106 protein-coding genes (2 of these 106 cut by a window edge) are annotated in these 112189 nt (G+C 67.4%); 60 read left to right on the plus strand and 46 right to left on the minus strand.

The features are described 5' to 3' along the window. From AC2S9W_RS06970 to AC2S9W_RS07000, 7 genes are all read left to right on the plus strand, one after another. Nucleotides 1-407 carry the end of a FecR family protein gene (locus tag AC2S9W_RS06970; protein WP_158682057.1) on the plus strand. Its footprint begins 565 nt before the window's first position, so 407 of the gene's 972 nt are visible here — the last part of the coding sequence; the start codon falls outside the window, past its left edge; it ends in the stop codon at nucleotides 405-407. Nucleotides 408-530: 123 nt separating this feature from the next. Further along, nucleotides 531-3752 carry a TonB-dependent receptor domain-containing protein gene (locus AC2S9W_RS06975; RefSeq protein WP_486571788.1) on the plus strand — a complete coding sequence of 1074 codons (3222 nt, stop codon included), beginning with the start codon at nucleotides 531-533 and terminating at the stop codon, nucleotides 3750-3752. Between the two features lie 64 nt (nucleotides 3753-3816). Next, nucleotides 3817-5742 (plus strand): S9 family peptidase, encoded by a 1926-nt coding sequence (locus AC2S9W_RS06980; RefSeq protein ID WP_486571789.1) that lies wholly within the window; start codon nucleotides 3817-3819, stop codon nucleotides 5740-5742. Further along, complete coding sequence (locus AC2S9W_RS06985) at nucleotides 5739-7550, plus strand: DUF885 domain-containing protein (RefSeq protein WP_486571790.1); 1812 nt, start codon at nucleotides 5739-5741, stop codon at nucleotides 7548-7550. Before AC2S9W_RS06980 ends, AC2S9W_RS06985 begins: the two co-directional genes overlap by 4 nt. Next, the gene (locus AC2S9W_RS06990) at nucleotides 7547-9367 is read left to right on the plus strand and encodes a DUF885 domain-containing protein (protein WP_486571791.1); all 1821 of its coding nucleotides are present in this window, start codon (nucleotides 7547-7549) and stop codon (nucleotides 9365-9367) included. The genes AC2S9W_RS06985 and AC2S9W_RS06990 overlap by 4 nt, the downstream gene beginning before the upstream one ends. After that, on the plus strand, nucleotides 9364-10587 hold the full coding sequence (locus tag AC2S9W_RS06995) for a M1 aminopeptidase family protein (protein WP_158682061.1): 1224 nt from the start codon (nucleotides 9364-9366) through the stop codon (nucleotides 10585-10587). The genes AC2S9W_RS06990 and AC2S9W_RS06995 overlap by 4 nt, the downstream gene beginning before the upstream one ends. Further along, nucleotides 10584-11693: a dipeptidase gene (locus AC2S9W_RS07000; protein ID WP_076074097.1), complete on the plus strand. Its 1110-nt coding sequence runs from the start codon at nucleotides 10584-10586 to the stop codon at nucleotides 11691-11693. The genes AC2S9W_RS06995 and AC2S9W_RS07000 overlap by 4 nt, the downstream gene beginning before the upstream one ends. On the opposite strand, the gene AC2S9W_RS07005 is transcribed toward AC2S9W_RS07000, so the two are convergent. From AC2S9W_RS07005 to AC2S9W_RS07025, 5 genes are read right to left on the minus strand one after another with little or no spacing between them, the layout of a single operon-like run. Continuing rightward, nucleotides 11667-12506 carry an ABC transporter permease gene (locus AC2S9W_RS07005; RefSeq protein WP_067105137.1) on the minus strand — a complete coding sequence of 280 codons (840 nt, stop codon included), beginning with the start codon at nucleotides 12504-12506 and terminating at the stop codon, nucleotides 11667-11669. The two genes, AC2S9W_RS07000 and AC2S9W_RS07005, sit on opposite strands and share 27 nt — an antisense overlap. Beyond that, entirely contained in the window at nucleotides 12503-13669 is a 1167-nt protein-coding gene (locus tag AC2S9W_RS07010; RefSeq protein ID WP_083674999.1) for an ABC transporter permease, read from the minus strand. The genes AC2S9W_RS07005 and AC2S9W_RS07010 overlap by 4 nt, the downstream gene beginning before the upstream one ends. Nucleotides 13670-13676: 7 nt before the next feature. Then, a complete protein-coding gene (locus AC2S9W_RS07015) occupies nucleotides 13677-14726 on the minus strand; it encodes an ABC transporter substrate-binding protein (protein ID WP_076074102.1) in 1050 nt (349 codons plus the stop codon). Next, nucleotides 14723-15841: an ABC transporter ATP-binding protein gene (locus AC2S9W_RS07020; protein WP_104960282.1), complete on the minus strand. Its 1119-nt coding sequence runs from the start codon at nucleotides 15839-15841 to the stop codon at nucleotides 14723-14725. The genes AC2S9W_RS07015 and AC2S9W_RS07020 overlap by 4 nt, the downstream gene beginning before the upstream one ends. After that, nucleotides 15841-17037 (minus strand): aminotransferase-like domain-containing protein, encoded by a 1197-nt coding sequence (locus AC2S9W_RS07025; protein ID WP_486571792.1) that lies wholly within the window; start codon nucleotides 17035-17037, stop codon nucleotides 15841-15843. Before AC2S9W_RS07025 ends, AC2S9W_RS07020 begins: the two co-directional genes overlap by 1 nt. A gap of 159 nt (nucleotides 17038-17196) precedes the next feature. Here AC2S9W_RS07025 and AC2S9W_RS07030 point away from each other — a divergent pair, with 159 nt between their 5' ends. The 5 genes from AC2S9W_RS07030 to AC2S9W_RS07050 are packed head-to-tail and all read left to right on the plus strand — an operon-like array spanning nucleotide 17197 to nucleotide 23264. Further along, a complete protein-coding gene (locus AC2S9W_RS07030) occupies nucleotides 17197-18591 on the plus strand; it encodes an amidohydrolase (protein WP_076074109.1) in 1395 nt (464 codons plus the stop codon). Further along, nucleotides 18588-19874: an amidohydrolase family protein gene (locus AC2S9W_RS07035; RefSeq protein ID WP_104959334.1), complete on the plus strand. Its 1287-nt coding sequence runs from the start codon at nucleotides 18588-18590 to the stop codon at nucleotides 19872-19874. Before AC2S9W_RS07030 ends, AC2S9W_RS07035 begins: the two co-directional genes overlap by 4 nt. Then, complete coding sequence (locus tag AC2S9W_RS07040) at nucleotides 19871-20593, plus strand: hypothetical protein (RefSeq protein ID WP_067113779.1); 723 nt, start codon at nucleotides 19871-19873, stop codon at nucleotides 20591-20593. Before AC2S9W_RS07035 ends, AC2S9W_RS07040 begins: the two co-directional genes overlap by 4 nt. 11 nt (nucleotides 20594-20604) lie before the next feature. Then, entirely contained in the window at nucleotides 20605-22011 is a 1407-nt protein-coding gene (locus AC2S9W_RS07045) for an amidohydrolase (protein WP_104960283.1), read from the plus strand. After that, on the plus strand, nucleotides 22008-23264 hold the full coding sequence (locus AC2S9W_RS07050; RefSeq protein WP_067109241.1) for an amidohydrolase family protein: 1257 nt from the start codon (nucleotides 22008-22010) through the stop codon (nucleotides 23262-23264). The genes AC2S9W_RS07045 and AC2S9W_RS07050 overlap by 4 nt, the downstream gene beginning before the upstream one ends. Before the next feature lie 8 nt (nucleotides 23265-23272). Here the strand turns inward: AC2S9W_RS07050 and AC2S9W_RS07055 are convergent, their stop codons facing one another. Continuing rightward, complete coding sequence (locus AC2S9W_RS07055) at nucleotides 23273-23590, minus strand: hypothetical protein (protein WP_104959335.1); 318 nt, start codon at nucleotides 23588-23590, stop codon at nucleotides 23273-23275. A gap of 81 nt (nucleotides 23591-23671) precedes the next feature. Beyond that, on the minus strand, nucleotides 23672-25006 hold the full coding sequence (locus tag AC2S9W_RS07060; RefSeq protein ID WP_076074118.1) for an amidohydrolase family protein: 1335 nt from the start codon (nucleotides 25004-25006) through the stop codon (nucleotides 23672-23674). A gap of 140 nt (nucleotides 25007-25146) precedes the next feature. Between AC2S9W_RS07060 and AC2S9W_RS07065 the strand changes: the two genes are divergently transcribed. From AC2S9W_RS07065 to fghA, 15 genes are all read left to right on the plus strand, one after another. Continuing rightward, nucleotides 25147-26073 carry a 4-hydroxy-tetrahydrodipicolinate synthase family protein gene (locus AC2S9W_RS07065; protein WP_076074119.1) on the plus strand — a complete coding sequence of 309 codons (927 nt, stop codon included), beginning with the start codon at nucleotides 25147-25149 and terminating at the stop codon, nucleotides 26071-26073. Nucleotides 26074-26279: 206 nt separating this feature from the next. Beyond that, nucleotides 26280-27320: a rod shape-determining protein gene (locus AC2S9W_RS07070; RefSeq protein ID WP_286749628.1), complete on the plus strand. Its 1041-nt coding sequence runs from the start codon at nucleotides 26280-26282 to the stop codon at nucleotides 27318-27320. A 286-nt stretch (nucleotides 27321-27606) separates the two neighbouring features. Continuing rightward, entirely contained in the window at nucleotides 27607-28383 is a 777-nt protein-coding gene (locus tag AC2S9W_RS07075) for an SDR family NAD(P)-dependent oxidoreductase (protein ID WP_076074122.1), read from the plus strand. Beyond that, nucleotides 28380-29183, plus strand: a complete 804-nt coding sequence (locus tag AC2S9W_RS07080; protein ID WP_286749629.1) for an enoyl-CoA hydratase/isomerase family protein — start codon at nucleotides 28380-28382, stop codon at nucleotides 29181-29183. The genes AC2S9W_RS07075 and AC2S9W_RS07080 overlap by 4 nt, the downstream gene beginning before the upstream one ends. A gap of 132 nt (nucleotides 29184-29315) precedes the next feature. After that, complete coding sequence (locus tag AC2S9W_RS07085; RefSeq protein ID WP_067109225.1) at nucleotides 29316-29942, plus strand: UdgX family uracil-DNA binding protein; 627 nt, start codon at nucleotides 29316-29318, stop codon at nucleotides 29940-29942. A gap of 13 nt (nucleotides 29943-29955) precedes the next feature. Then, nucleotides 29956-30969, plus strand: coding sequence for a ligase-associated DNA damage response exonuclease (locus tag AC2S9W_RS07090; RefSeq protein WP_486571793.1), 1014 nt, complete (start codon nucleotides 29956-29958; stop codon nucleotides 30967-30969). Beyond that, on the plus strand, nucleotides 30966-32558 hold the full coding sequence (locus AC2S9W_RS07095) for a cisplatin damage response ATP-dependent DNA ligase (protein ID WP_076074127.1): 1593 nt from the start codon (nucleotides 30966-30968) through the stop codon (nucleotides 32556-32558). Before AC2S9W_RS07090 ends, AC2S9W_RS07095 begins: the two co-directional genes overlap by 4 nt. A gap of 98 nt (nucleotides 32559-32656) precedes the next feature. Beyond that, nucleotides 32657-33274 (plus strand): superoxide dismutase, encoded by a 618-nt coding sequence (locus tag AC2S9W_RS07100; protein ID WP_104959336.1) that lies wholly within the window; start codon nucleotides 32657-32659, stop codon nucleotides 33272-33274. Between the two features lie 116 nt (nucleotides 33275-33390). Further along, the gene (locus AC2S9W_RS07105; RefSeq protein WP_076074130.1) at nucleotides 33391-34770 is read left to right on the plus strand and encodes an L-serine ammonia-lyase; all 1380 of its coding nucleotides are present in this window, start codon (nucleotides 33391-33393) and stop codon (nucleotides 34768-34770) included. Between the two features lie 53 nt (nucleotides 34771-34823). Next, nucleotides 34824-35093 carry a hypothetical protein gene (locus AC2S9W_RS07110; RefSeq protein WP_082797089.1) on the plus strand — a complete coding sequence of 90 codons (270 nt, stop codon included), beginning with the start codon at nucleotides 34824-34826 and terminating at the stop codon, nucleotides 35091-35093. Between the two features lie 209 nt (nucleotides 35094-35302). Next, complete coding sequence (locus AC2S9W_RS07115; RefSeq protein ID WP_486571794.1) at nucleotides 35303-36415, plus strand: S-(hydroxymethyl)glutathione dehydrogenase/class III alcohol dehydrogenase; 1113 nt, start codon at nucleotides 35303-35305, stop codon at nucleotides 36413-36415. Between the two features lie 136 nt (nucleotides 36416-36551). Then, nucleotides 36552-37412 (plus strand): formyltetrahydrofolate deformylase, encoded by an 861-nt coding sequence (gene purU / locus AC2S9W_RS07120; RefSeq protein WP_104959338.1) that lies wholly within the window; start codon nucleotides 36552-36554, stop codon nucleotides 37410-37412. 49 nt (nucleotides 37413-37461) lie between these two features. Continuing rightward, complete coding sequence (locus AC2S9W_RS07125) at nucleotides 37462-37839, plus strand: VOC family protein (protein WP_076074133.1); 378 nt, start codon at nucleotides 37462-37464, stop codon at nucleotides 37837-37839. 8 nt (nucleotides 37840-37847) lie between these two features. Further along, nucleotides 37848-38351 (plus strand): prolyl-tRNA synthetase associated domain-containing protein, encoded by a 504-nt coding sequence (locus AC2S9W_RS07130; RefSeq protein WP_076077569.1) that lies wholly within the window; start codon nucleotides 37848-37850, stop codon nucleotides 38349-38351. After that, nucleotides 38348-39196 (plus strand): S-formylglutathione hydrolase, encoded by an 849-nt coding sequence (gene fghA, locus AC2S9W_RS07135; RefSeq protein ID WP_104959339.1) that lies wholly within the window; start codon nucleotides 38348-38350, stop codon nucleotides 39194-39196. The genes AC2S9W_RS07130 and fghA overlap by 4 nt, the downstream gene beginning before the upstream one ends. 140 nt (nucleotides 39197-39336) lie before the next feature. Here the strand turns inward: fghA and AC2S9W_RS07140 are convergent, their stop codons facing one another. The 5 genes from AC2S9W_RS07140 to AC2S9W_RS07160 all read right to left on the minus strand — a co-directional run bounded on the left by AC2S9W_RS07140 (nucleotide 39337) and on the right by AC2S9W_RS07160 (nucleotide 44167). Next, entirely contained in the window at nucleotides 39337-40314 is a 978-nt protein-coding gene (locus tag AC2S9W_RS07140; RefSeq protein WP_076074137.1) for a quinone oxidoreductase family protein, read from the minus strand. A 111-nt stretch (nucleotides 40315-40425) separates the two neighbouring features. Beyond that, nucleotides 40426-42183 (minus strand): DEAD/DEAH box helicase, encoded by a 1758-nt coding sequence (locus AC2S9W_RS07145; RefSeq protein ID WP_486571795.1) that lies wholly within the window; start codon nucleotides 42181-42183, stop codon nucleotides 40426-40428. Between the two features lie 146 nt (nucleotides 42184-42329). Next, nucleotides 42330-43508 (minus strand): BaiN/RdsA family NAD(P)/FAD-dependent oxidoreductase, encoded by a 1179-nt coding sequence (locus tag AC2S9W_RS07150; protein ID WP_076074143.1) that lies wholly within the window; start codon nucleotides 43506-43508, stop codon nucleotides 42330-42332. Between the two features lie 6 nt (nucleotides 43509-43514). Further along, entirely contained in the window at nucleotides 43515-43694 is a 180-nt protein-coding gene (locus AC2S9W_RS07155; protein WP_067109190.1) for a hypothetical protein, read from the minus strand. Continuing rightward, nucleotides 43691-44167 carry a GreA/GreB family elongation factor gene (locus AC2S9W_RS07160; RefSeq protein WP_067109187.1) on the minus strand — a complete coding sequence of 159 codons (477 nt, stop codon included), beginning with the start codon at nucleotides 44165-44167 and terminating at the stop codon, nucleotides 43691-43693. The genes AC2S9W_RS07155 and AC2S9W_RS07160 overlap by 4 nt, the downstream gene beginning before the upstream one ends. A 131-nt stretch (nucleotides 44168-44298) precedes the next feature. On the opposite strand from AC2S9W_RS07160, the gene AC2S9W_RS07165 reads away from it, so the two are divergent. Together AC2S9W_RS07165 and AC2S9W_RS07170 are read left to right on the plus strand one after the other, a co-directional pair. Beyond that, nucleotides 44299-45063, plus strand: a complete 765-nt coding sequence (locus tag AC2S9W_RS07165) for a head GIN domain-containing protein (RefSeq protein ID WP_067109184.1) — start codon at nucleotides 44299-44301, stop codon at nucleotides 45061-45063. A 44-nt stretch (nucleotides 45064-45107) separates the two neighbouring features. Further along, the gene (locus tag AC2S9W_RS07170) at nucleotides 45108-45818 is read left to right on the plus strand and encodes a head GIN domain-containing protein (RefSeq protein WP_486571796.1); all 711 of its coding nucleotides are present in this window, start codon (nucleotides 45108-45110) and stop codon (nucleotides 45816-45818) included. Nucleotides 45819-45936: 118 nt separating this feature from the next. On the opposite strand, the gene AC2S9W_RS07175 is transcribed toward AC2S9W_RS07170, so the two are convergent. Further along, nucleotides 45937-46788, minus strand: coding sequence for a LytR/AlgR family response regulator transcription factor (locus AC2S9W_RS07175; protein WP_486571797.1), 852 nt, complete (start codon nucleotides 46786-46788; stop codon nucleotides 45937-45939). A gap of 89 nt (nucleotides 46789-46877) precedes the next feature. On the opposite strand from AC2S9W_RS07175, the gene AC2S9W_RS07180 reads away from it, so the two are divergent. Genes AC2S9W_RS07180 through AC2S9W_RS07195 form a run of 4 tightly spaced genes read left to right on the plus strand, consistent with a single transcriptional unit; the run spans nucleotide 46878 to nucleotide 50035 of the window. Continuing rightward, the gene (locus AC2S9W_RS07180; RefSeq protein WP_486571798.1) at nucleotides 46878-48011 is read left to right on the plus strand and encodes an acyltransferase family protein; all 1134 of its coding nucleotides are present in this window, start codon (nucleotides 46878-46880) and stop codon (nucleotides 48009-48011) included. A 58-nt stretch (nucleotides 48012-48069) separates the two neighbouring features. Continuing rightward, nucleotides 48070-48426, plus strand: coding sequence for a hypothetical protein (locus tag AC2S9W_RS07185; protein ID WP_076074155.1), 357 nt, complete (start codon nucleotides 48070-48072; stop codon nucleotides 48424-48426). Then, a complete protein-coding gene (locus AC2S9W_RS07190; RefSeq protein WP_076074158.1) occupies nucleotides 48423-49508 on the plus strand; it encodes an alpha/beta fold hydrolase in 1086 nt (361 codons plus the stop codon). Before AC2S9W_RS07185 ends, AC2S9W_RS07190 begins: the two co-directional genes overlap by 4 nt. Beyond that, the gene (locus tag AC2S9W_RS07195; RefSeq protein WP_067109165.1) at nucleotides 49505-50035 is read left to right on the plus strand and encodes a GNAT family N-acetyltransferase; all 531 of its coding nucleotides are present in this window, start codon (nucleotides 49505-49507) and stop codon (nucleotides 50033-50035) included. Before AC2S9W_RS07190 ends, AC2S9W_RS07195 begins: the two co-directional genes overlap by 4 nt. Nucleotides 50036-50057: 22 nt before the next feature. Here AC2S9W_RS07195 and AC2S9W_RS07200 read toward each other — a convergent pair whose 3' ends face one another. Genes AC2S9W_RS07200 through ispG form a run of 4 tightly spaced genes read right to left on the minus strand, consistent with a single transcriptional unit; the run spans nucleotide 50058 to nucleotide 52391 of the window. Beyond that, nucleotides 50058-50537 (minus strand): GNAT family N-acetyltransferase, encoded by a 480-nt coding sequence (locus AC2S9W_RS07200; protein WP_067109162.1) that lies wholly within the window; start codon nucleotides 50535-50537, stop codon nucleotides 50058-50060. A 3-nt stretch (nucleotides 50538-50540) separates the two neighbouring features. Continuing rightward, the gene (locus tag AC2S9W_RS07205) at nucleotides 50541-50927 is read right to left on the minus strand and encodes a type II toxin-antitoxin system VapC family toxin (RefSeq protein ID WP_067109159.1); all 387 of its coding nucleotides are present in this window, start codon (nucleotides 50925-50927) and stop codon (nucleotides 50541-50543) included. Further along, nucleotides 50924-51184: an AbrB/MazE/SpoVT family DNA-binding domain-containing protein gene (locus AC2S9W_RS07210; protein ID WP_067109155.1), complete on the minus strand. Its 261-nt coding sequence runs from the start codon at nucleotides 51182-51184 to the stop codon at nucleotides 50924-50926. Before AC2S9W_RS07210 ends, AC2S9W_RS07205 begins: the two co-directional genes overlap by 4 nt. Before the next feature lie 55 nt (nucleotides 51185-51239). Further along, nucleotides 51240-52391, minus strand: a complete 1152-nt coding sequence (ispG, locus tag AC2S9W_RS07215; protein WP_067109151.1) for a flavodoxin-dependent (E)-4-hydroxy-3-methylbut-2-enyl-diphosphate synthase — start codon at nucleotides 52389-52391, stop codon at nucleotides 51240-51242. Nucleotides 52392-52609: 218 nt separating this feature from the next. On the opposite strand from ispG, the gene AC2S9W_RS07220 reads away from it, so the two are divergent. Next, nucleotides 52610-53377, plus strand: coding sequence for a TorF family putative porin (locus AC2S9W_RS07220; RefSeq protein WP_067109147.1), 768 nt, complete (start codon nucleotides 52610-52612; stop codon nucleotides 53375-53377). A gap of 588 nt (nucleotides 53378-53965) precedes the next feature. Continuing rightward, the gene (locus AC2S9W_RS07225) at nucleotides 53966-54664 is read left to right on the plus strand and encodes a TorF family putative porin (protein WP_486571799.1); all 699 of its coding nucleotides are present in this window, start codon (nucleotides 53966-53968) and stop codon (nucleotides 54662-54664) included. Nucleotides 54665-54707: 43 nt separating this feature from the next. On the opposite strand, the gene AC2S9W_RS07230 is transcribed toward AC2S9W_RS07225, so the two are convergent. The 4 genes from AC2S9W_RS07230 to AC2S9W_RS07245 form a co-directional block, all read right to left on the minus strand. Next, complete coding sequence (locus tag AC2S9W_RS07230; RefSeq protein ID WP_076074163.1) at nucleotides 54708-55856, minus strand: alpha-hydroxy acid oxidase; 1149 nt, start codon at nucleotides 55854-55856, stop codon at nucleotides 54708-54710. A 102-nt stretch (nucleotides 55857-55958) separates the two neighbouring features. Continuing rightward, nucleotides 55959-57179, minus strand: coding sequence for an NAD(P)/FAD-dependent oxidoreductase (locus tag AC2S9W_RS07235; protein WP_486571800.1), 1221 nt, complete (start codon nucleotides 57177-57179; stop codon nucleotides 55959-55961). Next, a complete protein-coding gene (locus tag AC2S9W_RS07240; RefSeq protein ID WP_486571801.1) occupies nucleotides 57179-58810 on the minus strand; it encodes an amidohydrolase in 1632 nt (543 codons plus the stop codon). The genes AC2S9W_RS07235 and AC2S9W_RS07240 overlap by 1 nt, the downstream gene beginning before the upstream one ends. A gap of 167 nt (nucleotides 58811-58977) precedes the next feature. After that, a complete protein-coding gene (locus tag AC2S9W_RS07245; protein WP_082737101.1) occupies nucleotides 58978-59856 on the minus strand; it encodes an NAD(P)-dependent oxidoreductase in 879 nt (292 codons plus the stop codon). Between the two features lie 58 nt (nucleotides 59857-59914). Here AC2S9W_RS07245 and AC2S9W_RS07250 point away from each other — a divergent pair, with 58 nt between their 5' ends. From AC2S9W_RS07250 to AC2S9W_RS07260, 3 genes are all read left to right on the plus strand, one after another. After that, nucleotides 59915-61165 (plus strand): threonine ammonia-lyase, encoded by a 1251-nt coding sequence (locus tag AC2S9W_RS07250; protein ID WP_104959343.1) that lies wholly within the window; start codon nucleotides 59915-59917, stop codon nucleotides 61163-61165. 172 nt (nucleotides 61166-61337) lie between these two features. Next, the gene (locus tag AC2S9W_RS07255; protein ID WP_486572064.1) at nucleotides 61338-61736 is read left to right on the plus strand and encodes an acyl-CoA thioesterase; all 399 of its coding nucleotides are present in this window, start codon (nucleotides 61338-61340) and stop codon (nucleotides 61734-61736) included. Continuing rightward, complete coding sequence (locus AC2S9W_RS07260; RefSeq protein WP_486571802.1) at nucleotides 61733-62245, plus strand: GNAT family N-acetyltransferase; 513 nt, start codon at nucleotides 61733-61735, stop codon at nucleotides 62243-62245. Before AC2S9W_RS07255 ends, AC2S9W_RS07260 begins: the two co-directional genes overlap by 4 nt. A 10-nt stretch (nucleotides 62246-62255) precedes the next feature. Here the strand turns inward: AC2S9W_RS07260 and AC2S9W_RS07265 are convergent, their stop codons facing one another. Next, on the minus strand, nucleotides 62256-62585 hold the full coding sequence (locus AC2S9W_RS07265) for a DMT family transporter (RefSeq protein WP_067112112.1): 330 nt from the start codon (nucleotides 62583-62585) through the stop codon (nucleotides 62256-62258). A 101-nt stretch (nucleotides 62586-62686) separates the two neighbouring features. Here AC2S9W_RS07265 and AC2S9W_RS07270 point away from each other — a divergent pair, with 101 nt between their 5' ends. Further along, nucleotides 62687-63169 carry a GNAT family N-acetyltransferase gene (locus tag AC2S9W_RS07270; RefSeq protein ID WP_076074181.1) on the plus strand — a complete coding sequence of 161 codons (483 nt, stop codon included), beginning with the start codon at nucleotides 62687-62689 and terminating at the stop codon, nucleotides 63167-63169. Nucleotides 63170-63172: 3 nt separating this feature from the next. On the opposite strand, the gene AC2S9W_RS07275 is transcribed toward AC2S9W_RS07270, so the two are convergent. Together AC2S9W_RS07275 and AC2S9W_RS07280 are read right to left on the minus strand one after the other, a co-directional pair. Further along, entirely contained in the window at nucleotides 63173-63868 is a 696-nt protein-coding gene (locus tag AC2S9W_RS07275; protein WP_076074184.1) for a class I SAM-dependent methyltransferase, read from the minus strand. Continuing rightward, nucleotides 63861-64319, minus strand: a complete 459-nt coding sequence (locus tag AC2S9W_RS07280) for an Rrf2 family transcriptional regulator (RefSeq protein WP_076074187.1) — start codon at nucleotides 64317-64319, stop codon at nucleotides 63861-63863. Before AC2S9W_RS07280 ends, AC2S9W_RS07275 begins: the two co-directional genes overlap by 8 nt. A 248-nt stretch (nucleotides 64320-64567) precedes the next feature. On the opposite strand from AC2S9W_RS07280, the gene AC2S9W_RS07285 reads away from it, so the two are divergent. Continuing rightward, complete coding sequence (locus AC2S9W_RS07285) at nucleotides 64568-65077, plus strand: GNAT family N-acetyltransferase (RefSeq protein ID WP_486571803.1); 510 nt, start codon at nucleotides 64568-64570, stop codon at nucleotides 65075-65077. Here the strand turns inward: AC2S9W_RS07285 and AC2S9W_RS07290 are convergent. The 4 genes from AC2S9W_RS07290 to AC2S9W_RS07305 form a co-directional block, all read right to left on the minus strand. Then, nucleotides 65056-65823: an alpha/beta fold hydrolase gene (locus AC2S9W_RS07290; protein ID WP_486571804.1), complete on the minus strand. Its 768-nt coding sequence runs from the start codon at nucleotides 65821-65823 to the stop codon at nucleotides 65056-65058. The genes AC2S9W_RS07285 and AC2S9W_RS07290 overlap by 22 nt on opposite strands. A 20-nt stretch (nucleotides 65824-65843) precedes the next feature. Then, nucleotides 65844-67013, minus strand: coding sequence for a PQQ-dependent sugar dehydrogenase (locus tag AC2S9W_RS07295; RefSeq protein ID WP_486571805.1), 1170 nt, complete (start codon nucleotides 67011-67013; stop codon nucleotides 65844-65846). Between the two features lie 193 nt (nucleotides 67014-67206). Next, nucleotides 67207-67842 (minus strand): sigma-70 family RNA polymerase sigma factor, encoded by a 636-nt coding sequence (locus tag AC2S9W_RS07300; protein ID WP_486571806.1) that lies wholly within the window; start codon nucleotides 67840-67842, stop codon nucleotides 67207-67209. Beyond that, nucleotides 67839-68024: a NepR family anti-sigma factor gene (locus AC2S9W_RS07305; RefSeq protein ID WP_104960286.1), complete on the minus strand. Its 186-nt coding sequence runs from the start codon at nucleotides 68022-68024 to the stop codon at nucleotides 67839-67841. Before AC2S9W_RS07305 ends, AC2S9W_RS07300 begins: the two co-directional genes overlap by 4 nt. 582 nt (nucleotides 68025-68606) lie before the next feature. On the opposite strand from AC2S9W_RS07305, the gene AC2S9W_RS07310 reads away from it, so the two are divergent. Further along, on the plus strand, nucleotides 68607-69233 hold the full coding sequence (locus tag AC2S9W_RS07310) for a sigma-70 family RNA polymerase sigma factor (protein WP_241942687.1): 627 nt from the start codon (nucleotides 68607-68609) through the stop codon (nucleotides 69231-69233). A gap of 150 nt (nucleotides 69234-69383) precedes the next feature. Here AC2S9W_RS07310 and AC2S9W_RS07315 read toward each other — a convergent pair whose 3' ends face one another. After that, nucleotides 69384-70181, minus strand: a complete 798-nt coding sequence (locus tag AC2S9W_RS07315; RefSeq protein WP_212597628.1) for a response regulator — start codon at nucleotides 70179-70181, stop codon at nucleotides 69384-69386. Nucleotides 70182-70391: 210 nt separating this feature from the next. On the opposite strand from AC2S9W_RS07315, the gene AC2S9W_RS07320 reads away from it, so the two are divergent. Next, the gene (locus tag AC2S9W_RS07320) at nucleotides 70392-71930 is read left to right on the plus strand and encodes a sensor histidine kinase (protein WP_212597627.1); all 1539 of its coding nucleotides are present in this window, start codon (nucleotides 70392-70394) and stop codon (nucleotides 71928-71930) included. Nucleotides 71931-72244: 314 nt separating this feature from the next. After that, complete coding sequence (locus AC2S9W_RS07325; protein ID WP_234002564.1) at nucleotides 72245-74113, plus strand: arylsulfatase; 1869 nt, start codon at nucleotides 72245-72247, stop codon at nucleotides 74111-74113. Here AC2S9W_RS07325 and AC2S9W_RS07330 read toward each other — a convergent pair. Continuing rightward, nucleotides 74033-74971 (minus strand): formylglycine-generating enzyme family protein, encoded by a 939-nt coding sequence (locus tag AC2S9W_RS07330; RefSeq protein WP_104959344.1) that lies wholly within the window; start codon nucleotides 74969-74971, stop codon nucleotides 74033-74035. The genes AC2S9W_RS07325 and AC2S9W_RS07330 overlap by 81 nt on opposite strands. Beyond that, nucleotides 74968-75600 carry a TetR/AcrR family transcriptional regulator gene (locus AC2S9W_RS07335; RefSeq protein ID WP_076074200.1) on the minus strand — a complete coding sequence of 211 codons (633 nt, stop codon included), beginning with the start codon at nucleotides 75598-75600 and terminating at the stop codon, nucleotides 74968-74970. The genes AC2S9W_RS07330 and AC2S9W_RS07335 overlap by 4 nt, the downstream gene beginning before the upstream one ends. A gap of 127 nt (nucleotides 75601-75727) precedes the next feature. On the opposite strand from AC2S9W_RS07335, the gene AC2S9W_RS07340 reads away from it, so the two are divergent. Continuing rightward, nucleotides 75728-76372 (plus strand): hypothetical protein, encoded by a 645-nt coding sequence (locus tag AC2S9W_RS07340; RefSeq protein WP_076074202.1) that lies wholly within the window; start codon nucleotides 75728-75730, stop codon nucleotides 76370-76372. 14 nt (nucleotides 76373-76386) lie between these two features. Then, entirely contained in the window at nucleotides 76387-78021 is a 1635-nt protein-coding gene (locus AC2S9W_RS07345; protein ID WP_076074204.1) for a sulfatase-like hydrolase/transferase, read from the plus strand. Nucleotides 78022-78033: 12 nt separating this feature from the next. On the opposite strand, the gene AC2S9W_RS07350 is transcribed toward AC2S9W_RS07345, so the two are convergent. Then, complete coding sequence (locus AC2S9W_RS07350) at nucleotides 78034-78648, minus strand: TetR/AcrR family transcriptional regulator (protein ID WP_076074207.1); 615 nt, start codon at nucleotides 78646-78648, stop codon at nucleotides 78034-78036. A gap of 227 nt (nucleotides 78649-78875) precedes the next feature. Here AC2S9W_RS07350 and AC2S9W_RS07355 point away from each other — a divergent pair, with 227 nt between their 5' ends. Genes AC2S9W_RS07355 through AC2S9W_RS07370 form a run of 4 tightly spaced genes read left to right on the plus strand, consistent with a single transcriptional unit; the run spans nucleotide 78876 to nucleotide 84241 of the window. Beyond that, a complete protein-coding gene (locus tag AC2S9W_RS07355; protein ID WP_083675010.1) occupies nucleotides 78876-81206 on the plus strand; it encodes a TonB-dependent receptor in 2331 nt (776 codons plus the stop codon). Further along, on the plus strand, nucleotides 81206-81556 hold the full coding sequence (locus AC2S9W_RS07360; protein ID WP_199775053.1) for a c-type cytochrome: 351 nt from the start codon (nucleotides 81206-81208) through the stop codon (nucleotides 81554-81556). The genes AC2S9W_RS07355 and AC2S9W_RS07360 overlap by 1 nt, the downstream gene beginning before the upstream one ends. After that, on the plus strand, nucleotides 81556-82971 hold the full coding sequence (locus AC2S9W_RS07365) for a D-arabinono-1,4-lactone oxidase (RefSeq protein WP_076074212.1): 1416 nt from the start codon (nucleotides 81556-81558) through the stop codon (nucleotides 82969-82971). The genes AC2S9W_RS07360 and AC2S9W_RS07365 overlap by 1 nt, the downstream gene beginning before the upstream one ends. Further along, a complete protein-coding gene (locus tag AC2S9W_RS07370; RefSeq protein WP_076074215.1) occupies nucleotides 82964-84241 on the plus strand; it encodes an alanine racemase in 1278 nt (425 codons plus the stop codon). The genes AC2S9W_RS07365 and AC2S9W_RS07370 overlap by 8 nt, the downstream gene beginning before the upstream one ends. A 142-nt stretch (nucleotides 84242-84383) precedes the next feature. Here the strand turns inward: AC2S9W_RS07370 and AC2S9W_RS07375 are convergent, their stop codons facing one another. From AC2S9W_RS07375 to AC2S9W_RS07440, 14 genes are all read right to left on the minus strand, one after another. Next, entirely contained in the window at nucleotides 84384-85661 is a 1278-nt protein-coding gene (locus tag AC2S9W_RS07375; protein WP_076074218.1) for a M20/M25/M40 family metallo-hydrolase, read from the minus strand. A gap of 149 nt (nucleotides 85662-85810) precedes the next feature. Next, on the minus strand, nucleotides 85811-86998 hold the full coding sequence (locus AC2S9W_RS07380; RefSeq protein ID WP_076074220.1) for an acyl-CoA dehydrogenase family protein: 1188 nt from the start codon (nucleotides 86996-86998) through the stop codon (nucleotides 85811-85813). Then, nucleotides 86995-88056 (minus strand): acyl-CoA dehydrogenase family protein, encoded by a 1062-nt coding sequence (locus tag AC2S9W_RS07385; protein WP_486571807.1) that lies wholly within the window; start codon nucleotides 88054-88056, stop codon nucleotides 86995-86997. Before AC2S9W_RS07385 ends, AC2S9W_RS07380 begins: the two co-directional genes overlap by 4 nt. Next, the gene (locus AC2S9W_RS07390) at nucleotides 88053-89657 is read right to left on the minus strand and encodes an AMP-binding protein (RefSeq protein WP_234002565.1); all 1605 of its coding nucleotides are present in this window, start codon (nucleotides 89655-89657) and stop codon (nucleotides 88053-88055) included. The genes AC2S9W_RS07385 and AC2S9W_RS07390 overlap by 4 nt, the downstream gene beginning before the upstream one ends. 28 nt (nucleotides 89658-89685) lie before the next feature. Beyond that, nucleotides 89686-90819, minus strand: a complete 1134-nt coding sequence (locus tag AC2S9W_RS07395) for a nitronate monooxygenase (protein WP_067108263.1) — start codon at nucleotides 90817-90819, stop codon at nucleotides 89686-89688. A gap of 59 nt (nucleotides 90820-90878) precedes the next feature. Continuing rightward, complete coding sequence (locus AC2S9W_RS07400) at nucleotides 90879-91274, minus strand: MarR family winged helix-turn-helix transcriptional regulator (protein ID WP_158682065.1); 396 nt, start codon at nucleotides 91272-91274, stop codon at nucleotides 90879-90881. A 95-nt stretch (nucleotides 91275-91369) separates the two neighbouring features. Beyond that, nucleotides 91370-92578, minus strand: coding sequence for an NnrS family protein (locus AC2S9W_RS07405; RefSeq protein WP_199775055.1), 1209 nt, complete (start codon nucleotides 92576-92578; stop codon nucleotides 91370-91372). Between the two features lie 215 nt (nucleotides 92579-92793). Further along, nucleotides 92794-93651: an SMP-30/gluconolactonase/LRE family protein gene (locus AC2S9W_RS07410; RefSeq protein ID WP_076074231.1), complete on the minus strand. Its 858-nt coding sequence runs from the start codon at nucleotides 93649-93651 to the stop codon at nucleotides 92794-92796. After that, complete coding sequence (gene budC, locus AC2S9W_RS07415) at nucleotides 93624-94439, minus strand: meso-2,3-butanediol dehydrogenase (RefSeq protein ID WP_067181582.1); 816 nt, start codon at nucleotides 94437-94439, stop codon at nucleotides 93624-93626. Before budC ends, AC2S9W_RS07410 begins: the two co-directional genes overlap by 28 nt. Before the next feature lie 5 nt (nucleotides 94440-94444). Next, on the minus strand, nucleotides 94445-95443 hold the full coding sequence (locus AC2S9W_RS07420) for a transketolase family protein (RefSeq protein ID WP_076074233.1): 999 nt from the start codon (nucleotides 95441-95443) through the stop codon (nucleotides 94445-94447). Beyond that, nucleotides 95440-96294, minus strand: coding sequence for a transketolase (locus AC2S9W_RS07425; RefSeq protein ID WP_199775056.1), 855 nt, complete (start codon nucleotides 96292-96294; stop codon nucleotides 95440-95442). The genes AC2S9W_RS07420 and AC2S9W_RS07425 overlap by 4 nt, the downstream gene beginning before the upstream one ends. Before the next feature lie 25 nt (nucleotides 96295-96319). Beyond that, on the minus strand, nucleotides 96320-97105 hold the full coding sequence (locus AC2S9W_RS07430; RefSeq protein WP_076074236.1) for an SDR family NAD(P)-dependent oxidoreductase: 786 nt from the start codon (nucleotides 97103-97105) through the stop codon (nucleotides 96320-96322). Nucleotides 97106-97167: 62 nt separating this feature from the next. After that, nucleotides 97168-98475 (minus strand): cytochrome P450, encoded by a 1308-nt coding sequence (locus AC2S9W_RS07435; RefSeq protein ID WP_067108278.1) that lies wholly within the window; start codon nucleotides 98473-98475, stop codon nucleotides 97168-97170. 155 nt (nucleotides 98476-98630) lie between these two features. Next, the gene (locus AC2S9W_RS07440; RefSeq protein ID WP_067108281.1) at nucleotides 98631-99290 is read right to left on the minus strand and encodes a TetR family transcriptional regulator; all 660 of its coding nucleotides are present in this window, start codon (nucleotides 99288-99290) and stop codon (nucleotides 98631-98633) included. A 238-nt stretch (nucleotides 99291-99528) separates the two neighbouring features. Here AC2S9W_RS07440 and AC2S9W_RS07445 point away from each other — a divergent pair, with 238 nt between their 5' ends. The 11 genes from AC2S9W_RS07445 to AC2S9W_RS07495 all read left to right on the plus strand — a co-directional run. Beyond that, nucleotides 99529-101880, plus strand: coding sequence for a TonB-dependent receptor (locus tag AC2S9W_RS07445; RefSeq protein WP_486571808.1), 2352 nt, complete (start codon nucleotides 99529-99531; stop codon nucleotides 101878-101880). A 47-nt stretch (nucleotides 101881-101927) separates the two neighbouring features. Beyond that, nucleotides 101928-103055 (plus strand): NAD(P)-dependent alcohol dehydrogenase, encoded by a 1128-nt coding sequence (locus AC2S9W_RS07450; protein WP_486571809.1) that lies wholly within the window; start codon nucleotides 101928-101930, stop codon nucleotides 103053-103055. Further along, nucleotides 103048-104481 (plus strand): aldehyde dehydrogenase family protein, encoded by a 1434-nt coding sequence (locus tag AC2S9W_RS07455; protein WP_337180368.1) that lies wholly within the window; start codon nucleotides 103048-103050, stop codon nucleotides 104479-104481. The genes AC2S9W_RS07450 and AC2S9W_RS07455 overlap by 8 nt, the downstream gene beginning before the upstream one ends. Further along, nucleotides 104478-105290, plus strand: a complete 813-nt coding sequence (locus tag AC2S9W_RS07460) for an enoyl-CoA hydratase-related protein (RefSeq protein WP_486571810.1) — start codon at nucleotides 104478-104480, stop codon at nucleotides 105288-105290. Before AC2S9W_RS07455 ends, AC2S9W_RS07460 begins: the two co-directional genes overlap by 4 nt. Then, nucleotides 105287-106075 carry an enoyl-CoA hydratase/isomerase family protein gene (locus tag AC2S9W_RS07465; RefSeq protein ID WP_486572065.1) on the plus strand — a complete coding sequence of 263 codons (789 nt, stop codon included), beginning with the start codon at nucleotides 105287-105289 and terminating at the stop codon, nucleotides 106073-106075. The genes AC2S9W_RS07460 and AC2S9W_RS07465 overlap by 4 nt, the downstream gene beginning before the upstream one ends. Further along, a complete protein-coding gene (locus AC2S9W_RS07470) occupies nucleotides 106072-106887 on the plus strand; it encodes a VOC family protein (protein WP_486571811.1) in 816 nt (271 codons plus the stop codon). The genes AC2S9W_RS07465 and AC2S9W_RS07470 overlap by 4 nt, the downstream gene beginning before the upstream one ends. A 1-nt stretch (nucleotide 106888) precedes the next feature. After that, the gene (locus AC2S9W_RS07475; protein ID WP_104959346.1) at nucleotides 106889-108436 is read left to right on the plus strand and encodes an acyl-CoA synthetase; all 1548 of its coding nucleotides are present in this window, start codon (nucleotides 106889-106891) and stop codon (nucleotides 108434-108436) included. A gap of 3 nt (nucleotides 108437-108439) precedes the next feature. Then, nucleotides 108440-109540 (plus strand): phosphotransferase family protein, encoded by a 1101-nt coding sequence (locus AC2S9W_RS07480; protein WP_286749646.1) that lies wholly within the window; start codon nucleotides 108440-108442, stop codon nucleotides 109538-109540. A gap of 68 nt (nucleotides 109541-109608) precedes the next feature. Beyond that, a complete protein-coding gene (locus AC2S9W_RS07485) occupies nucleotides 109609-110877 on the plus strand; it encodes an acyl-CoA dehydrogenase family protein (RefSeq protein WP_486571812.1) in 1269 nt (422 codons plus the stop codon). After that, a complete protein-coding gene (locus tag AC2S9W_RS07490; RefSeq protein WP_067108298.1) occupies nucleotides 110877-111170 on the plus strand; it encodes a putative quinol monooxygenase in 294 nt (97 codons plus the stop codon). Before AC2S9W_RS07485 ends, AC2S9W_RS07490 begins: the two co-directional genes overlap by 1 nt. Before the next feature lie 37 nt (nucleotides 111171-111207). Further along, nucleotides 111208-112189, plus strand: the 5' portion of a protein-coding gene (locus tag AC2S9W_RS07495; RefSeq protein WP_067108300.1) for a zinc-binding dehydrogenase. Its footprint extends 83 nt past the window's final position; the window shows 982 of its 1065 coding nt (coding positions 1-982); its start codon is at nucleotides 111208-111210; the stop codon falls past the right edge of the window.

Raw genomic sequence — 112189 nt, forward strand, 5'->3', positions numbered from 1 at the left:
TCGAGGTGACGGTGGAAGAAGGCGTCGTCGCGGTCGGAGGCACGGCGAGCGGGTCGGCCGCGCCGCGCTATATCCGCCGCAACGAACAGTTCGTCGCCGCCGCCACCGGCCCGCGGAAGGAGGTGCTCGACGCCGCCGATGTCGAACGGCGCATCGCCTGGCGCAAGGGGCTTCTCGTCTTCAACGGGCAGCAGCTCGGCGACGCGGCGGCGGAGGTCAACCGCTATTCCGACCTGCGCGTGACGATCGACGACCCGACGCTGGCGCGCGCCGAATTCATGGGCGTTTTCAAGCTGGGGGATGCGCGGGCCTTTGCCGGTGCGGCCGCCAGCGCCTTCAATGGCGAGGTGATTCGCCGCGGCAACGAGCTGGTGCTGGTGCGCCAGCAGAATTCTCCTTCGCACTGATAGCGGATTTCCGCGTGCCGTCCCTCGTTCGCCTTTGGAAGCGTCACTTTGCTTCGGGGCATTAGGGAGGGCAGAATGATGATCTGGGGGACACCGGACCGAATCCATACACATGCGGTGCTGATGGCCGGCGTGGCTGCGGCGATATGCTGGACGGCGCCCGCCGCGGCACAGGAACGGCAGCGCTATTCCATCCCGTCCGGTGATGCCGCGACGGCGGTGCAGCGGCTCGCCGTCCAGTCGGGCGTGCAGGTGATGATACCCGACTCCGATCTGGCGGGGGTTCGGACCAACGGCATCGACGGCAGCTATACGCCGGTCGAGGCGCTGCGCCGCATGCTCGCGGGCAAGGGGGTCGAGGTCTTCCAGAATCGCGACGGGGTGGTGGTGATCCGCCGCGCCGGCCGGGCCGCGGCCGAACCCGGGACCGAACTGGTCGGCGAGGACATCATCGTGACCGGATCGCGCATCAAGCGCGCGGGTTTCGATACGCTGCAATCGGCGACCGTGACCGATCGCGAACAGATCGAAAAGCGCGCCTATACCAACGCGATCGAAGCGCTGCAGGATACGCCGGGCTTCGCGCCCGCCGCGAACAGCCAGATCGGGGCCGCGCAGGCCAATCTCGGCGTCGCGCAGAGCTATTCCAATTTCCTCGGCCTCGGCTCGCAGCGCACGCTGACGCTGGTCAACGGCCGGCGCTTCGTGTCGTCGAACACCGTGTCGGGCAGCGGCGCGGCGACCTCGCCGGGGTCGCAGGTCGACCTCAACCTGATTCCCGTCGGCCTGATCGACCGGATCGAAACGGTCGCGATCGGCGGGGCGCCGGTCTATGGCTCGGATGCGATCGCGGGCACCGTGAACATCATCCTCAAGGACAATTACGACGGGCTGGAACTGACCGGGCAGGCCAGCCTCAGCGACCGCGGCGACGCCGCGAACCATGCGGTGCGCGCGCTGTTCGGCAAGAATTTCGCGGGCGGTCGCGGCAATATCGTTCTCGGCGCCGAATATGTGCGCCAGGAAGGCATGGTTCTCGCCTCGCGATACAAGTTCCGCTACCTGAGCCCGTCGGGCAATGTCGATCGCACCGACGGCATTCCCGCGCAGCTCGTCGTGGGCGATCTGCGCTACGCCGCGCTGACCGAGGGCGGGCTGCCCTATCTGGCCGGCGACATCGCACCGGGAACGAGCAGCTATATTCGCGACGCCGCGGGCAATCCGCTGCAATTCGGCCCGAACGGCGATCTCGTTCCGTTCAACCTCGGCGCCAGCTTCTTCGGGTCGAGTTCGGGGCCCTATGCGATCATGCGCGACGGCGGCGACGGGCTCGATCCCGCGAAGCATTTCAGCCTGCTGACGCCGAACGAGCGATATCTGTTCAATGCGACCGGTCATTACGACCTGACCGACAACGTCACCTTCTTCGTCGAAGGGTCCTACGCGCACACCAGCGGCACCAAACTCAGCGACCTGTTCCAGTTCGCGGCGCCGAACATTCTGGGCGGGCCGGTGTTGACGATGAGCATCGACAACCCGTTCCTCAGCGCCCAGGCGCGCGACATCCTCGTCGCCAACGGCGTCACGAGCTTCAAGCTCAACCGCAACATGAACGACATCGCCGATCGGGCGCCCGGACGCACCAAGCTCGACGTCTATCGGATCGTCGCCGGCTTCCGCGGCGATTTCGACGTCAGCGGCGAAAAGTGGAACTGGGATCTTTCGTACAACTACGGCCGCAGCCGCAACGAATCCGAGTTCAATCAGGTCAATCTGACGCGCTTCCTGCAGGCGATCGACGTCGTCGGCACGCCCGGCGCTCCGGTCTGCCGGTCGGGCGGAAGCTGCGTTCCGCTCAATATCTTCGGCGAAAACCGATTCTCCGACGAAGCCGCCGAATATGTCGTCGATCGCGGCGTCGGCATCAGCATCAACTCGCTGCAGACGATCACCGCCAACCTCGACGGCCGCCTGCCGTTCGGGATCGCCGACCCGATCGCTTTCAACATCGGCTACGAGCATCGCCGCGAATATGGCAGCTTCGTGCCCGACGCCATATTGAAGGGCGGCATCAGCCTGCTCGGCGGATCGGCCGCCTTTGCCGATACGCCGCCGTTCAGCTTCAATACCGACGAAGTCTATGGCGAGACGATCGTTCCGCTGATCGACGAAGAGATGGGCCTGCCGCTCGTTCGCGCGCTCCAGTTCGAAGGCGCGCTGCGCTACGTCGATCACTCGACGGCGGGCGGCGACCTCACCTGGTCGGCGGGCGGCCGCCTGCAGCCGAGCTTCATCGAGGGGCTGACCTTCCGCGGTGTCTATACCCGCGCGATCCGGGCGCCTTCGATCGTCGAACTCGCCCTGCCGGGGGCGAGCGTGCTGCGCAACGCGGCCGACGTCTGCGCGGCGAGCCGCGTCAATTCGGGGCCGAATCCCGCCGTGCGCCTCGCCAATTGCACCGCCGCGCTTGCCGCGGTCGGCGGCCCGGCTCCCAACGCCTTCAACCCGACGACCAGCGGTGCGTCGCCGGCGGGGATCGTGTCGGGCAACCTCGATCTTCGGAACGAGCGGGCGAACAGCTGGTCGATCGGCATGGTCTATCAGCCGCAGGCAGTGCCCGGCCTTCGTTTCGCGGTCGATTACAACAATATCGATCTTCACGACGCGATCAGCCGCTTCACGCTCGTGACCGCGCAGGCGGCCTGCTACGACAGCCCCAATTATCCGAACGAGAACGCGTGCAACGCCTTCAGCCGCCTGACCGCGGCAGAAGCGGCGGCGCAGCCGGGGGCGGCGCGGATCGCGGGCGATATCGCCAACGGTTACGCCGAATCCTATTACAATACCTCGTCGCAGAAGTTCGCGGGCATCCTCGGCCAGCTCGACTATCGCTTCGGCGTGCCGAACATCGCGTCGGGCGGCGAGCCGGGCGCGCTGCGGCTGGGCCTCAGCGCCTTCCGCGTCACCAAGTTCACGACGCAGGTTTCGTCGGGTTCGCCGATCATCGACGTGAAGGGAACGGTGGGCACGCCCAAATGGCGGATCAACGGCCGCATCGGCTATGGTTTCGATCCGTTCGACCTCGATTTCCAGGTCGTCTGGTCGCAAAAGACGATCGCTGACCATACCGCGACGATCGAGGATACACCGATCCTCTATTATCCGTCTTCGACGATCGTCAATGCGACGCTCGGGGCCCGCATCAACGACAATTTCCGCCTGCAGTTCGGCGTGCGGAACCTGTTCGATCAGGCGGTTCCCTATGCCGGCGAGGTATCGCGCCAGTTCGGCGTCTACGACCCGATCGGGCGGACCTACACGCTGCGTGCGACGGCCAACTTCTGATGGGGGGAGCCGGGGCGGGACCGTTTGTCCCGCCCCCGTTCTTCGCCGACTCCAGGGAATGAACATGACCAGATATCTGCTCGGCATCGCGCTCGCCTGCCTCGCCGTTCCGGCTTTCGCGGACGACGGCCCGAAGCGCTACACGATCGAGCAGTTGATGGACTCCGATTCGATCGGCGGCCTGTCCTGGTCGCCCGATGACAGCAAGCTGATCTTCACCAGCAACCGCACCGGTATCGCCAACATCTACGTCATGCCGTCGGCGGGCGGGGAGGCGGTGCCGCTGACCCGGTCGACCGGCGAGACGATCCGCGCGATCGGCTATTTCCCGCACGACGAGCGCATTCTTTTCTCGAGCGATCAGGGCGGCAACGAACTCGCGCATATCTATGTCCGCGAACGCGACGGAACGGCGCGCAACGTGACGCCCGGCGATCGGCACGTCGCCCGCTTCGTCGACTGGGCGCACGATGGCCGCTCCTTCTTCGTCCAGACGAACGAACGCGACCCGCGCTTCTTCGACCTCTACGAGATTCAGGCCGACGGTTATGAAAAGACCCGGCTGTTCGAGAACGACAAGGCCTATCAGGTGCGCGCGGTCAGCCCCGACCGGCGCTATGTCGCGCTCAGCCGGATCGTCGATAATGCGACGCGGCATTGCTATGTCTATGACCGGACCGCCGCGAAGCTGATCCAGCTCACCCCCGAGGGCCAACCGGTGGCCTGCGAGCCGCAGGTCTTTGCAAGCGAGGGCGCGCAGCTTTTCTACACCACCGACGATGGCGGCGAATTTGCCTTTCTGGTGCGGCGGGACCTGGCGACCGGCGATCGCGTCACCGTCTTTAAGCCCGACTGGGACGTCGAAGGCGCGGCGCTGTCGCGCGACGGGCGGACGCTGATCGTCTCGGTCAACGAGGATGCGCGCTCGCGCCCCTACCTGTTCGATGCGCGCGATTTCCGCCCGATCGCGCTCGACGTCGGGACGCCCGATGCGAGCACCGCGCTGCTGCTCGCCAACCATGCCCGAAAGGCGCTGATCAGCGCCTCGAACGGCTCGACGCCGGGGGAGATATCGCTTCTCGATCTCTCCAGCGGCAGGCGCACGCCCTTGCTCGACGCGCGTGCCCCCGGCGTCGCACCCGAAGACCTCGTGCCCGGAAAGGTCGTGCGCTTTGCATCCTATGACGGGCTGGCGGTGCCGGGCATCCTCTATGTGCCGAAGGATGCGCGCGCCGGCGACCGGCGGCCCGCGGTGATCCACGTTCACGGCGGCCCCGGCGACGAAAGCCGGGTCGGCTATCGCCCCTTGCCGCAATATCTCGCCAACCACGGCTATGTGGTGTTCGAGATCAACAATCGCGGCAGCAGCGGGTCGGGCCGCACCTTCTATCACCTCGACGACCGCCGCCATGGCGACGCCGACCTCGACGACGTGGTCGCGGCGAAGCGGATGCTCGTCGACACCGGCTTCGTCGATCCCGACAAGATCGCGATCCAGGGCCAGAGCTACGGCGGCTATATGACGCTGGCCGGGCTGGCTTTCCGGCCCGACGCCTTCGCGGCGGGGGTCGACATCTATGGCGTGTCGAACTGGCCGCGCCTGCTCGCCAACACGCCGAGCTGGTGGGAGGATCTGCGCCGGCTGCTGTTTACCGAGGTCGGCGATCCCGAAAAGGATGCGGACTATCTGCGCAGGATTTCGCCGGTGTTCCACGCCGACGCGATCCGCAAGCCGCTGCTCGTGCTCCAGGGGGCGAACGACCCGCGGGTGCTGCCGGTCGAATCCGAGGACATCGTCGCAAAGGTCAAGGCGAACGGCGTGCCCGTCGACTATATCGTCTTTCCCGACGAGGGGCATGGCTTTCGCAAGAAGGCGAACCAGATCGCCGCCTATCGCGCCATCCTCGAATTCCTCGACGCGCATGTGAAGAATGCGCCGGGGAAAGAGGCGGAAATCTCCCCGTTGGGCGATTTTCCGATCGGCCGGTGACGGGGGCTCGCCTCAGCCGGCGCGAATTGCTCGCCGCCGGCGCGCTCGTTGCGGCGGCGCCGGCCTGGGCGGCCGGCGGAGACGAGGACGCGCGGCTGAACGCCTTTTTCGAATCGGTGTTCCAGCGCGATCTCGCCCGCAGCCCGTCCGCGCAATCGGCGATGGGCGTCAAGGGCGGGCAGGCGGGGTGGCCCGACGTCAGCCAGCGCCGCGCGGACGAGGATGTCCGGCTGGCGCGGGGCGATCTCGCCGCGCTTCGCCGCTTCGATCGCCGCGCGCTGACGCCGCAGGCCCGGCTTAGCTACGATCTTTTCGCTTATGATGCCGAAGAGGCGATCGAGCGCCATCGCTGGCGCGGCCATCACTATCCGGTGTGCCAGATGCGCGGGCCGCAGCGCGACATTCCGCAGACGCTGATCAACAACCATGCGATCGCGGATCGCGCCGATGCCGAGGCGTATGTCGCGCGGCTGCACGCCGTGGCCCCCTATCTGGCGGCCGTTGTCGCGGGTCTGGAACGGCAGGCGGCGAATGGCGTCGCCCCTCCCGCCTTTTCCATCCCGCTCGTCATCGGCAATTGCGAGAAGCTGATCAGCGGCGCGCCGTTTCAGCCTGGAGCGCCCGACAGCCCGATGCTGGCCGATTTCCGCGGCAAGATCGCGAAGCTGGCGCTGTCCGATGCCGAAAAGTCGGGGTTGCTGCGCGCAGCCGAGGCTGGCTTGCTGGAAGGATTCGGTCCGGGTTTCCGCCACCTGATCGCCTGTCTGCGCAGCATCCCCTGCGGGGAAGGCTGCAACGACGGCGTCTGGCGGCTGCCCGACGGCGATGCCTATTATGCGGCTCAACTGCGGTGGAACACGACGCTGTCCCTGTCGCCGGCGGAGGTGCACCGGATCGGGCTCGAAGAGACCGCGCGGCTCCATGCCGAGATGCGGGCCGTGGCGAAGCGCGCGGGTTTTTCGGGCACGCTCGCCGAGCTGTTCGAGCATGTGCGCACCGATCCGCGCTTCTATTATCCGGATACGCCGCAGGGGAAGGCGGCCTATCTCGAGGCGATGCGCGCGAAGATCGCGGCGGTGACCGCGCGGCTCGGCGAACTCACCAACCATGTGCCGAGCGCGGAGGTGGTGGTGAAGCCGGTCGAACCCTGGCTCGAAGCGTCGGCCGGCACCGCCGGCTATTTCGCGCCTTCGGCCGACGGCACGCGCCCCGGCATCCTCTATGTCAACACGCGCGACATGCGGAATCTGCCGATCTACGAACTGTCGGCGCTCTCCTATCACGAAGGGGTGCCGGGCCATCATCTCGAAAAGGCGGTGACGCGGGCGCTGACCGGCCTGCCCCGATTCCGGGCCTTCGGCGGCTATACCGCGTTCAGCGAGGGCTGGGCGCTGTTCGCCGAACAGCTGCCGGTCGAGATGGGACTTTACGACGATCCGTGGCAGGAGTTCGGCCGGCTCTCGATGGAATTGATGCGCGCGGGGCGCCTCGTCACCGACACCGGCGTCCATGCGCTGCGCTGGAGCCGGGAGCGGGCGGTCGCCTGGCTGGACCAGAACACCCCGGCGAACCACGCCGACAATGTCACCGCGATCCAGCGCTATATCGTCACCCCGGGCCAGGCCTGCGCCTATGAAATGGGGAAGCTCAAGCTCGTCGAGCTGCGCGACCGCGCGCGGGCCCGGCTCGGCGACCGGTTCGACCTCCGCCGTTTCAACGACGGCGTGCTCGGCAGCGGTCCGCTGCCGTTGCCGCTGCTCGAAGCCCATATCGACGCCTGGATAGCCAAGGGGGGAGGAACCGCATGAGCAACGGCAGCATCGACCGACGCCATTTCATCGGATCGGCGGCGCTTGCGGGGGCCGCGCTGATCGCGCCGCCGGCGTTTGCGATCGAGACCGGAGAGGACGCGCGGCTCGACGCCTTTTTCGAACGCATCTTCCAGCGCTCGCTCGATCGCAGCCCGACGCGCCAGTCGGCGCTCGGCATCCGCCGCGACCAGGACAAGTGGGACGACATCAGCGAGGCGCGCGAGCTGGAGGACTACCGGCTGCGCGAGCGCGATCATGCCGAATTGCAGGGGTTCGACGTCGCGAAACTGTCGCCGCAGGCCCGGCTCAGCCACCGCATGTTCGCGCTCCAGTCCGAACGCGCGCTGCGCGACTTCAAATGGCGGCATCATGATTATGTGATGACCCAGATGGGCGGCGTGCACACGCGCGTGCCGAGCACGCTCACCAACAGCCATCCGATCGCCACACGCGCCGATGCGGAGGCCTATATCAAGCGGCTGACCGGCGTCGAACCGCTGATGGCGCAGGCGGTCGCGCGGCTTCGGGCGCAGGAGGCGCGCGGCATCCGGCCGCCGCGCTTCGTTTATGGGCTGGTGATCGAACCTTGCGTCAATCTGCTGAAGGGGGCGCCGTTCGAGGGAGAGGGCGACAGCCCGATCCTCGCCGACTTCAAGACCAAGCTCGCCGCCGCCGACCTTTCCGATGCCGATCGCGCCGACCTTCTCGCGCGCGGCACCGCGGCGCTGACGGGGGGCTTCGCCGCCGGCTATGGAGCGCTGGTCGCGCACCTGCGCGCGGCCGAGGCGCAGGCCGACGGCGTCGACGGCGTGTGGAAGCTTCCCGACGGCGAGGCCTATTACGGGGCGCAGCTCGAATCCTATACCACGCTGCCGCGAAAGGCGGCCGAGGTACACGCGCTCGGATTGCGCGAGGTGGCGGCGATCCACGACGCGATGCGCGCGATCATGCGGCGGACGGGTTTCGACGGCGATCTTCAGGCCTTCTTCGCCTTCATGCGCACCGATCCGCGCTTCTATCATCCCGACAGCGATGCCGGCCGCGCCGCCTATCTGGCCGAGGCCAATGCGCTGCTCGACGAGATTCGCGCGCGGCAGGGCGAATTGTTCGGCCATCTGCCGAAAGCGCCGGTCGAGGTGCGCGCGATCGAGGCGTGGCGCGAGAAGTCGGCGCCCAAGGCGCATTACCGCAATCCGCCGCAGGACGGTTCGGCGCCGGGCATCTTCTACATCAATCTCGCCGACATGCAGGCGCAGCCGCGCTACCAGCTGGCCGCGACGCTCTATCACGAGGCGATCCCCGGCCATCATATCGAGACCTGCATCGCGCACGAGATGGAGGGGATTCCGAAATTCCGCCGTTTCGCCAGCATCGCGGCGTTCAGCGAGGGCTGGGGCCTCTATTCGGAACTGCTGCCCAAGGAAATGGGGCTCTATGCCGATCCCTATTCGGATTTCGGCCGCCTTTCGCTGTCGCTGATGCGCGCCTGCCGCCTCGTCGTCGACACCGGAATCCATGCGATGCGATGGACCCGCGAGCAGGCGGTCGCGTGGCTCGATGCGAACATGCCGTCGAGCCATTACGACAACCAGCGCGAGATCGACCGCTATATCGTCCTGCCCGGTCAGGCGACCGCCTATTATATCGGCATGCAGACGATCGTCGCGCTGCGCGCGCGGGCGCGCGAAAAGCTCGGCAACCGCTTCGACCTTCGCCGCTTCCACGATGTCGCGCTCGGCGCCGGTCCGCTGCCGCTGCCGCTGCTCGAGGAAAGAATAGACAATTGGATCGCCGATGGAGGAGCCGCGGCATGAGGATGATTTTCGCTTTCGCCGCCGCCTGCCTGTGCGGCGGCACCGCGCTTGCCGCGCCGCCGCACTATGACGTCGCGGCGCATTTCGACCCCGAAGGCCGGCTCGACGCGGATGTCACGATCACGCTCAGCGAAGGGGAGGCCGAAAAGGCCTTTCTGCTCTCGCAGCGTTTCGCGATGCAGCCGACGGCGCTGCCGCACGGCGTGACGATGACGGTCGAGCCGGCCGATTCGCCGATGCCCGCGCTGAACCGGTACGTCTTCCGTTTCGCCGATCCGCACGCCGAACCGGTCAAGCTGCATTTCCGCTATGTCGGGCCGATCGACACCGAGCATGACAGCGGCAACAAGCCGCTGCGGCCCGAAGGCTATGAGCTGTTCCTCGATCATATGTGGTATCCGGTCGGCGCCGACATCCAGACGCGCTTCACCGTCGATGCGACGATCGACGGGCTCGCGCCCGATCTGGTCGTCGTCGCGCAGGGCGACGTCACGCGGACCCCCGATGGCGTGCGGATCAAGCGGGATTTCCTCGACATCGACCTGCCGCTGGTCGCGATGCGCGGGTTGGAGCGCGCCGAGGCGCACGGCGTCGAATTCTATTCGCGCGACCTGTCGGCATGGCGTTCGCAGCAATATATCAAGCATAGCGAGGCCGCCGCGCGCTATTTCGAGGCGATGTTCGGTCCCTTGCCCCGCAAGGTGCGGATGGCGCAGGTGTGGCGCGAGCGGTCGATGGGCTATGCGCGCACGGCCTATACGGTCGTGACCGAAGGCCGCGCGGGCAGCCCGGAGGATTCGGAGGTCGGACCCGGCCGCCATGTCGCGCACGAGATCGCGCATGCCTGGTGGATGCTCGCGAGCCCGCTGACCGACGATTTCTGGCTCGTTGAATCGGCGGCCGAATATATGTCGATGCGCTATGTCGAACAGGCTTTCGGGCCGGAGGAACTGGCGAAGAACATCGCGGCCAAGCGCGAGGCGACGACGAAGGCCGGTCCGGTCATGGGGCACGGCCGGCCCGACCGGGTCCAGCTCTACGGCAAGGGGCCGCTGCTGCTGGTCGATCTGGAGCATCGGATCGGGCGCGCGGCGATGGACCGGCTGATGATCGCGATGGCGAAGGAGCCGGTGCACACGACGGCGGTCTTTCTGCGCCACCTGACCGAGATCGCGGGTGCCGATGCGGCGCGCGAATTCGACACGGCGCTCCACACATGAAGGTCTCGCGGCGGACGGTGCTGGGCGGCGCAGCCGCGCTCGCCGTCTCCGCCCGCGCCGGGGCGACCGGGTTCGGGCGCGGTCGATACGACCGCGCCATGATCATCGACGGCCTGTCCTCGCTCGGCCCGCTCGATCCCGAGGGGCCGGCGGTCGCGTCGCAACTGGCCGCCTATCGCGCGTCGGGGCTGACGGCGATCCACCAGACGGTCGGTGCGGCGGGGAACACCGCGGGGCGTTTCGAGGAAACGCTGCGGCGCATCGCCCGCTACGGACGCTTCGTTCGGGCTTTTCCCGACCGGCTGCTCCACATCCGCGCCGCGACCGACCTGCGCGCCGCGCAGGACAGCGGCCGGCTGGGGGTGATCTTCGGGTTCCAGGATACGGTGCCGCTCGAAACCGACGCGGGCCGGCTCGACCTGTTCGACCTGCTCGGCGTTCGCATCGTGCAGCTCACCTACAACAAGCGCAACCTGGTCGGCGACGGCTGTCTCGAGCCCGGAAACGCCGGCCTCAGCGATTTCGGGCGCGAGGTCGTCGCCGGACTCAACGCGCGGCGGATGATGGTCGATGCCAGCCACGCATCGCAGCGCACGATCGCAGAGGCGATCGCGGCGTCGAGCGCGCCGATCGCGATCAGCCACACCGGCTGCCGCGCGCTCGTCGACGTGCCGCGCAACACCGCCGATGCCGAACTGCGCGCGCTGGCCGATCGCGGCGGGGTCGCGGGCATCTATTTCATGCCCTTCCTGCGCGCGAGCGGGCAGCCGCGCGCCGACGACGTGATCCGGCACATCGAACATGCGGTGAAGGTCGCGGGCGAGGATCATGTCGCGCTCGGCACCGACGGCGGCATCGGGGCGGTCGAACTGACCGCCGGCTATGCCGAGAACCAGCGGCGCTTCTATGAGGAACGCAAGGCGGCGGGGGTGGCGGCGCCGGGCGAGGCACCCGACGTCTTCAACCTCGTTCCCGACTATAACGCGCCGACGCGCTTCCTGACGCTGGCCGACGATCTGTCGGCGCGCGGCTGGCCGGCGCGGCGCATCGAAAAGCTGCTCGGCGCCAATTTCGCGCGATTATGCGCCGACGTCTGGGGCTGCTGAACCCGTCCGCAGCCGCTCGCCGCGTCGGCGCAGCAGTTCGGCGGTCCCCAGCAGCAGGGTCGACGCGACGATCAGCAGCGTCGCCGCGGCGGCGATGGCGGGACTGATCTGTTCGCGCACCCCTTCGAACATCTGGATCGGCAGCGTGCGCTGCTCCGGACCGGCGATGAACAGTGCCACCGTCGTCTCGTCGAACGAGGTCATGAAGGCGAAGACCGCGCCTGCGGCGATTCCCGGCGCGGCGAGCGGCGCGAGGACGCGGACGAGCTGGGTCAGCGGCGGCGCGCCGAGGCTGGCCGCGGCGCGCAGCAGGTCCGGGTCGAGGCCGCTCAGCGAGGCATGGACGACGATCACCACGAACGGCAGCGCCAGCGCGCTGTGCGCGATCACCAGCCCCACCGGCCCGTTGACGAGGCCCAGCGGCGCGAACAGGAAATAGAAGGCGACCGCGACGACGACGATCGGCATGACCAGCGGCGCGCTGATCAGCGCGACGATGACCGGCTTGGCGCGCGAGCGCATGTGCGAAAGGCCGATCGCCGCCAGCGTCCCGAGCGGCGTCGCGATCGCCGTCGTCGCCACCGCGATCTTGAAGCTGTTGCCGAAGGCGTGCGTCCATTGTGGCGAATCGGCGAGCGTGCGGTACCAGCGCAGCGACAGCCCGCCTTCGGGAAAGACGAGGAAGCCGCCGGGATTGAGCGAAAGCGGAACGACTGCGAGGATCGGCAGCACCAGAAAGGCGAACACCAGCGCGCAGAAGGCGATCAGCGCCGCCCGGCCGAGCCGCCCGGATCGCGAGCGGACGGCGATCATGCCGGCACCGTGCGGACCATCGTCCGTCCCGCGAACAGCATCAGCAGCAGCGGCAGCACCAGCAGCAGGCTGAGCGCCGCGGCCATGCCCCAGTTGAGCGACTGGTTGGTATAGAAGGCGATCGAGGCGCTGATCATCTGGTCGGCGCCGCCGCCCATCAGGGCGGGCGTCACATAATAGCCGAGCGCCAGGGTGAAGACGATGATCGCGCCCGCGGCGACGCCCGGCAGCGTCTGCGGCAGATAGACCTTCCGGAACGCGAGCATCGGCGAGGCGCCGAGCGAGCTTGCGGCGCGCATCGCCGTCGGCGCAATGCCCTTCATCACGCTGTAGAGCGGCAGGATGAAGAAAGGCAGCAGCACATGCGTCATCGCGATATAGACACCGAGGCGGTTGTAGATGAGCTGGATCGGCGCGTCGATCAGCCCGATCGTCTGGAGGGCGCCGTTCACGACGCCGTTGGTCTGGAGCAGCACCGCCCACGCCGCCGTGCGCACCAGCGCCGACGTCCAGAAAGGCAGCAGCACCAGGATCAGCAGCGGGTTGGCGGTCCGCGCGGGCAGCGAAGCGAGCAGATAGGCGACCGGATAGCCGAGCAGCGTGCACAGCAGGGCGACGACCGCGCTGATCTTGAAGGTGCGCAGGAAGATGTCGCCGAACACCGCCTGCTCGCGCGGAACGCCGACGATGCGGCCTTCGGCGTCGAGCCGCCGGTCGAGCGCGGCGAGCAGATAATAGCTGGTCAGCGGTCCGTCTGCATGGCGCATCACCGACCATATGGCGGGCTGCCCCCAGCGCGGGTCGATCCGCGCGAGATCGGCGACCGTATCGCCGGGCGCGCCGGCCGCGAGCCGGTCGGCGGTGGCATAGAGCAGGCTCCGCGAACCGACCATGTCGTAGTTCAGCCGATTGGCCACGCGGTTGAGCGTGCCCGCCCGATGCGTCGCCAGCGTTTCGTGCGCCACCGTGCGCGCGAGCCCGTCGGGCGGTAGTCCGTCGCCGTCCCATGCCCGCAGCGCCGCCGCGCTTTCGGGCCAGGCGCGTTCGAGATCGCGGTCGATCACCGCGCGCGACAGCATCAGCATCACCGGCGCGATGAAGCTTGCGATCAGGAAGATCAGCAGCGGCGCGACGAGCGCAAAGGGCCACCAGCGGCGCGTCATCGGCGGATCAGCGCGCGACCCAGGCGTTGAACCGCTGGGTGAGCTGGTCGCCGTACTCGACCCAGAAATCGGCGTTGAGTTCGAGCGCGCCGACCATGTTCGCGGGGTCGCTCGGCGTATCGCGCTTCAACTCCGGGCCGACCTCGCGGTTCGCCTCGATGTTGGTGAGGCCGGTCGGGATGAAGCGTGCCAGCCGCATCTGACTTTCGGGCCGCGTCATGTAGCGCAGCAACTGGGCGGCCTCGGCCTTGCGCGGGCTGTTGGCCAGGATGACCCAATAATCGACGGCATAGATGTTGCCGTGCCAGTTCAGCTTGAAATGGCGGCCTTCGGTGCGGTTGGCGACGACCAGCCGGCCGGGGCTGGTCACCGACATCACCACTTCGCCCGACCCCAGCAGGTCGGGAACCTGCGAGATCGACGACCACCAGACGACATGCGGCTTGATTTCGTCGAGCTTGCGGAAGGCGCGATCGACCCCCGCCGGCGTGCGGAGCGTCGGATAGACCTGGTCGGGCGGTACGCCGTCCGCCATCAGGGCGAACTCCAGCGAATATTTGGGGGTCTTGCGCATGCCGCGCTTGCCGGGGAAGCGCCTGACGTCCCAGAAATCGGCCCAGCTTTGCGGACCGGCCCCGCGGATGCGGTCGCCGTCATAGCCGATCACATAGGACCACAGCATCGCGCCCACGCCGCAGTCGTGCACCGCCGCGGGAAGGAAGGCGTCGCGTCCGCCGAGCGCGGCCCAGTCGAGCCGCTGGAACAAGCCTTCCTCGCAGCCGAGGATCAGATCCTCGGTCTCGACCTGGACGATGTCCCAGCTCGTGTCGCCGCCGGTCACCTTGGTGCGGATCACGCCGACGCCGCCGCGCCAGCTGTCCTCGCGCAGCGGGATGCCGGTCGCCTGCGAGAAGGACGACCAATAGGCCTGCCGGTGCGCGTCCTGCGAGGAGCCGCCCCAGCCGACCACGGTCAGCGGGCGAAGGTCGGACCCCGATCCGCAGGCGCCGAGCGTAAGCACTGCCAGCGCGCCGAGCGCTCTCAGCCGGAATGTCATGATCCCTCTCCCCCCGGATTCGAGCCATCCGCCGCCGGAAAGACGAAGCAGCGGTCGGTGCACCAGCCGATCGCCAGCCGGTCCCCCGGTTTCACGTCCCGGTCGGCGGAAACCCGTGCGATCAGCGATCCGCCGCCGTCGAGGCCGACATGGATGCGACGGTGATCGCCGTGATAGACAAGCTGGTCGACGCGTCCGTCGAGCGCGTTGCAGCAGGGGAGCGGCTGCTCGCCCATCTCGATATGTTCGGGCCGGATCGCCGCGACGACGGCGGTGCCGGGGGTGAAGGTGGCGGCCGCGGTCGCCCGCACGATCTGGCCGCCCGCCAGCCGGATCGCGCACCGGTCGCCCTGCTGCGTGATCACCGTGGCGGCGAGGCGGTTGTTTTCGCCCATGAAACCGGCGACGAAGGCATTGGCGGGCCGTTCGTATATCGTATCGGGCGGGCCGAGTTGCTGCACCCGTCCGTCGGCGAACACCGCGATGCGGTCGGACAGCGTCAGCGCCTCGCTCTGGTCGTGGGTGACATAGAGGATGGTGAGGCCGAGCGCGCGCTGGATGCGCTTGATCTCGATCTGCAGATGTTCGCGGAGCTGGCGGTCGAGCGCGCCCAGCGGTTCGTCCATCAGCACCAGGTCGGGTTCGAAGACCAGTGCGCGCGCCAGCGCGACGCGCTGCCGCTGGCCGCCCGACAATGCGTCGGGCCGTCGGTCGCCAAGGCCTTCGAGCCGGACCAGCGCCAGCGCCGCTTCGACCTTCGCCGCCGCATCGGCGCCGCGAATGCCGCGGACGCGCAGGGGAAAGGCGATATTCCCGGCGACGCTCATGTGCGGGAACAATGCGTAATTCTGAAAGACGACGCCCATGTTGCGCTTGTGCGGCGGCCGGTCGGCAAGCGAGCGGCCATCGAGATATATGTCGCCCTCGCTCGGCGTCTCGAACCCTGCGAGCATCATCAGCGTCGTCGTCTTGCCCGAGCCCGAGGGGCCGAGCAGGGTCAGGAATTCGCCCCGCTCGACCGCCAGGTCGAGCCCGGCCACCGCGGCAGCGGCGCCAGCCGCATAGCGTTTCTCGACGCCGCGGAACTCGACCAGGGGCGAGGCGGATGCCGCCATCAGCATGTCATCGATCGATAGACGGCGCCCAGTCGCCGCACGCCCTCTTCGATCTGCGTCGGCGTGGCATAGCTGTAAGCCAGCCGGACGTGATTGCGCGGGACGCCCGCGCCTTGCGACGCGAAGAAGCGGCTTCCGGCGATCAGGTGCACGCCCGCTTCGGCCGCGCGCGCCGCGAGCTGGTCGCCGTCGGCCTCGTCGGGCAGCGTCACCCAGACGTAATAGCCGCCTTCGGGCGCCGCGACGCGGGCGGTGGGCAGTTCGCGCGCCAGCGCCGTCATCATGGCGTCGCGGCGTTCCCGATAGGCCGCCTGCACGCGCGCGATATGCGCGGGAAAGGCAGGGGAACTCGCAAACCCATGAATGATCCTCTGGATCAGCGGCGAAGAACCGCCTTCCGATTTGAGCGCGATCATCCGCGCGATCAGCGCGGGCTCGGCGGCGACCCAGCCGATGCGCAGTCCGGGGGCGACCAGCTTGGAAAAGCTGCCGAGGTGAAAGATCGATCCCGACCGGTCGAGCGCCTTGAGCGGCGCCTGGTCCGCGCCTTCGAAGCGCACGCGGCGATAGGGGCTGTCCTCGATGATCGCGATGCCGCGCTCCTCCGCGAGCGCGACCAGCGCGGCGCGGCGCGCGTCGGGCATCGTCGTGCCGGTCGGATTGTGGAATTCGGGGACGTTGTAGATCAGCTTCGGCGCCGCCCGGCCGGCGGCGGCGCGGCGATCGAGCGCGGCGGCAAGCGCCGCGACGTCGAGGCCCGCCGCGTCCTGCCCGACCTCGATGAACTCGACGCCGAAATTGCGGAAGATCGGCACCGCGGTGAAATAGGTCGGCGCGGTCACCACGATCGCGTCGCCTTCGTCGAGCAGCAGCCGGCAGACGAGGTCGATCCCCTGCTTCGCGCCGTTGGTGACCAGGATATGGTCGGCGGTCAGGTCGCAGCCGTTGGCATTCATCCACTCCGCCAGCCACGCGCGCATATAGGGCTGGCCTCGGCCCGATGCATATTGCAGCACCTCCTCGCGATGCGCGCCGAGGGCCGTCTCCGCATAGGGCGTCAGGTCGGGCAGCAGTTGCGGCGCGGCGAAACCCGAATCGAAGAAGATCGTCCCCTCGTCGAACTCGGATGGAAAATGCGGGGCCGGAAAGCGCGTCGACAGGGGTCTTGCCCGGCGTGCCAGACGATCATCACTCAACAAATCCTGTGCCCCTCTTCTGCGCCTCGCCTGTTCGCGAAGCGGCTCACCCTGCCCGGAACGATGGTTCGGGCCGACGAATCCGCCATCATCCGACCACCAAAAAGCGAGTGGCGGATTTGCGCGCGCCATCGCTCGTGCTGGTCGGGAGGGGGAAGAATGCGACGACGTCTGCGATATAGGGGAGGACGGGCCGTCGGCGCCTTATGGGCCGCGCTCGCGCTTGCCGCCGGTGGCGCCATTGCCGCCGATCCGGCCGCCGAAGGACCCTTTCCCAGCACCTATCGGCCGGCCGCCGCGGCGCCGACCGCCATCGTCGGCGCGACGCTGCTGACCGGAACGGGCGCCGAGATCGCCGATGCGACGCTGCTGATGCGCGACGGCCGGGTCGAGGCGGTGGGCGCGAACCTTTCCGTTCCCGACGGCTACGCGCGCATCGACGGTCGCGGCAAATGGGTGACTCCGGGAATCATCGACGCGCATTCGCATCTCGGCGTCTATCCTTCGCCGGCCACGCCGTCGCATCAGGACGGCAACGAAGCCGTCGCACCGAACACCGCGGAGGTGTGGGCCGAACATTCGGTCTGGCCGCAGGATCCGAAATTCCGTCTCGCGCGCGCCGGCGGGGTGACGACGCTGATGGTGCTTCCGGGCTCCGCGAACCTGTTCGGCGGGCGCTCCGTGACGCTCAGGAATGTTCCCGCGGTGACGGCGCAGGGCATGAAATTCCCCGGCGCTCCCTATGGATTGAAGATGGCGTGCGGCGAGAATCCGAAGCGCGTCTATGGCGCGCGCGGCCGGTCGCCGGCGACGCGGATGGGCAATGTCGCGGGCTATCGCAAGGCATGGATCGACGCTGCGGATTATGCGCGCAAATGGGACCGGTGGGAAAGCGGCGGCCGCACCGGCGAACCGCCGAAGCGCGATTTGCAGCTCGAAACGCTCGCCGGGGTGCTGAAGGGCGAAATCCTGGTCCAGAACCACTGCTACCGCGCCGACGAGATGGCGGTGATGATCGACGTTGCGCACGAATTCGGCTTTCGCATCCGCGCCTTCCATCACGCGAACGAGGCCTACAAGATCATACCCTTGCTGGTGAAGGAGGACATCTGCGTCGCCACCTGGGCCAACAGCTGGGGCGCGAAGATGGAATCGCTCGACGGGATAGAGGAAAATGCGCCGATGATCGACGCCGCGGGCGGCTGCGCGATCATCCACTCGGATGACGGTCTGCTGATCCAGCGGCTCAATCAGGAGGCGGGAATCGCGATGACCGCGGCCAACCATGCCGGCCTGTCGATCACCCGCGGCGAGGCGATCCGGTGGATCACCTCCAACCCGGCCAGGGCGCTCGGCATCGCCGACCGGGTCGGCTCGCTCGAACCCGGCAAGATGGCCGACGTCGTGCTGTGGAGCGCCAATCCGTTCAGCGTCTACGCGCTCGCCGACCGGGTCTGGATCGACGGCGTGCCGATGTGGGATCGCGGCGATCCGCGTTATCGCTTGCCGTCGGACTTCCTGCTCGGCCAGCCCGGTCAGGATTTCGCGCGATGACCCGCCTCGGCCTTTTCCTGCTGGCGCTGGCGCTGGCCTGCACCGGCCCGGCCGCGGCGGAAACCGTCGCGATCACCGGCGGCCGTGTCGTCACCATGGGGCCCGCGGGCGACATCGCCGACGGGACGGTGGTCATCGCCGACGGCCGTATCGTCGCGGTCGGCGCGGGCGTCGCGGTGCCGCCCGATGCGACGGTCATCGACGCGCGCGGCAAGGTCGTGACGCCGGGGCTGGTCGCGGCGGGGACGGCGCTCGGCCTCGTCGAGGTGCGGATGGTCGCCGCCGCCGACGATCGCGCCACCCACAAGCGCGACCTCAGCGCCGCGTTCGACGCCGGCTATGGGCTCAATCCCGATTCGCTGCTCGTGCCCGTCGCGCGGCTGGGCGGCATCACCCGTGCGATCGCCACCCCCGCCTATGACGACAAGGGGGACCGCGAACTGCCGTTCGCCGGGCAGGCGGCGGCGGTCGTGCTCGACGGCCGCCCGATGCTGATGCGGCGCGGGGTCGCGATGGTGCTCGAAATGGGCGAGGGCGGCGCCGAGCGAACGGGCGGCGCACGCGGTGGAGAGTTGGCCCTGCTGCACGCGCTCTTTGCGGAGGTGCGCGATTTCAAGGCGCGCCGCGCCGCCTATGACCGCGGCGAAACGCGCGCCTACATGCTGTCGCGCGCCGATATGGAGGCGTTGATCCCCGTCGTCGACGGCCGGATGCCGCTGCTCGTCACCGTCAACCGCGCCTCCGACATCCGCGACGCGCTTGCGATGGCCCGCGCCGAAGGCGTGAAGCTGATCCTCGAGGGCGTCGCCGAGGGCTGGCGCGTGGCGGGCGAGATCGCCGCGGCGGGCGTCCCGGTCCTCGTCACTCCGGTCCAGAACAGCCCGGCGTCGTTCGAAGCGCTCGGCGCGACGCTCGCCAACGCTCGCCGTCTCGCCGAAGCCGGCGTGCTGGTCGCGATCGAAGGCAATGGCAATCATCGGGAGCGCGAATTGCGCTACAATGCCGGCAACGCGGTCGCCAGCGGCCTCGACTGGCGCGCCGGACTGGCCGCGATCACGATCAATCCGGCGCGCATCTTCGGGCTCGCCGACCGCGTCGGCTCGCTCGAATCGGGCAAGGACGGCGACGTCGTCGTCTGGGACGGCGATCCGCTCGACACGCTGACGCGGCCCGTCGCCGTGCTGATCCGCGGCGCCCGCCAGCCCATGACGTCGCGCGCCACCGAATTGCGCGACCGCTATCTTCCGACCGTCCGGTCTTCCGCCGAAGGAGAAATCCCATGAACGTGAACAAGCTGCTTTTGCTGTATTCGGGTATATTGACCGCGGCCTTCGCGTTCGCGGTGGTGAGCGAGGCGGGGGCCGACACGCGGCCGGGCAAGGCGGCGTTCGAAGAGATCGACGTCAAGCGGATCAACGTGCGAGAGGACGACGGGACGATCCGCATGATCGTGTCGAACAGCAGCCACGCGCCGGGCATCATCATGCACGGCAAGGAACGTCCGCATCCCGCCGGCAATCGCGGCGCCGGGATCATCTTCTACAATGAGGAAGGGTCCGAAAACGGCGGCCTGACCTTTGCGGGCAAGACCGGTCCCGACGGCAAGGTGTCGGGCGGCGGGCATCTCAGCTTCGACCAATATGAGCAGGATCAGGTGATCCAGCTGACCCAGAGCGAATATGACGGGCGGCGCTGGGCGGGGATGATCATCAACGACCGGCCCGATCAGCCGCTCGACTTCGATCTCGCCGAACGCATCTCGAAGATGCCCGACGGTCCGGAACGCACCGCGCTGCTGGAGAAGGTGCAGGCAGAGGGCAGTTTCGGGCGCCAGCGCCTCTATGTCGGCAAGACGCGCGATCGCGATTCGGCGGTGATGCTCAGCGACGCGATGGGGCGGCCGCGCATCCGGATGCAGGTGACGTCCGACGGCAAGGCGTCGATCGACTTCCTCGACGAAAAGGGCGCCCTCATCCGGTCCGTCGCCCCCAACACGCCGTGATGGGGCACGCGATGGCAGCGCGTCCGCTCCTCGTCGCGGCGGCGGCCTTCGCGCTCGCCGGCTGCGCCGCGTCGGGTGGGGCGGGGCCGCAGGCGGCATCCGCCGGGCCGGCTGCGCCTACCGTCCATTCGGCCCCTTTCCCGAGCACCTATCGTCCGCCGGCAACCCGGCCGGTCGCTCTGGTCGGCGCCACCGTGCTCACCGCGACGGGGGAGGAGATCGCCAACGGCACGGTGCTGATGGAGAATGGAAAGATTGCCGCGGTCGGCGCCGGGCTGCCGGTTCCGGCGGGCTATCGGGCGATCGACGCGCGCGGCAAGTGGGTGACGCCGGGGGTGATCGACGCCCATTCGCATCTCGGCGCCTGGTCGCAGCCCGACAGCGTCGGCGCGCTCAACGACGTCAACGAGATGACCGACCCCAATACGGCGCAGATGTGGGTCGAACATTCGATCTGGCCGCAGGACCCCGGTTTCGACACGGCGCGCGAGGCGGGCGTGACGACGCTGATGGTGCTTCCGGGCTCCGCGAACCTGTTCGGCGGCCGCACCGTCACGCTCAAGAACGTGCCGTCGGCCACCGTCCAGGGCATGAAATTTCCCGATGCCCCCTATGGCATCAAGATCGCCTGCGGCGAGAATCCCAAGCGCGTCTATGGCGCGCGCGGCCGGTCGCCGGCGACGCGGATGGGTAATGTCGCGGGCTATCGCAAGGCGTGGATCGACGCCGCCGACTATGCGCGCAAATGGGACCGGTGGGAAAGCGGCGACCGCACCGGCGAGCCGCCGAAGCGCGACCTGCAGCTCGAAACGCTCGCCGGGGTGCTGAAGGGCGAGATATTCGTCCAGAACCATTGCTACCGTTCCGACGAGATGGCGAACATGATCGACATCGCGCACGAATTCGGCTTTCGCATCCGCGCCTTCCATCACGCGAACGAGGCGTACAAGATCGCGCCCCTGCTGGTGAAGGAGGACATCTGCGTCGCCACCTGGGCCAACTGGTGGGGCTACAAGATGGAGGTGTTCGACGCGATCGAGGAGAATGCCGCGCTCGTCGAGGCGGCGGGCGGCTGCGCGATCATCCATTCCGACGACCCGGTCCTGATCCAGCGCTTGAATCAGGAGGCGGCGGTGGCGCTGTCGGCTGCCTGGCGCGCCGGGCTGAAGATCGAAAAGGCCCGGGCGATCCGCTGGTTCACCGCCAACCCGGCCCGGGCACTCGGCATCGCCGACCGGGTCGGCACGCTCGAACCGGGCAAGAATGCCGACGTCGTGCTGTGGAGCGCCGATCCCTTCAGTATCTATGCGCGCGCCGACAAGGTCTGGATCGACGGCGGTCTCGTCTTCGATCGCGACGATCCAACCTATCGGCGCCATTCCGACTTTCTGGTCGGACAAGCGGGAGAAAGGCCATGATCCGCTTCCTCGCCGCCTGCGCGGCGCTCGCTCTCGCGGCGCCCGCGGCCGCCGAAACCATCGCCATCGTCGACGCGACGCTGCTGACGATGACCGAGGCCGGGACGATCGGGAAGGGGACGGTCCTGATCCGCGACGGACGCATCGCGTCGATCGGCGCAAATGTCGCGGTCCCGCCCGATGCGCGCATCGTCGACGGACGCGGCGGCGTCGTCACGCCGGGCTTCATCCAGGCCGACAGCACCCTAGGCGCGGTCGAGGTCAGCCAGGTGCCGGCGAGCGCCGACCGCGCGACGCACAGCCGGACGATCAGCGCCGGCTTCGACATTTCGCTGGGGCTCAATCCCGATTCGATCCTGCTGCCGGTCTCGCGGCTTGCGGGAATCACGCACGCGGTCACCACGCCGCTCTACGACGACCGGTCCGGGCGCGACCTGCAATTCTCGGGACAGGCCGCGGTGATCGATCTGGCGCAGCGCCCCGACATGGTCACGCGGCCGCGCGTGGCGATGGTGCTCGAAATGGGGGAGGGTGGTGCCGAACGCGCGGGCGGCGCGCGCGGATCGGCGATCGTGGCGCTGCGCGCGACGCTCGCCGACGTCCGCCATTTCGCGCGTCACCGCGCCGCTTACGACCGTGGGGAAGGGCGGCCGCAGACGCTGTCGCGCATCGACCTCGAAGCGCTGGTGCCGGTGGCGGAAGGCCGCATGCCGCTGATCGTCAAGGTCGATCGTGCGTCGGACATCGTCGAGATGATCGCGCTGGCCCGCGAGGAGGGACTGCGCATCATCCTCGACGGCGCCGAAGAGGGCTGGCGGGTGGCCGATGCCATCGCGGCGGCGAAGGTGCCGGTCATCGTCGACCCGCTGGCCAATCTGCCGCACAGCTTCTCGCAGGTCGGCGCGTCGATGGACAACGCCGCGCGGCTGCACGCCGCCGGGGTCGCCGTCGTCCTCAAGGCCGGCAGCGGCGTCGCGCATCGCGCGCGCGAACTGCGCTACAGCGCCGGCAACGCTGTGGCCTGGGGCCTGCCGCACGATGCCGCGGTGGCCGCCATCACCATCAACCCGGCGCGCGTTTTCGGGGTCGCCGACCGCATCGGGTCGCTGGCCGTCGGGCGCGCGGCCGACCTGATATTGTGGAGCGGCGATCCGCTCGAGCCGCTGTCGCAGCCCCGCCTGATCTTCGTCGAGGGGCTCGAAAAGCCGCTGACCGCCCGGCCGCTAGACCTGCGCGACCGCTATTTGCCCTGAGCTTCGGCTCAGGGCAGCGGCTTGCCGTCGACGTCGATCAGCTTCACGGCCGGATAGCGCTCGCGCAGCGCCGCGATCCACTGCTTCGAATCGCCGGCAAGGATCAGCGTCGCCCGATCGCTCCGGATATGTCCGGCGACCGTTGCGGCGATGTCTTCGGGGGATGGCGGCGCCTTCGCGGACACTTCGGATGCGAGCACGTCGAGCGACGCATCGCTGGCAACCAGCGTCGAGAGATAGTTGGCGAGACCCGCCGCGCGCTCGGTCTGGCTCGACAGTCCGTTGGCGACGAACGTCGCGCGGTCGGCGATCCGGGCGGCGTCCATGGGTTCGCTGCGCAGGCGCGGGGATCAGGCGGCGCATCGGAATCTCCCTGAATAGCGCAAGGGCTTCGGGCAAAGAGGGGGTCAGCGGAGCAGCGAAATGCCGTCGCGTCGCACCACGCGGCCGCGCTGCATGACGAACAGCGGCCGCTCGGTCGTGCGGATGTCGGTGAGCGGGTTGCCGGGGACGGCGACGATGTCGGCCCATTTGCCGGGCGTCAGCGTGCCCATCTCGGCTTCGAGGCCGATCAGCCGCGCCGCATTGCTGGTGCCCGCGAGCAGCGCCGCGCCGGGACGCATTCCCGCCTCGACCATCAGCGCGAACTCCATCGCATTGCGGCCGTGGCCATCGGGACGGACCGTCGCGTCGGTCCCGAGCGCGATCGGGACTCCGATGCGCAGCGCGGCGCGGAACATGTCCGCGTGCGCGGCGGCGGCGACGTGCGCCTTTTCGGCAATATTGGGGGGATAGCCGTCGGCGTGGCTCTCGACCCAGTCGAGCGCCATGAAGGTCGGAACCAGATACACGCCTTTCGCGCGCATCAGTTTCAGCGTGTCCTCGGACAGGAAACTGCCATGCTCGATCGAATCGATGCCTGCCTCGACCGCCAGCCGCGAAGCCGCGTCGCCGTGCGAGTGCGCGGCGACCTTGCGTCCCCATTTATGGGCCTCGCCGATCACCGCCTCCAGCTCCTCGCGCGTCAGCTGCGGCACGTCGACGGGGTCGTAGGACAGCACGCCGCCGGAGGCGCAGACCTTGATTGCGTCGGCGCCCCACTTGATCTGGTCGCGCACCGCCTCGCGGCACTGGTCGGCGCCGGTGCAGACGCCCTCGCGCGGGGTCAGGGGCGCGACGCGCTGCGCCGGAAAGGGTGGCCGGTCGCAGCTGCCGCCGGTCGCGGTGATCGCATTGCCGGCGGCTAGGATGCGGGGCCCCGGCGTCAGGTCCGCCGCGATCGCGTTGCGGAGTCCCACATCGATGAACTCGCGGCCGCCGACATGGCGCACCGCCGTGAAACCGGCCTCGAGCGTCCGGCGCGCGTTGGCGGCGGCATAGAAGGCCATTTCGGTCGGGTTGCGCATCAGCTCGTTGAGCGTCTTGCGATAGTAATTCTCGTCGGGTTCGAGCGTCAGGTGCGAGTGGACGTCGATGAAGCCCGGCAGCAGCGTCGCGTCGCCCAGGTCGATGACCTCGGCGCCTTCGGGAATCGCCGCATCGCCGCCCACCGCGACGATCCGGCCGGCCCGCACGACGACGACGGCATCGCTGCGCAGTCGTTCGCTCGTCGCGTCGAACAGGTGCGCGGCGCGAAGCACGACCGTTTTTTCGCCATCCTGCGCCGATCCGGTCGCGCCGGCGCAGAGCAGAAGGGCGCCCGCCAGTCCCGCGCGCGCGATGCGTTGAATGGCTTTCAGCATGGCATGTCCCCCGACCCCTTCGGCAAAGACGCGAACGCCCTATCGCATAGGAGCGACGAGTGCGCCGAATCCGCCAGCGCGATAGCGGATTTCGCGTCGCCATCCATCCTGTTCATGCGCGGCAGCAACAGGGGAGCAGCATGTCCAAGAGCCGGATCGAGGGATCGTTCGTCGCCACCGTCACACCGTTCGACAGCCGCGGAGAGATCGATTTCGGCGCCTGGCGGACGCTGATCGACCATCAGCATCGCCACGGCACCGCGGCGATGCTGTTCCTGGGATCGACCGGCGAACCGTCGCTGCTGTCGCCCGAGGAAAAGCAGCGGGTGATCGTCGAGACCGCGAAGATGCGGCCGCCGGGGATGCTCTTCTATTACGGCTGCACCGGAGCCTCGACGGCGCAGGTGATCGACAATGTGCGCTTTGCCGCCGCCAACGGCGCCGACGGCGCGATCATCGCCGCGCCTCCCTATATCTGCGCGCCGGAGACCGATATCGAGCAATTCTATCTCGACGTCGCCGATGCGGCGGACTTGCCGCTCGGCATCTACAACAACCCGCCGCGCGTGAAGACCGACCTTCATTGGGACCAGCTGCTGCGGCTTTTCCGCCATCCCAATATCGTCGTGCACAAGGAATCGACGGGGCGCGTCGGGCAGGTGGCGCAGATATTGGCGGCCGCACCCGACGTTTCGGTGATGTGCTGCGATTCCCCCAATCTCGGGCTGGTCGTGCCGACGATGGCGTTGGGCGGGCACGGGACCGCGAACATGAGCGGCAATCTGGCTCCGGCCGAAATGGCGGCGATCTCGAAACCCTGGACGGGTGCCGACGATGCCGCCGCTTTTCGCGAGCGCTATCTGGAGCTGCTGCCGCTGCTGCATTTTCATTACTCGGCGATCAACCCGGTCGCCATCAAGTCGCTGATGCGTGCCTGCGGGTTGCCGGTCGGCGAATTGCGCCGGCCGCTTCGCGGTCTGTCGCCGGCGCAGGTCGAGACGGGGCTGGAATTCATCCGCACGAGCGGAATGGGGGCTCGCTACGGCTATACCACTGGGACGTCGTGAACAGGGCGCGGCGTTCGCGCGATCCCTGGAGCGTCCGGGAACGGCCGGATTTTCGGTCAGGCGCGGGAAACCCACGGTCCGGCTCGCACGGTTATTGACCTGGCCTCGCCCTTTACCCATGCGGACGGCTTGCTTGGGCAAGCGTGGGCCGGGGGGCGGGGCGCTTGATTCGGGCGCGACAAGGATCAAAGGTTTCGTCCCCGTTCATGACCATATTCCAGCGCTTCGCGCCGCACGCGCATGACATCGCCATCGACCTCGGGACGGTGAACACCGTCATTTACGTTCGCGGTCGGGGGATCGTGCTCAACGAACCGTCGGTCATCGCGCTCGAAACGCGCGACGGGATTCGCCACGTCAAGGTCGTCGGCAACGACGCCAAGCCGATGATGGGCAAGACGCCCGCCAATATCGAGGCGATCCGGCCGCTCCGCGACGGGGTGATCGCCGACATCGACGTCGCCGAACAGATGATCAAGCATTTCATCGACAAGGCGCTCGGCGGGCCGAGCCGCCTGCGCCGCCGCAGCCATGTCGTCGTCTGCGTCCCCTCCTGCTCGACGCATGTCGAGCGCCGCGCGATCCGCGACGCGGCCTCCAACGCCGGCGCCGTCAGCGTCCAGCTGATCGAGGAACCGCTGGCCGCGGCGATCGGCGCCGGGCTGCCCGTGACCGAACCGCGCGGAACGATGGTCGTCGACATCGGCGGCGGCACGACGGAGGTCGCGGTGCTGTCGCTCGGCGGCGTCGCCCACAGCAGTTCGGTGCGCGTCGGCGGCGACAAGATGGACGACATGATCGCCTCGTCGATCCGCCGCAAGCACAACATGATGATCGGCGAAATGACCGCCGAGCGCGTCAAGCTCGCGATCGGCTCGGCCGTCGCGCCGCAGGGCGAGGGCATCGTCATGGCTGTCAAGGGACGCGACCTCGTCACCGGCCGGCCGTCCGAAGTCCAGGTGTCCGAGGCGGAGATCGCGGAGGCGCTCGCCGAACCCGTCGGCCAGATCGTCAGCGCGGTGAAGGCGGCGCTCGAACGCACGCCCCCCGAACTGTCGGCCGACATCATCGATGAAGGCATCACGCTGACCGGCGGCGGGGCGCTGCTGCGCCGCATGGACCAGGCGATCGCCAAGGCGACCGGCCTGCCCGTCCGGGTAGCGGAAGACGCGCTGATCTGCGTCGCGATGGGCGCGGGCCTGACCTTCGACGATCAAAGCTATCGCGGTATATTGATGGCCGCCTGACGGCCGCGCAGGGCCGATGGGAATAGCCTTTCGGCCGCCGAACCCTCATCCCCCGCCCGCCACCGTTGGCGGCTGCGACGGGGGAATAGGTTGGTTGTGCACGGAAAGAACATTAAGAGAACAAATGGCGGCTGTCAAGCTGCGCATGCACGCGATGGCGACACAGTTTGAAATGCGTCGCGTGACTTTGCTTGGAAGGGAGGCGCCCGCCGCCGCCCCACGCTCCCCTCGGTTGACGTAAACGGTAACTTGTCTAACGGTCGCTGCATCGGAACGGGAGACATCTATGAGCAAGGAACCGCAATTCGATCTTTCGGGGCGCGTCGCGCTGGTGACGGGGGCGTCGTCGGGGCTCGGTGCCGGGTTCGCGCGGGCGCTGGCCGCGGCGGGCGCGAAAGTCGTGCTGGCCGCGCGGCGCGCCGACCGGCTCGCCGAACAGGTCGCCGCGATCGAGGCGGCGGGCGGGCAGGCGGTCGCGGTGTCGCTCGACGTGACCGACGAGGCATCGACGAAGGCCGCCTATGATGCCGCGGAGGCGGCGTTCGGCACCGTCGATACGATCATCGCCAACGCCGGCGTGGCGACCGAGAAGGTGGCACTGGGGCTAGCGGTCGAAGAGGTCGACGGCCTGCTCGCCGCCAATATCCGCGGCGTCTTCCTGACCGTGACCGAGGGCGCGCGGCGGCTCGAAGCCGCGGGCAGCCGCGAGCGGCAGCACGGCCGCGTCGTCATCATCGGCTCGATCACCGCCGACAAGGTGTTCCCGGCGACCTCGGTCTATGGCGCGACCAAGGCGGCGGCGCGCCACATGGGCAAGGCCTTCGCGCGCGAATGGGCGCGGCGCGGGATCAACGTGAACGTCATCCAGCCCGGCTATTTCGAATCCGAGATGACCGCCGAACTGTTCAGCAGCGAGGCGGGCCGCAAGTTCGTCGCCAGCTTCCCGCGCCAGCGGCTGCGCCCGGCCAGCGACCTCCATGCGCCGCTGCTCTTCCTCGCCTCCGACGCGTCGGCGGGGGTGACCGGCAGCGTCATCACCGTCGACGACGGGCAGACCTTGTGACGGACGAAGCGAAGCGCGAACTGATCGTCGAGCGGCGCGGCGCGGTCGAGATCGCGACGCTCAACCGGCCCGAGCGGCTGAATGCGCTGAACGAAGGGCTGGTCGAGGCGCTGAACGCCTATTTCGGCGGGCTCGCCGAACGCAAGGATGTGCGCGTCGTGCTGCTGCGCGGCGCCGGTCGCGGTTTCTGCGCCGGGCTCGACATCCAGGAGGACCGGGCCGGCGACGAAACGCCGGTGTTGCGCACGCTGCGGACCCAGACCGATATCGGCAATATCTATCGCAGGATGCGCGCCTGTCCGCAGCCGATCATCGCGCTCGGCCACGGCGCCGCGGCGGGCGGGGGGCTGTCGCTGCTGCTCGCGTCGGACGTGCGCTACGGCGCGCCCAGTTTTCGTTGCAACGCCGCCTACATCCGCATCGGGCTCGGCGGCTGCGACATGGCGTCGAGCTATTTCCTGCCGCGCCTCGTCGGGGCGAGCCTCGCGTCGGAGATGATCCTGACCGGGCGCTTCGTCGGCGCGGAGCGGGCGCTCGCGGCGGGGCTGATCAGCGAGATCGTCGACGAGGACAAGCTGCTCGACCGCGGGCTCGCGCTCGCCGAAGAGATGCTCGCGACCAGCCCATGGGGCTTGCGTCTGTCCAAGCAGGCGCTGAACCTCAACATCGACGCGCCGAGCCTGGAAGCGGCGATGGCGATCGAGGACCGGCAGCAGGTGATTCTGTCGGCGACCGAGGATTACAAGGAAGCGCTCACCGCTTTCCTCGACAAGCGCCCGCCCGAATATCGCGAGCGATAGCGGGCCTTCGGAAGAAAGGACGGCGTTCGGGCGCCCCGGCCCCGGAAAGGCGAGCCGGATTCGAGCAGAACAGGAACGGAAGCGGGCGGCGGCCGTTTCGGGAACGACCCGAACGGAAACGGAACGACCCGCGTGCCCGAAGATCAGCCATCCGCCGATGCCTCCGACGCTCCCGCAACGCTATCCGCGCTGGCGGCGGCGGTCGATCGCTGCACGCGCTGCCCACTCTATCGCCACGCGACGCAGGGCGTGGCGGGCGAGGGGCCAAAGAGCGCGCGCATCATGCTGATCGGCGAACAGCCGGGCGATCAGGAGGACCGGCAGGGCCGGCCGTTCGTCGGCCCGGCGGGACGGCTTCTCGACGCCGCGCTGGACGAGGCCGGGCTCGACCGCCGGCGGCTTTTCCTCACCAATGCGGTCAAGCATTTCAAGTTCACGCCGCGCGGCAAGCGGCGGCTGCACCAGACCCCGACCACCGGAGAGGTCGACATCTGCCGCTGGTGGCTCGACAGGGAGCGCGCATTGGTGCAGCCCGATCTCATCGTCACGCTGGGCGCCACCGCGCTGCGCGGGGTGACGGGAAAGAGCGCGAGCATCCGGTCGATGCGCGGGCACGCGGTGGAACTGGAAGGAGGCGCAAGACTGGTCGCGACGGTCCATCCGTCCTTCCTGCTTCGCATGCCCGATCGCGAGCGCGCGGCGCAGGAGCGCGCCGCCTTCGTCGCCGACCTCGTCCGGGCGCGGACGCTGCTGGCGTGACGGGGGTGGTCTGATGGCGCGCACGGCGGCCTGGCTCGAACCGCATCCGCATGGCCTCTACGTGCGGCCGGCCGATCTGTGGATCGACCCGTCGCGCCCGGTCGAGCGCGCAGCGGTGACGCACGGCCATGCCGACCATGCGCGCAGCGGCCATCACGCGGTTTTCGCGACGCCGGAGACGCTGGCGATCATGGCGCTGCGCTATGGCGTCGATACCGCGGCGAGCCGCAATGCCGCCTTCGCCTACGGCGACGGGTTCGAACGCGGCGGGGTGCGCTTTTCCTTCCACCCCGCCGGCCATGTCCTCGGCAGCGCGCAGATCGCGATGGAATATCGCGGCGAGCGGATTGTCGTCACCGGCGATTACAAGCGCCGCGCCGACCCGACCTGTGCGCCGTTCGAAATCGTCCCCTGCGATATCTTCATCACCGAGGCGACCTTCGGCCTCCCGGTGTTCCGCCATCCGCCGACCGACGGAGAAATTGCGAAGCTGCTCGCTGCGGTGCGCGCCGAGCCTGACCGCTGCGTGCTCGTCGGCGCCTATGCGCTGGGCAAGGCGCAGCGCGTGATCGCCGAACTGCGCCGCGCGGGATGGGATGCGCCGATCTTCATCCACGGCGCGCTCGAACGCATGTGCGCGCTCTACGCCGACCATGGCGTCGCGCTCGGCGAGCTGCGGCTGGTCGGCAAGACCGCGAAGGCGGAAATGGCGGGGCAGGTCGTGCTCGCGCCGCCCTCCGCCCTGCACGACCGCTGGTCGCGGCGGCTGCCCGATCCGATCACCGCGATGGCCTCGGGCTGGATGCGGGTGCGCCAGCGCGCGCGGGCGCGCATGGTCGAACTGCCGCTCGTTATCTCCGACCATGCCGACTGGGATGAACTCACCGCGACGATCGCCGAGGTCGAACCGCGCGAAAGCTGGATCACCCACGGCAGCGAAGAAGGGCTGCTGCGCTGGTGCGAGCTGACGCAGCGCCGGGCGCGCGCGCTGCATCTCGTCGGGCGCGATCTGGAGGAAGAGGCGTGAAGCGCTTCGCGGCCCTGATCGACCGGCTGGTCTACACGCGTTCGCGCAACAGCAAGCTGGCGCTGATCGTCGATTATCTTCGGCACACGCCTGATCCCGATCGCGGCTGGGCGCTCGCGGCGCTGACCGACGCGCTCGATTTCCCGGCGGTGAAGGCGGGGACGGTCCGAGCGCTGCTCGCGACGCGGATCGATGAGGAGTTGTTCCGCCTGTCGCGCCATTTCGTCGGCGACACGGCGGAGACCGCGGCGCTGCTGTGGCCGGACGGTTCAGGGAAAAAGGGCGATATCAGCGTTTCCGCCGCCGTCGACGCCTTGTCCGCCGCGACGCGCAGCGATGCGCCCGCGGTCCTTGCTTCACTGCTCGACCGGCTCGACGCCGACGGCCGCTATGCGCTGCTCAAGCTGGCGCTCGGCGGGATGCGGGTCGGGGTGTCGGCGCGACTCGCGAAGCAGGCCTTCGCGCAGGCGTTCGATGTGCCGGTCGATGACGTCGAGGAATTGTGGCACGCGATCCCGCCGCCCTATGCGCCGCTCTTCGCGTGGGGCGAGGGGCGCGCTGCCCGGCCCGACCTCGCCGACGTCGCCTTCTTTCGCCCCTTCATGCTCGCGCACCCGCTGGGCGAGGACGAGGCGATCGATTTCGCCGCCTTTGCCGCCGAATGGAAATGGGACGGTATCCGCGTCCAGATCGCGCGCGGCGGCAGCGCGGGCGGTGGCGAGACGCGCCTCTACAGCCGCGGCGGCGAGGATATCGGCGCCGCCTTTCCGGAACTGCTCGCCGCCTTCGACCAAGATGCGGTGATCGACGGCGAACTGCTGGTACGCGGCGAGGCGCAGGGCGGGGTCGAGGGCGGCGCCGCCAGCTTCAACGCGCTCCAGCAGCGGCTCGGGCGCAAGACGGTGACGAAACGGATGCTCGCCGACTATCCCGCCTTCGTGCGCGTCTACGACCTGCTCGGCGTTGACGGCAACGACCTGCGCCTGCTGCCGTGGACCGAGCGGCGGCGGCAGCTGGAAGCGTTCGTGCCGCGGCTCGCGATCAGCCATTTCGACCTGTCGCAGGTCATCGAGGCGCGTGATTTCGCGCATCTGGCGGAACTGCGCGCGGGCGCGCGCGACGCGGCGATCGAGGGGGTGATGCTCAAGCGGCGCGATGCGCCTTATGTTGCCGGTCGCCGCGCCGGGCTGTGGTACAAGTGGAAGCGCGATCCGCTAACCGCCGACTGCGTGATGATGTATGCGCAGCGCGGCAACGGGCGGCGCGCCAGCTTCTATTCGGACTACACTTTCGGGTGCTGGTCCGACGCGGGCGAGTTGCTGCCCGTCGGCAAGGCCTATTCGGGCTTCACCGACCAGGAGCTGAAATGGCTCGACCAGTTCGTGCGCGACCACACCACCGATCGCTTCGGCCCGGTGCGCGAGGTCGAAAAGACGCTGGTGCTGGAGGTCGCCTTCGATTCGATCCATCCGTCGAAGCGGCACAAGTCGGGGCTCGCGATGCGCTTCCCGCGCATCGCCCGCATCCGGCGCGACAAACCGGCGGAAGAGGCCGACCGCATCGCGACACTGAAGGCGATGACGACATGACTGGCCGGGCAGGAAAATTTGCCTTCGCAGGGTTGTAAGCGCTAAGCGCGATACCGAGTTAGAAACCCTATCCGTTCAAGCAAAAAATGGAGACTGCCATGACGATCGCCTTCCCGCCCCTGCCCTATGCGCAGGATGCCCTCGCGCCGCATATCTCGGCCGACACGCTCGCGACGCATCATGGCAAGCATCACAAGACTTATGTCGATAAGGTCAACGCCGCGATCGAGGGCACCGACCTTGCGGACAAGAGCCTCGAGGACATCGTTCGCCACGCCGAAAGTACCGGCAACAAGGGGCTGTTCAACAACTCTGCCCAATCTTGGAACCACGCGTTCTACTGGAACAGCCTGGCTCCGGTAAAGACCGCGCCGGCGGGCGATCTCGCCGCAGCGATTGATCGCGATTTCGGCTCGCTCGACGAACTTAAGCAGAAACTCAAGGACACCGCGGTCAACCACTTCGCCTCGGGCTGGGCCTGGCTCGTCGCCAAGGACGGCAAGCTGTCGGTCACCGACACGCACGACGCGGGGACCGAGGCAACCGGCGGCGCCAAGCCGCTGCTCGTCATCGACGTGTGGGAGCATGCCTATTACATCGACCGCAAGAACGTCCGCCCCGATTATGTGAACGCGGTGGTCGACGAGCTGCTCAACTGGGATTTCGCGGCCGAGAATCTGGCGCGCGACGGCGCCTGGACCTACCCAGCGGCGTGACGAAGGCCCGTCGTCCGGTAAGCGCCGGATGACGACGGGCGATACGGGGCGCGGACCGGCGGCGACCGGTCCGCGCACCCCTATCGTCCCCGCGGGGCTTGGCCTATAGCGCCGCCATGACGATCAGCCTTTTCGAACTGTTCAAGATCGGCGTCGGTCCGTCGAGTTCGCACACCGTCGGGCCGATGGTCGCGGGCCGCCGCTTCGGCGAGTGGCTCGATGCGCATGGCCTGCTGGACCGCACGGCGCATGTCGAGGCCGACCTCTATGGCTCGCTGGCGCTGACCGGCAAGGGACACGCCTCCGATACCGCGCTCGTCGCGGGCCTGGCGGGGGAGGTGCCCGCGACGACCGACCTTGCCGCGATCCAGGCGCACTGGGCGCGCGCCGAGTGCGAAGGCCGTCTCGACCTGCTCGGGCGGGTTCCGGTGCGCTTCGAACCGAAGCGCGACCTGCATTTCCAGATGCGCCAGCGCCAACCCTTCCACACCAACGCGCTCAGCTTCACCGCGCGCGACGCGGACGGCGAGATACTGGCGAAGCGCATGTATTTCTCGATCGGCGGCGGCTTCGTCGTCGACGAGGAAGAGGCGGGACGCAACAGCCGCGGTGCCGAGGACGAGGTCGAGCTGCCCTTTCCCTTCACCTCGGGCGCCGACCTGATGGCGATGGGCGCGGCGTCGGGGAAGAGCTTCGCCGCGATGATGCTCGACAACGAACTCGTGCACCGCGACGCGGAGCAGGTGGAAGCGGGGCTCGACGCGATCGCGGCGGCGATGGATGCATCGATCGACGCGGGCTGCGCGAGCACCGGCATCCTGCCCGGCGGCCTCAAGGTCCGGCGCCGCGCGCCGCAGATCGCCGCCGACATCCGCGAGCGGCACGAAGCGAACCTGTCCGAACCGCTCGCGATGATGGACTGGATCAACCTGTGGGCGATGGCGGTGAACGAGGAGAATGCCGCCGGCGGCCGCGTCGTCACCGCGCCGACCAACGGCGCCGCGGGGATCATCCCGGCGGTGATCCGCTATTACCGGCGCGGCTGCCGCGGCGATGCGGCGGGGGTGCGGACCTTCCTGCTGACGGCGGGGGCCATCGGCGCGCTCTACAAGCGCAACGCCAGCATCTCGGGCGCGGAGGTCGGCTGCCAGGGAGAGGTCGGCGTCGCCTGCTCGATGGCGGCGGCGGGGCTGACCGCCGCGCTCGGCGGCACCAACGCGCAGATCGAGAACGCCGCCGAGATCGGCATGGAGCACAACCTCGGTCTCACCTGCGATCCGATCGGCGGCCTCGTCCAGATCCCCTGCATCGAGCGCAACGCGATGGGCGCCATCAAGGCCATCGACGCCAGCCGCATCGCGATGATCGGCGACGGCACCCATGTCGTCAGCCTCGACACGGTGATCGCGACGATGCTGCAAACCGGCCGCGACATGCGCGACAAATACAAGGAAACGTCGAAGGGCGGGCTGGCAGTCAGCGTGGTGGAGTGTTGAGCGACCTATAATCACCAATTGCGGAAGTAGATTCGCAGGTTAAGGTGATTGTTATGACAATCGAACTCATGCTCGTTTTTGGTATGGTTGCCGGGCTTGCTGTTGGGTTGGCGTTCGCGCGACCAAGAGTTGGCTGTTCGATCTTGTTAATTATCCCTGTCGCGATGTTGTTTTACGTAGCATGGTGGCAAAGCGGGCATCCAGCAGATCTCCGCTCAACAAGCGGGCTGGATTATCTTTTCGGTCCGCTTTGGCCAAGCCTTGGTGCATTGGTTGGATATTATTTCGGTAAGTGGTTGAAGGCACTTACTCAAAAGCTGTAGCTGCTCGTTCTTTAAGCTACGTCAATCCGCTTCGGCCCCGGCAATTCCCCGCGCAGCATGTGCATCTTCGGCTGCAGGTGGCGGCGCCGCGGACAGATGACTCTTTCTGCAGGCAGGGTGGGGGCGACTCGAATCGCCTGACGGTCCGCCGGACGCTTGCATTGCGTCGGTGATTGCGTGATGGGGACCTGCGAGAAGGAGACCGCCCCATGAAAACCCGCGCCGCCGTCGCGTTCGAAGCGAAGAAACCGCTCGAAATCGTCGAACTCGACCTCGAAGGCCCGAAGGCGGGCGAGGTGCTGGTGGAGATCATGGCGACGGGCATCTGCCATACCGACGCCTATACGCTCGACGGTTTCGACAGCGAGGGCATCTTTCCGTCGGTGCTCGGCCACGAAGGCGCGGGCATCGTGCGAGAGGTCGGCGCGGGCGTGACGTCGGTGAAGCCCGGCGACCATGTGATTCCGCTCTACACCCCCGAATGCCGCCAGTGCAAAAGCTGTCTTTCGGGCAAGACCAACCTGTGCACCGCGATCCGCGCGACGCAGGGCAAGGGGCTGATGCCCGACGGCACGACGCGCTTTTCCTACAAGGGGCAGCCGATCTTCCATTATATGGGCTGCTCGACCTTCTCCAACTTCACCGTGCTGCCCGAGATCGCGGTCGCGAAGATTCGCGAGGATGCGCCGTTCCAGACGAGCTGCTACATCGGCTGCGGCGTCACCACCGGCGTCGGCGCGGTCGTCAACACCGCGAAGGTGCAGGCGGGCGAGAATGTCGTCGTCTTCGGTCTCGGCGGCATCGGGCTCAACGTGATCCAGGGTGCAAAGATGGTCGGTGCCGACAAGATCATCGGCATCGACATCAACCCCGATCGCGAGGAATGGGGCCGCAAGTTCGGCATGACGCACTTCATCAACTCGAAGGGCCTTTCGCGCGACGAGACGGTGGCGAAGGTCGTCGAGGCCACCGACGGCGGCGCCGACTACAGCTTCGACGCCACCGGCAATACCGAGGTGATGCGCACCGCGCTCGAATGCTGCCACCGCGGCTGGGGCGAGAGCATCGTCATCGGCGTCGCCGAGGCGGGCAAGGAAATCGCGACACGCCCGTTCCAGCTCGTCACCGGCCGCGTGTGGAAGGGCACGGCCTTCGGCGGCGCCAGGGGCCGCACCGACGTGCCGAAGATCGTTGACTGGTACATGAACGGCAAGATCGCGATCGATCCGATGATCACCCACGTCCTGACGCTGGAGGAGATCAACAAGGGCTTCGACCTGATGCACGCGGGCGAAAGCATCCGCAGCGTCGTGGTGTATTAAAGCACCAGGGGCAGCAAAAAAACTGTTGTGTCCCCGCGAAGGCGGGGACCCATGCCCATCGGTGCGATCCGATACCACCGGAGATGGGTCCCCGCCTTCGCGGGGACACACGGAATTGAGGAAGGGGAGCGATACAGTGACCGGACCCTATGTCCTGACCTTCAGTTGCAACGATGCCGTCGGCATCGTCGCGGCCGTGACGGGGTTGCTCGCCGAAGCCGACGGCTTCATCCTCGACAGCCAGCAATATGCCAATCTCGAATCGGGGCGCTTCTTCATGCGGGTCGCGTTCCGCGCCGCGGGACCCCGCTTTCCCGAAGGGCTCGCCGCAGTGCAGGCGGCGTTCGCGCCGATCGTCGAACGCTTCGCGATGGATGCGCGCATTCGCGACGCGGCGCAAAAGCCGCGCTTCGTCATCGCCGTATCGCAGGGCAGCCACTGCCTCAACGACCTGCTCCACCGCTGGTCGACGGGGAATCTGGCGATCGACGTCGTCGGGGTCGTGTCGAATCACGAGCATCTGCGGCGGCTTTCCGAATGGCATGGCGTGCCCTTTCATCATCTGTCCGTCAGCGACGCCAACCGCGCCGAACAGGAGGCCGCGATCCTCGACGTCATGGCGCGCGGCAAGGCCGATTATCTGGTGCTCGCGCGCTATATGCAGGTGTTGTCGACCGACCTGTCGGCGCGGCTCATCGGCCGCTGCATCAATATCCATCACAGCTTCCTGCCGGGTTTCAAGGGCGCGCGGCCCTATCACCGCGCGCACGAGCGCGGGGTGAAGCTGATCGGCGCGACCGCGCATTTCGTGACCGGCGACCTCGACGAAGGCCCGATCATCGAACAGGCGGTCGAGCGTGTCGATCATCGCCATTCGGTCGACGACCTGATCCGCACCGGCCGCGATATCGAGGCGCAGGTGCTCGCGCGCGCGGTGCGCTGGGTCGCCGAACAGCGCGTGCTGATCGATGGGTGCAAGACGGTGGTCTTCCGCTAGGCAACGCTATAGGTATCGATTCGCAACCAGAATCAGGAGGAGCGGACATATGTACAGCCACAATATGGTCGGGTCGAACGACCTCGATGCATCGCGGAAATTCTATGATGCGACCTTCCAGGCGATCGGCGGCAAGCCGGGGATCCAGGACGACAAGGGGCGCCTGATCTATATGCACAACGGCGGTCTGTTCCTGGTGACGGCGCCGATCGACGGGCAGCCGGCGACCGCGGGCAACGGCTGCACCATCGGTATCGCGATGGCCAATCCCGAACAGGCCGACGCGTGGCATCGCGCCGGGGTCGAAGCGGGCGGCACCGCGATCGAAGACCCGCCGGGCGTGCGCGAAGGCAATGGCATGAAGATGTATCTCGCCTATCTGCGCGATCCGTCGGGCAACAAGCTCTGCGCCCTGCACCGGATGTGAGGACGGTCGTGCGCGGCGAAGCGGGATTGCTGGCGGATCTGGATGCGCTCGCGATTCCCTTTGCCGCGCACGAACATGTCGCGGTGTTCACCGTCGCCGAGAGCGAGAAGGTCAGCGCCGCGATCCCCGGTGCGCACAGCAAGAACCTGTTCCTCAAGGATGCCGGCGGCGCCTTCTGGCTCGTCACCGTGCCGGCCGCGGCGCGCGTCGACCTGAAGGCGTTGCCCGATGCGATCGGCTGCAAGCGCGTGAGCTTCGGCAAGCCGGAGGATATGGAGCGGCTGCTCGGCATCCAGCCGGGATCGGTGACGCCGCTCGCCGCGATCAACGCGCCGCCGGGCAGCATCGCCGTCGTGCTCGATGCGGGCCTGGCCGCCGCGAGCCGCGTCAACGTCCATCCGCTGCGCAATACCGCGACGCTGGGGCTCGCCGGGGCGGCGATCCTCGACCTTCTGCGCCATTGGGGGCATGATCCGCTGGTGGCGCCCATTCCCGTTCAGGCCATCGCATGACCATCGAAACCCTTTCGACGACCCGCAGCCATGGCGGCACGCAAAGCGTCTGCCGCCATGCGAGCGACACGACCGCGACCGACATGAGCTTCGCGATCTTTGTGCCCGACCATGCGGAAGGCGCGAAACTGCCGGTGCTCTGGTATCTGTCGGGGCTGACCTGCACCCATGCCAATGTGATGGAGAAGGGCGAGTATCGCGCCGCCTGCGCGGCGCACGGCATCATCTTCGTCGCGCCCGACACCTCGCCGCGGGGGGAGGGCGTTCCCGGCGACCCCGATGCAGCCTGGGATTTCGGCCTCGGCGCGGGCTTCTATGTCGACGCGACCGTCGAACCATGGGCGAAGAACTACCGGATGCGCTCCTATATCGAGGACGAACTGCCCTCGCTGCTGCTGCGCCATTTCCCGATGGCCGACATGACGCGGCAGGGGATCAGCGGCCATTCGATGGGCGGCCATGGCGCGCTGACCGTGGCGCTGCGCACCCCCGACCGTTTCCGCTCGGTCTCGGCCTTCGCGCCGATCGTCGCGCCGACGCAGTGCCCATGGGGCGAAAAGGCGCTGGGCGGCTATCTGGGCCCCGACCGCGCGCTATGGACCGCCTATGATGCCTGCGCGCTGATCGACGGCGGCGCCCGGCTGCCCGACCTGCTGGTCGACCAGGGCGATGCGGACACATTCCTCGCCGAGCAGTTGAAGACGCCGCTTCTCGAAGAGGCGTGCCGAAAGGCCGGGCAGAAGGCGACGATCCGCATGCAGCCGGGTTACGATCACAGCTATTATTTCATCTCGACCTTCATGGCCGAGCATGTCGCATGGCATGCGGAGCGGTTGAAGGAGTAGGATTTAGGCGTAGGCTTTCCCCCCCCTCCCGCAAGCGGGAGGGGCAGCGAGGCTTGCGAACTTGTTCGCTAGCCGCAGCGGGGTGGGCTGGTCGCACCGTTGCTGCCCACCCCGACCCCTCCCGCAAGCGGGAGGGGAGATTATGGAATCAGCAAGCTGGATCCGGTCGTCCGCCCCGCTTCCAGATCGGCATGCGCGCGCGCCGCGTCCTGCAACCCATAGCGCTGGCCGACGGTAATCGCGACCGCCCCGCTTTCGATCATCTCGAACACGCGCGCGGCGCCCGCCGCGCGTTCGCCGGGGTCGAGATAATAGTCGAACAGCGTCGGCCGCGTGACGAACTGCGATCCATGCTGCGCGAGGACGCCCAGATTGACCCCGGTCACCGGTCCGCCGGCATTGCCGTAGCTGACGATCAACCCGCGCCGTGCGGTCGCCTTCAGCGACACGGTCCATGTCGCCATGCCGATGCCGTCGAAGGTCACGGGGACGCCCTGGCCGTCGGTGATCTCGCGAACATGCGCGGCGACATCGTCCTGCTTGTAGCGGATGACATGGTCGGCGCCGGCGTCGCGGGCCGTCTGCGCCTTGGCTTCGGTGCTGACGGTGCCGATCACCGTCGCGCCGACCGCCTTCAGCCATTGGACGAGGATCAGACCGACGCCGCCCGCCGCGGCATGGACCAGCACCGGCCAGCCCGCCTCGATCTTCGCGCAGCGCTCGACCAGCGCCTCGACGGTGCAGGCCTTGAGCAGCGCGGCGGCGGCGGTGTCGTCGTCGATGCCGGCCGGCAGTTTCATCAGCGATGCGGCGGGAACGATCCGCGCGCTCGCATAGGCGCCCCGCTGCGGGCCGAAGGTCGCGACGCGGTCGCCGGGCTGCAGGCCGTGGACGTCGAGGCCGGTCGCGACCACCTCGCCCGCCGCTTCGACGCCCAGTCCGCCGGGAAGCTCGATCGGATAGGTGCCGTCGCGATGATAGGTGTCGATATAGTTGAGCCCGATGGCGGTTTGGCGCACCAGCACCTGTCCGGCAGCGGGCGCGCCGAGCGTCACCTCGCGCCACTGGATAACCTCGGGACCGCCCTGCTCCGCGATGAACGCCTCGATTGCCTGCATGGCTGCTCTCCTGCTGGTCCGCTTCATCTGGAGCGAGCGGACAGGCAGCGCAAGGGTCGATGCGATCTAGGGTCCTGACCCTAAGCCCTCCTCTTCCGAGGAGGGGGTGAGTCAGCGGGGCGCGCGCGGCTTGCCCTTGCCGAAGGGCTTGGCCTTGAACCCGCCGGGCTTGCCATGGGGCTTGCGCGGCCCGTCCTTGCGCGGACCCCCTTCGCGTCGCGGCGGCCAGGTCGCGCCGCCGGGCGCCGGCGTGATCGCGACGCCATTGTCGTCTTCGCCATCCTTGTTGGCGCTGCGCTCGACCGCCTCGGCGAAGCGGTCGGCGATGGCGAGCGGAATGTTGAACAGCGTTTCGTTCGGGCCGATGCGGATCGCGCCGATTTCGTGCTTGGTGACATGGCCGCGGCGGCAGAGCAGCGGCAATATCCAGCGTGGGTCGGCATTGTGGCGGCGACCGATGTTGAGCCGGAACCAGACGCTGTCGTCGAAACCGTCGCGGTGCCCGCCGCGCTCGCGCGGTTCGCGTTCGGCGCGTTCGCCCCGCTCGCGGCGCGGCGGCGGGCCGTTGTCGATCAGTTCCTCGGGCAGCGGCATGGTGGCGCGGTGCGCGCGGACAAGCGCGGCGGCGATGTCCTCCGGCGCGCGCTCGGCGAGCAGGCGGCGGCCGAGCTCGATATCCTCCTCGTCATGCTCGATGGGGGCGAGCAGCGCCTCGATCAGCCGTTCGCGGTCGCGTGCCCGTACGTCGTCGGCGGTCGGGGCGCCGGTCCATTCGGCGTCGATCCGGGCGCCGCGCAGCATGGCGTCGACACGGCGGCGGCGCGGATAGGGCACGATCAGCACCGCCGTCCCCTTCTTCCCCGCGCGCCCGGTGCGACCCGAACGGTGCTGGAGCGTTTCGGCATCGCGCGGGATTTCGACATGGACGACCAGGCTCAGGCTGGGCAGATCGATGCCGCGCGCCGCGACGTCGGTCGCGACGCACACCCGGGCCCGGCGGTCGCGCAGCGCCTGCAGCGCCTGGTTGCGCTCGTTCTGGCTATGCTCGCCCGACAGCGCGACGGCGGCGAAGCCGCGGTTGACCAGCCGCGCGTGCAGGCGGCGGACATTGTCGCGCGTGGCGCAGAACAGCATCGCGGTTTCGGCGTCGTGAAGGCGCAGCAGGTTGATCACCGCGCTTTCGATATCGGCGGGCGCGACGGTCACGACCTGATAGGCGATATCGCCGTGGCCGCGATCCTCGCCGACCGTCGAGATGCGAAGTGCATCGCGCTGATAGCGTTTGGCGAGCTGGGCGATCGGCTTGGGGATCGTCGCCGAGAACAGCAGCGTGCGCCGCGTTTCGGGCGTCGCGTCGAGGATTTCCTCCAGATCCTCGCGAAAGCCCATGTCGAGCATTTCGTCGGCCTCGTCGAGCACCGCGACGCGCAACGCGGCGAGGTCGAGCACGCCGCGCTCGAGATGGTCGCGCAATCGGCCGGGCGTTCCGACGACGATGTGCACGCCCTGATTCAGCGCCCGGCGCTCGCGGCTCGCGTCCATCCCCCCGACGCAGGTCGCGATGCGCGCGCCGGTGGCGGCATAGAGCCAGCCCAGTTCGCGGCTGACCTGCAGGGCCAGTTCGCGCGTCGGCGCGACGATCAGCGCAAGCGGTGCCGAGGCGAAGGGAAGGCGGCCGTCCGCCAGCAGTTCGTCGGCCATCGCAAGACCGAAGGCGACCGTCTTGCCCGAACCCGTCTGCGCCGAAACGAGCAGGTCGCGGCCGTGGGCCCCGGCCTCGATGACCTGCGATTGCACCGGGGTCAGCGTCTGATAATCGCGCGCGCCGAGAGCGTCCGCGAGGGCGGGGGGAAGATGATCGAAGGCCATATTTCTCTTCTTTTCCGTAACGGGCCGCGCCGCCGATTCTTTAATTCGTCATACCGGACCCGATCCGGCATCCATTCGCCCCTTGCCACGAAGCGCTGAAGGGACCCCGGATCAAATCCGGGGTGACGAAGGGACGCAAGCTTTTCCTAAAGCGCCTGGCCCGCTGCGTATCCGCTGGCCCACGCCCATTGAAAATTATAGCCGCCCAGCCACCCGGTGACATCCACGGCTTCGCCGACCGCATAGAGCCCCGGAACGCTTTTGGCCATCATTGTTTGCGACGACAGCCCGGCGGTCGCGATGCCGCCCACGGTGACCTCTGCCTTGGCGAAACCCTCGGTGCCGTTGGGTTGGAAGGCCCAGCGCTTCAGGCGCGTCTCGGCCTCTACGAGCTTGCGGTCGGTCTGCGCTCCCAGTTCGCCGGGTAGCGCAAGACGGTCGGCGAGCGTCTGGGCGAGCCGGGCGGGGAGCAGGGGCGCGAGGGTCGAGGCCAGCGTCGCCCGCGGCCGCGCGCGCTTCGCCTCGACCAGCCAGCCCGGCGCGGCATCGGGCAGGAAGTCGATCGTCACCGGATCGCCGCGCTGCCAATAGCTGCTGACCTGGAGGATCGCGGGCCCCGACAGGCCGCGATGGGTGAACAGCGCCGCTTCGCGGAAAGCCGCCTTGCCCGCGCGCGCCTCGACCGGTGCCGCGACACCCGACAGCTCGCGGAACAGCAGATCGTCGCCGCCGAGCGTCAGCGGGACGAGCGCGGGACGCGGCTCGACGACCTTCAGGCCGAAGCGCCGCGCGAGGTCGTAGGCGAAGCCTGTCGCGCCCATCTTCGGAATCGACGGACCCCCCGTTGCGACGACCAGCGCCGGGGCGGTGAAGCGCCGCTCGCCGAAGGTCACCGCGAACCCTTCCGCGCCGTGCGCGACCTCGCGGACCGGCTGGCCGTGCAATATGGTGACGCCGCCCTTCGCCGCCTCTTCCATCAGCATCGCGACGATCTGCTTCGCCGATCCGTCGCAGAACAGCTGGCCGAGCGTCTTTTCGTGCCACGCGATGCCATGTGCTTCGACCAGCGCCAGGAAATCGGCGGGGGTGTAGCGGGCGAGCGCCGATTTGGCGAAATGGGGGTTCGCCGAAATATAGCGGTCGGGGGCCGTGTGAATATTGGTGAAGTTGCAGCGCCCGCCGCCGGAGATCAGGATCTTCTTTCCGATCGCGTCGGCATGATCGAGCAGCAGCACCCGCCGTCCGCGTTGCCCGGCGACCGCCGCACACATCAGCCCGGCCGCGCCGGCGCCCAGCACGATGGCATCATAAGGGGCAGCGGTCATCCGCGGTCAGCGCAGCTTTGCGATCGACAGCCCGTCCTGCTTGGCGCGCGCCTTCACCGACTCCTCGCTGCGCGTCAGCGCCCTGGCGATCGCCTTCAGCGCCATGCCCTTCCTTGCAAGCGTATGCAGCTTGTCGATTTCCGCCGCCGTCCATGGCTGCTTGTGGCGTTCGAACTTGTCCTTCATGCCTGCGCCTCGGGGTTGGGAGCGGCGGCCAGGACCGTGATCGCGTCTTCGCGTCCCTGGAATTCGACCATATCCTCGACCTCGGCGCCGAGCAGCGCGCGGCCGAGCGGGGCGGTGAAGGCGATGCGCCCGACGGTCGGGTCCGCCTCGTCATGGCCGACGATCGTCACTTCGCGGTCGGCGCCGTTCAGCCGGTAGCGCACCCGGCTGCCGATACCGACCGACCCTTCCGCGGGCGGTTCCTGCACCTCGGCGGTCGCCTTGCGCGTGCCGAGATAGCGGAGCTGGCGTTGCAGCTTTGCCTTCGCTTCGGCATCCGTTTCCGCCTCGATCGCCGCGTCGAGCGCCGCCACGCCTTCGCCGAGCAGGCGCAACCCGCGCGGCGTCACCAGATTCGGTCCCGGCGGAATCGGCCATTCGAAGGTCGGTTCCTTATGTTCGTCGTCGCTCTCGCGCCGAAAGGCTACGCTCATCGTCCATACTCTCGGGGAAGGGAAGCCATCCCTTTGCACCGCGAAGGTGGCGACAAGATGGCGCGGCGCCGGTCGCGCTGGACAGTCCCTCCTTCGTGTATTATAGCCATAACACACGAAGGAGATATGCGATGCGCAACTGGACGATGGCCTTCCTCCCGCTGGCGCTGGCGATGACCGCGACGGGCTGCAGCGGCGCCGATCGCGGCGACCGCAGCGAGACGCGCGGCGATGCCGACCGCGCCGCCGATGCGGGACCGAAAACGACGCAGAATTTCACCCTTACCGGATTCACCGGCGTCAAGGTCGCAGGCCCTGACGACGTCACGATCCGTCAGGGCGACAATTTTTCGATCGCAGCCAGGGGACCGCAGGCGGAGATCGACGAACTCGATATCACGCTCGACGGAGCGCTGCTGTCGATCGGCCGCAAGCGCGAGGGCTTCAGTCTCGGCGGCGGCCGCCATCGCGGCGTCGAGATCGCGATCACCATGCCGAAACTCGACACCGTGCGGCTGACCGGGTCGGGTTCGATCGACGCCGACGCGGTCGCGGGCGACAAGGTCGAGGCGGTGCTGACCGGGTCGGGCGACCTCAAGATCGCGAAGCTTACCGGCAAGCGCGCCGACATCACCTTGTCGGGGTCGGGCGATATCGATATCGACAATGGCACGATCGACGCGGGCGACATCAGCGTGACCGGATCGGGCGACGTCGATGCCGACGGGCTGGTCGCGACGACGCTGGCCGTCTCGGTCACGGGGTCGGGCAATGTCGAGACGCAGGCGACCGGCAAGGCCGACGTCCGCGTCCTCGGTTCGGGCGACGTGACGCTGACCGGCGGCGCGACCTGTTCGACGCGCAAGATGGGATCGGGCACCGTCACCTGCAGGTGACGCGCCCGCTGGCGCGGCCCGCGCGGAACGGTTAAGGCGGCGGTATGACCAGCGCCTCGCGATGGGCCGCGTTTGCGGCTGCCGCCATCCTCTTCGCCGGACCCGCGGCAAGCGCGGAGAAGCGCTTCGGCCTCACCAGTTTCGAGGCGATAGAGGTCGATGCCGATTTCATCGTCGAGGTGACGACGCGGGCGCCGGTCGGCGCGGTCGCGATCGGGACGCCCGAAGCGCTCGATCGCGTCAGCCTCGAAACGCGTGACGGGCGTCTGGTGATCGGCGAGCGCCGGTTCGCGGGCGACGATCGCCGGTCGAAGCCGCAGGCGCCGGTGACGATCCGCGTCAATGCCGTCAATTTGCGCTCGGCCATGCTCGGCGGAGCGGGCGCGCTGCACATCGACCGGCTGAAGGGAACGCGCGTGAGCATCGGCCTGCGCGGTCCCGGCGAGATCCGGGTGGGCGAGGTGGTCGGCGACCGGCTGTCGGTCGCGATGATCGGCAACGGCGCGATGACGCTCGCGGGTTCGGTCAAACAGGCGCAGGCGACGCTGTCGGGGGCCGGCAGCCTCGACGCCGGGGCGCTGGTGGCGGGCGAATGGACCAGCGACAGCGAGGGGGCGGGGGACCATGTCCTGCGGGCCGAAAAATCCGCGACGATCACGGCACGCGGGATCGGGCGGACCGTCGTGCTTGGCCGGCCGACCTGCACGGTGCGCAATATCGGCAGCGGTTCCGTCACCTGCGGGCAGGCGCGATAGAGTGTTTTCAAGTCAGGTGGAATCACCTGACGACTCGGAAAACACGGTAAAACAAGAATCGAGAGTGCCGGTTTTGATTCCATCAAAACCGAACCCACTTTAGGCGCAGCGACCGCGTTCAGCTTTCGATGCGGGGGCGGTATCGGCGGCTGCCGCGCAGCACTTCGCCGTCCGCCAGTTCGATGTCGAAATCGCCGCTCCTGTGGGTGACGACGCGGCGCACCGCGTCCTTGCGGACGAGGCGGCTCCGGTGGATGCGCACGAAGCCGGCGCCGGCCAATTCGGCCTCGACCGCACTCAGCGTCGCGCGATGGAGCAGGCGGCGCCCGCGCCATGCGATCTCGACATAATTGCCCGCGGCGGCGACATGGTCGATCTCGGCGACCGGCAGGCGGTGCGCGACCGATCCATCGCTCACGGTCAGCGTCCGCGATGCTTCGACCGGCGTGGACGGCGCGGCGTGGCGCGCGATCAGCCACTGCATCAGAAAGATGAGCAGGATCAGTTCGGCATAGGTCGCCGCGTCCTTGCGCAGTTCATAGAGGATCGGCGATCCGTCGGGCGATTCGAACGAATAGCTGCTACCGGCAAGCCACCAGACGACCATGCGCAGCCCCACCATCAGCGCGATATGGGCGAGCGAAACGGGCAGGGCGAGCGCGGCATGGATCGCGATCGTCGCGATCCAGCCGAAGCGCGGCGGACGGATGAAGCGGACGCCGAACCAGCAGAGCAGGATCATCATCGTCCAGGCGACGAGGCTGGTGCCCTCATAGGCCCAGGCCGTCGATGCCGGCACGTCGCGGCCGAAGGCATGGCGCTCGGCGAGATAGGAATAGACGTTCGAGGTGATGCGGATGAGGCCATAGGCGAAAAGCGCGCCGACGAGCAGGATCGTCAGCCGGCGCGGGCTGATGCGATTCGTCCCGGCTCCGCCGCCGTTGGTCCCAGGCGCTGTTCCTTCGGTCACGCTCCCTCCGCCGCTGGTCCCGCGCCGGTCGCGGCTCTGTCCGGCCCTGACGTAGCCGTCCTCGCGAAACCGGGCAAAGGAGATTCGGCGTGGCCGGAGCGACACGGCATCTTGGCATGGACTGGCTGCGGATCGGGGCGTTCGCGCTGCTGATCCTCTATCATATCGGCATGGTCTTCGTGCCATGGGGTTGGCACGTCAAGAGCGAGCCGACGATCGATTGGGTCGCGATTCCCATGCTTGCCACCAACGGCTGGCGGCTGCCGCTGCTGTTCCTCGTTTCGGGATATGCCAGCGCGGCGCTGCTGGTGAAGCTTGGCGGGGCGGGGGACTTTGCACGGGCACGGAGCGCGCGACTGCTGATCCCGCTCGCGTTCGGCATCCTCGTCGTCATACCGCCGCAGCCGTGGATCGAACTGGCGGGACAGCATGGCTATGCCCACGGCCTGCTTCATTTCTGGCTGCACGATTATTTTCGCTTCGGAACGCTGGACGGAATCGTCCTGCCGACGTGGCAGCATCTGTGGTTCGTCGTCTATCTGTGGGTCTATACGATGCTCGCCGCCCTGTTGTTTGCCATCGTGCCTTCCCGGCGATGGGTGCGGGTCGCCGATGGCGCGGCTCGGCGGCTCGGCGGGTGGAATGTCCTGCTGCTGCCGATGGCCGGCTGGCTCCTTGTCTACGCCGCCTTTCCGGGCCATCGCGAAACCCACGCGCTCGTCGATGACGGGCCGATGCATCTCCATTACCTGATCGCGTTCGCGGTCGGGTGGCTGCTTCGCACGCGTCCGGTCCTGTTCGACGCGGTCGTCTGTTGTCGGACCGGAGCGGCGATACTGGCCGTCTTCGCCTTCGTACCGATCGTCTGGATCGCATGCGCGTGGCCGGAGGGCGGGCCCGCATGGGCGGACATGGTGTTCCATGGCGCGCGGCAGGTGCAGGGTTGGGCCGCGATCGTCGCGCTGGTCGGCATCGCGGACCGCTGGTGGAACCGCGACCATCGCTGGCGCGCGCCGCTCGCCGAGGCGGTCTTTCCCTTCTACATCATCCATCAGACGATCATCGTCGTCGCGGGCTGGTATCTGATCCGGGCCGGTGTCGCGGCGCTCCCGCTCTTCATGCTGCTGGTCGCGACGACCGTCGCCGGCTGCTGGGCCTTCTATCTCGGCGGGCGGCGCGTCGGCTGGCTGCGGCCCCTGATCGGACTGCAGCGCGGCGCGTGACAGCGGCGCGATCTTGTGCAACCTTCTTCTCCGAAACATGACGGGAAGAAGGTGAAGCATGGCGACCAAGGGACCGCAGGACTTCATGGATGCCTATCGCGACATGCTGGGCAATTGGGAAAAGATGGCGAACGAGTTCGGCGCCAAGTTCCTCCAGCAGAAAGAGGCGGCGCAGGCGATGAACGGCCTGAACAACGCCAAGGTCGCGATGCAGGCGCAGATGAAGGACGGCATGCTGAAGGCGCTCGACGCGATCCAGATGCCGAGCAAGGCCGATATCGAGGATCTGGGCGCGCGGATCGGCGCGATCGAGGCGGCGGTGGCGCGCATCGAGACGCTGCTCGCAAGCGGCGGCCAGCCTGCCGACGGGACGCTGAAGCCCGCCCGGACGCGCAAGCCCGGTAAGACGAAATGACCGGCGGGGCCGCGGCGCAGGCCGACGCGGACCCCTTTGCCGCCGCGCGGCGCGAGTTCGAGCGCGCGATGCTGCGCAATATCAAGGGAGTCGAATATCTTGGCTCCCCCGCGCCGGTCGTGGGGAGCAGCGGCAAGGACGTGCTGATTTCGCGTGGCACCTTTCGCCTCTATCACTACCGCCCATTGGTCGACGAGATCTACCGCATGCCGCTGATGCTGGTGATGGCGCCGACCAACCGCGGCTATATCTTCGACATGGCGCCGGGGCAGAGCTTCGTCGAGTTCCTGCTGAAGGCGGGTTACGACGTCTTCATGGTCGACTGGGACGCCCCGCGTCCCGAGGAGAAAACGGTCGGGATCGCCGACTATGTGCTCGATTTCCTGCCGAGTGCGGTGCAGCGCGTCCGCGCGGTGACGGGCGAATCGGACGTCAGCGTCGTCGGCTATTGCGCCGGCGGGCTGTTGTCGCTGCTGTGGGCGGCAACCGCCGGGGCGGCGGGTCCGGCGAACCTCGTCACCTTCACGACGCCGGTCGACTTTCGCCATATGCCGCAGTTCCAGGCGTGGTCCGACAAGAGCTTCTTCGACGTCGACCGGCTGGTCGATACGGTCGGCAACGTGCCGAGCGACCTGATCATGACCAGTTTCGAGATGCTGCGCCCGGCGCAGCGGGTCGCGGGCAATATCCGGCTCTACGACAATCTGTGGGACGATGAATTCGTCAAGGCGCACCGGATGTTCGACCGCTGGGGCATGGATGCGCTGCCGCTTCCCGGCGAATATTTCCGCGACATGACCAAGAAGCTGATGTGGGACAATGCGCTGATGGCGGGGACGATGACGGTCGCGGGGCGGCCGGTCGACCTCGGCGCGATCGCCGCGCCCTATCTGCACATCACCGCGCAGCACGATCATATCGTGCCGCCGCCGGCATCGGCGCCGCTGATCGAGATGGTAGGTTCGCAGGAGAAGAACCAGGTGGAATTGAAGGGCGGGCATGTCAGCCTGATCGCCGGCGCCAATGCGGTGCGCCGCATGTGGCCGATGGTCGACGAATGGCTGGGCGAGAAAAGCGTATGAGCGAAGCGACGATCCGCGAACTGGAGCCCGGCGACGGCCCGGCCATCCTGCGCTTCGCCGCGGCGGTGCCCGCGCACGACCTGCTGTTCCTGGCACGCGACATCCGCAACGAGCGGGTCGTGTCGGCGTGGCTGGCGGCGGCGGCGGGCGACACGATGCCAAGCCTCGTCGCGACCGACGGGGAACAGGTGGTCGCGACGGCGGCGCTGCTCGCCGATCCGCTCGGCTGGTCGCCGCACGTCGCCGAGGTGCGGCTGCTCGTCGCGCCCGAATGGCGCGGACGCGGGTTGGGGCGGCAGCTTCTCGACCGCTGCATCGTGCTGGCCGGCGAGCGCGGCGCGGCCAAGCTGGTCGCCTACATGACCCCCGATCAGCGCGGTGCGATCACCCTGTTCGAGGAAGCGGGCTTTCGCGCCGAGGCGTTGCTGCGCGATCATGTCCGCGACGCCGACGGCGCGCTGCACGACCTGGTGCTGCTGTCGCTCGACCGCGGCCGCGCCGAGCGGATGGCCGAGGCCTATCGGTAGGGCGCCCGCGCCGACTCCGGCCTCACGCCGCCGCGAGTGCCGGGAGCGCGGCGCCGTCGACGCGCATCACCGTCCATTCGTCCATCATCCGCGCGCCGAGGCTTTCGTAAAAGCCGATGGCCGGTGCGTTCCAGTCGAGCACCGACCATTCGAGCCGTGCGCAGCCGCGCGCGACGCAAAGCTTTGCCAGATGCGCGAGCAGCGCCTTGCCGAGCCCCGCTCCGCGCGCCTCCGGGCGGACGAACAGGTCTTCGAGATAAAGGCCGGGCTTTCCTTCGAAAGTCGAGAAATTGTGGAAGAAAAGCGCAAAACCCTGCGGCTGTCCGTCGACTTCGCCGATCACCACCTCGGCATGCGGATGCGGGCCGAAGAGATGCTCGCCGAGCGTCGCTTCGTCGAAGCGCACTTCGTCGGCGAGCTTTTCATAATCGGCGAGCGCGCGGATGAGCGCGGCGATCAGCGGCAGGTCCGCGGGTTTTGCGGGACGGATCGAAAGGGTCATAGGTTACCGGATCGTGTCGATTTGAAGATCGGCGGCCGGGGCCGCGTCTGCCATGCGGCGGTCCGAGGTCAGAACCGGAACCCCGAGGCGCTGAGCCAATGCAAGGCAGGCGCGGTCGCCGAGCGACAGGCCGAACGGCTTCGTGAGCGGCCGCAGTGCGGCTGCACGTTCGGCCTGATCGGCGTCGAAATCATGGATATGAAGCTCCAGCCGTTCGATTTGCCGGCGCACTTGCCCGGTCCCGATTCCGCGTTCGGCCAGTTTGGCGATCGCTTCGCTCATGTTGACGGTCGACAGGTGGGCATCGGCGAGTTGATCCAGCACGATATTGCTGCCCGTCTCGTCCAGAAGAAGCGCGAGGATGGCCGATGCATCGAGGACGGTGGTCATGGCCGGCGATCTTCGGCCGCCGCCTCCGCTCGCCGATCGGCGATCAATTCGTCGACCAGCGATCCCTCATAGGGGCCGACCAGCCGCTTGATCTCCGCCTGCACCTCGCGCACCATCTGTGCATAGGTCTTGATCGTCAGGCTGCCGCCCATCCGCTCGATGACCAGTTGATCGCCGTCCTTCAATCCCAGTTCGCGGCGCAGTTCCGCGGGAATGACGATCTTGCCGCCCTTGATCAGCTTGGCATGATAGGACATGATGTGCTCCTTGGGTATATCAAGGTATCACGGGACCCAAATAGCAACAAGAGACCTACGCCGCCTTGCCGTGCAGCTTGTCCATGCTCACCGAGCTGCCCGCCTCGATCTCCGCCGCCTTCGCTTCGACGAGCTGGACGATGTGCGCGATCATGTCGGCGTCTTCGACATGGTGGTCGGTGACGCCCGACAGGTAGACCATATGTTTGCCGTGGCCGCCGCCGGTGATGCCGATGTCGGTCTCGCGCGCCTCTCCCGGCCCGTTGACGACGCAGCCGAGGACCGACAGCGACATCGGGGTCTTGATGTGCTGGAGCGCCTCTTCGAGCTTCTGCACGGTGCGGATGACGTCGAAGCCCTGCCGCGCGCAGCTGGGACAGGACACGACGCGCACGCCGCGGGTGCGCAGGCCCAGCGATTTCAGGATTTCATAGCCGACGCGCACCTCTTCCTCGGGTTCGGCCGACAGGCTGACGCGGATCGTGTCGCCGATGCCCGCCCACAGCAGGTTGCCGATCCCGAGCGCGCTTTTCACCGTGCCACCGATCAGCCCGCCCGCCTCGGTGATGCCGAGGTGCAGCGGACAGTCGACCGCTTCGGCAAGCTGCATATAGGATGCGACGGCAAGGAAGACGTCGCTTGCCTTCACCGCGACCTTATATTCGTGGAAATCATGGTCCTGGAGCAGCTTGATATGGTCGAGCGCGCTTTCGACGAGCGCCTCGGGGCAGGGCTCGCCATATTTTTCGAGCAGGTCCTTTTCCAGGCTGCCGGCGTTGACGCCGATGCGGATCGCGCAGCCGTTCGCCTTGGCGGCGCGCACGACCTCGCCGACGCGTTCCGACGATCCGATGTTGCCGGGGTTGATGCGCAGACACGCCGCGCCCGCGTCGGCGGCCTCGAGCGCGCGCTTGTAGTGGAAATGGATGTCGGCGACGATCGGGATGCGCGAGGCGCGGACGATCTGGCCCAGCGCCGCGGTCGAGTCGGTGTCGGGGCAGGACACGCGGATCAGGTCGGCGCCCGCCTCTTCGCAGCGGCGGATCTGGTCGATCGTCGCCACCGCGTCGCTGGTCAGCGTGTTGGTCATCGTCTGCACGGTGATCGGCGCGTCGCCCCCGACGGGGACGGTGCCGACCATGATCTGCCGACACGCGCGCCGCGCGATGTCGCGCCAGGGACGCAGGCCGGGATTATGATCGCTCATGGCTGTTGCTCGATAGTGAAGGGGCTGCCGCTCCTTAGCCCTCCGGCGCCCGCTTGGCAAAGGCTCGTGGAAGAGGACGGCGCTGTGACGCGAAAGACACAGCCGGGCGCGATCCGCGACCGGCGCGGCCGGTTGCACCTTGTGCCGCGCCGGAAAAGCGGCTCTTTCGGCGCCGCCGAAGGGACGGAACAGGCGATAATCGAAAAAAAGGGACATCCATGACACGACACCGCACAGCAGGCCTGGCCGCGTTCGGCGCTACTGCGTTCATCGCTCTGGCCGCCTTCGCGACGCCGGCTCTCGCGCAGGACCGCGGTATCGGTGTCGGCCCGATCGCCGTTTCGGGCAGCGTCGATCTCGTCTCCGATTATCGGTTTCGCGGCCTGTCGGAATCGGGCGGCGACGTCGCGATCCAGCCGAGCGTCACGATCAGCCACGACAGCGGCCTCTATATCGGCGCCTGGGGATCGAATATCGAGGACACGCCGACCTATGGCGAGATCGAGGCCAATATCTACGGCGGCTATGCGACCGAGATCGCGTCGGGGACCGAAGTCGACGTCGGGCTGACCTATTACTGGTATCCCGACGGACGCAAGGCGGCGGGGCCGTCGGACTATGTGGAGGCGATCGGCCGGTTGTCGCACACGCTGGGGCCGGTCGAGGCGACGGGCACGCTCGGCTATGCGTGGAGCCAGGCCGCGCTCGGCAACGACGACAATCTCTATCTGCGGTTCGACCTCGCGGCGGGCATCCCGACGACGCCGGTCACGCTGTCGGGATCGGTCGGCTATACCGACGGCGCGCTCGGGGCATTCGCGCCGGGGGGGCATTATTGGGACTGGTCGATCGGTGCATCGGCGAGCTTCGGCCCGATCACCGCGGGGATCAAATATGTCGATACCGACATTCCCAAGACCGGGGTGAAGGCGATCGACAAATATTATGACGCGGGCGTGGTGCTGTCGCTGGGGGTATCCTTTTAGCGATGGCATGATGCGGAACCGCCGCTCATGGGCTGGCGGCGTCGCATCTGCCCGCCTGTTGCGGCTAGACCGTGATGACATCGAATGGAATCGTCATTGCGAGCGGCGAAGCCGCGCGGCAATCCAGAGCAGGCATAAACCGCTCTGGATTGCTTCGCTCCGCTCGCAATGACGAAGTAGGTCAATCCAAAGTCATCAGAGTCGAGCGAACGAGTTCGCAAGCCTCGCTGCTCCTCCCGCAAGCGGGAGGGGGCAGATTTGTTCAGCGAAGGATATGGGGAGAGGCTGGCGCGCGGCGATACAATAGGAAAGCCTTTTTGCGGAGGGCGCACGGCCTCCGCTCCGACTCTTCTCTTCGGGGCCTCTCTCGCAACTCCGGTGTCGGCAACTGTTGCCGATTTGTCGCATGGCAAAGCCAAGCGCGCGCCGATGCATTTTTTGTTTGTGCGCCGCAGCATTTTGACCGACACAAAGCCTGTGCGGAAGGACCGGCCCTGACAGAGGCCGGCCGCCGCGCAGCAGGCAGGGACGATCCATTCAACTTTCGAGGATCAACCCATGACAAATCTCTCTCGCGCATGCGCCTGCATGCTCCTTGTCCTGTCCGCCGTGCCGGCCACCGCTTTCGCGCAGGAGGCTTCGGACGACGGCATCACCATTTCGGGCAATGCCACCGTCGTCAGCGACTATCGCTTCCGCGGCTTCAGCCAGTCGAACGAAGAGGCGGCGATCCAGGGCGGTTTCAGCATCGGCCACGACAGCGGCCTCTATGTCGGCACCTGGGGGTCGAGCATCGGCTTCGCGAACGGGACCGAGATCGACGTCTTCGCCGGCTATGCGAAGGAGGTGGCGCCGGGGCTGACCGCCGATATCGGCGCGACGCTCTATCTGTATCCCGGCACCTCGAACACGTCGGTGATCGAGCCCTATTTCGCGGTGTCGGGCGACCTTGGCCACGCATCGATCAAGACCGGAATCGCGTGGGCGCCGGGCGGCCAGGACTCGCTGGGCGATGCCAGCGGCGTCTATCTCTACACCGACGCCGGGCTCGCCATCCCGAACACGCCCTTCACGTTGAAAGGCCATGTCGGTTACGCGAAGAGCGACAGCTTCCTGGGCGGCGCCGACGGCGATGTCGTCGATTATTCGGTCGGCATCGAAGCGAGCTGGAAGGCGCTGACGGGCAGCATCGCCTATGTCAACACCGACGCGCCCAAGGCGCTGGGGTTCAAGGAGGCGGTGGGCGCCGACGGCGCGGTGATCTTCACGCTCGGCGTGTCGTTCTGAGATGCGGCGGGGCGGCTTCCGGCGGCCGCCCCGTTCGCTGGATTCAGCGCCAGCGCAGGTTGCCGCGCGACAGGTCGGCGAGGCTTTTCGCGCCCATCAGCTTCATCCCGCGCTCGATCTCGGCGCGGAGCAGCGCGACCGCGCGCGTCACCCCGGTCTCGCCCGCGGCGGCGAGCGCATAGAGATAGAGGCGGCCGCCCGAACAGGCTTTCGCCCCGACCGATAGCGCCTTCAGCACGTGGGTGCCGCGGGTAATGCCGCCGTCGCAGATCACCTCGACCTTGTCGCCGACCGCGTCGACGATGTCGGCGAGCGCGTCGAAGGGCGCAATGCTGCCGTCGAGCTGGCGCCCGCCATGGTTCGACACCATGATCGCGGTGGCGCCGATGTCGACCGCGCGCCGGGCATCCTCGACCGCGACGATGCCCTTCAGGCAGAAGGGACCGTCCCATTGCTTGCGGATCGCCTCGGCGCGCCGCCAGTCGAGGCTCTGGTCGAGCATCGTGGTGAAATATTCGGCGACCGACCGGGGAACGCTCGACCCTTCGGAGACGTGCGTGGCGAGGTTGGGCAGGCTGAACTTCTCGCGGCAGACATAGTTGAGGCCCCAGCCCGGCTTGATCGCATAGCTGAGCATGTTGCGCGCGGTGAAGCGCGGGGGAGAGGTGAAGCCCGAGCGCAGGCAGCGCTCGCGATTGCCGCCGACGATCGTGTCGACCGTCAGCGCGACCGCGTCGAAGCGCGCCGCGCGCGCCGCGTCGAGCATCGCGCGGTTCAGCCCCTCATCATGATGGACATAAAGCTGGAACAGCTTGGGGCCGCCGGTCAGCGCGCCCGCCTCCGCGAGGCCGATCGTCGCGAGGCTGGAGATGCCCGCGACGGTGCCCGCGTCGGCGGCAGCGCGCAGCACCGCGCGCTCGCCCTGCCAGTGGAACAGCCGCTGGAGCGCGGTCGGCGACAGGAACAGCGGCATCGCGACCTCGCGCCCGAACAATGTCGTGCGCATGTCGACGGTCTCCACGCCGGTCAGCACGCGGGGGATCAGGTCGCAGCGATCGAAGGCATCGCGGTTGCGGCGGCGCGTCACCTCGTCGTCGGCGGCGCCGTCGATGTAATCGAACACCGGCCACGGCAGGCGCCGCTTCGCCAGCGCGCGGAAATCGTCGATATTGTGGCAGTCGGTGAGGCGCACCCTATCCCCCGTTCGTCCTGAGCCTGTCGAAGGACAGTCCTTCCTTGCAACCTATGAAGGAAAATACGGCCCTTCGACAAGCTCAGGACAAACGGAAAAGACCTATCCTGTGAGCCCACCCGTCAGCCGCGTCAGCGCCCAGCGTGGTTCGATAGGGCGCGCGGCATCCCCGACATGCGCGGCGACGCGCGCGCCGATCGCCGGGGCGAGCGCGAAAGCGCGGCCGGCGCCGCCGCCGACCAGCCACGCGCGCGGCTGGTCCGGCAGCCGGTCGAGCAGCAGGTCGCCGGTCAGGGTGCGGCAATCGTGCGCCGCCGCGCTCGCGACGACCGGCGCGTCGGCCAGCCGCGGCAGGCGGCCGGTCAGCCATTGCCGGACCTCCGCCAGCGCGCGTTCATCGGCGCGGCGGTCGAAGCTGTCGGGGTCGACGGTGGCGTCGGGCATCCCCTTCCAGCAGCGCAGCCCCACCCCCTCGACGTCGGGGAGCAGGGTGAAGCCATAGGCGCGGTCGACCAGCGCGGGCATCGCGGGCGGACGGAACTGCGTGTCGCCCTGGCCGGCGCCGAAATGGAAAAGCTGATGCCGGACTGCCGACAGCCGCTGCGGGGTCAGGATCTGGGGGAACAGCTCGGTCAGCCAGGCGCCGCTCGCATAGACGATGCTTTCGGCGGTGCCGCCGTCGGGCAGCACATAGAGGTCGCGCCGTTTGTCGCGCAGCGGCGCGGGCATGACGACGGTCTCGGGCTCGACCTGCGCGTCGAGGATGGTTTCGAACACCCCGCGCCGCCCGGCGATCATCGCCGCCTTTTCGGCGAGCAGCGCGCTTTCGTCCGCGCGCCACGCGATCTGGGTGAAGCGGTGGCGCAGCCGGTCGCCGGCGAGCCGGTCGGCCCCGCGCGGTTCGCCGGCCGCCTCGGCCGCGGCGGCCTGCGTCGTCACGGTTTCGCATCGCGTCACGATCGGCAGGCTGGCGCTGTCGGACAGGCGCTGCCACGCCTCGATGCTGTCCTCGACCAGCCCGGCATAGAGCGCGTCGCCGTCCTGCACCGGATCGAGCAGCATCGTCGGCAGGTTCGACGCGGCCCGGCCGTTGCCCGCGCCATAGGCGTCGAACAGGCGGACGCTGCGTCCCTGCCGCACGAGGTGCCACGCGGTCCAGGCGCCGATCGCGCCGGCGCCGACGACCGCGACGTCGACATGCTTTTCGGGCGCCTTCGCACCCTTGCGCCGGCGCGACGCGCGCGGCTCCTTCTTCGCTGCCGCCCCGAGCGCAAGCGCCGTCGGAACCGCGGCGAGCGCGCCGAGCAGGCGGCGGCGATCCATCAGCCGCCCTTCTTCCGGTAATAGCGCGACCCGCCGATCCAGGTTTCGAGCGGGGTCATGCGGCGGATCTCGTCGGGACTGGCGAGCAGCGGATCGCTGTCGACGATCAGGAAATCGGCGCGCATTCCGGGCATCAGCGTCCCCAGCCGATCCTCGGCGAAGGCGGCATAGGCGGCGGTGCGGGTGAAGCCGTCGAGCGCGCTCTCGCGGCTCACCGCTTCCTCGGGATGCCAGCCGCCGAAGGGCTGGCCCGCGGCATCGGTGCGCGAGATGGCGGCGGCGATGCCGGGGAAGGGGTTCGCGCTTTCGACCGGCACGTCGGACCCGAAGGCGAGGCGGACCCCGGCATTCTCCAGGCTGCGCCAGGCATAGGCGCCCTTCAGCCGTTCGGGCCCCAGCCGCGCCTCGGCCATCAGCCGGTCCGACGGCTGGTGGATCGGCTGCATCGAGGCGATGACGCCGAGCTGCTTGAAGCGCGGGATATCGGCGGGATCGACGATCTGCGCATGCTCGATGCGCCAGCGGCGCTCGCCGGGCAGGTCGGCGTTGAGGTCGGCGATCGCGTCGAGCGCCTCGGCATTGGCGGCGTCGCCGATCGCGTGGATCGCGACCTGGAACCGGTCCATCGAGGCGCGCACCATCTTGTTGCGGAGCTGCGCGGGGGTGAGCAGCGGCAGCCCCTTCTGCCCCGGCGCGTCGGCATAGGGCGCCTTGAGCCACGCCCCGCGCGAGCCGAGCGCGCCGTCGAGATACAGCTTCACCCCGACCATGCGCAGCCGGTCGTCATAGAGCCACGGCGTCGGTTCGGGCCCCGCGATCAGCGCCATGTCGCCGACATCATGGCCATAGGAGAGGATGCGAACCGTCAGCTGTCTGCGGTCGCCGGCGCGGCGATAGGCCTGCCAGTCCTCGATCGTCGTGCCCATGTCGGCGATCGCGGTGATCCCCTGTTCGATCAGCTTCGCCTGCGCGAGCAGGAAGGCGCGGTCGAGGTCGCGCGCCAGCGGCTTCGGCCGCGCGGCGTCGATCAGCGCCGCCGCCGCGTCGACGAACACGCCGCTCGGCTTGCCGCCCGCCATCTCGATGCGCCCGCCCTCGGGCGCTTTCGTGGCGGCGGTGATCTTCGCCGCCGCCATCGCGGCGCTGTTCGCCCAGCCGGCATGGCCGTCAACGCGTTCGAGCCAGACCGGGCGGGCAGCTTCCACCGCGTCGATGTCGGCGGCGGTCGGAAAGCGGCCGAGACCCCATTTCTCCTGATTCCACCCGCGCCCGATGATCCACGGCATGTCGGGATTGGCGGCGGCATATTTGCGGATCGCGGCAAGCGCTTCGTCGAGCGAGCGCGTTTCCGACAGGTCGAGCGTCATCAGCGAAAGGCCGAGCCCCATGACATGGCCGTGCGCGTCGATCAGCCCGGGAATCAGCGTGCGGCCCTTGCCGTCCTCCTTGAAATCGGGTCGCTCGGGCCGCTTGTCCTTGCGGTCGAGCAACTGCTTCACCTTGCCGTCATTGTCGATGACGAGCCCGGTGAAGTGCACGACCTTGCCCTGCTGGTCGAGTGTGATGCCGTTGACATTGTCGACCAGCGTGTCGGCGTGGGCCGGGGCGGCGAGAGTCGAAGCGGCGAGCATCAGTAACCCCCTCCCGCAAGCGGGAGGGGCAGCGAGACTTGCGAGCTTGCTCGCTAGTCGCAGCGGGGTGGGCAGGCGGCGCAGCCGGCCGGCAACCGGACCCGGCTTCGCCGGACCGGGTTTGGCCGCCCCTTCCGCTTGCGGGAGAGGATGTTTCCCTTGACCTCTCACTTCGGCAACCGCGTCACCAGCGAACTGGTGTCCTTTCGCCCGCCACCGGCCTTTTGCACATCGGCATAGAATTGATCGACCAGGCTGGCGACCGGCAGGGTCGCGCCATTGGCGCGCGCCTCTTCCAGCGCGAGGCCGAGGTCCTTGCGCATCCAGTCGACCGCGAAGCCGAAATCGAATTCGTCCTTCGCCATCGTGCCCCAGCGATTGAGCATCTGCCAGCTTGCCGCCGCGCCGCCCGATACCGCCTCGAACACCTTGTCGGTGTCGAGCTGCGACGCCTGCGCGAAGCGCAGCGCCTCCGACACGCCCTGGATGGCGCCGGCGATCGCGATCTGGTTGACCATCTTCGTCGTCTGTCCCGCGCCGGGACCGCCGATGTGGACGATGCGCCCGGCATAGGCGCGCATCACCGGCTCGGCGGCGGCAAAGGCCTCGGGCGATCCGCCGCACATGATCGACAGCGTTCCCGCCTGCGCCCCCGATTCGCCGCCCGACACCGGGGCGTCAAGGCTCATCAACCCGAGTCCCTCGGCCTCCGCGGCAAGCCGGCGGGCAATGCGTGCCGAAACGGTGGTGTGGTCGACGAACAGTGCGCCCCGGCGCATCGCCGCGAAGGCGCCGTCGTTGCCGAGCGTCACCTGCGCGAGGTCGTCGTCGTTGCCGACGCAGGACAGGACGACGTCGGCATCGCGCGCCGCCTCGGCGGGAGTCGCCGCCGCGGTGCCGCCGTAATGCGCCGCCCATGCATCGGCCTTGGCCCTTGTCCGGTTGTAGACGGTGACGCTGTGTCCCGCCCTGACGAGATGACCCGCCATCGGTCCGCCCATGACGCCGGTGCCGATGAATGTGACGCGCAATGTCCGTTCGCTCATGCACAGGTCCATAACCATGGTTTGCGTGCCGCGCCAGATGGGGTTAGGGCGCAGCGCTATGACCGATCAACTCACCCTGACCTCCGCCGCCGATTTCTCGGCGATCACGCTCGACGACGTGCGCGCGGCGGCGGGGCGAATTATGGGTGCGGTCGTTCGCACGCCGACGCTGAAGTCGCAGACGCTGTCCGAACTCGTCGGCGCCGATGTGTGGCTGAAGTTCGAGAATCTGCAATTCACCGCCGCCTACAAGGAACGCGGCGCGCTGAACGCGCTGCTGCTGCTCAGCGAAGAGGCGAAGGCGCGCGGGGTGATCGCGGCGTCGGCGGGCAATCATGCGCAGGGTCTGGCCTATCACGGCAAGCGGCTGGGTGTCCCCGTGACCATCGTCATGCCGAAGACGACGCCGCAGGTGAAGGTGTCGCAGACCGCGAGCCACGGCGCGCAGATCGTGCTGTTCGGCGAGAAGTTCGACGACGCCTATGCCCATGCGCGCGAGCTGGAAAAGGAACGCGGGCTGACCTTCGTCCATCCGTTCGACCATCCGCACACCGCGGCGGGGCAGGGGACGGTGGCGCTCGAAATGCTCGAGGACGTGCCCGAGCTCGATACGCTGATCGTGCCGATCGGCGGCGGCGGGCTGCTCAGCGGCATGGGAACCGCGGCGCGCGGGATCAAGAACGACATCCGCCTCGTCGGGGTGCAGGCCGAGCTTTATCCCTCGATGTACGCCGAACTGAACGGCGTCGACATGGCGTGCGAGGGCGATACGCTGGCCGAGGGGATCGCGGTCAAGGAGCCGGGGACCTATACCCGCCGCCTCGTCGCCGAGCTCAACGACGATATCGTGCTCGTCGCCGAACGACATCTGGAGCGCGCGGTCAGCCTGCTGCTCCAGATCGAGAAGACGGTGGTGGAGGGCGCGGGCGCGGCGGGCCTCGCGGCGATGCTCGCGCATCCGGAGGAGTTCACCGGGCGCAAGGTCGGACTCGTCCTGACCGGCGGCAATATCGACACGCGGCTGCTCGCCAACGTGCTGCTGCGCGACCTTGCGCGATCGGGCCGCATCGCGCGGCTGCGCATCCGGCTGCAGGATCGGCCCGGGGCGCTGTTCAAGGTGATGGAGGTGTTCAACGCCGAGCAGGTGAACATCATCGAAATCTATCACCAGCGCATCTTCACGACGCTGCCCGCCAAGGGGCTGATCACCGATATCGAGTGCGAGGCGCGCGACCGCGAGCATCTCGACAAGCTGGTCCGGGCGCTGCGCGACGCGGGTTATATGGTGACGACGGTCGAACTGGCGTGATTTTCCCCTCCCGCTGGCGGGAGGGGTAGCGAGGCTTGGCAGTTTGCTGCCTAGCCGCAGCGGGGTGGGCAAACCGCCAACGCTTCATGCCCATCCCGCTGCGACTGGCGAACAAGTTCGCAAGTCTCACTGCCCCTCCCGCTTGCGGGAGGGGGATGCTATGGGATCGATGATGCGAACCTTCACCCTCTCCCTCACCGCCACGCCTGACACGATCGACGAACTCGGCCATGTCAACAATGCGGTCTGGGTCCAGTGGATTCAGCAGGTGGCGACCGCGCACTGGAATGCCGCGGCGCCGCAGAGCCACAAGGATGCCTATGTCTGGGTCGTGGTGCGGCACGAGATCGACTATCTGCGCGCGCTGGGGCCGGGCGGGAACGTCACCGCGCGGACTTGGGTCGCCGATGCGCCGCAGGGCGCGAAGTTCGATCGTTTCATGGAATTCACCGGCGCGGATGGGCGGGTCCATGTTCGCGCGCGGACGGTGTGGGCGCTGCTCGACAAGGCGAGCGGGCGGCCGCTGCGGGTGACGGCCGCGGTCGTCGCGCCCTTTCTGGACGCGCCATGAGCGGCGGCGCGGCGGCGTGGCGCCCGATGCGTGCCGACGACCTGCCCGCGGTCGCCGCGATGTCCGATGCCGTGCACGGCGCCTTCACCGAACCGCTGACGACCTTTGCTGAACGCCTCGCCCTCTATCCGCAGGGGTGCCATATCCTCGAAAGCAGGGGGATCGAGGGCGAAGGGGCGGCGATCGGCTATCTCGTCACTCATCCGTGGCGGCTCGGAGCGCCGCCGAAGCTCGGGGCCGCGCTGGGTGCTCTCCCGGCCGACCCCGACAGCTATTATCTCCACGACATCGCGCTTCTGCCCGCGGCGCGCGGCCAGCGGGCAGGGGAGGCGGCGGTCGCGCTGGTCCTGAACCTCGCGCGGGCGGCGGGTCTGCCGGTGATCGAACTGGTCGCGGTGGGCGGTGCCGACGCCTATTGGCAGCGCCTGGGTTTCGCCTATGCCGCGCCGGGCGCCGACGGTCCTTACGGTCCCGGCACCTTCGTCATGCGGCGGCCGGTGGACGCGTAGCGTCCCAGCGCTATTGGGCGAGGCTTTCCGAAAAGACGTTCATCACGATCACCCCGGCGATGATCAGCGCCATGCCGACGATCGCGGGCGTGTCGAGCTTCTGCCCCTGGAACAGCCAGGCGACGGTCGCGATCAGCACGATGCCGACCCCCGACCAGATCGCATAGGCGACGCCGGTGGGCATCGCGCGCAGCGTCAGCGACAGGCAATAGAAGGCGACGGCATAGCCGACGATCGTGACGAGCGACGGGCCGAGCCGGGTGAAGCCGTGCGATTCCTTCAGAAAGGAGGTTGCGACGACCTCCGACACGATCGCGATGAAAAGATAGACATAGCTCATGGCAGGCGCTCCTCGCCCCACGGGGATATGCCGCCCGGCTGGGCGCGTCCAGCCGTCGCGGCGCTTGCTGGCGCGGCGGCGGCGCGATAGGCACGGCGGCCATGCAGATACGATCCGCCACCCCGGCCGACGCGGCCGCCATCTGGGCGATCATCGGGCCGACGATCCGGGCCGGCGATACCTATGCGCTCGATCGCGACATGGGGGAGGAACAGGCCCTCGCCTATTGGTTCGGGGCCGACAAGGAAGTGTTCGTCGCCGAGGTCGAAGGGGCGGTGCTCGGCACCTATTATCTGCGCGCCAACCAGGCCGGCGGCGGCGCCCATGTGTGCAATTGCGGCTATATGACCGCCGCCGCCGCCACGGGGCGCGGCATCGCGCGGGCGATGTGCGATCATTCGGTCGAGCGCGCCAGGGCGCGCGGCTTTCGCGCGATGCAGTTCAATTTCGTCGTCTCCTCCAACGACCGCGCGGTCCGGCTCTGGCAAAGGCTGGGGTTCGAGGTGGTGGGACGCCTGCCGGGCGCGTTCGACCACCCGGCGCACGGGTTCGTCGACGCGCTGGTCCTGTATCGGACGCTCTGACCGTCAGGCATAAGCGACCCAGCCGCGCCAGGTGAAGGCGGCATAGAACAGCGCGACGCCGGAAAAGCCTGCGGCGCGCAGGACCGCCTCATCCTCTTCGGGCGACAGCATGGCGACGTGGCGGGCCACCGCATCGCGTCCTTTCGCCGTCGCATCGGGGTCGGCACCCGAAGCGACGGCATAGGCGGCATAGCGGTCGAGCCAGCGGTCGCGCTCTCCGGGTTCCTGGGGGAAGCTGCCGTGCGCGACGACGAAGGGCGCCCCGGGGCGCAGGCGTTCGCGGACCGCCGCCGCCGTGCGTATCCGTTCGTCGCGGTCGAGGAAATGCAGGGTGAGGAGGCAGGTGGCGCCGTCGAAGGGACCGGCGGGGGCATCGTCGATGACACCCTCGACCAGATTCGCACGCGCCGCGTTCGGCCCGAGCATCTGCGCGGCCATCGCCAGCATCGGCCCGGCCGGATCGACGCCGGTGAAGCGCCAGCCGGGGTGAGCCTCCGCCATCGCCTTGAGCTCCAGTCCGCCGCCCGCTCCCAGCGCCAGCACATGCCCGCGCTCGGGAACATGCTCGGCCAGCAGCAGCCCGGTCATGCGATGGAGGCCGTCCATACCGGGCACGAAGCGGCGCGGGCCGTCGGCATAGTGCGCGACCGTTTCGGGGTCTTTGAAATGGTCGAGGAAATACTGGATGGCTTCAGCCATGAACAGGGTCCTTGCAGGCAGTGGGGAGCGCGGCGAGGCGCGCGTGGAATTCGTCGGCGAGCGCGGCCAGCGTCACCCGTTCGAACCGTGCGAGCAGCAACGCCTCTGCCTCGCGAAAGCCTGCCTCGAGGGCTGCGTTCACGGCCTGTTCGACGAGGCAGTCGGGCGCATCGTCGCGATTCCCCATTGCGATCAGCGCCGGACGGCCGATCGCACGATAGATGTCGGCCAGGCTGATCGCAGCCAGGTTTCGCGCGACCGTCCATCCCCCGCCATGCCCTTTCTCCGAATGCACCAGCCCCGCGTCGCGCAGCCCGCCCAGCAGGCGGCGAACGACGACGGGGTTGGTCCGCATCGCCTTTGCCAGCTGGTCGGACGTTCGCGGTTCCCCTGCGTCCGCCATGTGGAGCAAGATGTGGAGAACGCCCGAAAGACGGCTGTCGCGTTTCATGTAACTTTAATTAGTGCGTGATGGACACGAGTCAAGCCGACTTGATCGGCGCGCGCGGGGATGCTAGACGCGCCGGCGTGATGACCAGCGACCGATCTCCACGTTTCAAGGCCTATTGGCGCTCCTTTACCTAAGGAGCGGCATGGCATCACCTATCATGACCATTGCCGCCGTGTCGGAAGGCGCCTGGTCATCATCCCGAAACCACACCCTCTCTGCCACGGCGCGCCCTTTCGGAAAGCCGCAAGATGACAGAGACATTGATCCGCCTGACCACCGCGCGCTGCCGCATCGACCGGCTCGACGCCGCCGACGCGCCCGCGCTCGCCGCGATCACCGATGCGTCGGTGACCGAGCAGGTGCATTTCCTGCCCACCCCGTTCACCGAAGCCGATGCCCGCGCGCTGATCGCGCGTTCGGGCGGCGATGACGTCTTTCACGCCGTGCGCGAAGGCGCGGCGCTGATCGGCGTGATCGGGGTGCATCGCCGCGGCCGCGATCACGAGGTCGGATACTGGTTCGCCGCCACGGCGCGCGGCCGGGGCCTCGCGCGCGAGGCGGTCGCGGCGGTGGTGCGCGATCTGGCGGCGGCGCGGGCCGGCGGCACGATCGTCGCCGAATGCCGTCCGGGCAATGCGCGCTCCGCAGCGCTGCTGCGCCGGATCGGCTTCGTGCCGACCGGGCAGGCGGGCCGGCGGCCGGGGCGCATGCTGTTCGCGTGGCGCGCGGGCGCCGACTACCGGATCGACGTCTGCTGATCGCGCGCCGCGACCTCTTCGGTCAGCGCTGCGGCGATTGCGGCGACCGAGGTCGGAGCATAGGCGAACCCCATATGGCCGCAATCGACCTCGACCTGCCGGTCGCTTTCGTGCGGCAGGCCGCGCGCGCTCGCCGCCGCGACGACCCCGTCGTGCGCCGACCACAGGGCGAAGGTCGGCATCTCAGGGCGCGGGGCCGGGTGGAAGTCGATCGGCGGATTGTCGACCGGATGGCGCGCGATCAGGTGATAGAGCCGCCACGCGCGATTGGCGCGGCGGCTGCCCGAAAAGGGCGATCCCAGCGTGACGACGCGCGCCACCCGGCCGGGGTGATGCTTTGCATATTCGCGGGCATAGATGCCGCCGAGGCTCCAGCCGACGAGCGCGGGCGCGCGGCCGGTGCGGTCGATGATCCATTGGACGCGCGTGTCGATCCGCTCGATGATGTCGGCGGTGGCGCCGCGATTGAAGCCGAGGCCCCAGGCATAGCAGCGAAAGCCCGCGCGGCGCAGGTCGGCGCGCAGCCCCTTGGTCGACCAGTCGCCGGCGAGGAAGCCTGGAAGAACCATCACCGGCGGCCACGGGCTGTCGGGGTTGGGTTCCGGCGGCATCGGGCGGACGCGCCCGCCCAGCGCGCGCAGCAGCGCCGCGACCTCGCGCCACAACAGGCCGAGCGGCGGCGGCGCGTCGGGATCGGGAACGCGGGCCGGCCATTCGGCGCGGCGCGAGAGCAGGGTGCGGATCATGGCATGCGCCCGCGCGGGGATCAGCCCTTCGGGACCAGCTTCAGCAGCTTGCCGTCCTTGCCGTCGCTGAGCAGCCAGACGCTGCCGTCCTCACGCACCTCGACCTCGCGGATGCGGGTGCCGAAATCCCAGCGGTCGGCCTTGTGCAGCCGGTCGCCGTCGACGCGCATGCGGATCAGGCCCTGCCCCGACAGCGCGCCCATCAGCAGGCTGTTCTTCCAGCCGGGATAAAGGTCGCCGCCGTACCAGGCGAGCCCCCCCGGCGAGACCGACGGATTCCACCACAGTTTCGGCGCGGCGAATTCGGGGCGGGTCGCATGGTCGGGGATCGGCTTGCCGTCATAATGGTCGCCGTTCGACACGATCGGATAACCGTAGTTGGCGCCGCGTTCGACCAGATTGACCTCGTCGCCGCCCTTCGGCCCCATTTCCTGGTTCCACAGCCGCCCGGCGCCGTCGAAGGTCAGCCCCAGCAGGTTGCGGTGGCCGAGCGACCAGATCTGCGCGGTGACGCCGCCCTGCGCGGCAAAGGGGTTGTCGGCAGGAACGCTGCCGTCGGGGTTCAGCCGGACGACCTTGCCGAGATTGGCCTTCATGTCCTGCGCCGGGTCGAACTTCTGCCGCTCGCCGGAGGTGATGAAGAGATGCTTGCCATCGGGCGAAAAGGCGAGGCGGTGCGAGAAATGGCCACGGCCCGGCACCTTGGGGTCCTGTTTCCAGATGATGCGGAGGCCGTCGAGCCGCGGCGCGTTGCCCTGGACCAGCTTTGCCGTGCCGACGACCGCGCCGAAATTGTCGCCGTCGCCCGCCTCGACCCAGCTCAGATAGATGGTGCCGGCGGTCGCGAAATCGGGCGCGAGGATCACGTCGCCGAATCCGCCCTGCCCGCCGTAGGCGACCGGCGGAACGCCCGCGACGTCCAGCACCGGCCCATCCTCCTGCCACAGCTTCAGCTTGCCCGCGCGTTCGGTGACGAGCGCCTGCCGTCCGCCGGGAAGGAAGGTCATCGCCCAGGGCTCGTCGAAGGCCGCCGCCGTCTCGACGGTGAAGGGCGCGTCGGCAAGCGGCGCCGCGGGCTGCTCGCCCGAGGCGTCGAGCCGCGCATTGTCGGCGGCGTTGCTCGCCGGGCCGGTCGAACAGGCCGCGACGATCATCGCGGCGGAAAGGGCGAGGGCTGGAAGCTTCATCATCGCAAATACTCGCTTGGCTGGGGAGACGGATGCAGTCTGGCGCGCGATCGGCCGAATGTCGAGCGGGAGAGAGTGGGGGGGCTCCGTGGCCTGGCTCTCTGGCGCCGAAGTCGTCGAAAAGCCGCCGGAAGGCGGAGGCCAGAGTGTCCTCGCATGGCTCCGGGTCCCCGTCTTCGCGGGGACACGGTGTCCGTCAGCGCCGCGATTCCTCGCGGCGTGCGGCGATGGTTTCGACGCTGTCCATGATCGCGTCCATCGCTTCGCTCGCCGGGGGCGCGTCGGCGCGCTTCTGCGAGAACTGGCCGCGCGTCATGATCTCCTCGAGCGCGCCGCGCGCCCGCGAAACCCGGCTCTTCATCGTGCCGAGCGCGCAGTCGCAGATGCTCGCCGCTTCCTCATAGGACAGGCCGCCCGCGCCGACGAGGATCAGCGCCTCGCGCTGGTCCTGCGGCAATTCCATCAGCGCGCGCTGCAGATCGGCCATCTCGCTCTCCTCTTCCTGCGAGGCGGGGGTGGACAATGTGCGCTCGACCGCCAGTTCGTCGTAATCGCCGCGGAATTTGTTGCGGCGCATCTGCGACAGAAAGGTGTTGCGCAGGATGACGAAGGTCCACGCCTTGATCGAGGTGCCGCGCTCGAACCGGTCGCGCGAGGCCCAGGCCTTGACCATCGTGTCCTGCGTCAGGTCGTCGGCGAGGTCGGGATTGCCCGACAGGCTGCGGCCATAGGCGCGCAGGTGCGGAATGACGCCGGCGAGCAGCGTCTTGAATTCGCCATCGGTCAAACGCTTGTCGTCCTGCGATGGCGCCGCAGCTTGGGTTCGGGTCATTCCTTGGTCGGGCTTTTCTGATCGAGCTGGGACAGGAGATCGAGCATCCCGTCGGGCAGTCTTTCCGCGACGATGTTGCCATAGATCATGCGCAGCCTGGCGCTGACCGGCTCGGGCGACTGGCGGCCCGTCAGCGTCCGGTGCCACTGGTCGCTTCCCGTGCCCGGAAAGCCACCGTGCATCCGGCGCGGCGCGTCGACAGCGCGGCCGGGCGCATGTGCGCCGTTGATCCTGTTTTCTCCGTGCGTTGCCATTCCGAAGCAACGACAGAGGGGGCCGCAGGTTCCCCGCGTCCGATTTTTTGCGACGAGATGCGTTGCCCTAAAACCACAGTGAGCGGGCGCGGGCCCGCGTGGGCGAGGCCCTGACCTTAGGGTCAGGACCCCTTAATGGCACGTTCGAGGCGTCGAAATGGCGAAGATATCGGGCTTGGGCGGGTGCAGCGGGTAGCATCGCTACCCGCAAGGCCGCGCGGACCCGAGATCGAAGCCATTTCGGCGTCCCCCGGTTATGCGGGAGGGGGATTTGACCGATTTCGCCCATGGCTTCGTCGAAAAGTCTCGAAATATATTCATATTCCTGCGCCGTGCCTCCTCGCCCTGAGCAAAATCGCTTCAAACCTCGAACGCGCCATTAAGGGGCTCTGACCCTAGGTATTTGCCACCGGCGCGATAGGCTTTGCATCGGCGGCGGCACCCGCTAAGTAACGGCGGAATGCATGATTTTTCTTCCGCGCGGTTCTTGCGTCCCGATCGGCGCCGACCATGAGCCGCACCTCCGACATCGCCCCCTCCGGTCCGCTCGACGACGCCAGCTTCAAGCGCGAGCTGGCGGCGCTGCTGCCGCATCTGCGCGCTTTCGGCCGCAGCCTGTGCGGCAACGCCGACCTCGCGGACGATCTGGTGCAGGAAACGATGCTGAAGGCGTGGAAGGCGCGCGCCCAATATGTCCCGGGCCCGTCGAGCATGAAGAGCTGGGCCTTCGTCATCCTGCGCAATTGCTTCCTGTCGCAGATGCGGCGCCGGAAATTCACCGCCGACTATGACGAGCTCGCGGCCGAGCGGATGCTGGTCGCGCCAGACGATCAGGACGACAGCCTGCACCTGGCCGACGTGCAGCGCGCGCTGATGCTGCTGCCGGTCGATCAGCGCGAGGCGCTGGTGCTGATCGGTGCGGGGGGGCTGTCCTATGACGAGGGCGCCGAAATCTGCGGCGTGGCGGTGGGCACGATGAAGAGCCGCGTGTCGCGCGCGCGCGCCGCGCTGCACGCGATTCTCGACAGCGGGCAGATGCCGCTGCGCAGCACCGACGAACTGCCGGCGAGCGAGGCTTTCGCCGCCATCATGGGCACGGTCGACGATCTGACCGCGAACGGACCCGCCGGGGGCTGAACCCTCCTAGGGCGGATCGACATTCAGAAGATGGCGAGGCGAAAATGGTGGTTTTTCGCGACCCGGAGCGCAGCGTGCTGATGGCACGTGAGCACCGGAAGCGCGAAAAGCCGCCATTTGCAGGCCGCCAGAGCTGAATGTCGATCCGCCCTAGGCCGCGAGTTGCGGCGTGAAGAGCAGGCTCTGGCTGATCGCGGCGCGCACCGTATTCTCGCGGAAGGGCTTGGAGATCAGGAAGGTCGGTTCGATGCGGTTGCCGGTGAGCAGCCGTTCGGGAAAGGCGGTGATGAAAATCGCCGGAACCGGCGCGATCGCCAATATGTCCTGCACCGCATCGATCCCCGAGGACCCGTCGGCAAGCTGGATGTCGGCAAGCACCAGCCCCGCCTCGCTGCGCTCGAACGCCGCGACGGCGTCGTCGTGGGTCGTCGCGATCCCGGCGACCCGATGGCCGAGGTCGCGGACGATCTGCTCCAGTTCCATCGCGATCAGCGGTTCGTCCTCGATGATCAGGACCGAGGTGCGCGATTCGCGGTCGAGGTCGGCGACCGCTTCGTCGAGCAGGCTTTCGACCGTCGCGACGTTGGTGCCGGTGACGATCGCCGCCTCTTCGACAGAGAATCCCTCGAGCGCCGTCAGCAGCAGAATCTGGCGCCCCAGCGGCGTGATGCGCGCGAGGCGGCGATTGGCGGCGCGAACGAGCGGGTCCTCGGCGGCGTCGCCGTCGACCTCGCCATCCTCGATGAAGGCGCTTTCCCAGATGCGGTGGAAGCAGCGATAAAGGTCGATGCGGATGCCCTGGCCCGACCGGATCTCGTCGGGCGCGGCGACGATGACTTCCAGCAAGGTATGGACGAAATGGTCGCCATGCGACTGGCTGCCGGTGAGCGCGCGCGCATAGCGGCGCAGGAAGGGCAGGTGCCCGCGGATTTCTTCGCCCAATGGCATGTTGGAAGCTCCCTCTTTAAGCGAGTCATACGCGGCTCGCCCGCGCAGGTTCCGCTTTTCGCGCGCAAAAAAGCGTGGCGCTGCGCTGCAACTTGTCGCGTTGCGATGCGTAGACATAGCCGGGACGCGACATGGGTTCGGCGCAAGCGGGTGAATTTGCGACCTTTTTGCGATTTCGGACCCCCAGGCTTTGATTTGGGAACCGGATTCATGGCAAAGCGGCCCGGGGTGACAAACGGCGCGGACACGCCGGATCGCAGCAAGGGACAGGCATTGGCCGACGGTGGGGACAGCGAGGCAGTGCGCGACGAACGTCGCCGGCTCGACACATTGCGCGAATATCACATTCTCGACAGCGGCCCCGACCCCGCTTTCGACCGGGTGACGAAGCTGGTCGCCGACCTGTTCGACGCGCCGATCGCGCTGGTCTCGCTGCTCGACGACCGCCGGCAATGGTTCAAGTCGGCGCACGGGCTCGACCTCGCCGAAATCCCGAGCGACATCGGCTTCTGCCGTCATGTCGTTGCCGACCAGCAGGCGCTGATTGTTCCCGACGCGGCGCTCGACCCGCGCTTCCGCGACGATCCGCTCGTCACCGGCGAGCCCGGCATCCGCTTCTATGCCGGTGTGCCGTTGCTGGCCCATAACGGCGTTGCGCTTGGTACGCTGTGCATCATCGACCGCAAGTCGCGTCCTGCGCTCGACGCGCGCTTGCTCGGCCGGCTGCGCGATTTCGCGGCGATCATCATGGCCGAGGCCGAACTGCGCCGCACCGCCGCCGAGCGCGACGCGGCGCGCCGCATGCTCGAACGCGCGCTCGATTTCTCGTGCATTGCCACCTGGCAGCTCGATGCGCGCACCGACCAGCTGCGCTGGCGCGGCGCGACCGCCGAGCTGTGGGGGGCCGATTTCCAGACCGCGCTGTCGACCGGCGAGGGATTCTTCGCCCGGGTCCATCCCGACGACCGCGCGGCGGCGCGCCGCGTTCTCGACGAATCGATCGACACCGGCGATCCCTACGCGACCGAATATCGCATCTGCCATCCCGAGCGCGGGGTGCGCTGGATCGCGGCACGCGGCGACTGGGACGTGCGGGCGGACGATGCGATGCTGACCGGGATCAGCGTCGACATCACCGAACAGAAAAGCCGGCAGGAAAACGCCAACCTGCTGATGCGCGAGCTTCATCACCGGATGCGGAACCTGTTCGCGACGGTCGGGGCGATCATCTCGCTGACGCGCCAGTCGGCGCGCGACGTCGACGATTATGTCGACCGGATCAGCAGCCGGCTCGACGCGCTCAACCGGGCGCAGAACGTGCTGCTGGGCGCCAATTTCATGACCGGGTCGATGCATGCGCTGCTGCGCGAGGTGGAGGCATCCTTTCCGCGCATCCGCTGGTCCGGACCCGATCTGCTTCTCCCCGAAAATGCGCTGGTGGCGATGGCGCTGCTGTTCAACGAACTGGCGACGAACGCCGCAAAACACGGCGCGCTGTCGGCCGAAAAGGGCCGCGTCGATATCGAATGGACGCAGGACGACGAGGACGCCGACCCGCGCCTGCTGCGCCTGACCTGGACCGAATCGGGCGGCGTGGGCGCCGTCGCCCCGCCCGAACGGACGAGCTTCGGCACGCTGCTTATGGAACGCAGCGTGCGCAACAATCTGGGCGGCACGATCGAGCGTCGCTGGGAACCCGGCGGCCTGATATGCGAGATCACGCTGCCGGCGCGGTGGCGCGAGGCATAGAAATCGTCGGCTGAATTACCGACTTTCCCCGTCCGGAATGGAAGTAACGCGTTTGCTCTCTATGTTTTGTCACCCTGAACTTGTTTCAGGGTCCGCGGTCTGCCCTTGAATAGAAGGCAGCGCAGTAGGGAAGGCCGGGCCATGGATGCTGAAACAAGTTCAGCATGACGACGGGAGGATAAGCGTGCGGAAACCGAATCTCCGCTAGCCCTAACCCACGTCGCTCCATCTGCACCTCCATCTTGCGACGCCCCCTTGCGCATGCGTCGATATATTGGCATGGATAGTGCCAATATAACAGCAGGGAGGGAGCGATGGCTGTGCGCGTGGAAACCGGCGGGGGGCCGGACCGCATGGCCGTCGTTCGCCGCGCCGGACTTTTGGCTGCCGGCGCCCTGCTCGCGGCGGTGCCGGCTGCGGCGCAGCGCGCCCCGGCACCGCCGCGCCATCCCAATATCGTCATCCTGCTCGCCGACGACTGGGGCTTTTCGGACGTCGGATCGTTCGGCGCCGGCTATGCGACGCCGAACATCGATGCGCTCGCGAAGGCGGGGGTGCGCTTTTCCAACTTCCATGCCGCGGGCTCCTGTTCGCCGACGCGCGCGATGCTCCAGACCGGGGTGATGAATCACCGCGCCGGGCTCGGCAATATGCCCGAGACGATCCCCGACGCGCATCGCGGCAAGCCCGGATACGACACGGTGATGAATCACAGCGTCGTCACCATCGCGCAGATGCTGAAGGCGGCGGGCTATCGCACGTACCTGACCGGCAAATGGCATTTGGGCAGCGACGCGACGCGGCTGCCCGAGGCACGCGGGTACGACCGCGCCTTCAGTCTCGCCGATGCGGGTGCCGACAATTTCGACCAGCGCCCGATCGAGGGAATGTACGACAAGGCGAACTGGACCGACAACGGCAAGCCCGGCAAGCTGCCCAAGGATTATTATTCGTCGCGTTTCGTCGTGCAGACGATGATCGATTATATCGAGGCCGACCGCGTGAGCGGCAAGCCCTTCCTCGCCTCGGTCAACTTCCTGGCCAACCATATCCCGGTGCAGGCGCCCGACAGCGACATCGCGCGCTATGCGGGTCTGTATCGCGACGGCTGGACGGCGCTGCGCGAGGCGCGGGCCCGGCGTGCCGCCGCACTCGGCATCGTGCCCGCGGGCGCGCCGATGGTGACGATGGCGACCACCCGCGACTGGAAGGCGCTCGACGCCGACGAGCGCAGGGCGGCGACGCGCACGATGCAGGCCTATGCCGGCATGGCGACCGCGATGGACCGCGAGATCGGTCGCCTCGTCGCGCATCTGAAGGCGAGCGGCGATTACGACAACACGATCTTCGTCTTCCTGTCGGACAACGGACCCGAACCGCTCGATCCCTATAACCGGCTGCGCAACCGGCTGTTCCTGGGGATGGAATATGACACGTCGATCGCGAACATCGGCCGCCGGCACAGCTTCGCCGCCATCGGTCCCGGCTGGGCGAGCGCGGCGGCGTCGCCGCTGTCGGGCTACAAGTTCAGTGCGACCGAGGGAGGGCTGCGCGTGCCGCTCATCATCGCTTGGCCCGGCCATCCGCAGGTCCGTGGGGGCGCGATCAGCGACGGGCTGGCGCACGTCACCGACATCGTGCCGACGCTGACCGAACTCGCCGGCGTCCCGGCGCATGGCGGGACATGGGAAGGCCGGCGGGTCGAACCGCTGGCCGGACGCAGCCTGGTTCCGGTGCTCGCCGGCGCGGCGGGCAGCGTCCATGGCGACACGCCGATCGGCTATGAACTGTCGGGCAATGCCGCCCTCTTCCGCGGCGATTACAAGCTGGTGCGCAACCTGCCGCCGACCGGCGACGGGCGCTGGCAATTGTTCGACATCCGCACCGACCCCGGCGAGACGCGCGACCTGTCGCGGACGATGCCCGACCGCTTCGCCGCGATGCGCGCCGATTACGCGGCCTTCGCCAAGGCGAACGGGGTGCTCGAAATGCCGGCGGGCTACACCGCCGACGATCAGATCAACCTCTATGCGTGGCGCAAGCAGGGGCGCAAGCGCGCGATCCAGGCGGCACTGGTGCTCGGGGGCGCGCTCGTCGCTTTCTCAGCGCTGGGCTGGCTGCTGGTCCGGCGGCGGCGGGCGCGTCGTGTCGATCAGGCGAAAGCCGATGTGATCGGTGCCTAGCGAGCGTTCCTGAAACTGGCGCGCCGCGGGGCGGTAGCGCGCGCAATAATTGGCCGCGCACAGGAAACTGCCGCCCTTGATCACATTGCGGTCGGTGTCGAGAGCGCTCGTCGTCCATTCCCAGACATTGCCGATCAGGTCGTGGACCCCGTGGCCGTCGGCGGGAAAGCAGGCGACCGGCGCCCGGCCCCTGAAACCGTCGGTGCCGAGATCGCGGACTGGAAAGACGCCCTGATAATAGTTGGCGAGCGGGCGGCCATCGGCATCGACCGGCACGTCGCGCCGTGCGCCGCCGGTTGCCGCCGCCAGTTCCCATTGCTCCTCGCTCGGCAGCGCCTTGCCCTTCCAGCGCGCATAGGCGAGCGCGTCCTCGAAGCCGACCTGCACCACCGGGTCGCGGCCGCGATCGGCGATGCCCGTCTTCGGCCCTTCGGGGTGGCGCCACTCGGCCCCGACCACCCAGCGCCACCAATTGGGGTTGCCGTCGGTCGGCGCCGCGAACACCGCCGAACCGGGAACCAGCATTTCGGGGGGCGCGCCGGGCAGCCTGGGCGGGTCCTTCTCGGCCAGCGTCTTGTAGCCGGTCGCCTTCACGAATTCGGCGAATTCGGCGTTGGTGACTTCGTGCGTCGCCATCCAGAAGCCCTTGACCGTCACGGCGCGCGCCGGGGCCTCCTCGGGCAGGGTCGCGTCGGCGCCCATGGTAAAGTTAGCGCCGGGAATCCAGACATAATCGGCCGCAGGCATTGCGGGACATTCGGGCGGCTGCGCCTCGGCGAGCCGCTCCGCCTTCGGCTTGCCGCAGGCGGCGAGCACTGCCAGCGCGCCGAGCGACAGCAGCGCGGCGCGGCCGATCACCGGTCTTGTCCTGCGGGCGCGACGGCGAGCAGCGCATCGACCATATGCGCCATCACCGTTCCCGCCTCCTCGGCGGGCAGGCCCTGGTCGTGGCGCATCGCGCGCCAGGTCTGGAACGACAGCGCGGCGCACAGCGCCTCGCTCGCGATCCGGTCGGCGGCGACGGCGTCGGGCAGCAGACGGAGCACCAGTTCGCGCTCGACGGTGATCACCCGGCCATATTCGGCCATCAGGAACGGCGACTGATAGCGCTTGATGTTCGCGGCGAGGCGGAAGGGCAGCATCGTCTCGAACACCCGCACCCGGCGCCGGACCAGATCGCGGACATGCGCCCGCCAGTCCTCGCCGCGATAAGGCGCGGTGACGATCGGCATCACCCGCTCGGCGACGGTCGCCGAAATCTCGCTGTAGAGCGAATCCATGTCGTCGAAATGGCGGAACACGGTGCGCAGCCCGATTCCCGCTTCCTCGGCGACGCGCGCCGCGCTCGGCATCAGGTCGCCGCCGGCGATCAGTTCCATCATCGCCTCGACGATGCGTTTGTGGCTCGACCGGCTGCGCTCGCGCCGCCCGTCGATGCGCTCCGGCCGCGCCGCCTTCGTCTCCCGCTTCTTCGTTTGCGTCGCCATGCCGCCTCCGCTGGCCCAGCTTGCCGCCGGGGTCAATGGGTGACGCCGAACCGTCTTGCGTCGCCATGAATATAATGACACATAGAGTGTCAATTGTTTCGGGGCAACCGGAGAGAGGGGAGAGGCGATGACCGGACCGGAGACGGCGCTGGCGGCGATCTGGGCGGGCGCGCTGTTCCTCTGGCTTGCCTTCCTGCTGTTCTACGACGGTATCCGCCGCCCGCTGCGCGGCGAGGAGATCGAGGCTTTCCTCGCGACGCTGGGGCCGCGCATGGCGGAAACCGGCAACGATGCCGAACGGCTGCGCGCCTTTCTGGAAGCCGACGACGGCCGCGAATTCGTGATGGTCAACCTCGTGCGAACCCGGCCCGGTCTCGTCACCGATCCGGCGAGCGGCACGGCGCGCGAGGGCAGCGAGTGGCTGCGCCGCTATTCGGAGCCGTTCGTGCGCGGCCTGATCGCGCGCGGCGGCCATCCGCTGTTCGTCGGGCGCAAGGTCGGCGGCTATATCGATGCGTGGAATACGCCCGCCGACCCCGGCTGGTCGCTTGTCGGTACGATGCGCTACCGCAGCCGCCGCGATCTGGTCCGCATGGCGGCGGACCCCGCTTTCCGCGCCGCGCATCCGAACAAGACGCTGGGGATCGAATCGACCTTTTCCTTCCCGACGCAGCGCCAGATCGGCTTTTACGCCAGCCCGCGCGTCACCGTCGGGCTGGCGCTCGCGCTCGCGGCGGCCTTCGGTCACATCGCGGTTCTGACATTCGGATAGGTGGGGAGGACAGGATGCGAAAGAGATGGGTGGCGCTCGGCGTGCTCGCGCTGGCGGGAGCGGGGGGGTATTGGGCGTTCGAGGCGAACAAGTTCCGCCTGCCGGGACTGATCCAGGACTGGCGGGACCCGGTGCAGCCCAATCGCGCGGTGTCGTGGCAGCAGGGGCCGGAGGCGCCGCCGGCAGGCGAGCGGCCCCCCAACATCATCCTGATCGTCGCCGACGACATGGGTTTCAACGACATCAGCCTCAACGGCGGCGGGGTCGCGGGCGGGATCGTCCGGACGCCGAACATCGACGCGATCGCGCGCGAGGGGTTGAATTTCACCACCGCCTATGCCGCCAACGCGACCTGTTCGCCGTCGCGCGCCGCGATGATGACCGGGCGCTATCCGACGCGGTTCGGCTTCGAATTCACCGCCGTTCCCACCGCTTTCGCGGAAAACCTCGCGCATGGCGACGGCGTCGGGCCGCTGAAGGCGATATTCCACAAGGATCTGATCACCGACGATATTCCCGACTATCCGGACATGGGCGTTCCGTCGGGCGAGGTGACGATCGCCGAGGCGGTGAAGGCGGCGGGCTATCACACCATCCATATCGGCAAGTGGCATCTGGGCGAATCGCCCGCGCTGCAGCCGCAGGCGCAGGGCTTCGACGAAAGCCTCGCGATCCTGGCCGGTGGGGCGAAGTTCCTGCCCGACGACGACCCCGATACGGTCAACGCCAAGCTGCCGTGGGACCCGATCGATCGGTTCATCTGGGCCAATCTGCGCCACGCCGTGACCTTCAACGGCAGCAAGCGCTTTCATCCCAACGGGCATATGACCGATTATTTCGCCGCCGAGGCCGAAAAGGCGATCGCGGCGAACCGCAACCGGCCCTTCTTCCTCTATCTCGCCTTCAATGCGCCGCACACGCCGTTGCAGGCGACGAAGGCGGACTATGCGAAGCTGCCGCAGATCAAGGACCACAAGACGCGTGTCTATGGCGCGATGATCGCGCAGCTCGACCGGCGCATCGGCGACGTGATGGCGGCGCTGAAGAAACAGGGGATCGACGACAACACGCTCGTCATCTTCACCAGCGATAACGGCGGCGCCTGGTACAACGGCATCCCGCGGCTCAACGCGCCCTATCGCGGGTGGAAGGCGACCTTCTTCGAGGGGGGCATCCGCACGCCGTTGTTCATGCGCTGGCCGGGGCATATCGCGCCGGGATCGACGCGCGCCGACATGACGGGGCACCTCGACCTCTTCGCGACCATCGCCGCGGCCGCGGGGGCGAAGCTGCCGTCCGACCGCATCATCGACAGCGAGAATATCCTGGCCGGGCCGGCGAAGCGGCAGGCGATGTACTGGCGGTCGGGCGCCTATCGCGCGGTGCGCATGGGCGACTGGAAGCTGCAGGTGACGAAGCGCCCCGAAAAGGCGCGCCTCTACAATCTGGCCGCCGACCCGACCGAACGGCACGACCTGTCGGCGCGCGAGCCGCAGCGCGTCGCGCAGCTTGCCGCGATGATCGCGCGGCAGAACAGGGACATGGCGAAACCGATCTGGCCGGGGCTGATCGAGGGACCGGTGCGGATCGACGTACCGCTCGACGCGCCGTGGCGCGACGGGCAGGATTATGTCTATTGGACCAATTGAGGCTGGCGGGGGTCAGTCGACGAGGTCGAGGATGACGAGCCTCTGCATCCGCGCCGTTTCGGCGAGGATGGCGTCGCGCGCGATTCCGCTTTCGGCGTGGAGCAATTCGGTCGCGACATAGCCGAACTCGACGAGCATGCGCATGCGCAGCCAGACCTCGTCGCGGGTTCGGTCGGGCAGGAACGGCTGGAAGCCGTCGGTCAGCCGGTCGGTGACATAGCGGTGCGATTCGATGCGGACATGTTCGAGCCGTGGGCTCGAATGCAGCGCGCGTTCGATCCAGACGCCCCCCGGTTCGGCCTCGGTGATCTCCGCCGTCTCGCGGAGCAGTTCCTCGTTATTCTCGGCATAGGCGTGAATGCCCGCGCTCGCGTAGCGGTCGAGCCAGCGGACCAGCGCCGCATTCTGGCGATCCATTAGGCGCTCGCCGAGCGCGACGATCACCTCGAACTTGTCGGTGAAGTAATAATAAAGCGCCGGCGGAGTGAGCCCGGCGCGCTCGCAGATCAAATTGGTCGAGATGCGGTCCATCCCGACCTCGGCCAGCAACTCGCCCGCCGTGTCGAGCAGCCGCTCGCGCGTCGATCGGCGGGGCCGTCCGGCCGCGTCCTGCCTTGGTATCGCCATTGCTCCCCGTATCTCCATCGCTCCCTGCGCGGCCGCATCGGCCTGGGTCCTGACCCGAGGGTTGACCGACCCATAACCCGTTCGCCCGCGCGCGCCAAATCGTCCGCACGGCAAAGCCGGCACCCCCGGGAGTCAACCGAGTCGACCTGCGCACCGCGAATATTGACCCATTATAGCGATTGCTATAATATAGCGATAACTACATTGTCATTCTCGGGAGGAATTCGATGGGTTTTCAGGTTAAGACGGGGCGTCGTGCGTTGTTGATGCTGACGGGCTGCGCGCTGGTCGTTCCGGCGATCGCGGCAGCGCAGGACGCGGTGCCCGCCGACGAAGGCATCGGTGACATCGTCGTCACCGCGCAGCGGCGCGAGCAGAATCTTCAGGACGTTCCCGTTGCGGTCACCGCCTTTGCCGGCGACGCGCTGTCCGACCTCGGCATCCAGTCGAGCTCCGACATCGCCGGGGTGGTGCCGAACCTCGAGATCGGGCTTCCCGGCGGCGCGGGCAACCAGCCGCTCATCTATATTCGCGGCGTCGGGCTCAGCGACACCAACCGCAACAACTCGGGTCCGAACGGCGTCTATATGGACGAAGTCTATATCAGCTCGCCGAGCGCGCAGACCTTCCAGCTTTTCGATCTCGAGCGCGTCGAGGTGCTCAAGGGGCCGCAGGGCACGCTGTACGGCCGCAACGCGACCGGCGGCGCGATCAACTTCATCGCGGCGAAGCCGAGCCGCGATTTCCAGGCGCAGGCGTCGCTTTCCTATGGTTCGTTCGACACCATCACCGGCGAGGCCGCGATCGGCGGCCCGATCTCGGACAGCGTCCGCTTCCGCATCGCGGGCACCGGCACCCATGCGAACGGCTATATCCACAACCTGCTGACCGGCCGGCGCGAGAACGGGCAGGGCAGTTTCGCGTTGCGCGGCCAGCTCGCGGTCGACGTCACCGACAATTTCGACGCGCTGGTCAACGTCCACGGCGGCCGCGTCGACGTGCGCTCGCCGCAATTCCGCAGCCTCGGCCTGCTCGATCCCGACACCGGCTTCACGACGCCCTGCGCCGCCGACGCGATCATGGCGAACCAGTGCGGCAACGTCCTCGGCTATGTCAGCCCCGAAGGCTTCTACGACGGCAATTACGACCGCAGCGACCGGCTGAAATCGAAAAGCTGGGGTACCGCGGTACGGCTCAACTGGGATCTGGGCGACGTGACGCTGACCTCGATCTCCGCCTATGATTTCGACGACAAGCTGCACCAGGAGGATTCGGACGCCAGCCCCGCCGCGCTGCTCCACCTCACTTATGGCGTGCGGTCGAAGACCGTCACCCAGGAACTGCGCCTGTCGGGATCGACCGGCAGCGTCACCTGGGTCGCGGGCGGCTATTATCTGCACGAGGTGCTGAAGCAGGACCAGACGGGTGACCTGTTCCGCGACCTGCGCGTGCTGACCCCCGACGGCGGCGCCGATCCGGAAGGCCTGACGACCGGCGGCGCGCCGGTCCTCTTCTCGCGCACGCTCAACCGCCAGACGACCGAAGCCGCCGCCATCTTCGGCCAGGCCGAAATCGAGCTGGCGCCGTCGCTGCGTGCGACCGTCGGCGGCCGCTACAATTACGAGCGCAAGCGTTTCCGCGCCGCGGCGCAGTTCGAGGACGAGATCATGACCTTCTCGGACGAGGACGGCAATATCGTGACCGCCCCCGTCCCCGGCGGCATCCTGCCGCTCTATGCGTTCGACAATCGCAAGTCGTTCGACAATGTTTCGTTCAAGGTCGGCCTCGACTATGACATAACCGACGATGTCATGGCCTATGCCACCATCTCGACCGGCTTCAAGAGCGGCGGCTTCAACGGCGGCTATCTGAGCTTCGATCCCGTCGAGGCGGAGGAACAGGCGAAGCCGTTCAACGAGGAAACGCTCACCGCCTATGAAATCGGCCTGAAATCGACGCTGCTCGACCGGCGCCTGCGCTTCAACGCCGCGGCCTTCTATTATGATTACAAGGATCTTCAGCTCTACACGCTGATCAACACCGGCGCGATCCCGGTTTCGCTGCTCGCCAATGCGGCGAATGCGACCATCTATGGCGCCGAGTTCGAGATGATCGCGCGGCCCGTCGACCGGCTCGACATCACGCTCAACCTCGGCCTGCTCGATACCGAGATCAAGGATTTCGTCAGCGCCGGGACCAACTATTCGGGCAATCGGCTGGCGCTGTCGCCCAAGGTCAATTTCAGCGGCGTCGCCAATTACGAGATCCCGCTGTCGAACGCCGTCGCGCTCGCGCTCCAGCCGTCGGTGTCCTATCGCAGCAGCCAGTTCTTCTCGACCGACAACAATCCGCTGCTGAAGCAGAAGGGCTATTGGCTGCTCGGCGGCCGTATCGCGGTCAAGGACGAGGACGGGCGCTGGGAAGCGGCGCTTTTCGGGCGGAACCTGACGCGGAAGAAATATATCAATTTCGCCGTGGACCTCGCCGATTTCGGGTTCGTCGAGCAGTTCCAGGGACAGCCCCGGAGCTTCGGCGTCGAGTTCCGGGTCAAATATTGATGCGCAGGCTGCTGTTGGTCCCGGCGGTGCTCCTGCTGGCGGCCTGCCAGTCGGAGCCGCCGCCGGCGAAGCCGCTGACGCCCGAGCAGAGCGCGGCGCTGAAGCCCGCCGGCGTGCGCCTCGCCGGGCTTTACGAGCAGGCGTGCAAGTCGTGCCACACGGTTCCGGACACCGGCGCGCCGCTGACCGGCGACCGCACGCAGTGGGACGCGCGCTGGGCAAAGGGCGAGGCGGCGTTGCTGGAAAGCACGATTCGCGGGCTGAACGGCATGCCGGCGGGCGGACAATGCTTCGCCTGCTCGCCCGACGACTATACGGCGCTCATTCGTTTCATGGCGGGGAGGGATTGATGGGCAAGGTAACGCGGCGCGCGCTGCTGGTCGGCGGCGGCGTCATCGGAGCGGGCGCGGTCGGCGTCGGCGGTCTGGCCGGACGCAACTGGCTGCGCGATCGCGAGCCGGCATCGCTCGCGGCGCAGGACGCCGAAGGCCGCCTGCTGTGGAGCAACTGGTCGGGGATTGCGCACAGCTACCCCGAAAAGCGAGGCGCGCCGAAAAGCGAGGAGGAACTGCTTTCCATCCTGACCCGCGCCCCCGCGCCGGTGCGTCCGGTCGGGTCGGGGCACAGCTTCACCGCGCTGGTGCCGACCGACGGCACGCTGCTGACCCTCGACGGCATGGCGGGGCTGGTCGGCCATGATGCCGCGACCAATCGCGCGACGGTGCGCGGCGGCACCCGGCTCGCCGACCTGGGCCCCGCGCTCGCCGCGGTGGGGCAGGAGATGGTCAACCTGCCCGACATCAACAAGCAGTCGATCGCGGGGGCGATCGGCACCGGAACGCACGGCACCGGGCGCGGCATCCAGGCGATGCATGGATCGGTCGTCGCGATGCGGATCGCGACCCCGACGGGCGAGGTCATCGACTGCGATGCCGTCACCCGCCCGGAGGTGTTCAACGCCGCGCGCGTCGGCCTCGGCGCCTTCGGCGTCGTGACGCAGGTCACGCTCCAGAACCAGCCGCTCAACCGCATCCTCAAGCGCACCGAGGTGCGCCCTACCGAAGAGGTGCTGGAGGATTGGCCGGCGCTGCGCCAGCGGCACCGCAACGTCGAATTCTATGTCCTGCCCTTCACCGGCCATTCGGTGGTGATCTCCAACGACGTCACCGACAGGCCGGTCAAGCCGCGCGGTCCCGACGCCGACACCGAAACGCTGATGGGGCTGAAGCAGCTTCGCGACTGGTTCGAGTTCGCCCCGTCGCTGCGGCGCAAGCTGGCCGCCGAGGAACTGGCGAAGATCCCGCCCGAGGAGGTCGTCGACGAGGGGTGGAAACTGCTCTCCAACGAACGGCCGGTGCGGTTCAACGAGATCGAATATCATCTGCCGATCGAGGCGCAGGTCCCGGCGCTGCGCGAGGTGCTGAGTGCGATCGAGACACACCGCAAGGACGTCTTCTTCCCGATCGAGGTGCGCGTGATCGCCGCCGACGACGCGTGGCTCTCTCCCTTCTATGGCCGCGAGAGCGGGTCGATCGCGGTCCACGCCTATTATCGCGAGGAGCATGATTTCTTCTTCAGCATCGTCGAGCCGATCTTCCGTCGCCACGGCGGCCGCCCGCACTGGGGCAAGCTGCACAGCCTGAAGGCGCCCGACCTCGCGCTGCTCTATCCGCGCTGGAAGGAAGCGGGCGAGGTGCGCCGCGCGCTCGACCCCGAGGGGCGGATGCTCAACGACTATCTGAAGGGAATCTTCCTCGATGGCTGAGGCTGGACGGACGAGGCGCTGGACGCGCCGGGCGGCGATTGTCGGCGGCGGCGCAGTCGTGCTCGGCGGCGCGGCGGTGCTGGCGTCGCGCAAGGGCGACCATGGTGGCGCTCACGACCGCTATTTCCTCGCGCTGTCGGCGGCGCTGCGCAAGGCGGGGATCGCGCATCCGGTGCTGGTCGTCGACCAGCAGCGGCTCGACCGCAACATCGCCGCGGCGCGCGCGACGCTGAAACCCGCCGGACTGCCGCTGCGCGTCGTCGTCAAGTCGCTCCCCGCGACCGGCCTGATCGACCATGTCGCGCGCGGCCTCGCCACCAACCGCTTCATGGTCTTCAACGGCGCGATGCTCGACAGCATGGCGGGGCGCGCCGATGCCGACCTGCTGCTCGGCAAGCCGCTGCCCGCGATGGAATATGCCGAATTCGTCGACCGGGCGGGCGCGGAAGCGGCGGGCCGTGTCCAGTGGCTGATCGATACGCCCGCGCGGCTGCGGCAATATGCGGAGATCGCGGCGGCGCGCGGGGCGGGGCTGCGCGCCAATATGGAAATCGACGTCGGCCTGCATCGCGGCGGCTTCGCCGACGGCCGGACGCTGGCCGAGGCGGTCGAACTAGCGCGCACCTTCCCGCACGTCGCGGTCGGCGGCCTGATGGGCTATGACGCGCATGTGCCGAAGATGAGCGATCCCGACGCGGCCTACGCCGCCTCGCAAAAGCTCTATCGCACCGCGATCGGCGTGCTGCGCGATAAGCTGGGCGTCGATCCGGCGACGCTGACGCTCAACGGCGCGGGCAGCCCGACCTATGCGCGCCACGCGCAGGGCACGGTCGCGAACGAGGTGTCGGTGGGGTCGGCGTTCGTCAAGCCGGTCGATTTCGACCTCGCGTCGCTCGCGCGCCATGTTCCCGCCAGCTTCATCGCGACGCCGGTGATCAAGGCGGGTCGCATGGAACTGCCGGGCAACGAGTGGCTTACCGGCCCGCTGACCTTCATGGACCCGAATGCCGCGCGCGCCTTCTTCATCTATGGCGGCCACTGGCTCGCGACGCCGGTGTCGCCGCCGGGGTTGCAGTTCAGCGACCTGTACGGCCGGTCGAGCAATCAGGAGATGCTGACCGGGTCCACGCGGGTGGCGCTGAAGCCCGACGACCATGTCTTCTTCCGCCCGAACCAGAGCGAGGCGGTGTTCCTGCAATTCGGCGATATCGCGCTGTTCGACGGCGAGACGATCAGCGGCGTCTGGCCGACCTTTCCGGTCTCCGCCTGACGCTGCGGGCGGGGCTGCTTTGACTTAACCTGATATCGTCATTGCGAGCGAAGCGAAGCAATCCAGAGTGGCGTAAACCGCCCTGGATTGCTTCGCTTCGCTCGCAATGACGGTTATGGCAACGCCGGTCTGTCGCCGCCGCTTATTGCAGCCCCGCCGTCGCGAGCAGGATGCCGAGGCCGACGCTGGCCCCGTCGAGGCTCCTGGTCTTTTCGACGTCGATCCACTCGTCGAGCGAGTGCCCGCGTCCGGCTTCGCCCCCCGACCCGATGGTGATCGCCGGGATGCCCAGGCTCATCGGGATGTTGGAGTCGGTCGATGAAAAGCTCGCGCGCGGGGTCAACCCTTTCGCGCGGATGATCGCCTCCGCGGTGCGCGCGATCGGCGCGGTCAGGGGCGTCTGCCCGGCCGGCCGGTCGCCGATCAGCTTGATGTCGGTGGTGATCGGCCCTTCGCGGGTCGAGCGCGCGGCATTTTCGCCCTCGACGCTCTTGTCGACGATCGCGAGGAAGGCTTTCTCCACCTTGGCGAGTTCTTCGGGACTTTCCGACCGCATGTCGAAGTCCATATAGACCTCGTTCGGGATCGAATTCACCGAAGTGCCGCCGCCGGTGACGCTGGCGGAATAGGTGGTCTTGGGCGTCGCGGGCACCGGAATCCGATAGAGATCGAGGACCGTCTGGCTCATCGCCACCATCGGGTTGACGAGGCCGAAGGCACCGAAGCTGTGCCCGCCCGGCCCCTTGTAGGTGATGCGATAGCGTTTCGATCCGACGCCGCCGTTGACGAAGCGCGACGGATCGGTCCCGTCCATCGAGAAGAAGGATTCGATCCGGTCCTTGTACTTGCCCTTCGCCATCATGTAGCGGACGCCGCGCAGGTCGCCCGGCCCTTCCTCTCCGACATTGCCGACGAAGACGATGTCGCGGCGCACCTTGATGCCGCTTTCCTTCATCGCACGCGCATAGGCGAGCAGCACCGCCAGGCTGCGCGTGTCGTCGCCGATGCCGGGGGCGTGGAGGCGGGTGCCTTCGCGGCGAACCTTGATCGGCGTACCTTCCGGAAACACCGTGTCGAGATGCGCCGCGATCATCACCACGGGTCCGCCCGCGGGGCCGGTGCCGCGATAGACGCCCATGACATTGCCTTCTTCGTCGGTTTCGATGTCGGTCAGCCCCGCATCGCGCAGCATCTCGCGATAGGCGGCCGCGCGCGCCGCTTCCTTGAAGGGCGGCGCCGGAATCTCGGTCAGCGCGATGATCTCCGCGACCATGCGGTCGTGGTCGCGGTCGAGAATCCGGACCGCGGCGTCATAGGCCTTGTTCTTCAGAACCGCCTCGGGCTTCGGGGCGGGCGCCGCCATGGCCGCGCCGGCAGAAAGCATCAGCGCCGCCAGGGGCAGAAAGGCGATATGTCGCATGAAAAATCCTTTTGCTGAACAGGGTCCCGCATCCTCTGGATGCTTCGCCGCGCCCGATGTCAAGAGACGTCCGCCCCGGATGGCGATGCCGTTCGAAAAAGCAGCGCGTGATTTTGCTTGCCTCGTCGCCCCGTCCCGCTCGGCGTGACCTAGCCTGCCCGCACCTCGCGGAACGGAATGGTGCGGTCGATCTCGGGCTCCTTCGGCAGTCCGAGCACGCGCTCGCCGATGATGTTGCGCTGGATCTGGTCGGTGCCGCCGCCGATCGAGGTGAAATAGGCGTTGAGCGACAGGAAATTCGCATCCTCGGCGCGCGGGTGATCGGGGCCTTCGAGCAGGCTTTCGGGACCGAGCAATTCGGTGCGCAGGCGGCCTTCCTCGTGCAGGATGCGGCTCATCGCGAGCTTGCCGAGCGACATGATCGACGACGACGTGCCCTGCGCCAGCTCCGCCTTCGCGCGCTGGGTGTTGAGCTTGTTGAGCACGCGCCATGCGATCACCTGCGCGACGTCCTGCCGCACCACCGGATCGTCCAGCTTCCCGGCCTCGCGCGCCAGTTCGAGCATGGCATGATCGCCCTTCGCCCCGGCGGCGCCCGACCGCGCGCCGCGCGCCATGTCGCCCATCACCGACCGTTCATAGGCGAGCGCGGTCTGGAGCACGCCCCAGCCGCCGTTCAGCGGCCCCAGCAGATTTTCGTCGGGGACGAAGGCGTCGGTGATGAACACCTCGTTGAAATGCGATTCGTCGGTAATCTGGCGCAGCGGCCGCACCTCGACGCCGTCCTGCCGCATCGGCAGGAAGAAGAAGCTGATGCCGCGATGCTTGGGCACGTCCCAGTCGGTGCGGGCGATCAGCATGCCGTAATCGGCAATCATCGCGCCCGATGTCCAGATTTTCTGCCCCGTCACGCGCCAGCCGCCCTCGACCTTCTCGGCGCGCGTGCGGATCGCGGCGAGGTCGCTGCCCGCGCCCGGTTCCGAATAGAGCAGGCACATGCCGACTTCGCCCGCCAGCAGCTGCGGCACGATCACGCGCTTGAAGCTGTCGGTCGCGTGGGCAAGCGCGGTATTGGCCCACAGGTTGCTGCGGTCCTGTCCGGCGCCGGGGGCCCCGGCCGCGGCGAAGGCGCGCTCGACGATCTTCGCCTGCTCGGCCGACAGTTCGCGGCCGTACCAGTCGCGCGGCCAGCGCGGGACGGCCCAGCCCGCGTCGCGGACCTGCGCTAGCCATTCGGTGCGCGGGTCGCGCCCGAAACTTTCCTCGCGCGGCGGCGCGCCGCGCCAGTTGGCGGCGAGCCATGCTTCGACCTCGGCCTGCAAGTCCGCGTCGGTCATGCCGCCATCTCCCTCTGCATCGCGTCCAGCGCCGCGACATAGCGGTCGCGCCAGACGCGGCTGTCACCGAAAAGCTGCACGCCCGACCGCGCGCGGCGCAGATAAAGGTGCGCAGGATGGTCCCAGGTGAAAGCGATGCCGCCGTGCATCTGGATGCCGTCCTTCGCACAGCGCAGGAAGGCATCGGCGCAGGTGAAGGCGGCGAGCGCGACCGCCGCATCCTTGCCCACCGCGCCCTCCGCCACTTGCCGCGCCGCGTCGCGCGCCGCGCTCGTCGCGCTTTCGGCCTCCAGCAGCAGGTCGGCCGCCATATGCTTGATCGCCTGAAAGCTGCCGATCGCGCGGCCGAACTGGTGGCGCTCGCGGGCGTAATCGACGGTGATGTCGAAAATGCGCCGCGCCCCGCCGGTCTGTTCGCCCGCCAGCGCGACCAGCCCGATGTCGCGCGCGCGCCGGGCCGCGGCACCGTCGCCGATGCGCGTCGCGGCGCCGTCGAAGCGGACGTCGGCCATGCGGCGGGTGCGGTCGAAGGTGGGCAGTGGCGTGATCCCGGCGCTCGCCCGCTCGACGAGATGGACGCCCTCGTCGCTGGCGAGGAGGAAGATATCGGCGATACCGGCATCGGGAACGAAGCGCGCCGTGCCCTGTGCCCGGCCGCCCTCGATCCGCACGTTGCTGCCGCCCGTCCAGTCGAGCGCGCCGAGCAGCGCGACCGCCGCGATCGTCCGCCCCGCCGCCAGCGCTTCGGCCAGTTCGCCGTCGAGCAGCACCGATGCCATGGCGGTCGAGATCAGCGGCACGGGCGCGAGCGCCGCGCCCGCTTCCTCCATCACCAGTTTCAGTTCGACGGCGGAAAGCTGCGATCCGCCCGTACCGGCCGCGACCAGCAGCCCCGCGATGCCAAGCTCGGCAAGGCTGCGCCACAGCGCGGGGTCGTGGCCGCTGTCGCTCTCCATGATGCGGCGCACGTCGCTTTCGGTGCACTGGTCCGCGAACAGGCGGCGCACCGTGTCGCGCAGCGCGGCCCGCTCCTCCTGGTTCATCGTCGCGTCGGTCATCGGGCGGTCGCTCCTTCTGCGATGGCGCGGGCGGCGCCGTAGTCGGCCTTGCCGTTGGCCGCGCGCAGCGGCCGGTCGGCGACCAGCAGCCGTTTCGGCACCTTGTATCCGGCGAGCTGCGCACGGACATGGTCGCGCAGCGCTTCGGCGTCGAACGCGGCATCGGCGTGCAACGTCACGACGCCGACGATCGCCTGTCCCCATGTCGGATCGGGCACGCCGACGACCAGCGCGTCGCTGACGCTGTCGTGCCGTTTCAGCGCCTCCTCGACCTCTTCGGCGAAGACCTTCTCGCCGCCGGTGTTGATGCAGCCGCTGCCGCGGCCCAGGAAGGTCAGCGATCCGTCCGCCTCGACGCGCACCCAGTCGCCGGGGATGCAATAGCGCACGCCGTCGATGACGCGGAAGGTCGCGGCCGATTTCTCCGCGTCCCTGTAATAGCCGAGCGGGTTGGGCGGGCCGAGCGCGAGCCGCCCGACGCCCCCCGAGCCCGCGAGGACGGGGCGGTCGGTTTCGTCGAAGACGCGGCAGCGCTCGCCGAGCGTGAAGCTCGCGGTCTTCACCTCGCAGTCGCGCGTCATCACCGACGCGCCGAGACCCAGCGCTTCGGAGGAGGAGAGCACGTCGTTGAGCACCGCGTCCGGCATGTGCCGCAACAGCCCGCGCTTGATGTCCGCGCTCCACATCACGCCCGATGAGGTGACCGACAGCACGCTGCCGAGGTCGTGCGCCTGCGCGCCGCTCTCCAGCTCGGCGAGCAGCGGCCGGCCAAAGCTGTCGCCGACGATCACCAGCGCTTGCGGGCGATGCCGCTCGATCGCCTCGATCGCCTCGCGCGCGTCGAAGCTACGGTGCGTCAGCGTGACGATGCTGCCGCCCGCGACCATCGTCGCGATGGCGGGCAACAGGCCGGTGCCGTGCATCAGGGGGCAGGCCGGCAGGATGCGGGGGCCCGGCCCCAGCTCGCGGATCGACGCCGCAAGCTCGTCGGGGGTGTCGGGAACCGGTTGCAGCGCGCGCGCCGCGCTCACCAATATCTCGCGCAGCTCGCCATGTTCCCACATCACGCCCTTCGGCATGCCGGTCGTGCCGCCGGTATAGATGAAGAGGATGTCGTTCGGCGATCGCTCGATGTCCAGCGGCGCGCCGTCTCCGCTTTGCGTCAGGACTGCGAAATCCTCTGCAAAGCCGGGTGCTGGGGCGCCGTCCGTCACCTCGATCCAGCGCGTCACCAGCGGCAGGTCGGCGCGGATCGCCTCGACATGGTCGCGGAACTCCGCGGCATAGACGACCGCGCGCGCGTCGCTGTCGTTCAGCAGGTAGCGAAGCTCGGCGTCGGTATAGCGATAGTTGACGTTGACCGCCGCCAGCCGCGCCTTGAAGGCGGCGGCCAGGCCGAGGATATATTCGGGCCCGTTCCGCAGGTAGATGGCAAGCGAATCGCCGGCCTTCAGCCCGCCCTCGCGCAGGCTGCGCGCCAGATTGTTGGAGAGGCGGCCGGCTTCGCCCCAGTCGATCCGCCGGTCGCCGTGCAGGCACAGCGGCGCGTCGGGGGGCAGGTTGCGCTCGACGATGTCAAGCATGTCGCCGAAATTGAACACCGCGCTCTCCCCTGTGGATGTGCTGATCCTAATCGGCGAGCAGGCTGTTCATCCGCTCGACGGCTTCGAGATACTCTTCCTTGAAATCCTGCACCACCGCGCCGGCGCCGCGCACCGAGTCGACGAGCCCGACGCCCTGTCCGACGAAATAGGTCACCATGTCGCGCGCCTTGCCGTTGCCCGCCTCGGCCGCGCGGTCGGCGGCGCGCAGCGACTTTTCGCTGATCAGGCTCATCAGCGGCATCGGCAGCGCGCCGGGGCTGTCCGGGCTCTTCTCCCAATTCTCGGTCCACGTCGACTTCAGCTGGCGCGCGGGCTTGCCCGTGCGGCTGCGCACGCGCACCGCGTCGCGGCTGCTGGCGGCGATCATCTTCTCGCGGAACACCGGAGAGGTCTCGCTTTCGGGCGTCGCGAGCCACACCGATCCGGTCCAGGCGCCCGCCGCGCCCATCGCCATGCAGGCGGCCATCTGCTGCCCCGTCATGATGCCCCCCGCGGCGAGCACCGGCACCTCGCGGATCGGCCGGATCGCCTTGATGACCTCGGGCACCAGGACGAGCGTGCTGACCTCGCCGCAATGGCCCCCGGCCTCGGTCCCCTGCGCGACGATGATGTCGACGCCGGCCTCGACCTGCCGGATCGCATGTTCGCGCGCGCCGACCAGCGCCGCCACGGGAACGCCGTGCTGCTTGCCCATCGCGATCATCTCCGGCGGTGGCACGCCGAGCGCGTTGGCGATCAGCCGGATCGGATGCTCGAAGGCGGCCTCCAGCGTCCGCAGCGCCGTTTCGGGATCAAAGGGCTGGGCGCGGTTCCGGCTGACCGGCTCGGCGGGCGGCGGCACGTCGGCATCGGCGAGCAGGCGTTCGGCAAAGTGGCGATGCGCTTCGGGAATCCGCGCCTCGAGCGCGGCGGCGGTCACGCTGCCTTCGCCCCGCGTCGCCATATTCTCCGGCACCAGCACGTCGATGCCATAAGGCTTGCCGTCGACATGATCGTCGATCCACTTGAGCTCTTCGCGCACCGTTTCGGGGGTATGCGCGGTCGCGCCGAAGACGCCGAAACCGCCCGCGCGGCTCACCGCCGCGACGACGTCGCGGCAATGGCTGAACGCCAGCAGCGGAAACTCGATGCCGAGCATGTCGCAAAGCTGTGAGGTCATCGCTCTCTCCACCCTTGTAATTGGTTCGTCAAACGAACTAACTTTGCAAGGGAGGACTGTCAATCCCGCAGGGTGGGCGTCCGGTTGCTGTCGATGATATGGGCGAGCTCCTCGATCCGGTCGAGCAGGCCTTCGGGCTCGTCGATCGCCAGATAGGCGGAAAGGTCGCGGGCGAGCGCGCGCTCGAAGGCGGCATATTCCGCCAGCCCGGCATCGGTGAGGCGCAGCATTTCCGCGCGGCCGTCGTCGGGGTCGGTATAGCGTTCGATCATGCCGCGCTTCGCGAGCCCGGTGACCAGCGCGGAGGCGGCGGGCCGGCCGATGCCGGACATGGAGGCGAGGACGCTGGCGCGGCGCGGCTCGCGCTTCAGCGTCAGCAGGAAGCGATATTGGGCGATGGTCAGCTCCGCCCCCTGGGCAAAGCGCTCCAGCAGCCGGTGCAAAACCACGACCACCCGCGTCAGCAGGATCCATCGTCGATCCGTGTCCAATAGTTTTCTCGCAATCCCTCGAAAGCCGGCCCCCGGTTAGGGACAGTCGGCCACTCGCGTCAACCGGCCCGGCGCATCATCAGCATCGGGCCATAGACCCAGGTGAAGAGGCCGAAGGCGCCGCTCCACAGCAGCGCGGAGAGCATCAGCAGATCGGCGTACAGGTCGGCCGCAAGGGGCGCGGCGACGCGCACCAGCGCGGCCGCGTGGACAAGCAGCAGCGCGGCCGCCGCCGCTGCGCCGCCGCTGCGGGCGCGCCCCGTGTGGCTGAGCGTGGTGCGCGCCATCATCGCCAGCGTCATCGCGCCGATCGCGCCGGCGGTCAGCGCGTGGATCGCGCTGGTTACGGGAACATGCTGCGGAAAGCCGATCGCGGCGCCCAGCAGGACGAAGCCGACCGCGAGCCACAGATAGGCGAGATGAAGCCCCCAGACCAGCGGCTCGCGCCACGTTTCCCAGCCGCGCCACCGCGCGAGGCGCAATCCCGTGCCGATGCCGGCGGCGGCGAGGAGTAGGCCCGTCATCGGCGCGTCGGGAAGCGCCAGCCATGCCAGCAGGGCGCCTGCGGTCAGCCATGTCGCTGCCCGGTCGAGGCGGCCGTGCGGCGCGGGTTCGCGCGGCGCCTTGCGCTGGGCCAGCCAGTTGCGCGTGAAGCTGGGTACCAGCCGCCCGCCCATCACGGCGATCAGCAGCGCGATCATGCCCAGCGCCAGCCGCTCCGCCACCGGCCCCGCCCCGGGCCATGCGAAGCGGAGGTGGAAGGCGATATTGGCAAGCGCGAGCGCGGTCACGACAAGGCACGGCACCAACCCCTTGCCGTTGCGCGCGGCGATCTGCTCGCGCCACAGCGCCGCCGCGAAGACCGGCAGGAAGGCGGCGTCGATCGTCATCGTCACGCCGTTCCCGGGCTCCGCCAGCAGCATCGCCGCGCGCCCGGCGAGCCACAGCGCGGCGAGCGCCGCGACCGGCGCCCCCGCGACCGGATAGCGTCCGGTCCAGTTCGGCCCGGCGATGATCATGTAGCCGGCGATCACCGCGGCGGTATAGCCGAACAGCATCTCGTGGACGTGCCAGTCGCGTGTGACCGCGCCCGCCAGCGGACCGCCCCCCGACAGCACGGCGATCCACAGGGGCACCGCAAGCGCGGCAAAGACCCCGGCGAGCAGGAAAAAGGGGCGGAAGCCGAAGCTGAACAGCGCCGGGCCGCGATAGGCGCGGATGATCTGCGCGGTCGTCCGCATCGTCTCGCGCGCGCGGCTCTGTCCCATGTCGCCCCCTTGCCGTTCCGGATGAAGGATAGCTTTTTCCGGCGCGAAGGGAAACGCGCATGGGTGAACTTATGCGTGAGCGATGCTTGCTCCGGTTCCTGATCCATCGGTGCTTGAAACCAGGCTCCGGTCTTCCAGCCGATAAGAAGCCGTCACGCCCCTTGAGCTGGTTTTTCAGCCGGCGGCATTTGGAGCGAGGGTTCCGAGAGGCGGCCTCATTCTGATCCGATAGTCAGATCGATCCATTTTATCGTTCCCGGACGCGTCGTCATTCGGGACGATGCATGAGAAGAGAATGGCGAAGAACAGCCGATAAAAAGTATGGTCTTCTTTGGGCCGCCAATGGCGACGGAATAGGCGGTGCATCCGGCCGGCAAGGAAATCCGCTGAATGGCGCCACGGTTCCGGATGCAACGGATGGCGCTTCCCGAAGAAGCTCCAGCGACCCAGAGCGCTCCTGTTTCCTCGATCGCGATCCCGTCCGGCGTCTCGCCGTCCATCGCTGCCCAGGTTCGCCTCGACCGAAGGTCGCCATCGGCAGCGATGTCGAATGCCGTCAGCTTCCCCGCGACGCTTTCTGCGACAATCAGCGATCGGTCGCTGTAGATCGCCATGCCGTTCGGGAAAGCCAGGCCGTCCGCCGCTACAAAGGCGGATCCATCGGGCCGGACGGCACAGATATTGCCGGGCCTGAAGCGTTCACCCGCCCATATGTCGTACCCCATCGAGCCCACATAGGCGCGGCCCTGGGCGTCGACGATCATGTCGTTGGCATGCGCGAGGGCCAGCCCGGTCAGGTCGGCATGCAAAACGGGCCGTCCCTTGACGACGGCCAGGATTTGCTGCCGTCGCATCGACACGACGAGCAAGGTTTTGTCGGGCAGCCAGCCCAGCCCCGATGGATTGTCGTCGAGTTCCAGCTCGATTCTCATTTTTCCTTCGAGATCGACCGAACACACGCGCTTGGCTTCGATGTCGGAAAACCACAGCCGGTCATCATGCCAGCGCAGTCCCTCGGGAAGGACCAGGCCGGCCGCGAGCTCGTTCAGCCGCGCAGTATCTTCTTGTCCCATCCGCGCTGCCTGTAGAGACGATCGAAATTGGGTTGTCCGGTCTGCGCCGTCACGCCGCCATCGATCGTCAGCGTCGTTCCGGTGATGTAGGAGGCGTCGCTCGATGCCAGAAAGGCTATGCCGGCCGCCATTTCGTCGGCGGTTCCGACACGGCCCATCGGAACAAGCCGCTCATAATCCTCCATGATCGCGGCATCGCGAAGGTGCGATTTCAGCATGGCGGTTCCGACACCCCCGGGACAGATGCAATTGACCCTTATGCCTTCGCCGGCGTGATCGACCGCCATGTTGCGCGTCAGATTGACGACGCCTGCCTTGGCGACATTATAGGCGGCGAGCCCCGGGTCGGCGAACAGTCCGGAAATCGAAGCCGTGTTGACGATGCAGCCCCCTGCGGTGCGCAGATAGGGCAGGGCCGCCCGACTGCCGAAGAAGACGGCATCGAGGTCGACCGCCATCGTCCGGCGCCACTGTTCGGCGGTGATCTCGTCGACATGGCCGAAGCATCCGATACCCGCATTGTTGACCAGCACGTCGAGGCGGCCGAGCGATTGCGCCGCATCGTCGATGAAGCTGCTGATCGCGTCGATGTCGGAGACATCCACCGCGCGCAGGGTCCTGGCGGATTCGGCAATGCCGGTGCGCGTCACCATCTGCGCGAGCGCATCCTCGCTGAGGTCGCAGAGCGCGAGGATCGCACCTTCGGCGGCGAAGCGACGCGCCGTCGCTTCGCCGATCCCCGATGCCGCGCCGGTGATGGCGACGACCATGCCCTCGAAACGTCGCACGGCCTTCACCGACCGATCAGGGTGCGGAGCGCCGTCGCGATGCCATCTCCGGTCAGGCCGTAATGGCGGTAGAGATGGGTCGGGGGCGCGACGAGGGCATATTCGTCCGGCAGCGCGTGCCGGGCGAAGCGCACGGCAATGCCGCCTTCGGCCAGTATTTCGGCGACCGCGCCGCCCAGCCCGCCGTGCGGATTATGTTCCTCGACGGTCAGGATCGCTCCGGTCTCCCGCGCTGCGGCGCGGATCGCATCGGCGTCGATCGGCTTGATATAGGCGGCGTCGAGGACGCGAACCGAAAGCCGGGGCGCCGTATCGGCGAGAATGTCGGCGGCGTCGAGCGCGGCCTTCACCCCGATCCCCGTCGCGATGATCGTCGCATCCCGTCCATCACGCAATGTCCTGAAGCGGCCGTGGGTGAAGTCGGGCACGTCGTCGTAGACGGGCTTTTCCGCGCCGCGACCGATGCGGATATAGACCGGGCCGTCGATATCGATCGTGCTGCGGATCAACCCGCGGATCGCGTTTCCGTCGCACGCCGAGACCACTGTCATATGTCCCATGGCGCGGGTTATGGCGATGTCCTCCACCGCATGGTGCGACGTGCCGTAAAAGCCCATCGAGATGCCCGCATGGTGCGAAAGGATGCGGACTTTCTGACGGGTGTAGGCCAGGTCGGTCCGGACCTGCTCGGCACACAGAAGCGAGGCAAAGGAGGCGAAGGTCGAAACATAGGCGATATGACCCGACGCGGCGAGCCCCGCGGCGATCGACATCATATTCTGTTCGGCGATACCGGTATTGATGAAGCGGTCCGGAAAACGGCGCTGAAAGGAATCGAGGCCGTTCGACGACGCCAGGTCGGCCGTGAGCACGACAAGTTCGGGCCGCCTTTCCGCCAGTTCTTCGAGTTCGGCGCTCATCGTCAGCGCCGTCAGTTTCGGCATCGATGTCTGGATATTCCAGCTTGCCGGGTCGAGCGGCTTTTCGAGTTCGGCGATGGTCATGCGTCGAGCCTTTCCTGAATTTCGGCGACCGCCACCGCCTTGTCGGCGGGCCCCAGAAATCCGAGATGCCAATAGGGGGTGGTTTCCATGAACCCGACGCCCTTGCCCTTCTTGGTGCGGGCGACGATCATGTGCGGCCGGTCGCTTTGCTGGGCGCGGTCGAAGGCCGCGAGGACGGCCTGCATGTCGTGCCCGTCGATCTCGTTCGTCGACCAGCCGAAGCTCTCGAACTTCGCCGCGATCGGTTCGATGTTCATCACATCTTCCGTGTTGCCGTCGAGCCCCATGCCGTTCGCATCGACGATCCCGATCAGGTTCGACAGGCCGTAGTGCCCGGCAGCCATCGCAGCCTCCCAGACCTGACCCTCCGCCAGTTCGCCGTCGCCGATCATGACCCAGGTCAGGAAATCGCGCTGCTGCAGTCGCGCGGCCAGCGCCATGCCGACGCCGACGGACAGATTGTGACCGATCGACCCCGAGGAAAAATCGCAGCCCGGAACCTTGTTCATGTCGGGATGATCGCCGAGCGGCGAGCCGAGGCGGGTATAGGTGTCGAGCCAGTCCTCGGGAAAATAGCCCAGTTCGGCAAGGATCGGATATTGGCCGATCGCGGCATGGCCCTTGCCCAGCAGGAAGCGATCGCGATCCGGCCACCGCGGATCGGCCGGCTTGAGGCGCAGCGTGTGATAATAGAGCGCTGCGAACATTTCCGCGCAGGAAAAGACGCTCGAATAATGGCCGCTTTTGGCGATCTCGACGAGCCGGATCGTTTCCAGGCGAATCCAGTCGGCCTTTTTTTCGAGCATGCGGGGGTCCGCTGCCCGGTTACGGGGCAGGATGGCGTTGTCCATGATGAAATCCTTGGCTGGCGAAAGATCAGTCGGAGAATGCACCGGGCATCATGCCCACCGACTGGCCGCCATCGACGACGATCATCGCGCCGCTGGTGTAGGTGGCGATATCGCTGGCGAGGTAGAGCGCGGCGCCGACGATCTCGGGCGGATCGCCCGCGCGGCCGAGCGGGATCGACTTTTTCGCGTGGCGGGTAAAGGCTTCGGAACGCGACCAGGCCTTGCTCACGTCGGTGTGAAACGGACCGGGCGCGATGGCGTTGACGCGCACTGTGGGGCCATATTCCTGCGCGAAGGTGGTCGTGAAGATATTCACGCCCGATTTTGCGGCATCATAAGGTGCGGCGCCGAACTCGGGACGCAGCGAACCGGTCGACGAGATGTTGATGATGCACCCCCCGCCGCGCCTGACCATGTCCGCCCCGAACAGGCTGCAAAGTCGAAAGGGCCCTTTCATGTTGACCGATATGATCTTGTCGAACAGCTCTTCGCTCGTCTCGACCGAGGAGGGCGCGATCGGCGACATGCCGGCGTTGTTGATCAATATGTCGGCCCCGCCCCATTCGCGCTTCACCTCTTCGAACAGGCGGTCGCAGTCTTCCCAGCGTCCGGCATGCATCTGGTGAGCCGAGGCTTTTCCTCCGCGATCCCTGATCGATCGGGCGACCTCTTCGCAGGCGTCGAGCTTGCGGCTCGCGATCGCCACCGTCGCGCCCGCCTTGGCGAATCCCTCTACCATCGCGAGGCCGAGCCCGCGACTGCCGCCCGTCACGACGACCACCTTGCCGGTGAAATCAAATGTAGCGTTCATGTCCGAAAGTCACTCCCGTTTCGCATGTCGGAAAAAGGCAATCGCCTTGCGCGGAGGGCCGGTCAGGCCGTCTGGTAGCGGATCGGCAATGATTTCAGGCCGCCCACGAAAATGGCTTTGGTATATTTGGGGGGGGCGGCGGGCTCGATCGCGTCGAGATTCGCAAGCAGTTCTTCGAGCAGAATGCGGATTTCCAGCTTTGCCAGATGCTGGCCGAGGCAGACGTGGGCACCATAGCCGAAGGCGACATGCTTGTTCGGCGACCGGCCGGGCTGGAACTGCTGCGGATTTTCGAAAATCTCCTCGTCCCGATTGCCCGAAGGATAGCAGAGCATCAGCCAGTCGCCCTTGCGGATCAGCTGTCCGCGCAATTCATAATCCTCGGTGGCGCTGCGCATGAAATGGCGGACCGGCGTCGTCCATCGCAACGCTTCGTCGATCAGCGCCGGAATGCGCGACGGATCTTCCTTGAGTTCGCGGAACAGCTCGGGCGACCGCGACAGGGCCCAGAGCGCCGTGGCCGAAGTCGACGAGGTGGTGTCGTGGCCGGCCGTCGCCACCGTGACGTAATAGCTCAGGGCCTCGATCTCGGGGACCGGCTGTCCATCGATCTGCGCATTGGCGATGATCGACAGGACGTCGTCGCGCGGATTGACTTTGCGATCCTCGTGGAAGGGGCGAAGGAAGGCATTGAAATCCCGGAAGACATTGTCCGATCCGAGGGAGAAGGTATCGTCGCCTTCGCGCCCCAGTTCCTCATCGGCGACCGAGAAGACCTCCTGCGTGAGACGAAGCACGCGGGAATAATGCTCGTCCGGGATGCCGAGGATGTTCATGATCACCTCGAGCGGATAATGCACGGCGATGTCGGAGACGAAATCGCATGTCCCGCCGGCGGCCCGCATGCGTTCGACGGTCTTTTTCGCGATGGCGCGAATCTCTTCTTCGCGCTTCCTGACGCTGCCCGGCTGGAACCATGCCTGGGTGAGCATTCGATACCGGCCGTGTTCGGGCGGGTCCATATAGACGATGCTACGGTGGACCTTCTCGGCGTCTTCGCCGCCTCCCGCGAGCTTTTGATACTCCTCTTCGGGCATCAGAACGGCGGACAGGTCGCCGCTGTGAAAAAGGCTGTTCTGCCGGCTGATCTCCATGATGTCCTGATATTTGGAGACGACCCAGAAGGGACGAAAACCAGGGACGTCCGCAATGGCGAGCGGATATTGCGCGCGGATCGTCGCCAGCAGCTCGTGCAAGCCCGCCTCGTCCGCCCAGACAGCGGGGTCGGTCAACCGGCTCGCCATGTCTGCCGGCAATTGCGGCGCATTGCCTTGCTCTTGGGGCTGCGTGACCAGATTTTGCGCCGACATCTCCCAACTCCTTTTCCTGTCGTGACGATTGGCGCCGCCTCGTTCCGTCATGGCGAATCTCTTTTGCGGCGCCGCCTATCCTTTACACCTTACACGTGTAAGTAACAATAGGCTATGCGAAGTTTCCGCAGATTTTAAGCGAGGTTTCCGGATTGCTATCCGGCGACGTCGGCCTGCAGCCCGGCGCGCACGAAATTCAGGACATGTTCGGTGTAGCGCTGGCGCATTTCGTCGCTCACTTCGGAGGCGTGAAGGCCCAGGCGATGCACATAGGAAGCCGTGAACATATAGTCGCAAGCGCCCGTGAGCGTGAAATAGCTGAATGTCGGGTCGACGTCGCGAAACTCGCCGGATTCGACGCCTTGCTGGATGATCGCGCGCTGGGCGATCAGGAGTGGTTCGACGCTGCTGGTGTAGACGTGTTTCGCGATCTCTTCGTCGGTCCCGTTGATCAGATAGGCGACCAGCTCGTTCATATAGGGATAGCGGTAATGGGTGTTGATCAGGCCGCTCAGATGCCGCTTGAGCTTTTCCCATGGCGTAATCGGCGCGTCGATCAGCGCCCGCAGGTTACGGATGGGCAGGTTCACGATGCGGTCCAGCAGCGCGACGAGCATGCCGTTCTTGCTTTTGAAATAATAGCGCACGAGTCCCGTATTGAGGCCGGAGCGTTCGGAGATGTCGGCGATCGCCACATCGAGCCCGCGGCGTTCGATCATCAGCGAATGCAGCGCGTCGAGCAGGGCTTCGGGCGAGCTTTGCGCCCCTTTTGCGCGCGTGGCGCGCGTCGTTTTCTTCATTGCCAGATCGGCCATCCCGTCAAAATCCCCATGCTTTGCCCGTGCAAGTGAGCTTGCTCCATCCTGTCTGGCATTTTGCCTAACTCGACTCAAGTTGTCTTGACAATCATTTTTACATACACAAGTAAGTTATTAATGTCGAACCCGAGTCGGGATATCGATGCGATAAGGCAAATGGGAGGGTTGGGAGATGAACACGCGTTTTTCGGGATGGTCCAGGGCCGCCGCCGTATCGTTGGTCGCCATTGCGGCGATGTCAGCCGGGGGTGCCGCCCACGCGCAGGACGCGGCAGCGCAGAAGGAGAGCGCGTCGGGCGGTGCGCCGGGCGTCGGCGAAATCATCGTGACGGCGCAGCGCCGCGAGGAGTCGGTCAACAAGGTCCCCATCTCGATCACGGCGCTGTCGGGTGATCAGTTGCGCGACATGAATATCCGCGATGTCGCGGACCTGACGCGCGTGGTCCCCGGTTTCACCGAGGCCAAGTCGGCGGGCGGCACGCCGATCTATACGATCCGCGGCATCGGCTTCAACACCGACTCCATGTCGGCGACATCGCCGGTCGGCATCTATGTCGACGAGGTTGCCTACGCCTATCCGTACATGAGCACCAATATCCTCTTCGACATGGAGCGGGTCGAGGTTCTGAAGGGGCCGCAGGGGACGCTCTATGGCCGCAACACGACGGGCGGGCTCGTCAATTTTGTGCCGGCGAAGCCGAGCGACACGTTCGAAGCGGGCGTGGCGGTCGAGGCGGGCAATTTCCTGGCCTATGACGCGACCGCCTATGTCACCGGGCCGCTTGCCGAGGGGCTGAGCGCGCGCTTGGCGCTTCGCGTCAATGGCCGGGCCGATGAATGGCAGCGCAGCGTCACCCGCGACGATGAACTCGGCAAGGCCGCGCAGCAGGCGGGACGAGCGATTCTGGCGTGGGACGGGGGTGGCGTGAAGCTCACGCTGACCGGCAGCTTCTGGCGCGACCGATCGGACACGCAGGCCCCGCAGGCGATCGCCTATGACCCGCAGCAGCCCGCGTTCGGCAACCCGCTGGGGTCGGCGTCCGTGATCACGGGCAAGTCGAACCGCGATGCCGACTGGACGCCGCTCGACTATCCCGGCCCGTTTGCCAACGGATATGAGCGTCCGCCTTACCGCGTCAGCGCGAACTTCCAGGCCTTGTCGGGCCGCGCCGAATTCGATCTCGACGACAATCACCAGTTCATCTCTTTGACCGGCTTCAACCATGTCGATCGCGAGCAGATGACCGACAAGGGCGGCACCCAGCTCGAAACGGCCGGCCGCTATGCCATCGGCAAGATCAATTCCTTCTCGCAGGAGTTCCGGATAACCGGACAGGACGGCCCCGCGACCTGGCTCGTCGGCGCCTATTATGGCGTGGACAAGGTCCAGGACGAGCTTGTCGGGTTCGACACCGACATGTCGATCATCGGCTTGCTGCGCTCCGTGGCCGCCAGCGTGCCCAGCAGCTATACGCCCGACGAGATCGCGGACGGTTTCCGTGCCTATCGGGCGCTCATCGCGATCCGCGACAAGACCTTCGGTGTCTTCGGCAATGTCGATCTGGAACTGAGCGACCAGTTCAAGCTGATCGTCGGCGCGCGCTACACGAAGGAAAAGCAGCGGTTCGAAGGATGCTCGGCCGATTTCATGGACAATACGGCGCCCATCTGGAACACCGCGCTTGCAGCGATCACGGGGACCAATGTCAATCTGCAGCCGGACCAATGCCTGACCTACAAGGATGATTTCAGTGGATCGTCAGGACTGGTCACCATTCCGCTGAACGAGGATAATTTCTCCTTCAAGGGCACGCTCAACTGGACGCCGCAGCCGGGCACCCTGTTCTACGCGTCTTTCTCGCGCGGCTACAAGGCGGGGGCGTTCCCGTTCAGCTCCGCCAATGTCGAGCAGCAACTGCTTCCCGCGAAGCAGGAAGAGGTGCTCGCCTATGAAGTCGGCACCAAGCTTTCGCTCGCCGATCGCAAGCTGCAGCTCAACATGGCCGGCTATTATTACGACTATCGCGACAAGCAGCTTTCGGCGCGTGTCTTCGACCCGGTGTTCGGGACCTTGCAGCGGCTGGTCAATATCCCGAAATCGGTCGTCTATGGCTTCGAAGCCGATCTGACCGGGCGGGTGGCCGAAGGACTGACCTTCCGCCTCTCTGGCAATTATCTGCATACCGAGGTCAAGGATTTCACGGCCTTCACGCTGGCCGGAACACCCGCCAATTTCGACGGCGAAGCCTTCCAGCTCTCGCCCAAATGGATGGGTACGGCCTCGGTCGACTATGAGACGCCCGTATCCGATGCGCTGGGCGCGGGCTTCTCGGTCGGCGTGAACTATCAGTCGGGTTCGAAGGGGCAACTCGAATCGAATCCGTTGCTCGCGATCAACGCGCGCGCGCTCGTCGATGCGTCGATTTTCCTCTTCGGCAACGACAGCGACTGGAAGGTGTCGCTGTGGGGCAAGAATCTGCTCGACAAATATTATTGGACCAACACCGACAGCGAACAGGACAGCTATATCCGCTTCACCGGAATGCCGCGCACCTTCGGCATTTCCTTCTCGACAAAATTCCGGTGACCGGCCCAGATCGAGGCAGGTGCCGCAATCATGAAGAGGTATGACCGATGAAGTGCAAGGCTGTGATCGCGCGTGAGGATGTTGCCGAATTCGGCTGGAGCGAGGTCGAACTAGACGAACCGCGCGCCGACGAGATCCTCGTCCGCATTGCGGGCGTCGGCCTGTGCCACACCGACCTCATCGCCCGCGACCAGTTCATCCCGGTCGGGTCGCCCGCCGTACTGGGGCACGAGGGCGCGGGCGAAGTGGTCAAGGTCGGGTCCGCCGTGACGAAAGTGGGGCCCGGCGACCGCGTCGCCCTCAGCTTCCGCTCGTGCGGGGCGTGCCGCAGCTGCGCCGATCACATGCCCAGCTATTGCCAGCATTTCGGCGGTCTCAACATGAGCGGCGCGCGTCCAGACGGCAGCAAGGCGGTGCGGCTCGACGGTCAGCCGATCTCGTCCAACTTCTTCGGCCAATCCTCCTTCGCCGAATATGCGCTCGCCTATGAAAGCAATGTCGTGCGTATCGAAGACGACGAGGTTCCGCTTGAACTGCTGGGGCCGCTCGGCTGCGGTATCCAGACAGGGGCGGGGGGCGTGATGCGTTCGCTTGCCTGCCCCGCGGGCTCGTCGCTGCTCGTCGTCGGCGGGGGATCGGTGGGGCTGGCGGCGGTGATGGGTGGCGCGGTGCAGCGGTGCGGCACGATCATCGTGGTCGAGCCGCATGCCGCGCGCCGCGATCTCGCGCTCGAACTCGGCGCGACGCATGCGATCGATCCGATCGGCAACGACGTGGCGGCCGCGGTGCGGGATATCCTTCCCGATGGGGTCGAATATGCCTTCGACACCACCGGCCGGCCGGACTCGTTCGCCGCCGTGCTGGCATCGCTCGCGGTGCGCGGTCATTTCGGCATGGTCTCGGCGCAGGCGGCCGACACGACGATCACACTGGACGTCAACAGCTTCATCCTGGCGGGCCATCATGTCCAGGGCATCATCGAAGGCGACAGCGATCCCGACGTCTTCATTCCCGAACTGATCGCGCACTACAAGGCCGGGCGCTTTCCATACGACCGGCTGGTGACGACCTATCCGCTGGCGGACATCAACCGCGCGATCGAAGACCAGCATGCGGGGCGCTGCATCAAGGCGGTCCTCATTCCCGATCACGGCAAGGGGGAAGCCCATGACTGAACCGGGCGCTTTCGCCATGACCATCGGCGGCCGCCCGGTTGCCGGCACCGCATGGTTTGATGTCCTCAATCCGGCGACCGAGGAGGTCGTCGGCCGCGCACCCGATTGCAGCCGCGCTCAACTCGACGAAGCGGTCGAGGCGGCGCGGGGGGCATTTCCGGCTTGGCGGGCGACGCCGCTTGCCGAACGGCAGCGGCTGGTGGCGAGGATCGGCGAGGTGATCCGCGAGCTGGCGGGCGACCTGAAATACCTCCTCACGGCCGAACAGGGCAAGCCGCACGCGGCCGCGGAGGCCGATCTGCTCGACGGCGCGCGTTGGTGCGAAGCGGTGTCGACGCTGTCGCCGCCGGTGATCGTCAACGAGGATGACGCGGAACGACGGTCCGAAACGCATTTCGTGCCGATCGGCGTGGTCGGCGGAATCGCACCTTGGAACTTCCCGATCGCGCTGGCGATGTGGAAGGTCGCACCGGCACTGGTCGCCGGGAACACGATGGTGCTGAAACCGTCGCCCTTCACGCCGCTGACGACGCTTCGCATCGGTGAGGCGTTGCAGGCGGTACTGCCGCCGGGCGTGCTCAACATCGTGACGGGGCAGGACGAACTGGGCCCGTGGATGACCGCGCATCCGGGTATCGACAAGATCAGCTTTACGGGCTCGACCCAGACAGGCCGCAAGGTGATGGCGTCGGCGGCCGCCACGCTGAAACGTGTGACGCTTGAGCTTGGCGGCAACGATGCCGCGATCGTCCTGCCCGATGTCGATGTCCGCGACACCGCCGAGAAGCTGTTCTGGGCGGCCTTCTTCAACGCCGGGCAAATCTGCATCGCGACCAAGCGCGTCTATATCCATGCGGATATCTATGACGAACTGCTCGACGCCTTGACCGCCTATGCCGCGACGGTGAAGGTCGGGAACGGCGCGCATCAGGGCGTCGACCTCGGGCCGATCCAGAACCGGCTGCAATATCGGCGGGTCGTCGATCTGATAGAAGACGCCCGGCAGCAAGGCTATGCGCTGCGCACGGCGGGCGAAGTGCCGGACGGGCCCGGCTATTTCGTTCCGATCACCTTCGTCGACAATCCGCCGGATGACGCCCGGATCGTCGCGGAAGAGCAGTTCGGTCCCGTTCTGCCGCTGATGAAATTCGACTCGGTCGACGAAGCCGTCGCGCGTGCCAATGCGTCGGACTATGGTCTGGCGGGATCGGTCTGGTCGAAGGACGAGCAAGCCGCGCTCGCTATTGCAGGGCGGCTAGAGACCGGGACGGTGTGGATCAACGAGGCGCTCCATGTGACGCCTTTCGCTTCCTTCGGCGGACATAAGCAGTCGGGCATGGGGGTCGAAAATGGCATCGACGGCATGCTCGAATATACCAATCCGCAGACGATCGTCCTGCGCAAGGCCGGCGGGGGCGAAGCGTGAGCGACGATATCCGTTATGAGGTGAGGGGCAGGGTGGCGATCGTCCGCCTGAACCGGCCCGACAAGCTGAATGCCTTCACCTATGACATGCTGGCGGCCTTTCGGGATCGGATCGACGAGGCGGTACGGGATAGCGCGGTTACCGCGATCGTCGTCACCGGAACGGGGCGTGCTTTCTGCGCCGGAATCGACGTGAGCCTCCTCGAACAGAGCGTGATCGAGGGGCGCGAGAGCGAGGGCCGCGACCATATCCGCGATGGCGACCTTCCGGCGCTGTTCAGTTTCCTGCTGCGCGTTCCCAAGCCGGTAATCGCGGCGGTCAACGGAGTGGCAGCCGGTGGCGGTTTCGTGCTCGCCATGATGTGCGACATGCGCGTCGTCGCCGACGATGCCTATCTGGCGACGATCTTTTCGCGGCGCGGCCTGATCGCCGAACATGCGATGAGCTGGATATTGCCTCGCCAGATCGGCACCAGCCGCGCGCTCGACCTGCTGTGGAGCTCGCGCAAGGTGGGCGCTCGCGAAGCGCTGGCGATCGGGCTCGCCGATCGTATCTCCAACCCCGAAGCGCTGCTCGACGATGTCGCGGCTTATGTGGAGGAACTCGCCGCCAGCGTATCTCCGCGCGCGATGGCGGTCATCAAGCGGCAGGTCTATGCCCATTGGTCGGCCGCCCTGCGCGAGGCCTCGATCGAGTGCGAATGGCAGATGAACGAAGCACTCGCCCATTCCGACGCCGAAGAGGGCGCGCGCAGTTTCGTCGAACGCCGCGAGCCGCGTTTCGGGTCGCTGGAGGTGCGGTTGCCATGAGCGATTATCGCACGATCCTCTTCGATCGCCGGGATGCGGTCGCGCAGATACAATTCAATCGGCCCCATGCCCGCAACAGCCTGACCGACGAAACCTCCGCCGAATTCGCCGACGCGGTTGAGCGGACATCTCGGGACGCTTCGATCCGGGTTTTGCTGATCCGCGGCAACGGCACGGATTTCTGTCCGGGTGCCGATGTGAAGGCTTATCATGGCGATCCCGATGTTCAGGCGGGGCATGATGATGCCAGGCCCGAAGATTTCCGATCGAGCATTCTGCTCCATGAAATGCCCGCCGTCACGGTCGCCGCGATCCGGGGCGGATGCGCCGGGGCGGGGTTCGGATATGCGTGTGCGTGCGATATTCGCGTCGCCGACCGCAGCGCTCGTTTCAACACGGCGTTCCTCGATGTCGGGGTTGCGGGCGACATGGGCGTTCCCTGGTCGCTTCCCCGACTGATCGGCGCGGCGCGCGCGCGCGATCTGTCCTTTCTGCCGCGCAAGTTCGACGCCGCAGAGGCCCATGCGATCGGACTGCTGGCCAGGCTCTTCCCCGACGAAGTTTTCGAGGCCGAAGTCGAAGCTCTCCTTGCACGGCTCTGCGGAATGGCGCCGCTGGCGCTCCGGGGATTGAAGGCCAATTATCTCGCCGCCGAGAGAATGGATTTCGCGGATTATGTCGCGCTGGAGACGGAGCGCCATCTGGAACTGTTCGACAGCGAAGACAGGGCGGAGGCTTTCGCCGCCTTTGCCGAGAAGCGCCCCGGCAGGTTTCAGGGACGATGACGCCGGTCGCCGACAATGGCCGCGCGGACTATCGGCTGCGACAGGTCGCCTTCGCGTCGACCGATCTCGAGCCGGTGGCGGACGATTTCGAAGCCGTGTTTGGACTGAAAATCGCCTTCCGGGACCCCGAGATCATTCACTATGGCCTCAAGAATATCGTGATGCCGGCGGGCTCCGATTTCATCGAGGTGGTCCAGCCCGTTCAGTCGAACACCTCGGCCGGCCGCTATCTGGCGAAACGCGGTGAAGATGGCGGCTATATGGTCATCGTGCAGGCGGCCGACGCGCTGGCGCATCGCGCGCGTCTTCAGGCGGCGGGGGTCGAGATCGTCGATGTCATGGATGTCGAGGACCACCAATGTTCGCATATCCATCCGCGCGAGTTCGGGGGCATATTGGCGTCGATCGATTCCACGCCGATCGCTTCGGACTGGCGCGATGCCGATAGCCACTGGTATCCGGCGGGCGGCGCGAACTGGCCTGCGGCGCGCACCGCGGACGTTCAGGGTATCGCCGCCGTCGCGATCCAGTCGGCCGATCCCGTCGACACGGCGGGCCGCTGGTCGCATGTCCTCGCGGCGCCGCTCCGTGACGAGCCGCCGCGGATCGAGTTGCTGCGCGGTGCCGAGATTCGTTTCGTGACCCCGACCGACCGGCATGGACGGGGTATCGCCTATACCGCGCTTGCGATGCGCGATCCGGGCCTCGCGATCGAGCGTGCCCGAAGCCGCGGGCTGCCGGTCGAGGACGGTGCCGTCCTGATTTGCGGCGCGCGTTTTCTGCCTGTGCCGATGATCGGGGAGTTGGGCTGACATGCATCCGTTCGTTCATGCCCGCGCGACGCCCGACAAGCCCGCCTATATCATGGCCGGTTCGGGCGAGGCGGTGAGCTATGCCGAACTGGAAGCGGCAGCCAACCGTGCAGCGCATCTTTTCCGCCGCCACGGCCTTCGCCGCGGCGACAATGTCGCGCTGCTGATGGAAAACAGCGTGCACTATTATCCCATCTTCTGGGCGGCGCAGCGTGCGGGTCTCTATCTTACCGGGATTTCGACCAGGCTGACGGCGGGCGAGGCCGAATATATCGTTCGCAATGCCGGGGCAAAGCTTCTGGTCACGTCCGCGGCGCTGAAGGCGGTCGCGCTTCCGCTGGCCGATCGGCTGGCGGACATCGCGCTCTATATGGCCGGCGGGATCGAGTCGCCCTTTCGGTCGTGGGAAGATGCCGTCGCGGCGATGCCTTCGGAGCCGGTGGCCGACGAATCGCCGGGCGCGCTGATGCTTTATTCGTCGGGAACGACGGGACAGCCGAAGGGCGTCAAGCATCCCTTGCCGACCGGCCCGATCGACGAGCCCAATTACCTCGTCGAATTGATGCTCACGCTCTACGGCGGTTCGCGCGACATGGTCTATCTGTCGCCGGCCCCGCTCTATCATGCCGCGCCGCTGTCCTGGTCGACGATCGTCCATCGTCTGGGCGGCACGGTGATTCTGATGGAGCGTTTCGACGAGGAGCGGGCGCTCGAATTGATCGACCGCTATCGCGTGACGCATTCGCAATGGGTGCCGACCCATTTCTCGCGGATGCTGAAGCTGCCGGAAGCTGTTCGGGCGCGATACGACATGTCGTCGATGGTCACGGCCATTCACGCCGCGGCGCCCTGCCCGGTTCCGGTCAAGGAAGCGATGATCGCGTGGTGGGGGCCGATCATCCACGAATATTATGGCGGCACCGAATCCTGTGGAACGACCCATTTGTCGACCGAGGAATGGCTTGTGAAGAAAGGCTCGGTCGGCCGCGCGCGGCTCTGTGAGGTCCATATCTGCAACGATGAAGGCGAACCACTGCCAGCAGGCAAAGAAGGACTTGTCTATTTCGCGGGCGGCAACGATTTCGAATATCATCTCGATCCGGAAAAAACGGCGGCAAGCCGCAACAGGCTGGGCTGGAAGACGCTCGGCGACATCGGGCGGCTCGACGAAGACGGCTATCTTTTCCTGACCGACCGCAAAAGCTTCACCATCATTTCGGGGGGCGTGAACATCTATCCGCAGGAGATCGAGAATCTGCTCGTCACGCACCCGAAGGTGGCGGATGCGGCGGTGATCGGCGCACCCGACGAAGATATGGGGGAGCGCGTGGTCGCGGTGGTGCAGCCGCTCGATCCCGCCGACGGCGGCGAAGCGCTCGCTGAGGAACTGAAGCTGTTTTGCCGCGCGAGCCTCAGTGGGCTCAAGGTGCCGCGGCAAATCGATTTTCGGGACGAACTGCCGCGCCAGCCTACCGGAAAACTCTACAAGCGCCTGCTTCGCGACGAATATCGGCAACGCGCCGACCAGGCGGCGACGGCAGGGACGTAGCAGATGATGTCGGACTCTTTTCTCAGCCATGCCGGAGCCGATCGGGACGCGAGCCGTCTGGTGGATCTTGCGCGTCTGGAACAATGGCTCGACGATGCCGGCGTCGGATCGGGGCCGCTGGAAAATGTCGTGCCTCTGGCGGGGGGAACCCAGAATATCCTGCTGGCGTTCGACCGCGAGGGCGAGCGTTATGTTCTTCGCCGACCGCCGTTGTTTCCCCAATATGACGGAAATGCCACGATCCGGCGCGAGGCGCGCTTTCTGACCGCGTTGCGCGGCAGCGATGTTCCGCACCCGCCGATCGTCGCCGATTGCCCCGATCACGACGTGCTGGGCGCATCCTTTTTCGTGATGAAGCGGATCGACGGCTTCAACGCGCATGACCGTCTGCCGCCCCTTCATGCCGAAAGCGCGCGCATCCAGCGCGCGATGGGCTTCGCGCTCATCGACGGCATCGTGGCGCTCGGCCGTATCGATCCCTTTGCGGTGGGCCTCGGCGATATCGGTCGGATCGACGGCTATCTCGATCGCCAGGTGCCGCGCTGGCTGAAGCAACTCGACGACTATCGGCAGTATGAAGGATGGCCGGGTGCGAGCGGTCTGCCGGGCGTCCAGACGGTCGCCGACTGGCTCACGGCCCACAAGCCGGAGGGTTTCACGCCTGGCATCGTGCATGGCGACTATCATCTCTCCAACGTCATGTTTCGCCCCGATGGCCCCGAACTGGCGGCCATCGTCGATTGGGAACTCGCGAGCATTGGAGATCCGCTGGTCGATCTCGGCTGGGTGGTGGCGACCTGGCCCGGTGCCGAAGGCCCGGTTCCGGGCACGGTCGGCGCGCATCCGTGGATCGGTTTTCCAACGGCCCAGGAACTGGTCGAGCATTATGGACGCAACAGTCCACGCGATCTGTCGCACATCCGCTGGTACGCGGTGCTTGGATGTTTCCGGCTCGGAATATTGGTCGAGGGAACGCATGCGCGGTCGTTTGCGGGCAAAGCCGATCCTGCCATTGGCGATCGCCTTCATGCGCAGGCGGCTTTCCTTTTCGATCGCGCATCGAAACTGATCGCGGGTAACCCTCCGCTTTCCACTATCGATTGAGCAAAGGCCGCCGAAGGGCAAAACTCACGATATATTTACTTACTCATATATGTAACATGGAGGTAGATTTGGGCTGGGACTTTGAAACCGATCCTGATTTTCAGGCGGAACTCGACTGGATGGCGGCGTTCTTGCGCGAAAAGGTGGAGCCGCTCGACCATGTACTCGACAATCCCTATGATGTGACCAACCCGCGAAACATCAGGTTGGTCCGTCCGCTGCAACAGCAGGTGAGGGATCGCGGACTGTGGGCCTGCCACCTGGGGCCCGAACTCGGCGGCAAGGGTTTCGGGCAGGTCAAGCTCGCGCTGATGAACGAGATATTGGGCCGGTCGAAATTCGGATCGGTAGTCTTCGGATGCCAGGCTCCGGACACCGGCAACGCGGAAATCCTCGCGCATTACGGCACACCCGAGCAGAAGGACCGCTTCCTGAAACCGCTCCTCGAGAATGAGATCGTCTCCTGCTTCTCGATCACCGAGCCGCAGGGGGGCGCCGATCCGACGCTGTTCACGACGAAAGCGGTCGAAACGGACGGTGAATGGGTAATCGACGGCGAAAAATGGTTCGCCTCGAACGCAAGCTGCGCCGCCTTCTTCATCGTCATGGCGGTCACCGATCCCGACGCACCGCGCCACGAGCGGATGTCGATGTTCATCATTCTTGCGGGAACGCCCGGCCTGGAGATCGTCCGTGACGTCGGCCATGTCGGCGAGAAGGTTCCGATGCATGCCTATCTGCGCTTCAATGGCGTCAGGGTTCCGGCCGGGAACATGCTCGGGAAGCGCGGACAGGCGTTTGCGGTCGCGCAGACGCGGCTGGGCGGAGGCCGGATCCATCATGCGATGCGGACGCTCGGCGAGGCGCGCAAGGCGTTCGAAATGATGTGCGAACGTGTCGTGTCGCGGCGGACGCGCGACGGTCTGCTCGCCGAAAAACAGACCGTGCAGGAGAAGATCGCCGATAGCTGGACCGAACTCGAGCAGTTCCGCCTGCTCGTCCTGCGCACCGCGTGGCTGATCGACAAATATCAGGACTATCGGATGGTGCGGAAGGATATCGCCGCCGTGAAAGCGGCAATGCCGCGCGTGCTGCACGATGTTGCGAGCCGGGCGCTGCATTTGCACGGCTCGCTTGGCGTGAGCCATGAAATGCCCTTCATGGACCAGATCGCCATGTCCTATGTCCTCGGGCTCGCCGACGGACCGACGGAAGTGCACAAGGTCACGGTCGCGCGGCAGATTCTGCGCGACGTCGTGCCGTCGACGGACCTGTTTCCCGCCTATCACATCCCGCGGCTGGAAGCGGAGGCGCGTGCGCTGGTGGGGGAGGTCTGATGGCGCAGGTCGCGACGATCGTCACGCTCGATATCCTGCCCGACAAGGACGCGGAGTTCCGATCGATTATCGAAGCGATGATTGCGGACGTCCGGGCGAACGAGCCCGACACCTTGCTCTATTGCCTGACGCGCGACGCCGAGGGCGGCCGCTACCGCATGCTCGAAATCTATGCGTCCGCGGATGCCGCCGTGGCGCATGGCAAGCGCGAGACGATCCGCGCGCGAGCGCGGCTCATTGGCCCATGCCTTGCCACGCCCGTCACGATCGAGAAACTGGAAGGCATATTATGATCGCAAATTATCACTATGCCGCGGCGGGGAAAGGCTGATGCGCGCGGTTGTCCTCCGAAACGGCGAACTCATCGTCGCCGAGCAACCCGAACCGGCTCCGGGTGAAGGTCAGGTGCTCGTGCGGACCCGCACCTGCGGGATCTGCGGCACCGATCTGCACGCACGCCATCATCTGGCCAATTTCCTGGATGGGATGACGCGCTCGGGCTCTCACCTGCCGACCGATCCCAGGGCGGATGTCGTGTTCGGGCATGAGTTTTGCGGGGAGATACTGGATCATGGTCCGAACACGGACCAGCGGCTCGCGCCGGGGACGCTGGTGGTCGGCCTGCCCTATATAACCGGACCTGCCGGCGCGGAATATGTCGGCTATTCCAACCGCTTCCCCGGCGGGTTTGCAGAGCGGATGGTATTGACGGAACGTCTGCTGTTTCCCGTCGGCAACGGATTGTCGGCCGATCACGCCGCGCTGACCGAACCCTTCGCGATCGGCGAGCATGCCGTGGCGCGTGCGCGCGTCCCCGAAGATGCCCGTATCATGGTCGTCGGCTGCGGTCCCATCGGTCTTGCCGTGATCGCGGCGCTCAAGGCTCGCGGGCTGGGCCCGGTGATCGCCATCGACTTTTCACCGGCGCGGCGCCGCTTCGCGGAGGCGATGGGGGCGGACATCGTTGTCGATGCTGCTGACGAGACGCAGGCGTCCGTCTGGGCGCGGATCGGCAACAGGAAGCAGCGCGCGGTTGCGTTCGAATGTGTCGGCAGGCCGGGCGTCGTACAGCATATCATCGAAGAGTTGCCGCGTAACGGATTTGTCGTCGTCGTCGGCAACGTCCTGGAACCGAGCTCGATCGATCAGGTGATCGCCTTCAACAAGGAAATCGATATCTGCTTTGCGCAGAATTACACCTCGGGCGAATTCCGCTCCACGCTCGACAATATCGCCGAGGGTCGGATCGACGTGACACCCGTCCTGACCGGAATCGTGCCGCCCGAAGGGGTCGCAGCTGGTTTCGATGCGC

This window comes from Sphingopyxis sp. 550B (assembly GCF_057401805.1).

What these genes read in the sequence shown, in the direction of transcription:
- AC2S9W_RS07020 (WP_104960282.1), bottom strand. Translation starts at nt 15,841, where the DNA reads ATGGCGGCATCCGCCTCGCCCCTGGTCGAGTTCCGCGGCGTCGAGAAA.
- AC2S9W_RS07200 (WP_067109162.1), bottom strand. Translation starts at nt 50,537, where the DNA reads ATGACCCTTTCGATCCGTCCCGCAAAACCCGCGGACCTGCCGCTGATC.
- AC2S9W_RS07160 (WP_067109187.1), bottom strand. Translation starts at nt 44,167, where the DNA reads ATGAGCGTAGCCTTTCGGCGCGAGAGCGACGACGAACATAAGGAACCG.
- AC2S9W_RS07335 (WP_076074200.1), bottom strand. Translation starts at nt 75,600, where the DNA reads ATGGCGACGCAAACGAAGAAGCGGGAGACGAAGGCGGCGCGGCCGGAG.
- AC2S9W_RS07490 (WP_067108298.1), top strand. Translation starts at nt 110,877, where the DNA reads ATGGCGCAGGTCGCGACGATCGTCACGCTCGATATCCTGCCCGACAAG.
- AC2S9W_RS06980 (WP_486571789.1), top strand. Translation starts at nt 3,817, where the DNA reads ATGACCAGATATCTGCTCGGCATCGCGCTCGCCTGCCTCGCCGTTCCG.
- fghA (WP_104959339.1), top strand. Translation starts at nt 38,348, where the DNA reads ATGACCATCGAAACCCTTTCGACGACCCGCAGCCATGGCGGCACGCAA.
- AC2S9W_RS07240 (WP_486571801.1), bottom strand. Translation starts at nt 58,810, where the DNA reads ATGCTCGCCGCTTCGACTCTCGCCGCCCCGGCCCACGCCGACACGCTG.
- AC2S9W_RS07185 (WP_076074155.1), top strand. Translation starts at nt 48,070, where the DNA reads ATGGCGACCAAGGGACCGCAGGACTTCATGGATGCCTATCGCGACATG.
- AC2S9W_RS07040 (WP_067113779.1), top strand. Translation starts at nt 19,871, where the DNA reads ATGAACGTGAACAAGCTGCTTTTGCTGTATTCGGGTATATTGACCGCG.
- AC2S9W_RS06995 (WP_158682061.1), top strand. Translation starts at nt 9,364, where the DNA reads ATGAGGATGATTTTCGCTTTCGCCGCCGCCTGCCTGTGCGGCGGCACC.
- AC2S9W_RS07195 (WP_067109165.1), top strand. Translation starts at nt 49,505, where the DNA reads ATGAGCGAAGCGACGATCCGCGAACTGGAGCCCGGCGACGGCCCGGCC.
- AC2S9W_RS07370 (WP_076074215.1), top strand. Translation starts at nt 82,964, where the DNA reads ATGGCTGAGGCTGGACGGACGAGGCGCTGGACGCGCCGGGCGGCGATT.
- AC2S9W_RS07270 (WP_076074181.1), top strand. Translation starts at nt 62,687, where the DNA reads ATGCAGATACGATCCGCCACCCCGGCCGACGCGGCCGCCATCTGGGCG.
- AC2S9W_RS07385 (WP_486571807.1), bottom strand. Translation starts at nt 88,056, where the DNA reads ATGACCGACGCGACGATGAACCAGGAGGAGCGGGCCGCGCTGCGCGAC.
- AC2S9W_RS07045 (WP_104960283.1), top strand. Translation starts at nt 20,605, where the DNA reads ATGGCAGCGCGTCCGCTCCTCGTCGCGGCGGCGGCCTTCGCGCTCGCC.
- AC2S9W_RS07265 (WP_067112112.1), bottom strand. Translation starts at nt 62,585, where the DNA reads ATGAGCTATGTCTATCTTTTCATCGCGATCGTGTCGGAGGTCGTCGCA.
- AC2S9W_RS07170 (WP_486571796.1), top strand. Translation starts at nt 45,108, where the DNA reads ATGACCAGCGCCTCGCGATGGGCCGCGTTTGCGGCTGCCGCCATCCTC.
- AC2S9W_RS07425 (WP_199775056.1), bottom strand. Translation starts at nt 96,294, where the DNA reads ATGGACAACGCCATCCTGCCCCGTAACCGGGCAGCGGACCCCCGCATG.
- AC2S9W_RS07190 (WP_076074158.1), top strand. Translation starts at nt 48,423, where the DNA reads ATGACCGGCGGGGCCGCGGCGCAGGCCGACGCGGACCCCTTTGCCGCC.
- AC2S9W_RS07015 (WP_076074102.1), bottom strand. Translation starts at nt 14,726, where the DNA reads ATGACATTCCGGCTGAGAGCGCTCGGCGCGCTGGCAGTGCTTACGCTC.
- AC2S9W_RS07315 (WP_212597628.1), bottom strand. Translation starts at nt 70,181, where the DNA reads ATGCCATTGGGCGAAGAAATCCGCGGGCACCTGCCCTTCCTGCGCCGC.
- AC2S9W_RS07000 (WP_076074097.1), top strand. Translation starts at nt 10,584, where the DNA reads ATGAAGGTCTCGCGGCGGACGGTGCTGGGCGGCGCAGCCGCGCTCGCC.
- AC2S9W_RS07205 (WP_067109159.1), bottom strand. Translation starts at nt 50,927, where the DNA reads ATGACCACCGTCCTCGATGCATCGGCCATCCTCGCGCTTCTTCTGGAC.
- AC2S9W_RS07110 (WP_082797089.1), top strand. Translation starts at nt 34,824, where the DNA reads ATGACAATCGAACTCATGCTCGTTTTTGGTATGGTTGCCGGGCTTGCT.
- AC2S9W_RS07070 (WP_286749628.1), top strand. Translation starts at nt 26,280, where the DNA reads ATGACCATATTCCAGCGCTTCGCGCCGCACGCGCATGACATCGCCATC.
- AC2S9W_RS07380 (WP_076074220.1), bottom strand. Translation starts at nt 86,998, where the DNA reads ATGACCGACGCGGACTTGCAGGCCGAGGTCGAAGCATGGCTCGCCGCC.
- AC2S9W_RS07470 (WP_486571811.1), top strand. Translation starts at nt 106,072, where the DNA reads ATGACGCCGGTCGCCGACAATGGCCGCGCGGACTATCGGCTGCGACAG.
- AC2S9W_RS07050 (WP_067109241.1), top strand. Translation starts at nt 22,008, where the DNA reads ATGATCCGCTTCCTCGCCGCCTGCGCGGCGCTCGCTCTCGCGGCGCCC.
- AC2S9W_RS07275 (WP_076074184.1), bottom strand. Translation starts at nt 63,868, where the DNA reads ATGGCTGAAGCCATCCAGTATTTCCTCGACCATTTCAAAGACCCCGAA.
- AC2S9W_RS07340 (WP_076074202.1), top strand. Translation starts at nt 75,728, where the DNA reads ATGACCGGACCGGAGACGGCGCTGGCGGCGATCTGGGCGGGCGCGCTG.
- AC2S9W_RS06975 (WP_486571788.1), top strand. Translation starts at nt 531, where the DNA reads ATGGCCGGCGTGGCTGCGGCGATATGCTGGACGGCGCCCGCCGCGGCA.
- AC2S9W_RS07375 (WP_076074218.1), bottom strand. Translation starts at nt 85,661, where the DNA reads ATGCGACATATCGCCTTTCTGCCCCTGGCGGCGCTGATGCTTTCTGCC.
- AC2S9W_RS07075 (WP_076074122.1), top strand. Translation starts at nt 27,607, where the DNA reads ATGAGCAAGGAACCGCAATTCGATCTTTCGGGGCGCGTCGCGCTGGTG.
- AC2S9W_RS07010 (WP_083674999.1), bottom strand. Translation starts at nt 13,669, where the DNA reads ATGACGCGCCGCTGGTGGCCCTTTGCGCTCGTCGCGCCGCTGCTGATC.
- AC2S9W_RS07165 (WP_067109184.1), top strand. Translation starts at nt 44,299, where the DNA reads ATGCGCAACTGGACGATGGCCTTCCTCCCGCTGGCGCTGGCGATGACC.
- AC2S9W_RS07255 (WP_486572064.1), top strand. Translation starts at nt 61,338, where the DNA reads ATGCGAACCTTCACCCTCTCCCTCACCGCCACGCCTGACACGATCGAC.
- AC2S9W_RS07410 (WP_076074231.1), bottom strand. Translation starts at nt 93,651, where the DNA reads ATGGGACAAGAAGATACTGCGCGGCTGAACGAGCTCGCGGCCGGCCTG.
- AC2S9W_RS07405 (WP_199775055.1), bottom strand. Translation starts at nt 92,578, where the DNA reads ATGGGACAGAGCCGCGCGCGCGAGACGATGCGGACGACCGCGCAGATC.
- AC2S9W_RS07445 (WP_486571808.1), top strand. Translation starts at nt 99,529, where the DNA reads ATGTCAGCCGGGGGTGCCGCCCACGCGCAGGACGCGGCAGCGCAGAAG.
- AC2S9W_RS07105 (WP_076074130.1), top strand. Translation starts at nt 33,391, where the DNA reads ATGACGATCAGCCTTTTCGAACTGTTCAAGATCGGCGTCGGTCCGTCG.
- AC2S9W_RS07345 (WP_076074204.1), top strand. Translation starts at nt 76,387, where the DNA reads ATGCGAAAGAGATGGGTGGCGCTCGGCGTGCTCGCGCTGGCGGGAGCG.
- AC2S9W_RS07260 (WP_486571802.1), top strand. Translation starts at nt 61,733, where the DNA reads ATGAGCGGCGGCGCGGCGGCGTGGCGCCCGATGCGTGCCGACGACCTG.
- AC2S9W_RS07030 (WP_076074109.1), top strand. Translation starts at nt 17,197, where the DNA reads ATGCGACGACGTCTGCGATATAGGGGAGGACGGGCCGTCGGCGCCTTA.
- AC2S9W_RS07115 (WP_486571794.1), top strand. Translation starts at nt 35,303, where the DNA reads ATGAAAACCCGCGCCGCCGTCGCGTTCGAAGCGAAGAAACCGCTCGAA.
- AC2S9W_RS07450 (WP_486571809.1), top strand. Translation starts at nt 101,928, where the DNA reads ATGAAGTGCAAGGCTGTGATCGCGCGTGAGGATGTTGCCGAATTCGGC.
- AC2S9W_RS07325 (WP_234002564.1), top strand. Translation starts at nt 72,245, where the DNA reads ATGGCTGTGCGCGTGGAAACCGGCGGGGGGCCGGACCGCATGGCCGTC.
- AC2S9W_RS07475 (WP_104959346.1), top strand. Translation starts at nt 106,889, where the DNA reads ATGCATCCGTTCGTTCATGCCCGCGCGACGCCCGACAAGCCCGCCTAT.
- AC2S9W_RS07355 (WP_083675010.1), top strand. Translation starts at nt 78,876, where the DNA reads ATGGGTTTTCAGGTTAAGACGGGGCGTCGTGCGTTGTTGATGCTGACG.
- AC2S9W_RS07465 (WP_486572065.1), top strand. Translation starts at nt 105,287, where the DNA reads ATGAGCGATTATCGCACGATCCTCTTCGATCGCCGGGATGCGGTCGCG.
- AC2S9W_RS07350 (WP_076074207.1), bottom strand. Translation starts at nt 78,648, where the DNA reads ATGGCGATACCAAGGCAGGACGCGGCCGGACGGCCCCGCCGATCGACG.
- ispG (WP_067109151.1), bottom strand. Translation starts at nt 52,391, where the DNA reads ATGAGCGATCATAATCCCGGCCTGCGTCCCTGGCGCGACATCGCGCGG.
- AC2S9W_RS07235 (WP_486571800.1), bottom strand. Translation starts at nt 57,179, where the DNA reads ATGGATCGCCGCCGCCTGCTCGGCGCGCTCGCCGCGGTTCCGACGGCG.
- AC2S9W_RS07220 (WP_067109147.1), top strand. Translation starts at nt 52,610, where the DNA reads ATGACACGACACCGCACAGCAGGCCTGGCCGCGTTCGGCGCTACTGCG.
- AC2S9W_RS07430 (WP_076074236.1), bottom strand. Translation starts at nt 97,105, where the DNA reads ATGAACGCTACATTTGATTTCACCGGCAAGGTGGTCGTCGTGACGGGC.
- AC2S9W_RS07245 (WP_082737101.1), bottom strand. Translation starts at nt 59,856, where the DNA reads ATGAGCGAACGGACATTGCGCGTCACATTCATCGGCACCGGCGTCATG.
- AC2S9W_RS07250 (WP_104959343.1), top strand. Translation starts at nt 59,915, where the DNA reads ATGACCGATCAACTCACCCTGACCTCCGCCGCCGATTTCTCGGCGATC.
- AC2S9W_RS07435 (WP_067108278.1), bottom strand. Translation starts at nt 98,475, where the DNA reads ATGTCGGCGCAAAATCTGGTCACGCAGCCCCAAGAGCAAGGCAATGCG.
- AC2S9W_RS07440 (WP_067108281.1), bottom strand. Translation starts at nt 99,290, where the DNA reads ATGGCCGATCTGGCAATGAAGAAAACGACGCGCGCCACGCGCGCAAAA.
- AC2S9W_RS07060 (WP_076074118.1), bottom strand. Translation starts at nt 25,006, where the DNA reads ATGCTGAAAGCCATTCAACGCATCGCGCGCGCGGGACTGGCGGGCGCC.
- AC2S9W_RS06990 (WP_486571791.1), top strand. Translation starts at nt 7,547, where the DNA reads ATGAGCAACGGCAGCATCGACCGACGCCATTTCATCGGATCGGCGGCG.
- AC2S9W_RS07225 (WP_486571799.1), top strand. Translation starts at nt 53,966, where the DNA reads ATGCTCCTTGTCCTGTCCGCCGTGCCGGCCACCGCTTTCGCGCAGGAG.
- AC2S9W_RS07150 (WP_076074143.1), bottom strand. Translation starts at nt 43,508, where the DNA reads ATGACCGCTGCCCCTTATGATGCCATCGTGCTGGGCGCCGGCGCGGCC.
- AC2S9W_RS07100 (WP_104959336.1), top strand. Translation starts at nt 32,657, where the DNA reads ATGACGATCGCCTTCCCGCCCCTGCCCTATGCGCAGGATGCCCTCGCG.
- AC2S9W_RS07155 (WP_067109190.1), bottom strand. Translation starts at nt 43,694, where the DNA reads ATGAAGGACAAGTTCGAACGCCACAAGCAGCCATGGACGGCGGCGGAA.
- AC2S9W_RS07305 (WP_104960286.1), bottom strand. Translation starts at nt 68,024, where the DNA reads ATGCACGGTGGCTTTCCGGGCACGGGAAGCGACCAGTGGCACCGGACG.
- AC2S9W_RS07360 (WP_199775053.1), top strand. Translation starts at nt 81,206, where the DNA reads ATGCGCAGGCTGCTGTTGGTCCCGGCGGTGCTCCTGCTGGCGGCCTGC.
- AC2S9W_RS07365 (WP_076074212.1), top strand. Translation starts at nt 81,556, where the DNA reads ATGGGCAAGGTAACGCGGCGCGCGCTGCTGGTCGGCGGCGGCGTCATC.
- AC2S9W_RS07290 (WP_486571804.1), bottom strand. Translation starts at nt 65,823, where the DNA reads ATGATCCGCACCCTGCTCTCGCGCCGCGCCGAATGGCCGGCCCGCGTT.
- AC2S9W_RS07420 (WP_076074233.1), bottom strand. Translation starts at nt 95,443, where the DNA reads ATGACCATCGCCGAACTCGAAAAGCCGCTCGACCCGGCAAGCTGGAAT.
- AC2S9W_RS07065 (WP_076074119.1), top strand. Translation starts at nt 25,147, where the DNA reads ATGTCCAAGAGCCGGATCGAGGGATCGTTCGTCGCCACCGTCACACCG.
- AC2S9W_RS07455 (WP_337180368.1), top strand. Translation starts at nt 103,048, where the DNA reads ATGACTGAACCGGGCGCTTTCGCCATGACCATCGGCGGCCGCCCGGTT.
- AC2S9W_RS07320 (WP_212597627.1), top strand. Translation starts at nt 70,392, where the DNA reads ATGGCAAAGCGGCCCGGGGTGACAAACGGCGCGGACACGCCGGATCGC.
- AC2S9W_RS07035 (WP_104959334.1), top strand. Translation starts at nt 18,588, where the DNA reads ATGACCCGCCTCGGCCTTTTCCTGCTGGCGCTGGCGCTGGCCTGCACC.
- AC2S9W_RS07395 (WP_067108263.1), bottom strand. Translation starts at nt 90,819, where the DNA reads ATGACCTCACAGCTTTGCGACATGCTCGGCATCGAGTTTCCGCTGCTG.
- AC2S9W_RS07210 (WP_067109155.1), bottom strand. Translation starts at nt 51,184, where the DNA reads ATGTCCTATCATGCCAAGCTGATCAAGGGCGGCAAGATCGTCATTCCC.
- AC2S9W_RS07285 (WP_486571803.1), top strand. Translation starts at nt 64,568, where the DNA reads ATGACAGAGACATTGATCCGCCTGACCACCGCGCGCTGCCGCATCGAC.
- AC2S9W_RS07005 (WP_067105137.1), bottom strand. Translation starts at nt 12,506, where the DNA reads ATGATCGCCGTCCGCTCGCGATCCGGGCGGCTCGGCCGGGCGGCGCTG.
- AC2S9W_RS07280 (WP_076074187.1), bottom strand. Translation starts at nt 64,319, where the DNA reads ATGAAACGCGACAGCCGTCTTTCGGGCGTTCTCCACATCTTGCTCCAC.
- AC2S9W_RS07145 (WP_486571795.1), bottom strand. Translation starts at nt 42,183, where the DNA reads ATGGCCTTCGATCATCTTCCCCCCGCCCTCGCGGACGCTCTCGGCGCG.
- AC2S9W_RS07310 (WP_241942687.1), top strand. Translation starts at nt 68,607, where the DNA reads ATGAGCCGCACCTCCGACATCGCCCCCTCCGGTCCGCTCGACGACGCC.
- AC2S9W_RS07125 (WP_076074133.1), top strand. Translation starts at nt 37,462, where the DNA reads ATGTACAGCCACAATATGGTCGGGTCGAACGACCTCGATGCATCGCGG.
- AC2S9W_RS07140 (WP_076074137.1), bottom strand. Translation starts at nt 40,314, where the DNA reads ATGCAGGCAATCGAGGCGTTCATCGCGGAGCAGGGCGGTCCCGAGGTT.
- AC2S9W_RS07295 (WP_486571805.1), bottom strand. Translation starts at nt 67,013, where the DNA reads ATGATGAAGCTTCCAGCCCTCGCCCTTTCCGCCGCGATGATCGTCGCG.
- AC2S9W_RS07300 (WP_486571806.1), bottom strand. Translation starts at nt 67,842, where the DNA reads ATGACCCGAACCCAAGCTGCGGCGCCATCGCAGGACGACAAGCGTTTG.
- AC2S9W_RS07055 (WP_104959335.1), bottom strand. Translation starts at nt 23,590, where the DNA reads ATGGACGCCGCCCGGATCGCCGACCGCGCGACGTTCGTCGCCAACGGA.
- AC2S9W_RS07090 (WP_486571793.1), top strand. Translation starts at nt 29,956, where the DNA reads ATGGCGCGCACGGCGGCCTGGCTCGAACCGCATCCGCATGGCCTCTAC.
- AC2S9W_RS07480 (WP_286749646.1), top strand. Translation starts at nt 108,440, where the DNA reads ATGATGTCGGACTCTTTTCTCAGCCATGCCGGAGCCGATCGGGACGCG.